Below are 115,343 nucleotides of genomic sequence, written 5' to 3'. Positions count from 1 at the left end.
AGATGCAGCCCTCTGCTCGGTATCGGCGCAGCCCCCGATGGGTACTTCCCTTCATGGACCGAATACATCTCACATCCACGGTCGCAGTCCTAAGCGCTGCAGTTCTTGTGACATCGGGATGTTCGACGGGCTACGCCGCGCTCGGTACCCATACGGCCACGGTGCTCATCAACGGCGTCGAAATCGGTGAGCGACTACCTGTCCGGTGTGAACAGGTCGAGTGGACCTGGCGCATCGAGACGCTCGAAAGCGCGCCCGGCTTCGTCGCACAGATCCAGACCGGCGACTCGATCATTGCGCGTGGAGTTCAGATCGAGGAGCTCGGCGGTTTCACGGGAAGCTACTGGGCGGGCACGGTCGGACAGGCTGACGCCGATATCTCCGATGGCACATTCCGGATAACCGGATCAGCTGAGGGCTACTACCATCACGACCCTTCGGAAGACGCCACAGCAGACTTCGTCATACGGACCGACTGCTGACGCGTCTTACTGGCGCCGAGCGACGCGCCGAACAGCGAGTTGCATTGGACGGCAACGGTGATGAAGATATCCGACATGAAAGCGCCGGAGAGGGACCGCACGGAAGAAAACGGGCGGATGGCCGAACAGGTCGATTCCGTACTTCGTGCGTCTCGTGCGCTGGTTGGGATCGCCGCGACGTCCCTGGCTGCCGTTGACGATGTGGTGACCGTCCCGCAGTGGCGTGTGCTGGTCCTGGTTCATACTCGCGGACCCATGAACCTGGCGTCGGTCGCCGCGGAGTTGAACGTCAACCCGTCCAACGCGAGCAGGACCTGCGACCGGCTGACCAAGGCGGGGCTGCTGAATCGGCGGGAATCCGAAGTCGACCGCCGCCACGTCACGTTGACTTTGACGTCCGCCGGCCAACGGTTGGTGCAGAAGGTGACTCGGCAACGCCGCGCCGCAATTCAAAAGGTGCTGGCCAGCATGTCGATCGCCGACCGAGACCGGCTGGCCGCCGCCTTGAAGACCTTCGCTGAGGCCGCCGGCGAGGGGACCGACGGCGCCCTTGTCGCCGCACTGTGGCCGCCGTCGCGCTGAAGTTCGCGTGTCATGGGCGACCGCCCATCTGCCCCTCCTTACCCATGGTGCCCGGCCGGTCCATGTCATTGCTGCAACACATTTATTGCGGTTTGGCAACGATTGCGTTCAGTCGTGTGTAGCTGGTTGTCGCCGGGTAGGCGCTCGGGAGATCCACCGCACATGCTCGACGAGGAAGCGAATCATGACCGTCGTTGCCAGCGACCCGCAGGCACCACTACGAACAGACACGGATCGCCGCCACCGGTCCGAGGAACACCGGCACGTGCGTTGCGGGCAAGAGCGCTGCGGCAGCGAGCGGGACTCCTTCGAGGACCTCGGAATCGATGAGCTCTTCGGACGACTCGCGCGCAGCACGGACTGTGTCGAACGGCAGCGCTGGCGGCAACGCATCGTCACGGCATGCGTGCCGATCGCCGACCGCATCGCTTCACGGTTCGCGGGCCGTGGCGAACCGTCGGACGACCTGTTGCAGGTCGCCCGGATGGGCTTGATCCACAGCGTGGACCGGTATCAGGCAGACAGAGGTCATTTCCTCGCATTCGCCGTACCAACGATCCGTGGCGAGTTGAGGCGGCACTTCCGGGACAAGACGTGGACGGTCCGGGTGCCGCGCAGAGTGCAGGAAACTCAGCTGCGGATACGCGAAGCCGTGAGCACGTTGTCTCAGCGGCTGAACCGCTCGCCCACGACGATCGAACTGGCAGAGGAACTGGGCGTGGACACCGAAGCCGTTTGCGAATCGGAAGCGGTGGCCTCGGCCTACCAGCCCGTGTCGCTCGATGCGCCGATCGCGTACAGACAGTCCGAGACAACCGAAGCGGTCGGCTCCCTCCGGGGCGCCGACGATCCGCGCTACGAGCAAGTCGAGGACATGTTGATAATCAAGGAGGCGCTCGCAGCGCTGGAACCTCGCCGACGGGCAATCGTGGGCATGATCTTCTTCGACTGCCTCACACAGTGCGAGGTGGCAAACAAGCTCAACGTCTCCCAAGTGCAGGTCTCCCGGCTGCTGAACGACACGTTGTCCCGGATCAGACAGCGGGTGTGCGTCGAGGTGCCCGCGGCGCTGCGCGTCTCCGGCCGCAAATGAATGGCGCGGCGGTTTGAAGACCGACGCGGTTGTCTACAGACGTGGAAGAGGAGGAACCGATGCCCGAGGTGCAACTACATCAGGACGGACACCCGGCATACCGTCGTCAGGTTCGCTTCGACTGGTCGAACCTGCCGCGGCATTGGGTGCCCGGTGATCCGTTTACGACCCACATGATCAACGTGTTGCATCTGCTGCTGCCCGAGGGCGAACGGCACTTCATCAAAGCCGTCCTCGAGGCGTCGTCACTGGTCGACGATCCGGAACTCGAGGCTGCCATCAAGCCCTTCATCCAGCAGGAGTCCTGGCACGCCTGGGCGCATCAGGTGGTGTTGGACCGGTTGGCCGAGCAGGGCATCGACACCGCTCCTTACACCGAACGGCTCGGCCGATCCTTGTCGATCATCCTCGGTGATGCGCCGAAGTTCTTTCCGGCGCCACTCAAGCGATGGTGGCTGTACCGGCGGCTGGCCGACGTGGCATCGCTGGAGCACTTCACCGCGGTGTTGGGGCAGTGGGTGCTGCGGAATGAGGGGCTGGAGAACGCGGGTGCCGACCCCGTCATGCTCGATCTGCTCCGCTGGCATGGAGCTGAAGAAGTGGAACACCGCTCGTTGGTGTTCGACGTTTACCAGCACGTGTGCGGAAGCTATTGGATCAGAGCCTTTTCGATGTTGATGACCGCACCGCTGTTCGTCGGCTGGTGGATCGCCGGAGCGCGCTATCTCATGAGCAACGACGACACGATCGACCAGAAATGGCGATGGCGGGACTGGCGGCGGGCCGCCCGCAAGGACCTGCTACCCGGGCCGTGGAACTTCATATTCGTCGTGCCCCTGCGGTACATGCGCCGTGGTCATCATCCTGGGCCCGAGGCCGATACGCAGCTGGCATTGGAGTACCTCGAGTTCTCGCCGACGGCCCGCGAGGCGCGCGAACGGGCCCAGGCGCACGAGCGGGCCATGGCCGCGCAGGCTGCGCACGACTGAACCGCGACCGCGACCAACCGAGAGGAGCGTCGATGATGAAGGTCTGGGTCGACTTCGACACCTGTGACGGCAACGGCGTGTGCATGAGCATCTGCCGGGAGGTGTTCGACGTCCGAGACGACGGTCTTCACCTCCTGCAGGAGGAACCGGGTGAAGAGTTGCGAAAACAACTGGTCGGCGCGGAAGTGTCGTGTCCAACCAGCGCTATCACGGTGGAGGACTGACGGATGTCGCCGAGTCGTCAGCTCAGCAAGGTCGTCGTCGTCGGGACCGGAGTGGCGGGCACGATGGCGGCGCAGACACTGCGGACAGAGGGCTATGACGGTGAGCTGACGATCGTCGGCGGCGAACGCCATGCGCCCTACCACCGGCCGGCCCTGTCCAAGAAGCTGCTCACCGGTGAGGTACACCGGGCCGGCATCGACATGGCGCCGCAGAACGCACTCGAGGCGCGCGCGCTGCGAGGGGCAACCGCCGTTGGTCTCGACATGGCGTCACGCATTGTTCGCGTGCGTGACGTCGGCCAAAAACGATCGCTGCCGTTCGACGGACTCGTCATCGCCAGCGGCGCGGTGGTACGCCAGTGGCCCGGCGGTCCAGTTCCCGATGGCGTGATGACGCTTCGGACGGTCGACGACTGCCTTGCCATCCGTTCGAAGCTCGGCAGGCGCACGCGCGTCGTCGTGATCGGTGGCGGCTTCATCGGTGTCGAAGTCGCCGCGAGCCTGCGTTCGATGGGACTGAAGGTCACCCTGCTGTCCCGGACGGATGCCCTGTTGCAGTCCGCTTTGGGAGAGGAGATGGGCCGCTACTGGACCGACCTGCATCGCCGCCATGGGGTAGATGTGCGATGCGGTCTCGAAGTGGATGGCTTCGTCGGTACCCGCCGCGGCCACGTCAAAGCGGTTCGCCTGAGCGACGGTTCGAAGGTGAAGGCCGATCTCGTTCTCATCGGGCTGGGAGTCGAGCCGGCCACCGATTGGCTGCAGGGCTCTGGGATCAAGGTGGATCGGGGTGTGGTATGCGACGCGACCGGTGCCGCAGAAGGCGCAACGGATGTCGTCGCCGCCGGCGATGTCGCGCGGTGGTGGCATCCGCTGTACGAGCAGCACTTGCGTATCGAGCACTGGGATCAAGCCTCCCGTCAAGGCATCACAGCGGCGCGCAATCTGTTGGTCGGACCCGGCAAGGCCCAAGAATACGATGCGGTGCCGTACTTCTGGTCTGACCAATACGACACCAAACTCCAATTACTCGGAGTGCCAACAGATTACGACAGAGTTGAGGTCATCGAGGGAAGCACTTCGAGCGGAGGGTTCGTTGCCGCGTACAACAGGGCCGGGCGGACGACCGCGGTGCTCAGCACCATTCCCGGCCGGGTGAACGACTACCGCCGCCCGATCGCGCAACGGGCGGCCTTTCCTCCGCACCTCCACGCCGATCAACCGGCGGCGAGTTCCCTACGCTGACTCAGAACGCGTCGGGATCACCGGGTTCGGTTTCGAGCACCTCACGGTTGAAGATCAACATCTTGGCGAAGTACAGCCCGCCCGCCGCCACGACGCCCAGGACGATCAGGTCGGGGACCAGTGAGTCCGAGGGCGACATCAGCGCCACCAACGAGAACACCGCCCAGATGATGGCGGCGATCGCCACGGGCACCTCGAAGCGTCCCAACCCGAACGCACCCTCCCTGCGGCCCAGCCGCTTTCGCACCGACAGGTACAACACGGAGATGGCTCCGTAGATCAGCGCCGGAAGGATCGTCGACCCGACAATCAGCTGCAGCAAGGCCTGACCCGGCAGCGCCACCATGAGAGCGACGCCCACGACGAACATCAGCACGGTCGCGGGAATCGGCGTACGGGTGCGCGGGTTGACTCGGCGGAACAAGGTGTAGCCCGGGAAGCGGGAATCACGAGCCATGGCGAACACGATGCGAGAGCAGGAGGCCAACATCACCATCCCCGCACCGAACATCGCAAACGCGATTCCCGACAACAGGATTCGCTCAGTGAGGGATCCCAGCTGATCGCGGATGATCGTCGCCACCGGCGATTCGCTGTTGCTGACCTCCGGAATGCTCTTGATCCCGACGGTGAGGGTGAAGATGAAGATGAACCCCAGGACGGCCGATGCCAGCACCGAGGTGACGATCGCCCGCGGGACGCTGCGGTAGGGGTCCTTGGCCTCCTCGGCCAGGTTGGCCGCCGAGTCGAAGCCGACCAGCGTCACCAGTCCCATGACCATCCCGGCCATCAAGCCGCCGCCGATCGCGAAGTAGTCGGGTGAGCCGGCGGCGATGCCCTGCGAGACCACGTTGTCGACGGTTCCGCTGCCGCTGAACATCATCACCGCACCGAGCGCGATCACCAGCACCACGACGATCGTCAGCTCCAGCGCCACCGCCGTTGAGGTGACCATTCCGAGCAGCCGGGTCGAAGCGATGACGAGCACCGTTTGCGTCGCCAACACCGCCAGCGTGATCACCCGCGCCACATCCTCGTCGGGCGCCATACCCAGCAGGGGCATGAGCGCCTGGCTGGCGAGCGCGTTGTCCATGGCCACCACGCCGATGGCCAGAAACCAGAACGTCAACCACCCGAAGAACCAGCCGACCTTTGGGTTCGCCAGCCTCGATGCCCACTGATAGGAGGAGCCGCTCAGCGCGATCCGAGCGGCAAACTGGGCGACGACAAGTGCCACCAGGGTCTGCCCGGCCGCCGCGACCAACCACAGCCAGATGCCGACGGGTCCTGAACTCTGAAGCACCGCACCATAACTGGCGAAGACGCCGACCGCAACCGAGATGAACGCGAACGAGATCGCGAACACCTGGAACGAGCCGAGACTCCGCTTCAGTTCGGGCGTATAACCGCATTCTCGAGACCCGTCATCGGCGGATTGACCCTGCACGACGCCCTCTGTGGTCATCCACCCATCCCTTCTGAAGTTCGGTGAACAGTATGGCACCGGATATTCCGCGGTCGTCAATTCGGTGATTATCTTCGCCGCTGATCTGTACGTTCGGAGAACTGTCCTCAGTCGTCGGAAGGTCAACGGCCATGACAGAGGTTGCACCGGACGAAACAGACGCAGACGAAACGGTGAGGATCGTGGCTACGAGCCGGAACTCAAACGCTCCCTCGGGGTTGACGGGAGACGTTGTGCGGCCCGGAGACTCGGGCTACGACGCGGCCCGAATGGGCTACAACCACCTGTTTGCCCCGCAACCCGACGCGGTCGTGTTCTGTGCCGACACACAGGAGGTGGTCGACGCCGTGTCATGGGCGCGGCGCAGCGGCGTGCCTCTGCGGGTGCGTAGCGGCCGCCACTGCCTCGAGGGCTGGTCGGCTGCCGACGAGGGCCTGGTGATCGATGTGAGCCGGATGAAGTCGGCCATGATCGACGCGGCCTCCCAGACTGCCACCGTCGGTGCCGGGCTCACTCAGCTGGAAATGGTCACCGCGCTCGGCGCGGCCGGATTCGCCGCGCCGACGGGAACCGAGGGCACCGTGGGGCTGGTCGGTGCGACGTTGGGCGGTGGCTTCGGGCTGCTCACCCGCCGGTACGGCATGGCGTCTGACAATCTGCTCGCGGCGGAGGTCGTCGTGGCCTCGACAGACGGTGGCGCGACGACGGTCATCGCCGACGAGCAGAACAACCCGGACCTGTTGTGGGCGTTACGGGGAGCCGGCAACGGCAATTTCGGGATCGTCACATCGCTGACGTACCGCATCCATCCCGTGACGCACGCCATCCATGTCGTGGCGACGTGGCCGGGGCTCGAGCAGCTTTCGCCCGCCTTTGACGCCTGGCAGCGCAGCGCCCCACATGCCGACGATCGGCTGACCAGCCAGTTGGAGATCCGCCCCGACAAGGTGGTGCTGGTCGCGGTGCTGGTCGACGGGTCCTCGGCCGAGGCCCAGCAGATACTGGCGCCGATCCTGGCAGTCGGCAAGCCACAAGTCTTGACCGACGACGCACGGTGGGCCGATGTCTACGCGGGCTTCCAGATACCACCAGCCGATGAAGCCGCGAACTGGAAATTCCTGTCGCAGTTCGTATATGCACCGTATCCGCCGCAAGCCATCGACCTCGTCGCATCGTTCATGGCGAAGGCGCCGACGCCGGATTGCAACTACTTCACCAACGCCTTCGGTGGCACTGTGCGAGCAAGTGAGCCGCCCGGCGGTTCTGCTTTCGCGCATCGCGATGCGCTGTTCTACGCCGAGCCCGGCGCGGGGTGGGGTGTTCGCGGCGGAATACCGGCCGCCGACGATCCGCTGACGGACGAGTGTCTGAGGTGGTGCGCCGAATTCGGAGAAGCCCTGCAGCCGTATGTGAGTGGTGCCTACGTCAATGTCCCGAATGCCGGTATGCCGGAATGGGAATCGGCGTATTGGGGGGACAACGTCGAAAGGTTGCGCGCGATCAAGGCGAAATACGACCCTCAGAATGTGTTCGCCTTCGAGCAGAGCCTTTCGGCCGACGGCGGCTGATAACGCTTCAAGCCGGTCTGAACCGCACCGCCGCGATACGTTCCCGGCGAACCACATCCGCGAAATCCTCGGCCGACGGTATGCCGTCGTCGCGGAACTTCAGCCCCATCATCGTCGGGGCACGCTTGGCGCCCCAGGCTTTCGCGCAGCGGTGCGACAACTCGGCGACGAGCGCGGTGTCGGTCAGCAGTTCACCGCGCATCGTCGTCGTCCCCCCGTCGAGCAGTATGTCCGCGGTCGCCCCGTCGCGGAAGTTGTTCTTCCATCCCGCTGAGGTCAACGCATACAGTTCGCCGTCAATTCGATGGGCGCTCACCGGGATTGAGTATCGGCGCCCGCTCTTGCGGCCGACGACGTTGACCACCATCATGCGGCTGCGCAGTGGTCCGGCCAGGGGAGTGCGCAGCAACCTGCCGATCAAGGGGTTCACGATCCGCAGCACCCTGTCGGACGGGTGCGCCGCCGTGACAGCGGGGGTTTGTTCTGCCATGGATGTCACGGTATGACGGGGCGGTCCCGCAGAAGCGGTTCTCGCCAAAGTCGAAGCGCATGTGCCCAGCACCGTCGATGAGCGGCCCCAACGCTGGTGACGCTGATGTGACGCCTGTGGTTCGAGCGGGAGATTACGCCTACGTCGGTTGGTCCGTTCCTCATGTCGGCTCCAGCCGTGCAAGATGGTCGTAGAGCATCCCCGAACGGCACGGAGGCGGGTACATGCCTGAAGTCCAGTCCGCACCATCCAGTATTGGTGTCCTGACCAGCGGCGGTGACGCCGCCGGCATGAACGCAGCGGTGCGCGCCGTCGTGCTTACCGCCGCGCACCACGGCATCGACGTGTACGCGGTCCACGAGGGATACCACGGGCTCGTCACAGGTGGTGACCTCATCCGGCGCATGGAACCGATTGATGTCGAGGCAATCCTGCACCAGGGCGGTACTGTCATCGGCACCGCCCGATCGAAGCAGTTCAGAACTCGTGAAGGCCGCCGATCGGCCGCGCGCAACCTGGTCGAGCACGGTATCGACGCCCTCGTGGTGATCGGCGGTGACGGCAGTCTTGCGGGGGCAAACCTGTTCCGTCAGGAGTGGTCGGGATTGCTCGCTGAATTGGTTGAGGCCGGGGACATCTCGCAGGACCTGGCGGACGAACATCCTTTTCTGCGACTTGCTGGTTTGGTCGGGTCCATCGACAACGACATGGCAGGCACCGACATGACGGTAGGCGCCGATACGGCGTTGCACCGGATCATCGAGGCCTTGGACGCCTTGCACAGCACCGCTGCCAGCCACCAGCGCACCTTCGTGGTGGAAGTGATGGGCAGGAACTGCGGCTACCTCGCCCTCATGTCGTCGCTGGCGACCGCCGCGAGTTGGGTCCTCATACCCGAACAACCGCCAGGCGAGGGCTGGCGAGAGCAGATGTGTCGCGACATCAAGGCGGGCCGATCGATCGGCCGTCGACACAGCGTGGTCGTCGTCGCCGAGGGTGCCCACGACCGCGACGGCAACCGGGTCACCGCCGAACAGGTCAGACAACTGCTGGAGGACGAACTCGGTGAGGATGTCCGCATCACCGTCTTGGGTCACGTTCAACGTGGCGGTGCGCCAAGCGCTTTCGACCGCTACCTGGCAACGCACTTCGGCTTTCTGGCTGTGGAACGACTGCTTGCCGACACGCCCGACGCGCCCGCGCAACTGATCGGATTGCGGGGTAACCGCGTGGTCGCCTCGCCGCTGATGGAGTGCGTGGAGCGGACCCAAGAAGTCGCCACACGAATGAAGTCACGGGACTATGCGGGAGCGATTCAGGCGCGCGGGGGACATTTCGCGGAATCGTGCAGGGTCCTGGACACCATCCAACAGGCTGCGCCGCGGCCCGCCGAGACGAAGCCCTTCCGGATCGCCGTTGTACACGCCGGCGGACCGGCGCCCGGGATGAACACCGCGGTGCGCGCCGCCGTCCGACTCGGCCTGGATCGCGGCCACACCGTATTGGCGGTCAAGAACGGGTTTCGGGGACTAGCCAACGGTGACATACACGAGATGGGTTGGATGGATGTCAGCGGCTGGGTGTCCGAGGGGGGCGCCGAGATCGGCACCAATCGCTACGTGCCCGACCAGGCCGGTATCGCCCGGATCGCCGAACAGATAGCCGCTCATCGCATCGACGGGCTCATCGTCGCCGGTGGATGGGCGGGCTACCGGGCCGCTCACGAGCTCTATCGGCATCGGCAGGAGTATGACGCCCTTGACGTCCCACTCGTGTGCATGCCGATGACCATCAACAACGATGTCCCGGCAAGTGAATTGAGTATCGGCAGTGATACCGCGCTGAACAGCATCGTCTCCGACGTCGACAAGATACGGCAGTCCGCGGTCGCCACGCGACGAGTGTTCATTGTCGAAGTGATGGGCCACGACTGCGGTTATCTTGCCCTGGTCAGCGGGCTGGCCACCGGTGCAGATCGCGTCTACCTACCGGAGGAGGGCATCACACTGAACGCCCTGACCACCGACGTCCACGCGCTCGCGGACCGTTTCCGAACCGGCAAGCGGGTGGGCCTGATCGTGCGCAGCGAAGGCTCCGACCGCGTCTACACCACCAGATTCATTACTGCACTGTTCGAGAAAGAAGGCGCGGAGTTGTTCGATGCGCGGGAGGAGGTTCTTGGCTACGTCCAGGAGGGCGGAAACCCGTCGCCGTTCGACCGGGTGCAGGCGACGATCATGACCGCCCGCTGTATCGGATTCCTCTCAGAACAGCTCTCGTCCGGTGGCCGCGCCGGCGCAATGCTCGGATTTCAGTCCGGCGAACTGCGATTCACCGATCTCGCGCATTACCCGACGCTCATCGAAAACAACGCTCAGCGACCGGTCGAACAGCAGTGGTGGGACCATCGTCACCTGGCTGACGTCATGCGCGACTAAAAGGGCGGCCACGATGCGAAACTCGTGATTGCGCAACATGGTGTGGCCGGGCAGTATCCGAATATGGCGGAAACAACCGCCCCCACAGAAGACGACTTGGACAGCGCGCTGGCGCATTCCCGTAGCGCCGCCGAAGTCCTTGCGCTGTTGGGCAGTTCCCCCGACGGGCTCGACGGGGACATCGCGCGCGAGCGCCTGGCCGTCTACGGCGCGAACAAACTTCCGGAGAAGAAGCCGCGGCCTGCTGTTCTTCGGTACTTCGCACACTTCAACAACGTCCTGATCTACATCCTGATCGCGGCAGGCGTGCTCAAAGCCATCCTCAACGAGTGGGTGGACTGCGTGGTGATCATCTCCGTCGCGGTGATCAACGCATCGGTCGGTTTCATCCAGGAAGGCAGGGCTCAACGGGCGCTCGACAGTATCCGGGGGATGTTGTCCGTCTCCGCACAAGTGCGCCGCGACGGGGACTGGGAGAAGGTGGACGCACAGATGTTGGTTCCCGGCGATGTCGTGCGCATCGGGTCGGGCGACAGGATCCCGGCCGATATGCGTCTGCTCGAGGTGGCGAATCTGCGGGTGGAGGAATCGGCGCTCACCGGTGAATCCCTGCCTGCCAAGAAGGATGTCGGACAAGTCGGCGCGGACGCCGGTCTCGGTGATCGCATGTCGATGGTGTACTCGGGCACGATCGTCGCGGCGGGGGCCGGTACCGGCGTCGTCACCGCCACCGGCACCAGCACTGAGATCGGCCGCATCCAGTCGCTGATCGCCGACGTCGCGACCATCGACACACCGCTGACCCGCAAGCTGTCTCGGTTCGGCCGTCAACTGTCGGTCGCCATCTTAAGCATGGCCGCGGTGATGCTGATCATCGGCAAGCTGCTGCACCAGTTCTCGGTGAGCGACTTGATCACGGCGGCAATAGGTTTCGCCGTCGCCGCCATTCCGGAGGGGCTGCCCGCCGTCGTCACGATCACGCTGGCCCTTGGTGTGCAGCAGATGGCGCGCCGAAAAGCGATCACCCGAAAGCTGCCGGCCGTCGAGGCGCTCGGCGCGGTCAACGTCATCTGCTCGGACAAGACGGGAACACTCACCCAGAACGAGATGACCGCGCGCACCGTGGTGACCGCGCGCCACCGGTTCGACGTCACCGGCACCGGCTACCGCCCCGAGGGCGGCATCGAACTCGACGGCGCGCCGGTCGCGCCCGACGACTATCCGGACCTGGCGGCGGTGTTGACGACGATGGCCGTCTGTAACGACGCGCGGCTGCACGAGGTCGACGGGCAGTGGCGGGTGGTGGGTGACCCGACCGAGGGTGCGCTGCGCACGTTGACGCAAAAGGCCGGGCTCGACGACGCGCACTGGCCCCGGCTCGGTGTGGTGCCGTTCGAGTCGGTCAACAAGTTGATGATCACCCTCAACGCGACTCCGGGCGGTGAGCGCTACCTCTACGTCAAGGGTGCACCGGATCGGCTTCTCGACCGGTCCGCCACCCAGGCGGGCCCGATGTCCGCTGAGCCCCTCGACCGCCCACTCTGGGAGGCGCGCATCGACGAGCTCAGTGACCAAGGGCTACGGGTACTGGCCGCCGCTCGTCGACCTGCGGATGCGGACATTCCGGACCTCGACGACGTCAGCGCCGGACTGGAATTCCTGGGCGTCGTCGGCATCGTCGATCCGCCTCGGCCAGAAGCGATCTCGGCCATCGCGACCTGCCATACCGCGGGTATCCAGGTCACGATGATCACCGGCGACCACGCCGGTACCGCTCGCGCCATCGCTCGCGAAATGGGCATCGTCGCAACCGGTGAAGAGCCGCGCGTGGTCACCGGAGCTGAGTTGGAGGCCATGAGCCAGACCCGGCTGCGGCAGGTGGCCGACGACGTCGATGTCTACGCACGCACCAGCCCGGAGCACAAACTGCGCATCGTGAGCGCCCTGCAGGCGCAGGGCAAGGTGGTCGCGATGACCGGGGACGGCGTCAACGACGCACCGGCGCTCACCCGCGCCGACATCGGCGTGGCGATGGGCATCAAGGGCACCGAAGCCACCAAGGAGGCCGCGGGAATCGTCCTGGCCGACGACAACTTCGCAACCATCGCGCGGGCCGTCGAAGAAGGCAGGCGGATCTACGACAACATCCGCAAATCCGTGTTGTTCATGCTGCCAACCAACGGCGCGCAATCGCTGATCATCCTGGTCGCGATTCTGCTGGGATTCTCGCTCCCGCTGGAGCCGGTGCAGATCCTGTGGATCAACATGGTCACGTCCGTGACCTTGTCGCTCGCGCTGGTTTTCGAGAAAGCCGAAGAGGGCCTCATGGAGCGCCCGCCCCGCACAGCCGGCCAGGCGCTGGTGAACCGGGCTGACCTCGCGATGATCTCGTTGGTGTCGGTACTGGTCGCAGGCGCGACGCTCGCGGAGTTCTTCGTCGCGCGGGCGGGCGGGTACCCACTGGCCGTCGCCCAGACCGCCGCGGTGAACATGTTGGCCCTCGGCCAGCTGGCATACCTGCTCAACTGCCGGTTCGTCACCTCGTCAAGCCTTCGACCCCAGGTGTTTCGGGGCAACCCATGGGTATGGCGGATGGCCGGCGCCATGATCGTACTGCAGATCGTGTTCACCTACGCACCGTTCATGAACACCTGGTTCCATTCGGCACCGATCACATTCCGGGGATGGGCGGTCGCAATCGCGTTGTCCATCACGGTCTTTCTGACCATCGAGGCAGCCAAATGGGTGGGCCGCAGATATATGCCGTGGGCGATGTCGTGGTAGGGCGCACGGAGGTGGATATGACCGAACGTGACTTGTCCGTGGATTTCTATCGCGTCTCGGCCATAGGACTTGTCGTGGTTGGGCATTGGCTTGCTGCGTCTGCGACCTATCACGACGGTGAATTCGGTCTGCAGAACCTGCTGGAGGAGTTGCCGTGGACGCAGTGGCTGACGTTGCTGTTCCAGGTGATCCCCGCCTTCTTCCTGATGGCTGGTTACGCGAGCGCGGTCTCATGGTCGCGTCGGCAGAATGCCGGGGTGGAGCCGCCGCAAACGTGGTTGCGGTACCGGCTGTCGAGGACGCTGGGTCCGACTGCGGCGTACGTGGCAGCGGTGTTGATCGTGGTGCTGGTACTGCTCGGAATCGGTGTGGGCAGTTCGAAGTTGGCGTTCGGCGGGTGGGCGGTCGCCTACCACCTGTGGTTCCTGGTCACCTTCGTGCTCGTGATCTTGGCGACGCCTGCGGCGATGGCCGCCGACAACCGATGGGGGCTTGCCGTGCCGGCCGCGTTGGCCATCGCGGTCGGCGCCATCGACGTCGCCTACATCGGCGCCGACGTACCCTACGTCGGCTATCTCAACTATGTGCTGGGTTGGGCGGTGAGTTATCAACTCGGAATCGCTTGGCGCAGCGGTAGGTTGGCGGGATACCGACCGCTAGCGCTGGGAGGGGTCTCGGCCGTTGTGCTGACGGTGCTGCTCGCGTGGGGCCCGTATCCGGTCAGCATGATCGGCATTCCGGGCGAGGACCTGCAGAACACCGCTCCGCCCTCCCTGGCTTTGGTGGCGTTCGCCGCGGCTCAAGCCGGGCTTCTCCTGGCCGCCGCACCGTTCATCGATCGTGGGCTCAAGAGGATCCGCGCGCAGCGTCCGCTGGCGGCTGCCAACAGCGCGGTGATGGGGCTGTACTTGTGGCATATGGTGCCCGTCGTCATCGTGGCACTGGCCGGGTATCCGACGGGGCTCCTGCCTCAACCGCCTCTCGGCACCTCCGAATGGTGGCTGGTTCGCCTGGTCTGGGTTGTGGCGATTTCCATTGTGGCGGTGGTGCTGATGACGTTGCTGTGGTGGCAGCGAGCATTGTTCGCCGCGCCGTTGCCCTCCGTTGTGATACCGCTCGGTGGACGCTGGGGTTCCGCGGCCTTGTTCGCCGGGGCGTTGATCGCGTCGGCCGCCACGCTGTTGTTCACGGTCAACGGCTTTGCGCCCGATGGGCGTTTTCCGCTGCTCGCCACGCTGCTGTTCGGTGCCGGTGCGGTGTTGGTCGCCCTCACGCCCCGCGACCGCGGCTCCACCGACGAGTCGACTACAGACCCAGCGACGTCTGCGCCTGCTTGAGGGTCGCCGCAGAACCCTGCAAGCTGAGCAGTTCGGAGACCGACAGCGGCACTTCGAGCACCCGGCCCGCACCCGCGGCCGTCACGACCGTCGGCAATGACAGGCAGACATCGGTGATCTCATAGACGCCGCGCTGCACGGTCGACACCGGCAACACCCGGTGTTGGTCGTAGAGGATCGCCTCGATGATCCGGGCGGTCGACAGTCCGATGGCCAGGCTCGTCGCGCCTTTACCGGCGATGACCTCGTACGCCGCATTGACGACGGCCGCCGATATCTCGTTACGGGTCGGTTCGTCGAACACCACAGTGCCGTCGATGCGGAACTTCTCGGCAGGCACCCCGCCGATCGACACGCTCGACCACAGCGGGATCTGCGAATCGCCGTGTTCGCCCACGATGAAGCCGTGCACATTGGCGACGGCGAGGTCAGCCCGCTGAGCGATCAGATAGCGGAACCTGCTGGAATCCAACACCGTCCCGGACCCGAATATCCGGCCATCGTCAGTGCCCACCGCCTCGACCGCGGCGTAGGTGACGACGTCGACCGGGTTGGTGACGAACACGATGACCGCGTCGGGTGACTGTTCGAGCAGCTGTGGCGTCAACGATTGCGCCATCGCCACATTGGTGGTCGCCAAGTCCAGTCGGGTCTGCCCCTCGTCTTGTTTGGCGCCTGCCGTGACGATGATGATCCTCGAACCGGCGGTGATGCCGATGTCATCAGAGCCGATGGTGGGGCAGTGAGGTACGAACTGGCTGCCGTGGTTGAGGTCGAGCAGTTCGGCGCGGACCTTCTTGGCGTTGATGTCATAGAGCGCCAGGGCACCCGCGGAGCCCCGGATCAGGCAGGCGTAGGCGATCGCGGTGCCGACGCTGCCCATCCCGACGATGCTGACCTTGTTCGACAGCCCTTGCGATGTCTTCCTCATGGCTCCATAGTCGACGATGCGGGCCTGTTCCGGATGGATCCAGACGGAAATAGGACGGAAATCAGCCTGCCGCGGGGCTTTCCGTTCGCCGGCCCGGAGTCAATACAGCGGCCACCAGACCGGAATCACCACCATCGCGACCGCGAACCACGCCACCATCGTGACGATGCCCAGCCGCCAGTAGTCGCCGAAGCGGTAACCACCCGGGTTCAGCACGATCATGTTGGCCGGTGTGGCGATCGGAGTCAGCAGCGATGCCGCACCCGCGAGCGCCACGAGCATCAGCGTCGCGTGCACTGAGATACCGCTGTCGGTGGCCGCAGCCACCGCGATCGGTATCACGACCAACACCGTGGCAACGTTGGAGATGAACTGTCCGAGGACAGCCGTGAGCACGAAGAGCACGGCGAGCAACAGGTAGGGGCTGCGGTCGCCGACCAGATCGACGATCGGACGGGCGATCTGCTCTGCCGCCCCGCTGGCCTGGATCGCTGTGGACAACGGGATCAGCGCACCGATGAGAATGATCGTCTGCCATGGGATTGCGCGATACACCTGGTCCGTGCGCACCACGCGCGACGCCACCATCGCCAGTGCGGCCAGCAATGCCGCCACCGCCGGCGGCACGATTCCCGTCACGAGTAAAACGATCATCGCCGCGAGCACAGCAAGCGCTCGGGGTGCCGTGCGGTTCAGCGCAACCGTCTGACGCCTCACCTCCTCGGTCGAATCCACGACAAGCAAGCCCGACGATGTCAAGCGGTCGATCGCCGCCCATTGGCCGTGGACCAGGATGGTGTCGCCCTGTGCCAGTTCGACAACACGGGCGCCCACATCGGAGTTCATCCGGTGCACGGACAGGACGGTGAGTCCGCTCCAGTCGAGCCCGGGGAAAGCCTGCTGCCCCAACCAGTCCGACCGGGGTGGAACCACCAGCTCGGCGAGCCCGGTGTCGGGGCCCAACAGGTCGTCGGATTGTCCACTCGGCAGACGCTCAACCGAGCCCCCCGTGCGTTTCCCAAATGCGGCGACTACCTCGTCGTTCCCGTCCACGGTGAGCGCATCTCCTGGCTCGAGCCGGTGATGGTCGTCAACGATCCGACCGCCGCGCGATTGCGCCGCCACCAAAGTCAGATCCCCGCCGCCGGTCGCCTCCGAGTCTGCACCGTGCGGACTGACAACGTCGCGCACCGGCACACCCACTGCAGCCGACCCCTCATCGATCGTGAGCCGGAAGAGGCGGCGATTCAGCCCCCAGTGCTCCATGAGGCGCGGCAGGTACCCGCTGAAGTCGCTGGGCAGGGTGGTCGACTCCCGCTCCGGCAACAACCGACGGCCGAACACCACCGCAACCAGCACCGTCACGAGCACCAGCGGGACACCGACCAGCGCGAATTCGAAGTAGCCGAACCCGGAACCGCCGTGGTCGCGCGATGCGTCGTAGATGAGGACGTTCACCGGGCTGCCGCCCAGCGTGAGCAGCGCCCCCGCACTGGCGCCAAACGCCAACGGAATCAATACTTTCGATGGCGCGATCCGCGCCCGTCGCGCCACCGACACCGTCACCGGGACTAGTGCCGCGGCCGCACCGTTGACGGTTATCACCGCGCTGACCATTGCGCCGAGAGACATTACGGTGGCCGTCAAGCGGGCGTATGCCCGCCCTGCCAACCGAGTCAGCGTCCGGCTCACCCAGGCGGTGACCCCGGATGCCTCGAGGCCCTCGCTGACCACGAAGAGCGACGCGATGAACACGATCACCGCATCGCCGAATCCGCTGAACAGCGTCCTCGTGTCGACCAGCCCGGTGAAGTACAGCAGCAACGCCACACCGATCGCGACGACCTCGACGGGGAGCCGGTTCCAGATGAACAACACGACGGCGACCCCGACGATCACCAAGCTCAGTGTTGCTTCAGACATTCTGTGGACTTTCGATCGTTTCACCTGCGCTTGTTGTACGGCGTTCCGAGGTGGTCTGACGCACGCTGTGGTCGATTATCGCGGGGATGACCACGACTCCGCGGTGATTTCACGACGCCGCGCGTCGAAAGGCGACCGCTCCAGAACGCCGTATCGTTCGCCGATCACGGCATGCGATCGCCGAGGTGTGGCGATAATGGCGTCATGGCAGCCCATCCTGAGTTCGAGATTGCCCCCTGGGAACTGCGGTGGTCCGGCTTCGATCTCGATTTGCTGCCGGACGTCGAATCGATCTTCGCCCTCTCGAACGGCCACATCGGTCTGCGTGGATCCCTCGACGAGGGAGAGCCGGTTGGCACACCGGGCACGTTTCTGAACGGGTTCTACGAGAACCACGAATTGCCTTATGCAGAAGGTGGATACGGCTATCCCGAGGATGGCCAGACCATCGTGAACGTAACCGATGGAAAGATCATCCAGCTGTTCGTCCAGGACTCGCCGATGGATATGCGCTACGGCAGGGTGGTCGAACACGAACACATCCTCGACTTCCGGACCGGAACGCTGCGCCGCAACACCGTCTGGGCGTCACAGACCGGACGGTGCGTCCGAATCAGCTCCGAGCGCTTGGTCTCGTTCACCCAGCGCGCGGTGGCCGCGATCCGCTACGAGGTGGAGCCGCTGGACTCGTCCTTGGAACTGGTAGTGCAGTCCGACTTGCTGGCCAACGAGGCGGTGGTCACCGCGAGTGACGATCCGCGGCTGGCGGCCGCACTGGATCATCCCCTGGTCGCTGAATTCGCGTTCGCAGAGCGAAGTTCCGCAGTGCTCGTCCATCACACAAGACATTCCGGATTGCGTGTCGCCGCCGGCATGGATCATCAGCTCGACCTTCCGTCCGGCAGCGCGTGCGATATTCGCGCCGAAGACGACCTGGCGCGCATGACCGTCGCGGTCGACGTCGCCAAGGGCCAGGTACTGCGGATGACGAAGTTCATCGCGTACGGATGGTCGAGCAGACGCTCGACGGAGGCGTTGCGGGCGCAGGTGGAGGCCGCGCTCGCGCAGGCGAAACAGACCGGGTGGGACAATCTTCTGTCAGCGCAACGCGAATACCTCGATGCGTTCTGGTCCCACGCCGATATCGAGATCGACGGCGATCCAGAACTCCAACAGGCGATCCGGTACGCGTTGTTCCAAGTGCTGCAGGCGGGGGCCCGCGGTGAAAGCCGACCCATCTCGGCGAAGGGCCTCACCGGAACCGGATACGGCGGACACGCCTTCTGGGATACCGAAATCTACGTGCTGCCCATGCTGATCCACACCATGCCGGAAGCGGCGGCCGCTGCACTGCGCTGGCGGCACTCCACGTTGCCGAGCGCCAAGCGACGGGCTCGCGAACTCGCCCATGACGGAGCGATGTTCGCGTGGCGGACGATCAACGGTGACGAGTGCTCCGGCTACTGGCCGGCTGGGACGGCGGCCGTGCACGTGACAGCCGACATCGCCTATGCAACAGCGCAATACGTCGCTGCGACCGGAGACCGGCAATTCGAGAACGACTACGGCGTCGAGCTGCTGGTGGAGACCGCACGCCTGTGGGTCAGCCTCGGTCACCACGATTCAACGGGGCAGTTCCGGATCGACGGCGTCACCGGACCTGATGAGTACACCGCGCTGGTGGACAACAACCTGTTCACCAACTTGATGGCCCAACACAATCTCACCGAAGCCGCCGCCGCCTGTGAGCGCAATCCGGTGGTGGCCCGCCGCCTCGGCGTGAGCGCGGAAGAGACCGCGGTATGGCGCGTCGCGGCCTCGCACATGGTGGTGCCGTTCAACGACGACCTCGAAGTGCACGAGCAGTCGGAGAGCTTCACCCGGATGGCCCTGTGGAACTACGCCGAGACGCCGCCGAGCGCGTACCCGCTTCTGCTGAACTACCCGTACTTCGAGCTGTATCGCACCCAGGTCGTCAAGCAGGCGGACCTCACGCTGGCGATGTACTTGCGGGGCGACGCCTTCACTCCGCAGGAAAAGCTGCGCAATTTCGAGTACTACGAAGCGCAGACCGTCCGGGACTCATCGTTGTCGGCCTGCGGACAAGGGGTGCTGGCTGCCGAGGTCGGCCAGCTGCGGCTCGCCTACGACTACTTGGTCGAGACGGCGTTCATCGACCTGCATAACCTCCACGACAACGTGTCCAGCGGGCTGCACATCGCCGCGCTCGCCGGCACGTGGCTGGTCTGCGTGGCGGGCTTCGGCGGAATGCGTTGTCGCGGAGACGAGCTGACGTTCGCCCCCGCACTTCCGCCGGCGCTGAACCGGCTGACGTTCAGGCTCACCTGGCGCAACAGTTGCCTAGCGGTGGAAGTCACCGCGCATGAGGCGACGTATCGCCTTCAGTCGGGTGATCCGGTACACCTCACCCACCACGGTCAGGCGGTGACCGTCGACAACGATGCGGTGGTCCTCCCGCTCCCGAAGCCGCCGCCAGAGCGCGACATCGACTTCCCGACCCACCGCGCGCCGTACCGAAGGGCGTGACGCGCGACGGAAGAGGCTAGAGCGATCCGAGGTCGCCGGGCCGCAGGCCGAGGAAGCGGTACTCGGGCCGCGGGGTGGACAGATCGTTGCCGATCGACCGCTGGTGCCGGAGGAATTCCGCCGTCACCCGCTGGATCGTGGAATTCGGTGGTCGATGAATATTCGCCCGACCCGCCGCAAACGCCCGTACGTCTCCGAAAGGAACGCCGGAAGATTCTGTTCGACGACGGCGAGAATCACCGAGAAGAGATTGGGAGCGACGCCGCAGCCAGGTTATGGCACCCCCAGCCACCGAAGACGGTTCGTCGCAAGTGCCACCTGCCGTCGACCGTAAGCCGTTACGCTGACCACGCGGCAAGCACATCGAACGCCGAGGGACAAGAAGCGTAGAGCGAGCCGAGGGAGGACGCGACGAATCCCGGAACGCCAAAGCCGGTCGACGCTCATCGCGGCAGGGTCGACTTCACCGGCGTGCGTTGGGGATCGGTCGAGTGGACGCTACTGTGCATGCTTTACCTGCGGGCCTGCGAGAGCCGATCGGCCCAACCGATACTGGACGACCAGCTCGCCGCACAGCACGTCGCACGCATCGATTACGACTGGGAGCGTGTCCACCGTGCCGTACGCCCGGCGATCAATCAGTTCGGCGTGGCATTGCGTGGCGCGCAGTTCGACGCACTGGTCACCAACTACCTGGCCGCCCATCAGAATGCCACCGTACTGCATCTAGGTTGTGGATTGCATAGCCGCGCAACACGTTTGACAATACCCCCTGGCGTGAGATGGTTCGACGTCGACTTGCCGCAAGTGATCGCGTTGCGTCGGCAGCTGTACGCCGAGTCCGGTCGCTATCACATGATCGGTTCGTCGGTCACCGACCCGTTGTGGCTTGACCAGATCCCGAAAGGCGGTCCCGCTCTGATCGTCGCAGAGGGTGTTCTGATGTATCTCACGCCGGATGACCTGAAGCGGCTGCTGCCCCAGCTACTCGATCGCTTCGATAGCGGAGAGCTCCTCGCCGACCTCCTGTCGCCCTGGGGACCTCGACTGTCCAGATCGGGCATCATCAAATGGGGCACGCGCGACGGTCGGGAGATCACCCGGTGGGATGCCCGACTACGCCTGATCGACGACAGCTCGGTCATCGCTGGATTCGAAAAAATACCGCTCACGACCCCGCGACTTCTGTACCGGATACAGAGCCTGATCCGCACGACCCGAAATTACGATCGACTCTTCCAATACAGGTTCTAGAGCCCCAGCGAAGCGCTCCCGCATGTCCTGGCGTTTGCTAGCTGATGTAACCACAAATCGCGGATCAGCCGCTGCTTACGGAGGCGACAATTTTTTGCCGAAACTGCATAAGCGCGTCGAGGACGAGTTAGCGTCGAACTGGTTTTACTCAAGCGGGGGTTTGGAGAGAACCGATGAGCGAGCGCCCGTTCGACGACGAAAACGGCAATTTGCTCGTCGTGGTCAACGACGAGGCGCAGCACGGCGTGTGGCCGGCCTTCGCGGCGGTCTCAGCTGGCTGGAGGGTGGTTCACGGGGGAGCGGACCGCGTTACGTGTCTGGACTACCTCGAACAGAACTGGTCTGAAACACGGCTGAAGAGCCTGCGCACGCGGCTCAGGGCACACCAAGCCTGATCTGCTTCCCTTCAATATCTTCTGGAGCGGGGCTCGAATGGAGCTTGACAACCAGGCATTGCCGTTGACGCGCCGGCAACTTGACATTTGGCTTGCCCAACAGTCAGGCCACTCCGGCACCGAGTGGCAGCTCGGCATGTTCGTCAAAATCGAGGGCGCCATCCAGCCGGACGTCTTCGAACAGGCGATCAGGCTGGGGCTGCAGGAAGCCGAACCGATTCGCGCCGCCTTCTTCGAGAAGGACGGTCAAGTAGTCCAGCGAGCGATCGACTACTCCGACGTCGAGTTGGCTCGCTACGACCTGATCGGCTCGTACGACGCTGAGCAGGAAGCCCGGCAGATTGCGACAGCGATCGAACGCACCCCGATGCCGTTCGACGGCAAGCTGATGAAGTTTGCGCTGTTTGCAACGCGGCCCAACGAGTATTACTGGTTCGCATGCTGTCATCACATCGTCATCGACGGCATCAGCATGGGACTGGTGGGCAGGCGTATCGCCGCGATCTACTCAGCACTTGTCGCAGGCGAGCCCGCCTCGCCCGCTTTCTTCGGCTCTCTTCGGGACTTCGTGCGCAGCGAGCTGGAGTACGAGTCGTCGACCGACTACCAAGATGACGAAGCGTACTGGCGGGAGAACCTCCCGTCGGAATCCGCACCAGACTTCCGGCTACCGCGAACCGAGAGCACGACCGATTCGCACCGGCCATCCCCTTCGATCCACCTCGATCCGGCGGTCGCCGGTTGCGTCAAAGAGTTGGCCAAGGCACTGGGCATCCGGCGGTCGTCCGTCCTCACTGCGGCGTGCGCGCTGCTGGTGCGCGGCTGCAGCCACGGCGACTCGGAGGTGGTGCTCGACTTCCCGGTCAGCAGGCGGGTGGATGCAAAGACGAAAACGCTTCCCGCAATGCTCGCCGGAGTCGTCCCGCTGGTCTTGAAAATGTCGCCGCACTCCACAGTCGCCGACCTCTGCCGGCAGGTCGACAAGCGAACTCGAGAAAATTTGCTTCATCAACGTTTTCCGGTGCGATCCCTCGAGCTCGGCGGTGACCATCGCCGCTTGCGACAAGTGCCGGACCGGGTCGTGCTCAACTTCGTTCCCTCCCGCCTGTCGCTGAACCTCGCCGGTGTGCCGGCGACGGCAACGTACACGACATTCGGCCCGGTCGGGCACTTCGGCTTGTTCTTCGTCGGAGTCGGTGATCAGCAGTCATTCTTTTCGGCGGGGGCAGGGCAACCGTTTGCGGACTTCACGCCATCGGATATGGCCGAACGTCTGCAACGGATGTTGACGGCCATGGCAGCCGCTCCCGAGTGTCGGTTGTTGTCGTTGACTGTCCTCGGATCGAACGATCAGGCACGCCTCGACGAATGTGGTAATCGTGCGGTGCTGACCACGGCCCCACCCACGTCGTCGATCCCTGCGCTGTTCTCTGCGCAGGTGACACGCACGCCCGATGCGATCGCGCTGGTATGCGGCGACCGCACGTGGACTTATCGGGAGTTGGACGAGGCGTCCAACCGACTGGCTCGCCTGCTGGTCTCACGCAAAGTGCGGCCAGGACAGATAGTGGCGCTGCTGTTTTCGCGCAGTGCCGAGGCGATTCTGTCAATCCTGGCGTGCTTGAAGACCCGCGCGGCGTACCTGCCGATTGACCCGGCGACGCCCGCGGCCCGGATCGGATACATCATCGAGGACGCTGCGCCCGTCGCCGCGATGACGACCGCTGAGTTGGCCTCGTCGCTCTCCGGATACGGGCTGCCGGTCATCGGCGTCGACGACGTGGCGACGCGGTTAGAGTCCGACGACTCGTTGCCGCCACCCGATCCCGATGACATCGCCCACGTCATCTACACCTCCGGCACCACGGGGGCTCCCAAAGGTGTTGCGATCACGCACCGTAGCCTCACCCGATTACTCGGTCCACCCGATGAGCATCTGTCCGCCCGCGCGTGGGGGCAGTGGCATTCGTATGGCTTCGACGCCTCAGTCGAAGAGATCTGGCGCGCTTTGCTACACGGTGGGCGGTTGGTGATCGTGCCCGAGGAGGTCGCGGCCTCCCCGCAAGACCTGCACGCCTTGCTCGTCGCCGAGAACGTCAGCGTCCTGAGCCAGACACCCTCGGCGCTGGGAACACTTGCGCCGGAGGGCCTGGAATCGATGGCGCTGCTGGTGGCCGGCGAAGCTTGCCCCGCCGAGTTGGTGGACCGGTGGGCGCCGGGTCGGGTGATGCTCAACGGCTATGGGCCGACCGAGACGACCATCTGCGCATCGAGAAGTGCTCCGCTGGTGCCCGGTTCGGGTGCGCCGCCTATCGGCTCACCTGTCAGAGGAGCGGCGTTGTTTGTCCTCGACGGGTGGTTGCGGCCGGTGCTTCCCGGTGTGGTCGGGGAGTTGTACGTCGCGGGCAGCGGTGTGGGCGTGGGGTATTGGCGTCGAGCGGGGTTGACCGCGTCGCGGTTCGTGGCGTGTCCGTTCGCCGGCGGGGGGCAGCGGATGTATCGCACCGGGGATCTGGTGTGTTGGCGTCCAGACGGCCAGTTGCAGTATTTCGGGCGCGCCGATGAGCAGGTCAAGATCCGCGGCTATCGCATCGAACTGGGCGAGGTGCAGGCGGCGTTGGCCGGGCTGGCCGGGGTGCAGCAATCGGTGGTGATCGCGCGCGAGGACCGCCCCGGAGACAAGCGGCTGGTGGGCTATGTGACGGGCGCGGTGGATGCGGCGGCGGTGCGTGCGGCGTTGGCCGACCGGCTACCGCCCTACATGGTGCCGGCGGCGGTGGTGGTGCTCAACGGGTTGCCGGTCACGGTCAACGGCAAGCTCGACACCGCCGCGTTGCCGGCCCCCGAATATGTCGACGCCGATCGGTATCGCGCTCCAGCCAACCACATCGAGGAGATGCTGGCCGGTATCTATGCCCGTGTGCTCGGACTGCCACGCGTGGGTGTCGACGACTCCTTCTTCGACCTCGGCGGCGACTCCTTGTCGGCGATGCGCGCGGTCGGCATGATCGCCAAGTCCGTCGACGCCCACCTGACCGTGCGCGCGTTGTTCGATGCGCCCTCGGTCGCCCTGTTGGCATCCCGCGTCAGAGCTGACGGAAGTCGGCGCCCGCAGTTGGTAGCCGGCCGGCGGCCTGCGGTGATTCCGTTGTCGTTCGCCCAGAGTCGGCTGTGGTTCCTGGACCAGCTGCAGGCGGGTGCCTACAACATGCCGACCGTCCTGCGGATCAATGGCCCACTGGACGTCAAGGCGCTCGTTACCGCCCTCGACGATGTCGTTGCGCGACACGAAGTGTTGCGCACCGTGTATTTCCAAACCGATGGTGTGCCACGTCAACAGGTGCTGTCCGCCGATGCTGCGATGTGGCGGCGCTACGGCATGCCGGTGGAATCGATGTCCGAGCGCGAGGCGTTCGGCGAGTTGACGGCACTGGCGGTCTATCCGTTCGACCTGTCGGTGGAGATTCCGCTTCGCGCTCAACTGTATGCGATTGGCCCCCAGGAGTATCTGTTGGGGATCGTGGTGCACCACATCGCGTTCGACGGATGGTCAGTGGCACCGCTGGCGCGCGATCTGGGTCAGGCGTATGAAGCCCGCCGACAGGGCCGAGAGCCCGAGTGGTCTGCGTTACCGGTGCAGTACGTCGACTACGCGTTATGGCAGCGTGCACAGTTCGGCGATCTGGCGGACAGCCGCAGCCCGATCGCCGCACAGCTGGACTATTGGCACGAGGCCTTGGCGGGCATGCCCGAACGGCTCCAGCTTCCAACTGATCGGCCCTATCCCCCAGTGGCCGACCAGCAGGGCGCCACCTTGCCAGTGGACTGGCCGGCGTCACTGCAGCAGCGGGTACGTCAGTTGGCCGCGAATTGCAACGCGACCAGTTTCATGGTGGTGCAGGCCGCGCTCGCGGTACTGCTGTCGCGGTTGAGCGGCAGTCCGGATGTAGCGATGGGGTTTCCGATCGCCGGCCGCACCGATCCTGCACTCGACGAGTTAGTGGGTTTCTTCGTCAACACGTTGGTTCTGCGGGTTGACCTGGCGGAGGACCCCACGGTCGATGAGGTACTCGCGCAAGTACGCCAACGCAGCATAGGCGCCTACGAAAACGAGGACGTACCCTTCGAGGCGCTCGTCGAACGCCTGAACCCGACCCGCAGCCTGACCCATCACCCGCTGGTCCAGGTGTTATTGGCCTGGCAGAACCTGCCCGGCAATGCGGGCGCCCCCACCCCGTTGACGTTGGACGGGCTCCAAGTCACCCAGATTCCGGTCGACACTCACACCGCGCGCATGGACCTGTCATTCTCGCTGGCCGAGCGGTGGACGGAAACCGCTGAGCCAGCTGGCATTTCGGGGGAAGTAGAATTCCGCAGCGACGTTTTCGACCCGCACACGATCACGACTCTGCTGCAACGCTTCGAGCGGATCCTGACGGCCATGACAGCCGATCCGGCAGCGCGCTTGTCGTCGATCGAGCTGCTCGACGCCACCGAGTTCGCTTGGCTGGATCAGATCGGCAACCGCGCGGTGCTCGCCGACCCGGCTCCTGCGGCCGCGTCGATACCGCAGCTGTTCGCCGAGCACGTCATGCGCCGTCCGGAGATGGTTGCGATCAGCTGCGGACGGGGTTCGTGGACGTACCTCGAACTCGACCAAGTCTCAGATCGGTTGGCACACCTGCTGTCTGCCCATGGTGCTGGTCCCGGTGAGACTGTCGCGTTCCTGCTGGAACGCTCTGCCGAGGCGATCGTGGCGATGCTGGCGGTACTCAAGACCGGCGCCGCTTATCTGGCGATCGACCCGGCCCACCCGGACGCCCGCGTCGAGTTCATGCTCACCGACGCCACACCGGTGGCCGCGCTCACCACCCCCGATCTGCGACAGCGCCTCAACGGTTACACGCTTACCGTTTTCGACGCCGCCGACCCCGGCGAGGACGCGCAGCGCGGTTCCACGCTCTCGACACCGGCACCCGAGGACATCGCTTACGTCGTCTACACCTCGGGGACCACCGGAACTCCCAAAGCCGTGGCCATCACCCACCACAACCTGGCTCATCTCGCCGCCTCGACACCACCGGGTCTGCCTGCAGCGCAGGTGTGGACGCAATGTCACTCCTACGGTTTCGACTTCTCGGTCTGGGAGATCTGGGCTGCCCTGCTCGGCGGCGGCAGGCTCGTGGTGGTGCCCGAAGAGGTGGCCGCTTCACCGGAGGACTTCCACGCCCTGCTGGTGCGCGAACATGTCAACGTGCTCACCCAGACTCCATCCGCAGTGGCGGCTCTGAATTCGGACGGGTTGGAGTCCGTGGCCGTACTGCTGGGCGGCGAAGCGTGCCCAGCCGATGTCGTAGACCATTGGGCCCCCGGCCGCGTGGTGATCAACGCCTATGGCCCTACCGAGACAACGGTGTACGCCTCGATGAGCACACCCCTGCAGGCAGGCACCGGGGCGGCGCCGATCGGTGCGCCGGTGGCGACCGCGGCGCTCTTCGTTCTCGACGAGTGGCTGCGCCCGGTTCCGGCCGGAGTGGTCGGTGAGTTGTACGTCGCCGGTCGAGGCGTGGGCCTCGGCTACCTGGGGCGGTCCGGGCTGACCGCAAGCCGGTTCCTGGCCTGCCCGTTCGGCCGGCCCGGCACACGCATGTACCGCACCGGCGACCTGGTGTGCTGGCGCGCCGACGGTCAACTGCAGTACCTGGGTCGCGCCGACGAACAGGTGAAGATCCGCGGCTACCGCATCGAGCTCGGCGAGATCCAAGCCGCCCTCGCCGCCCTCGACGGCGTCGAGCAGGCCGCCGTCATAGCCCACGAGGACCAGGCCGGGGTCAAACGGCTGGTCGGCTACCTCACCGAAAGTGTGCCCGGGACAGTCGATCCGGCCTCCGTGCGGCCCGTGCTCGCCGACCGGTTGCCCGCGTACATGGTGCCGACGGCGGTGGTGCTTCTCGACGCACTGCCTTTGACCGTCAATGGAAAACTCGATACCCGCGCACTGCCGATCCCCGACTACCAGAGCTCGCAGCATTACTCGGCACCTGCCGACGCAGTCGAAGAGGTGTTGGCCGGCATCTATGCGCAGGTGCTGGGTGTTCAGCGGGTGAGCGTCGATGACTCGTTCTTCGATCTCGGCGGCGACAGTATCTTGTCGATGCAGGTGGTGGCCCGGGCCCGCGCCGCCGGTCTGCGGTGTCGGCCCCGCGACATCTTCGTCGAGCAGACCGTTGCCCGGCTGGCCCGGGTCGCCGGGATAGCCGGCGGTGAGATCGGCCCTGCCGACGAGGGCGTCGGCGCCGTCAATGCGACGCCCATCATGTGCTGGCTGAATCAAATATCGGGCGATATAGACGAATTCAACCAGACCGTGGTGGTGCAGGCGCCGGCAGGGGTCACCCACCCCGATGTCGTCGCCATGCTGCAGACGCTGTTGGACCGCCACGCCGCCTTGCGGCTGCGTGCCGAACACCGCGAGACGGGCTGGTCGCTGTACGTGCCCGAGCCTGGGTCGGTCGACGCCGCGGCAAGCCTGCACACCGTAGAAGAGTTGACGACAGATGCGTTGGTGGCCGGGCGTTCTCGACTCGACCCCTCCGCGGGCGTGATGCTCAGCGGTCTGTGGGCGCCGAGCACCGGCGAGTTGGGTTTGATCGTCCACCACCTCGCCGTAGACGCGGTCTCGTGGCGGATTCTCCTCGAAGACCTCAACATCGCCTGGACGCAGTACCACAGCGGACAGCCGATCGAGTTGCCACCGTTAGGCACCTCGTTTCAGCGCTGGGCGGCGCTGCTCGACAAGCATGCTCACAGTCCGGCGGTCATCGCCTCCGCCGACACCTGGCGCAAAGCGTCCACCATGCCAACGGCTTTGCCCTGCGTACGACCTGAGAAAGATACCTATGCCACCGCGGGCCGGTTGTCAGCGTCGCTGGATCCGGAGACGACGCGACTGCTGTTGGGGCAGGTGCCTTCCGCGTTACACGCCGGCGTGCAGGACATCCTGCTGATCGGGTTCGCGTTGGCATGGCGAACGTTCCTCGCAGGGAACGACTCCGTCGTCATCGATGTCGAAACCCATGGGCGCAACGAAGACCTGGCTCCCGAGCTCAACCTGTCCCGTACGGTGGGCTGGTTCACGTCGAAGTACCCGGTGGCGCTGACCCTCGATCCGCTGCGCTGGGGTCAGGTGGTCGCCGGTCACGCCGCGGTAGGCGCTGTGCTCAAGAACGCCAAAGAACAACTGCGTGCCCTACCGGACGGCATGACATACGGATTATTGCGTTACCTCAACACCGGTGTCGAGCTGCCCGAGACTGATCCGGCCGTCGGGTTCAACTACCTCGGACGGCTGGACGCAGGCGGCGTGCAGATGTCCGAGGACATGTGGCGGCTCTGCGATGACGGGTTGGCGTTGGCAGATGCCGTCACGGCGGTAGCCATGCCGCTGTCACACACCGTCGAACTCAACACCGCCGCCGTCGAGGGCGCCAATGGGGCGCTGCTACAGGCCAATTGGACATGGGCGGCATCGATTTTGGACGAAAGCCAAGTCGACGGGCTCAACCGTCTATGGTTCGACGCGCTGAAGGGCATCTGCCGCCACGTCGTACGCGGCGGCGGTGGGTTGACACCCTCCGACATCACACCCGTCGTCCTCGACCAGGACCAGATCGACCAGCTCGAGAAGCAGGACCGCGTCGCCGACATCCTTCCGCTGACCCCGCTTCAGAAGGGGTTGCTCTTCCACGCCAACACCACGGCCAGCGCAGACGACGCGGTCTACGCCATGCAACTCGACATCTCCATCGACGGCCCACTCGATCCGCAGCGACTCCGACACGCCATCGAGACGGTGGCCAAGCGCCACCCCAACCTCGCGGCCCGGTTCGACGGCCACTACGGGCAACCGATCCAGGTCATTCCGGCCGACCCCGTCATCCCTTGGACGTTCTTCGACCTTGGTGCCACCGGCATCGATGTCGGCATGGATGTCGGCATGGATGCGGCCGCCGCCGCGGTGGCTGCCGGCCTGACCCCCGGTGCGCCGCCGACCGATACAGCGACCACGGACGCGGTCTACCGGCCCCTCGAAACCGATGTGGCTGAGGCGATCACGAAGCTGTGCGCGGACGAACGTGCCGCGGTCTGCGACCTCACCCGTCCACCCGCCTTCCGGACGGCCGTCGTGCGGACGGCGCCGAACCGACACCGACTGGTGCTGACCAACCACCACATCGTGCTCGACGGCTGGTCGCTGCCGATCGTCGCCCGAGAGATCTTCGCCAGCTACTACGGACACCGACTGCCCGCCGCCGGTTCCTACCGCCGATACGTCATGTGGCTTGCCGAACGGGACAACACCGCGGCGCGTGCGGCCTGGCGTGAGGTGCTGGCCGGCTTCGACACGCCCACTCTGGTCGGCCCTCCGAACCGGCTGAGGCTCGGGCCGCGAGGGACCATCGCGTTCCGGGTCGGCGAGGACTCGACGCGGGCGCTCGGCGAGCTGGCACGCTCATGCCACACGACCGTCAACACGGTGCTGCAGGCCGCCTGGGCGCAGTTGCTGGTGTCACTGACCGGCCACCACGATGTCGCATTCGGCACTGCGGTGTCCGGGCGATCCACCGACATCATCGGCGCTGAATCGATGGTCGGCCTGCTGATCAACACCGTGCCGGTGCGCGCCTACACCACTCCGGCGACGACTGTCGGCGAGTTGCTGGACCAACTGCAGCGCAGCTACAACCACACACTGGAACACCAGCACCTCGCGCTGAGCGAGATTCACCACGCCACCGGCCAGGATCTGCTGTTCGACACCGTCCTCGTGTACGAGAACTATCCCGTCGACGCCCGCACGTTGCTCAGCAACGGGCTGACCATCACCGAGGTCAACGGACGCGAGTCCACCCACTACCCGCTCGCGGTCGTCGCGCAGCCGGGCACGGAGTTGGGAATGCGCATCGAGTTCGACACCGACGTGTTCGAGGCGACTGAGGTCGACGAGCTCAGCCGGCGCTTTCAGCGGGTGCTGCAGGCGATGACCGCCGACCCGACGCGCCGGTTGTCGTCGATCGATCTGCTCGACCGCGACGAGCACGCGGTTCTCGACCGGCACAGCAACATAGCGGTGTTGACCCAGACCTCGGCGCCGACAACGATTCCGGCGCTTTTCGCCGCGCAGAAGGCGCGCGACCCGCAGGCGGTCGCGCTGACCTTCGAGCGTGAGTCGATGTCGTACGGCGAGCTCGACGAGGCGTCGAATCGACTCGCCCACTTGCTAGTTCGACATGGAGTCGGCCCGGGCCGGTGTGTAGTGATTGTGTCCGAGCGCTCGGCACGGGCCGTCGTGGCGATACTGGCCGTGCTCAAGAGCGGGGCAGCTTACCTGCCGATCGACCCGTCGACGCCCAGGGCTCGTATCGAGTTCATCGTCGCCGACGCCGCACCGGCCGCCGCGCTCACCACCGGCGACCTGGCGGACCGGATGCACGACATCGACGTCCCTGTCGTCGAACTCGACGATGCCACGATATCCGCAGAGCCGACCTGCGCGCTGCCCGAACCGGCCGCCGACGACATCGCGCATATAATCTACACATCGGGGACCACGGGCGTACCGAAAGGCGTTGCGGTCACACATCACAACGTCACTCGCCTCTTCGACTCCCTCGACGTCGGCCTCGAGCTGGGGCCGTATCAGGTGTGGACCCAGTGTTCGTCATTGGCCTTCGACTTCTCGGTCTGGGAGATCTGGGGCGCGCTGTTGTTCGGCGCACGGCTTGTGGTGGTGCCCAAGTCGGTGGCCCGCTCGCCGAAGGACCTGAACGCTTTGTTGCGCAGTGAGCACGTCACCGTGCTGAGTCAGACACCGACGGCGGTGCAGGCGCTTTCAACCGAGGGCTTGGCAGCCGTCACGTTGATGGCGGCCGGTGAGGCCTGCCCGGCCGAGGTGGTGGACCGCTGGGCGCCGGACCGGGTGATGCTCAACGGCTACGGGCCGACCGAGAGCACCGTGTACGCGACAATCAGCGCGCCACTGACGGCAGGATCGGACACGGTGCCGATCGGTGCACCCGTGCCGGGCGCCGCGCTGTTCGTCCTCGACGGGTGGCTGCGCCCGGTACCGCCCGGGGTGGTGGGCGAGCTGTACGTGGCGGGCCGAGGGGTCGGCGTCGGATACTGGCGTCGGCCTGGCCTGACCGGATCGCGGTTCGTCGCATGTCCCGGCGGTGAGCTCGGCGCACGGATGTACCGTACCGGTGATCTAGTGCGGTGGCGCGCAGATGGGCAATTGCAGTACCTGGGTCGCGCCGACGAGCAGGTCAAGGTACGCGGCTACCGGATCGAACTCGGTGAGGTGCGCACCGCGCTTGCTGAGCTGATCGGCGTCGAGCAGGCCGCGGTGATCGCCCGCGAGGACCGCCCCGGTGACAAACGCCTGGTGGGTTACCTCACCGAAACCATCCCTGGGACAATTGATCCGGCGGAGACGCGGGCCGCCCTTTTCGAGCGGTTGCCGTCCTACATGGTGCCCGCAGCCGTGGTGGTGCTCGACGTAATGCCACTGACGGCGAACGGCAAGCTCGACGTCCGTGCCTTGCCGGCACCGGAGTACCAGGGCGTCGATCACTACCGCGCCCCGGCCACTCCCATCGAGGCGATCCTGGTCAGCCTCTACGCGCGGGCGCTCGGACTCGAACGCGTCGGTGTCGACGACTCCTTCTTCGACCTCGGCGGGGACAGTATCTTGGCGATGCGCGTGGTCGCCGACATCAACACCAGCCTCGACGGCGATCTCTCCGTGCGTGCCTTGTTCGACGCGCCCACAGTCGCCGGGCTGGCGCGCTGTCTCGGCGGTGACGGGGGCCGGCGCGCACCATTGGTCCCGGTCGCGCGTCCCCCGGTGATCCCATTGTCGTTCGCCCAGAGGCGGCTGTGGTTCATCGACCAGTTACAGGGTCCTTCAGCCGTTTTCAACATGACTGTCGCGCTGAATCTGCAAGGGCAGCTTGACGTCGACGCGCTGCAAGCGGCTCTACACGACCTCGTCGCCCGCCATGAGAGCCTGCGCACGTTGTTCCCAGCGCCCAAGGGGGTCCCACAGCAGCACGTCGTGGCCGCCGACAACGCCGACTTCGGATGGCAGGTCGTCGACGCCACTGCCTGGTCGGCGGAGCGGCGCAGCGACGCCATCGAGGAGACGGTACGCCTGGCCTTCGACCTCTCTTCGCAGATCCCGTTGCGAGCCCGGCTGTTCCACGTCGGTGAAGACGAACACGTGTTGGCGGGCGTAGTGCACCACATCGCCGCCGACGGCTGGTCGATCGCCCCGCTGATACGCGATCTCAACGCGGCATACACGAGCCGGTGCGCGGGGCGGCCACCGGCGTGGTCGCAATTGCCGGTGCAGTACGCCGATTACACGCTGTGGCAGCGTGAGCAGTTCGGCAATCTCGACGACGGCAGCAGTCCCATCGGAGCCCAACTGGCGTACTGGCAGGACGCGCTGGCGGGGATGCCCCAACGGCTGCAGCTACCGACCGACCGTCCCTACCCCCCGGTGGCTGAGCAGCGCGGCGCCACGGTGACCGTCCAGTGGCCGGCCGAGTTGCAACGTCGGGTGGGGGATGTGGCCGCGCAGCACAATGCGACGAGTTTCATGGTCGTCCAAGCCGGCTTGGCTGCGTTGCTGTCCCGGCTGAGTACCAGCTACGATGTCGCCGTTGGGTTCCCGATCGCCGGACGCCGCGATCCCGCGCTCGATGACCTCGTCGGTTTCTTCGTCAACCTCTTGGTGCTGCGGGTGGATCTGGCGGGCGACCCGACGGTCGCGGAGTTGCTTGCGCAAGTGCGACGGAGCAGCCTGGACGCCTACGAGAACCAGGATGTGCCGTTCGAAGTGCTGGTCGATCGGCTCAACCCGGCCCGCAGCCTGACCCATCACCCGCTCGTACAGGTTGCGTTGGCCTGGCAGACGGCCATCGGAGGCGCCGACGATACCGGCGGGCTGACGCTCGGCGATCTGCAGGTCACCCGGATGCCCGTGAAAACCCACACCGCTCGTATGGACTTGGTGTTCTCCCTGTCCGAGTACTGGACCGACACTGGTGAGTGCGACGGGATCGGCGGGACGGTCGAATTCCGCACCGACGTGTTCGACGCCGCCACCGTCGAGACCCTGGTCGCACGGTTACAACGGGTCTTGACTGCGATCACGATCGATCCCTCGCGGCGGTTGTCGGCGGTGGACGTGCTCGCCGACGAAGAGCACGCGCAACTCGAGCGGTTCGGCAACCTCGTCGGATTGACCGCCCCGAGGCCTGCGCCGGACTCGATTCCGGCGTTGTTCGCCGAACACGTGGCGCGCGCACCGGATGCGGTCGCGGTCAGCTGTCTGGACACTTCCTGGACCTACCGGCAACTGGACGAGGCTTCGAACCGGCTGGCGCACTTGTTGATCGGCTGCGGGGCGCAACCGGGACGATGCGTGGCGCTGGCGATGAGCCGGTCGGCCGAGGCAATCGCAGCGATAATTGCGGTACTCAAGACCGGAGCGGCGTACCTGCCGATCGATCCGGGCTTGCCGTCGGCGCGTATCGAGTTCATGATCGCCGACACCGCACCGATCGCCGCGGTCACCACGGCGGCCCTGCGCGACAGCCTCGATGGCTGCGACGTGCTCGTTGTCGACGTTGACGATCCCGGCATCGCGACTCAGCCGGACACCGCGCTACCGCCGCCCCCCGCCGAACACCTCGCGTACGTCATCTACACCTCGGGCACCACCGGCGTGCCCAAAGGCGTTGCGATCACCCACCACAACGTGACCCAGCTGTTGTCGTCGCTGGACGCCGGACTGCCGCGGCCCGGGGTATGGGCGCAGTGCCATTCGTTGGCGTTCGACGTCTCGGTCTGGGAGATCTTCGGCGCACTGCTGCGCGGTGGACGGGTCGTCGTCGTACCCGAAAGCGTCGCCGCCTCGTCCGACGACTTTCACGCGGTGCTGACCACCGAGAAAGTGAGCGTACTGACCCAAACGCCCTCTGCCGCAGGGATGCTGCGCCGCGAGGGGTTGGAGTCGACCGCGTTGGTGGTGGTCGGTGAGGCGTGCCCGGCCCAGGTCGTCGAGCAGTGGGCGCCTGGGCGGGTGATGCTCAACGCCTACGGCCCGACCGAGACCACGATGTGTGTGGCCATCAGCGCCCCACTGGCGCCGGGCTCGAGCGTGCCGATCGGCTCGCCAGTATCCAGGGCGGCGCTGTTGGTTCTCGACGACGTGCTACGGCCGGTGCCGCCCGGATCGGTCGGTGAACTGTACGTGGCCGGGGCGGGAGTCGCAGTCGGCTACCTCGGCCAGCCCGGACTGACCGCGTCGCGGTTCGTGGCCTGTCCGTCCAGGGGCGGCGCGGGACTGCGGATGTATCGCACCGGTGATGTGGTGCGCTGGTGTGCTGACGGCCAACTGCAGTACCTGGGACGGTCCGACGAGCAGGTCAAGATCCGCGGCTATCGCATCGAACTCGGGGAAATCCAGGCCGCGCTCGCCGAACTGGCCGGCGTGGAGCAGGCAGTCGTCGTCGCTCGCGAAGACCGCCCCGGCGACAAACGGCTGGTCGGCTATCTCACCGGGGCGGCAGACCCCGCCGAAACGCGCGCGGTCCTGGCCCGGCGGCTCCCGGGTTACATGGTGCCGGTCGCGGTGATGCGGTTGGAGAGTCTGCCGCTGACACCGAACAACAAGCTTGACGTCCGCGCGTTGCCCGCGCCCGACTACCAGGACAGTGACCGGTACCGCGCGCCGGCCGACGCGGTCGAGGAGATTCTGACCGGCATCTACGCCGAAGTGCTGGGACTCGAGAGAGTCGGCGTCGACGACTCCTTCTTCGATCTCGGCGGTGACAGCATCTTGTCGATGCAGGTGGTGGCGCGGGCTCGGGCAGCGGGCGTGACGTGCCGGCCGCGGGACATCTTCGTCGAGCAGACGGTGGCCCGGCTCGCCCGTGCCGCACGGGTGCTGACCGCGGACACCGGCCCCATCGACGAAGGCCTCGGAGAAGTGGCAGCCACACCGATCATGCGCTGGCTGCGCGAAATCGAGGGCCCAGTACGGGAATTCAACCAGACAATCATCGTCGATGCCCCCGGCGGGGTGACGCGTGCCGACGTCGGCACCGTGCTGCAGGCGCTGGTGGACCGACATGCCATGTTGCGCCTGCACGCGGTAGAGGGCGGGGCCGGCGGTTGGTCACTGCACGTACCGGTTCCGGGGTCGGTCGACGCCGACGCGTGCGTCGACGCGGTCGACGAACTGTCTGAGGAAGCGGTGAGAGCGGCGCGGTCGCGGCTGGACCCCGCCACAGGTCGGATGCTCAGCGCGCTTTGGGTGCCCGCCACCGGCCGGCTGGCGGTGATCATCCACCATCTGGCCGTCGACGCGGTGTCATGGCGCATCCTTCTCGAGGACCTGAACATCGCTTGGGCGCAACACCGCAAGGGGCAGCCGGTCAACCTGCCGATGGCAGGAACGTCGTTCCGGCGGTGGGCTTCGTTGTTGGCGGAGCGTGCCAACGACCCCGCGGTACTGCGCCAGGCGGACGCGTGGCGGCATGTCGCCGTAGCGCCGCCCGCACTCCCCGCGCCGCAGCCCGACATCGACACCTACGCCGGTGCCGGCCAGCTGTCCGCGGCGCTGGACACCGACACCACCCGCGTTCTGCTCGGCGACGTACCCGCCGCCTTCCACGCCGGTATTGGGGACATCCTGCTGATCGCATATGCGATCGCTTGGTCGCGGTTCCTCGACACCGGCGGCGAACCCGTGGGCATCGACGTCGAGGGCCACGGCCGGTACGACGATCTCGCGCCGGATCTCGACTTGTCGCGCACAGTGGGGTGGTTCACGCTCAAACACCCCGTCGCCCTGGCTATTCCAGAGTTGGACTGGACCAAGACCGTCGCCGGCGACGCGATGCTGGGCGCCGTGGTGAAAGACGCCAAGGAACAACTTCGCAGCCTGCCCGAGGGGTTGTCATACGGACTGCTGCGTTACCTCAACGACGAGATCGAGCTGCCGGCGACCGACCCGTCGATCGGGTTCAACTATCTGGGCCGCCTCGGCGGCGCAGAGCCCAAAGGGCTGGGCGAACTGTGGACGGTCAGCAGAGATGACTTGTCGCTCGTCGACATCGCCGCGGCCATCCCCATGCCGCTGGCCCACTCCGTCGAGCTGAACGCCGCGGCCGTCGACACCGACACCGGACCGCAGCTGCAGGCGAAATGGGCATGGGCTCCGTCATCCGTCAACCAGGCCGACGTCACCCGCCTCAGCGACCTGTTCTTCGGCGCACTCAGCGGCATCTGCGCCTACGTCCGGAAGGGCGGCGGCGGGCTGAGCCCTTCGGACATCACGCCCGCCAGGCTCAACCAACACCAAATCGACCGGCTCGAGACGCAATTCCGCCCCGCGGACATCCTCCCGCTGACCCCGATGCAGCAGGGCCTCCTCTTCCACGCCAGCACCGCACAGGGCAGCGGTGACGACCTGTACGCAATGCAACTCGACATCACGATCACCGGTCCGCTGGGCCGCGATCGCCTGGAAGCGGCGGTCCACGCCGTGGCCGCACGCCATCCGCACCTGGTCGCTAGATTCTGCGGAGAGTACGACCCACCGGTGCAGATCATCCCCGCCGATGCGCGACCGGCCTGGCAGTATCTCGACCTGGCAGGCAAGGACGCCGACGAGCGGGTCGCGCGGGTTTGCGGCGACGAACGCGCCGCGGTCTGCCGTCTCAGCGACGCACCGGCGTTTCGTGCGGCGCTGATTCGCATCGCCGAGGATCGGCATCGCTGCGTACTGACCTTCCACCACATCGTGATCGACGGCTGGTCGCTGCCTATCCTCGCGCAAGAGTTGTTCGCGAGCTACTTCGGGCAGCGGTTGTCGGCCGCCGGATCGTTCCGCCGGTACGTCACCTGGATGTCAGAGCGTGACGTCGACTCGGCGCGGGCGGCCTGGGGCGAAGTCCTCGCCGGATTCGACACGCCGACCATGGTCGCCCCGCCCGGCCGGCCCGGGCGCCGGGGGGTTGAGTCGCATCGGTTGTACGAGCACGTCAGTCGCGCCGTCGAGGTGTTGGCGCGCTCAGAGCACACCACCGTCAACACCGTGCTTCAGGCCGCTTGGGGGCATCTGTTGACGTGGTTGACCGGCCGGCGGGACGTCGCGTTCGGCACTGCGGTGTCCGGCCGTCCGGCCGACCTCGCGGACGCGGAGTCGATGGTCGGGCTGCTGATCAACACGGTGCCCGTCCGGGCGACCTTCACGCCGGACACCACGACGTCCGATGTGCTGAAACAACTTCGGACAGCCCATGCCCACACCCTTGAGCACCAGCATCTTTCGCTTGCCGAGATCCACCGGATCACCGGGCTGGACCAGTTGTTCGACACGCTCTTCGTCTACGAGAACTACCCGGTCGACACGGCGAATTTGCTCGACTTCGACGGGCTGGCCGTCACCGAGTTCAGCACCCGCGAGCGCAACGACTATCCGCTGACGCTGCAGGCCATGCCGGGGCGCGAACTCGCGCTTCGGTTCGAGTATGACACCGAGGTGTTCGACCCGGCCGGAGTACGCACGCTGATCGGGCGTCTGCAGGAGGTGCTGGTCGCGATGACCGCCGACCCGGCGCGGCAGCTCGTGTCGATCGACCTGCTCGACGCCGACGAGCATGCCCGCTTGGACCAGATGGGCAACCGCGCGGTGCTGACGCAACCGGCGGCGACGCCGTCGTCGATTCCGGCCGTGTTTGCTGCCCAGGTGACTCGCACCCCCGATGCGATCGCGGTGAACTGTGGCGAGTCTGCGTGGTCGTACCGGGAACTCGACGAGGCGTCCAATCGGCTGGCCCACCTGCTTGCCGAACACGGTGCTCGCCCGGGTCAGTCTGTGGCGCTGCTGTTTTCGCGCTGCCCCGAGGCCATCCTTGCGATCCTCGCGGTGCTGAAGTCCGGTGCGGCGTATCTGCCGATCGACCCCGCCCACCCCTCCACCCGGATCAAGTTCATGATCGCGGACGCCACGCCGGTCGCAGCAGTCACCACCGCCGCTCTGGCGCACCGATTCGATGAGTGCGACATCGAGGTCATCGACGCCGCCGACCCGCGCGTCGACACCCAGCCCAGCACCGCGCCGCCCGCACCCCGTCCGGACGACATCGCGCACGTCATCTACACCTCCGGGACCACCGGTGTGCCGAAAGGTGTTGCAGTCACTCAGTACAACGTCGTGCAACTGTTCGACCGACTCGACACCGGCCTGGAGTTGACACCGGCACAGGTGTGGACGCAGTTCCACTCCTATGCGTTCGACTTCTCGGTGTGGGAGATTTGGGGCGCACTGCTGCATGGTGGGCGACTCGTCATCGTGCCCGAGACCGTGGCCCATGCGCCGGAAGACTTCCACGCACTGTTGCGGTACGAACATGTCAGCGTGCTTACCCAGACACCCTCTGCCGTGAGGGGAATCACGCCCGAAGGCCTGGGCTCCACCGCGTTGGTCATCGGCGCTGAGGCTTGCCCCGCCGAGTTGGTGGACCGGTGGGCGCCGGGTCGGGTGATGCTCAACGTCTATGGCCCCACCGAAACCACGATGTGGCTCTCCAAGAGCGCGCCTCTGACGCCGGGTTCGGGTGCGCCGCCGATCGGCTCACCTGTCACAGGAGCGGCGTTGTTTGTCCTCGACGGGTGGTTGCGGCCGGTGCTTCCCGGTGTGGTCGGGGAGTTGTACGTCGCGGGCAGCGGTGTGGGCGTGGGGTATTGGCGTCGAGCGGGGTTGACCGCGTCGCGGTTCGTGGCGTGTCCGTTCGCCGGCGGGGGGCAGCGGATGTATCGCACCGGGGATCTGGTGTGTTGGCGTCCAGACGGCCAGTTGCAGTATTTCGGGCGCGCCGATGAGCAGGTCAAGATCCGCGGCTATCGCATCGAACTGGGCGAGGTGCAGGCGGCGTTGGCCGGGCTGGCCGGGGTGCAGCAATCGGTGGTGATCGCGCGCGAGGACCGCCCCGGAGACAAGCGGCTGGTGGGCTATGTGACGGGCGCGGTGGATGCGGCGGCGGTGCGTGCGGCGTTGGCCGACCGGCTACCGCCCTACATGGTGCCGGCGGCGGTGGTGGTGCTCAACGGGTTGCCGGTCACGGTCAACGGCAAGCTCGACACCGCCGCGTTGCCGGCCCCCGAATATGTCGACGCCGATCGGTATCGCGCTCCAGCCAGCCACATCGAGGAGATGCTGGCCGGTATCTATGCCCGTGTGCTCGGGCTGCCACGCGTGGGTGTCGACGACTCCTTCTTCGACCTCGGCGGCGACTCGGTGTCGGCGATGCGGGTCGTCGCCGCGATCAATGCGGGCTTGGACGCCGACCTCCCGGTACGCGCGTTGTTCGATGCGCCGACGATCGGTGGGCTGGCGCCACGCCTGAGCCGCTGCGCGGGTGGTCGTCCGCCGTTGGTCGCTGGTGAGCGACCCGCTGTCGTTCCGCTGTCGTTCGCCCAGAGCCGGCTGTGGGTGATCGACCAATTGCACGGCCCCTCGCCGGTTTATCACATGGTGGTGGCTTTGCGGCTGCGCGGTCACCTCGATGGCGACGCACTACGCGCGGCACTGGGTGACGTGGTGGACCGCCACGAAAGCCTGCGCACGCTGTTCGTGGCGCCCGACGGCACCGCGCAACAGCTGGTCCTTGCCGCCGGGTGCGCCGATGTGGGCTGGCAGGTCGTCGAGGCCCGCGGATGGTCGGAAGACAGGCTGATGGCGGCCATCGGCGCCGCGGCGGCTCAGCCGTTCGACCTGTCTACGCATATCCCACTGCGTGCCGGCGTCTTTCGTATCGGCGACAACGACCATGTGTTGGTCGGCGTGGTGCACCACATCGCCGCCGACGGCTGGTCGTTGGGCCCGCTGGTACGCGACCTGGGCGTTGCCTACGAGGCACGCCGACACGGAGATGCTCCCGGGTGGGCGCCGCTGCCCGTGCAATACGTCGACTACACGATGTGGCAGCGTGCGCGATTCGGTGACCTTGACGACAGCGACAGTCCGATCGCCGCGCAACTGGAGCACTGGCAGCAGGCGTTGGCGGGCCTGCCCGAGCGCCTGCAGTTGCCAACGGACCGACCCTATCCAGCGCTCGCCGATCAGCGCGGCGCCGTCATGACGGTGCATTGGCCCGCGGAGTTGCAGCAACGGGTGCGCGAAACGGCCGCGGAGTACAACGCGACCACTTTCATGGTGATGCAGGCCGGATTGGCGGTGCTGTTGTCGCGGCTGAGCGCGAGCCCCGATGTGGCGGTGGGCTTCCCGATTGCGGGACGCAGTGATCCCGCTTTAGACGAGCTGATCGGCTTCTTCGTCAACACGTTGGTGTTGCGGGTCGATTTGACCGGCGACCCCAGCTTCGCCGAACTGCTCGACCAGGTGCGGCGGCGCAGTCTGGCGGCGTTCGACCACCAGGAGGTGCCGTTCGAGTTGCTGGTAGAGCGGCTCAACCCGATGCGGTCACTAGCGCACCACCCGCTGGTTCAGGTGTTGTTGGCCTGGCAGAACCTGCCCGGCCTCGGCGGTGATCACGCGGCCGCCTTGACGCTGGGCGACCTGGACGTCATGCAGCTACCCGTCGAAACCCACACTGCCAGAATGGATCTGACGTTCTCGCTGTCGGAGCACTTCACTGATTCCGGTCTGCCGGACGGCATTCGGGGAGCGGTCGAGTTCCGCACCGACATCTTCGATGCGACCAGCATCCAGGCGCTCGTCGGCCGCTTCGAGCGGGTGTTGACGACGATGACCGCCGATCCCCACCGCCGCGTCTCCGCGGTGGACCTCCTCGAGCCCTCCGAGCACTACCGACTGGCAGAGCTGGGTAATCGACCGGTGCTGAACGCAGCCGCACCGCCGTCGCGGTCGGTCCCGGAGTTGTTCTCCGAACATGTGAGGCGTCACCCAAACGCGGTGGCGGTCCGTGGCGCGGACCGCACGCTGACCTACCGCGACCTCGACGACGCGTCGAATCGGTTGGCGTACCTGCTCAGCGAGCGCGGAGTCGAACCCGGCTCGCGTGTCGCGCTGCTGTTCGAGCGATGCTGCGAAGCGATCGTCGCCATGGTGGCGGTGCTCAAAGCCGGGGCGGCGTACCTGCCGATCGATCCGGCGCTGCCGTCCGCGCGCCGGGAGTTCCTACTGGCCGACGCCGAGCCGATCGCGCTCCTGACCACGGCCACGCTTGCCGAACTGTTGACGGGAAGCGACGTCGCGGTGGTCGACGTCGACGACCCCGCCGTCACCGAATACCCGTGCGCACCGCTGCCGTCGCCTGCGGTCGATGACATCGCCTACCTGATCTACACGTCGGGCACGACCGGCGCCCCCAAAGGTGTGGCGATCACCCACCAGAACCTGGCTCATCTGGCCGAGTCGATGCCCACGGCCCTACCCACCCAGCAGGTCTGGACACAGTGTCACTCGTACGGCTTCGACTTCTCGGTGTGGGAAGTCTGGGCGGCGCTGCTCGGCGGCGGACGACTGGTGATCGTCCCCGAAGCGGTCACCGCTTCGCCCGACGACTTCCACGAGCTGTTGGTGCGTGAACGGGTCAACGTGCTGACCCAAACCCCCTCCGCTGTTGCCGCATTGAATCCGTTGGGGCTCGAAGAGGTGGCAGTGCTGCTCGGCGGTGAGGTGTGTCCCGCCGAGGTGGTCGATCGGTGGGCACCGGGCCGGGTGGTGATCAACGCCTACGGGCCGACCGAGGCCACGGTCTATGTGACGATGAGCCGTGCGCTGGGTGCCGGGTCGGGGGCCGCGCCGATCGGTGCGCCGGTCCCGACCGCGGCGTTGTTCGTGCTCGACGAGTGGCTGCGGCCGGTGCCGGCGGGCGTCGTCGGCGAGTTGTACGTGGCAGGCCGAGGCGTGGCAATGGGTTACCTCGGCCGGGCCGGGCTCACTGCGGGACGGTTCCTGGCCTGCCCGTTCGGCCGGCCCGGCATACGCATGTACCGCACCGGGGATCTGGTGTGCTGGCGCGCCGACGGTCAACTGCAATATCTCGGTCGCGCCGACGAGCAGGTGAAGATCCGCGGATTCCGCGTCGAACTCGGTGAAATCCAAAGCGCGCTGGCCGAAGTCGACGGCGTCGAACAGGCAGCGGTCGTCGTCCGCGAGGACCGCCCCGGCGACAAGCGTCTGGTCGGCTACACCACCGGCACCGCCATCCCCGCCGCGGCGCGCACCGCGCTAGCCGAGCGGTTGCCTGCCTACATGGTGCCTGCCGCGGTGGTTGCGGTCGATTCGATCCCGTTGACTGTCAACGGAAAACTCGACACTCGCGCCCTGCCCGCGCCCGACTACCAGAGCGCGCCGCAGTACCGCGCCCCGGCCGATGCGGTCGAGGAGGTGCTGGCCGGCATCTACGCGCAGGTGCTCGGGTTGGAGCGGGTAGGTGTCGACGACTCGTTCTTCGATCTGGGCGGCGACAGCATTCTGTCGATGCAAGTGGTGGCCCGCGCCCGGGCCGCGGGGCTTCGATGTCGGCCGCGTGATGTCTTCGTCGAGCAGACGGTGGCGCGGCTCGCCCGGGCCGCCGATGCCGCGGGCGGCGCGGCCGCCACGGTCGATGACGGCACCGGACCCGTGCAGCCCACCCCGATCATGGCCTGGCTCCGCGAGGTCGACGGCCCGGTCGATCAGTTCAACCAGACGATGGTGTTGCAGGCGCCCGCGGGAGTCACCGACGCCGACGTCGTCATGCTGTTGCAGGCGCTGTTGGACCGGCACGCCATGCTGCGGTTGCACGTCGCCGAAGACGGCCAGATGATCGTTCCCGCGCCGGGGTCGGTGAAGTCCATGGACTGTCTGCACATGACCGACGAACTGACCGAATCTGCGATGAACAACCTTCGTGCGCAACTGAACCCAGCCGCGGGCAGGATGCTGGCGGCGCTGTGGGTGCCGTCCACCGGACAACTGGCAGTGAGCATTCACCACCTCGGAGTCGACGCGGTTTCGTGGCCGATTCTCATCGAAGACATCAACATCGCGTGGGCTCAACACCACAACGGCCAAGCCATCGCGCTGGCGCCGACCGGCACCTCGTTCCGGCAGTGGGCCGCCCGGCTGGCCGACCATGCCCAGGATGCAGCGACGCTGGCCCACGTGGAGGCCTGGCGGCAGATCACCGCGACCGATCCCACGCTGCCCGCTCCCGCACCCGAGGTCGACACCTACGCTGACGCCGGGCATCTGTCTCTGTCGCTGGACGTCGCCAGCACTCGCGCGTTGCTCGCTAAGGCGCCTGCCGCGTTCCACGCGGGCATCTCCGACATCCTGTTGATCGCGTACGCGCTGGCGTGCGCCGAATTCGTCGGCAGCGCAGCGTCGGTCGGCATCGACGTCGAGGGCCACGGCCGCCACGAATACCTCGCCCAGGATGTCGACCTGTCCCGCACGGTGGGATGGTTCACCACGAAACATCCCGTCGCGCTGACAGTGCGGAAGCTGAACTGGCAGGACGTGACCGCCGGAGACGCAACACTGGGAGCGGTGGTCAAAGACCTCAAGGAGCAACTGCGCACCCACCCAGATCCGCTCACTTACGGGTTACTGCGTTACCTCAACCCCGAGGTGGACCTGGCCGGCCCCGACCCGTCGCTCGGGTTCAACTACCTCGGTCGCCTCGGTGCTGGCGCTGCGCAGCTGTCCGAGGAGATGTGGAGTGTCAGCCACGGCGGCTTGACACTGGCTGAAGCTGCCGCAGCCGTACCCATGCCGTTGGCCCACACCCTCGAACTCAACGCCGCAGCCGTCGAAACCGCCGATGGTCCTACTCTGCGGGCCAACTGGACGTTCGCGCGCTCAGCGCTGGACCACACCGAAGCCGGCAGGTTCGGCATGCTGTTCTTCCAGGCGTTGCGCGGCATCTGCGCTCATGCCGCGAGTGGCGGCGGTGGGCTCACGCCTTCCGACATCGCCCCCGCCCGGCTCAGCCAAAACCAGATCGACGAGCTGGAGGCGCACGAACGCATCGCCGACATCCTGCCGCTGACGCCACTGCAACAGGGGCTGCTCTTCCACGCCAGCACCACGACAAACGCGGCCGACGACGTCTACGCGATGCAGCTCGACATCGCGATATCCGGCCCACTCGACCGCGACCGGCTCCGCGACGCGGTGCATAACGTCGCCATCCGCCACCCCAACCTCGCCGCGCGATTCTGCGGGCAATTCGACGAACCGGTGCAGATCATCCCGGCCGACCCGGCACCGGCCTGGCGGTACATCGACCTCACCCACAACGGCCGAAACCCCGGTGATCACGTCGAGGAGGTCCGCACCGAGGAACGCGCCGCGGTCTGCGACCTCACCCGGCCGCCGGCCTTCCGAGCGGCGTTGATCCGCGTCGCGCCGGACAGGCACCGGTTCGTGCTCACCAATCACCACATCGTGCTCGACGGCTGGTCGTTGCCGGTCCTCATGCAGGAGCTCTTCGCCGCCTACTACGGGCAGCGGTTGCCCGCGGCGACGCCGTACCGGAACTTCGTCGCGTGGCTGGCCGAACAGGACATCGACGCGGCTCGTGCCGCCTGGCGCGAAGTGCTGGCCGGTTTCGACACACCCACCCTGGTCGGTTCACCGGGCCGACTGACGCCGGGGCCGCGGGGCACCGCCTCGATCTCACTGCCGGCACGAAACACCCACGCCCTCAACAATTTCGCGCGCGCGCAACGCACCACGGTCAACATCGTACTGCAGGCCGCCTGGGCGCAGGTGCTGATGTCGGCGACCGGCCACCACGACGTCGTGTTCGGCGCCGCGGTTTCCGGGCGACCCACCGAAGTGGTCGGGGCCGAAACGATGGTCGGGCTGTTGATCAACACGGTGCCGGTGCGCGCGGACGCCAACGCAGCGACCACCGTCGGCGACCTGCTCACCCAACTACAACGGGCCCACGTCGACACCCTCGAGCACCACCATCTAGCGCTCAACGAGATTCACAAAGTCACCGGCTGCGACCAGTTGTTCGACACCCTGTTCGTATACGAGAACTACCCCGTCGACACCAGCGCCCTGGCAGACGTGACCGAGTTGGCGATCACCGAGATCGTCGGCACCGAGTCCACGCATTATCCTCTGATGCTGCAGGCACGGTCGGCCGAGGAGTTGCGGTTGCGCATCGAGTTCGACGCCGATTTGTTCGACAGGACCCGAGTCGACGCGCTCATGCGACGCCTGCAGTGGGTGCTCGAGGAGATGACCGCCGATCCCACCCAAAGGCTGTCGTCGATGGATGCACTCGATGCCGCCGAACACGCCCAGCTCGACCGGTTCGGTAACCGCGAGGTGTTGCATCAGCCTGCGACGCTCGCGTCGATTCCGGCTCTGTGGGTCGCGCAGGTCGCGCGCACACCTGATGCGGTCGCCCTGAGTGACGAAACGCGCTCGTGGACCTACGACGAGCTCGACGATGCGTCGAACCGGTTCGCGCGCTTGCTGATTGAGCATGGTGCCGGACCGGGGCAGTGTGTGGCACTCCTGCTGGAGAGGTCGGCCGAAGCGATCGTGTCGATACTCGCGACGCTCAAGGCCGGTGCGGCCTACCTGCCGATCGACCCCGCGCTACCGCCGAACCGAATCAGGTTCATGATTGAAGACGCCACGCCGATCGCCACGGTGACGTCTGCCGGACTGGTCGATCGGCTCGGCGGGTCGGGGTCGCCCACCATCGATGTGCACGACCCCGCGATCGACGCGCAACCGAGCGAGGCGCTAACACCGCCGGCACCCGACGATCTGGCCTACATCATCTATACCTCCGGCACCACTGGCGTGCCCAAAGGTGTTGCTATCTCACACCGTAACGTCACGCAGCACCTTGATTCACTGGACCTCGGCCTGCCGCTGACGGCGGTCTGGACGCAATGGCATTCGCTGGCCTTCGACGTCTCGGTGTGGGAGATCTGGGGCGCCCTGCTGCGCGGCGGCCGGCTGGTCGTGGTCCCCGACCTGGTGGCGGCGTCATCGGAAGACCTGCGCGAGTTGCTGCTGGCCGAAGACGTGGGCGTGCTCAGCCAAACCCCCTCGGCGGCCGCAATGCTCTCGCCCGAGGGACTGGAGTCGACCGCGTTGGTGGTCGCCGGGGAGGCCTGCCCAGTGGAGCTGGTCGAGCGCTGGGCGCAGAACGCGGTGCTAATCAACGCATACGGGCCCACCGAAACGACGGTGTACGCGACGATCAGCGCGCCGTTGACGGCGGGGCCGGGTCCGGTGCCGATCGGCGCCCCGGTCGCAGGCGCAGCGTTGTTCGTGCTCGACGGGTGGCTGCGGCCGACGGCCGCCGGCGTGGTCGGCGAACTGTACGTAGCCGGCCGCGGCGTGGGAGAGGGGTACTGGCGGCGGTCCGGGCTCACGGCCGCGCGGTTCGTCGCCTGTCCGTTCGGTGGGCCGGGCGCCCGGATGTACCGCACCGGAGACCTGGTGCGGTGGGGCGACGACGGGCAACTTCAGTACCTGGGCCGCGCCGACGAGCAGGTCAAGATCCGCGGCTACCGCATCGAACTCGGTGAGGTACGCACCGCCCTGGTCGAATTGGACGGCGTCGAGCAGGCGGCGGTGATCGCTCGCGAGGACCACTGCGGCGACAAACGCCTCGTGGGCTACGTGGTCGGGACAGCAGACTCGTCCGACATTCGCGACCAGCTGGTCACAAGGCTGCCGGCGTACACGATTCCGGCGGCCGTGGTCGTGTTGGACGTTCTGCCGCTGACGGTCAACGGCAAGCTCGACACCCGCGCCCTGCCGGCCCCTGAGTACGGCGGTGAGCGTTATCGGGCCCCGGGCAATGCGGTCGAGGAGATCGTGGCCGACATCTACGCCGAGGTGCTCAATGTCGGGCGGGTCGGCGTCGACGACTCCTTCTTCGACCTCGGCGGCGATTCGTTGTCAGCGATGCGGGCCGTGGCGGCGATCAACACCGCATTCGATTCCGGGCTCTCCGTGCGTGCCCTGTTCGACGTACCCACGGTCGCGCAACTGGCGCCTCGGGTGAGCGAGGCGGTCGGCCGGCGCGCACCGTTGGTGTCCGCCGAACGGCCCGCGGAGGTCCCGCTCTCCTTCGCGCAGAGCAGGCTGTGGATCCTCGACCAATTGCACGGTCCCTCACCGGTTTACAACATGGCGGTGGTGCTGGAGCTGTCCGGGCGCCTGGATGCCGATGCGTTGGGCCTGGCACTGCACGACGTTGTCGCTCGCCACGAGACGCTGCGCACATTGTTCCTGGCGACCGACGGGGTGCCCTACCAGCTGGTGGTACCACCCGAGCGCGCCGACTACGGCTGGCACGTCGTCGACGCCCGCAACTGGTCGGCGACCACGCTGCAAGAGGCCGTCGAGCGCACAGTGCGTCACTCCTTCGATCTGGCCAGCGAAATGCCGTTCAGGGCAACGCTGTTCCGTGTCTCAGACCAGGAACACATTTTTGCTGCGGCGGTGCACCACATCGCCGCCGACGCCTCGTCGGTGAGCCCGCTGATGCGCGACCTCGGTGTGGCGTACGCCAGACGGTGCAGCGAACAGCCGCTCGACTGGCCGTCCTTGCCGGTCCAGTACGCCGACTACACGCTCTGGCAGCGCAGCGAATTCGGTGATGTCGATGCCGCCGACAGCCCGATCGCCGGGCAACTTGCGTACTGGAGGGATGCCCTGGCGGGATTGCCGGAACGGCTGCAACTCCCCACCGACCGGCCCTATCCACCGGTGGCCGATCAGGGCGGAGCCAGCGTGGCCGTGAACTGGCCGGCCGATTTGCAGAATCTGGTCCGCGAGGTGGCGCGCGAACACAACGGGACCAGCTTCATGGTGCTTCAGTCCGCTCTCGCGGTGCTATTGGCCAAGATCACCGCCAACAACGATGTCGCCGTGGGATTCCCGATCGTCGGTAGGGTCGACCGTGCGCTCGACGATCTGGTCGGATTCTTCGTCAACACGCTGGTTCTGCGGGTCGACCTCGGCGGTGATCCGACGCTGGCCGAAGTGCTGGACCAGGTGCGTAGGCGTAGCCTGTCCGCCTACGAAAACCAGGACGTGCCATTCGAATTACTCGTGGACCGGCTCAATTCGTCCCGCAGCCTGACCCATCATCCGCTGGTGCAGGTGATGCTTGCCTGGCAGAACGTGCTGGGTGAACACGGCAACGCCGCCGGGCTCAGCCTCGGTGATGTGCAAGTCACCCAGAGGCCGGTGGACATCCGCACCGCCCGAATGGATCTGGTGTTCCACCTGGCCGAGAACTGGACCGACACCGGCGAGCCCGGGGGGATACGCGGCGAGGTCGAGTTCCGCACCGACATATTCGACGTGGCGACCATCGAAACCCTGATCCGGCGGCTGGAGCGGGTCCTGGTGGCCATGACGGCCGACCCGCAGCAGCGGATGTCGTCCATCGGCTTGCTCGACACCGGCGAGCAAGCGTTGCTGGACGAGGTCGGCAATCGCGCGGTGTTGGCGCGAGGAGCCTATCCCGAGGTGTCGATCCCGGCGTTGTTCGCCGCGCAGGTGGCGCGCACCCCCGAGGCGCAGGCGCTGAGCTGCGGCGGTCGGTCGATGACGTACCGACGACTGGACGACGACTCGAATCGGCTGGCACACAAGCTGATCAGCATGGGTGCGCGGACCGGCGAGTCGGTAGCGCTGCTATTGGAGCGTTCCGCCGAGGCGGTCGTGGCCATTCTCGCGGTACTCAAGACGGGTGCGGCCTACCTGCCGATCGATCCCGCGCATCCCGACGCGCGCCTCGAGTTCATGCTCGCAGACGCCGCACCGGTCGCCTCGATCACCCGGGCCGGGCTGGCCGCACGGCTGGGCGGCCGCAACATGCCGGTCGTCGATGTCGCCGGGCCCTGCATCGACGTCCATCCCTGTTCCGCGCTGCCGCTGCCCGCCGCCGACGACCTTGCCTACGTCATCTACACCTCCGGAACCACCGGACTTCCCAAAGGGGTGGCCGTCGCCCACCGCACGGTGACCCAGTTGGTGCAGGCAACCGACGACGGCCTGCCACCGGCGGGGGTGTGGACACAGTGGCATTCGCTCGCCTTCGACGTGTCGGTGTGGGAGATATTCGGTGCTCTCCTGCGTGGCGGTCGACTGGTGGTCGTCCCCGAGGAGGTGGCATCGTCGCCACGGGACTTCCACGCGCTGCTGATCGACGAAAAGGTCAGCGTGTTGAACCAGACACCGTCGGCCGCAGGCTTGCTCTCCCCCGACGGCCTCGACGGAGTGGCGTTGGTGGTGGCAGGGGAGGCCTGTCCAGCCAACCTCGTCGATCGGTGGGCGGATGGTCGGCTGATGGTGAACGGCTACGGCCCCACGGAGACGTGGTACACGTCATTCAGCGCGCCGCTAAGGGCGGGATCGCACGAGGTACCCATCGGTGCACCGATTTCGGGAGCGGCATTCTTCGTCCTCGACAGCTGGCTGCGGCCGGTGCTTCCGGGCGTGGTCGGCGAGCTGTATGTGGCCGGTGATGGGCTGGCCTACGGATATGTGAACCGTGCCGGATTGACCGCCTCACGATTCGTGGCCTGTCCGTTCGCCGACGCGGAAGCATCGGGACGACGGATGTACCGCACCGGTGATGTCGTCCGGTGGGGCGCCGACGGGCAACTGCGCTACCTCGGGCGCGCCGACGAACAGGTCAAGATCCGCGGCCACCGCATCGAACCAGGTGAGATCGAGGCGGCGCTCGCCGAGGTCGTCGGCGTGGAGCAGGTTGCGGTGGTTGCACGCGACGACCGCCTCGTCGGCTATGTGACCGAATGTTCCTCGGCTACAATCGATCCCGCACACGTCCGACGCGTACTCGCCGAGCGCTTGCCAAGCTACATGGTGCCGGCTGCCATCGTGGTCGTCGACGCGTTGCCGCTAACCGTTAACGGCAAACTTGACGTCCGCGCCCTACCTCCGCCCGAATACCAGGGGGCCAAGGCCTACCGGGCGCCGGAAACGGCCACCGAGATGGTCATCGGTGACATCTACGCCCGGATCCTGGGCCTCGAGCGGGTTGGCGTTGACGACTCGTTCTTCGACCTCGGCGGCGACTCGCTGGGCGCGATCCGCGTTGTCGCAGCGATCAATTCCGAGCTAGACACTGACCTGGCGGTGCGCACGATGTTCCACGCACCGTCGGTCCGTGGCCTGAGCCGGCAACTGGGGACTCTGGACAGCGTTGCGGAGGTCGTGCCCGTCGAGGTACTCAAAGATGGTGTGGGCGTGCCGCTGTGCTGCATTCACGGAGGATTCGGACTCAGCTGGGTATATCGGATCCTCGCCGATCATCTGGACTGCCCGATAATGGGTATCAACCAGGCCGCGCCTGAAGGCGAAACGGTGCCCCGAACCATTTCCGAAATGGCGGCACGTTATGCCGACAGAATTCAGGCCCTCCAATCCAACGGTCGCTACAAGCTCCTTGGCTGGTCACTCGGCGGTGTGGTGGCCCAGGCCGTGGCCGTCGAACTGCAGCGCCGCGGATGTGTCGTTCAGAGCCTGGTCCTGTTGGACGACGCGTTCAGCGCGAACCGAGTGATGGTGACGGAGCAAGCCTCCGAACCGGGTGACATCCTGCGAAAGATCCTGCAACTGAACGGTATCGACGTCCCGTACCGAGAGGAACCGCTGACCTCCGCCGAGGCGGTGCAATCGGTTTATCGGCATTTCGAGGGGGCCGAGCTCGTACTCCCGTCGAAAGAGTTGCTGCAGTTCATGGTCCAGTGTCTCAGCGAAAATCAGCGGTACTTACAGGATCACGTTCCCGAGGTATTCGACGGCGACATGGTCGTCTTCTCTGCGAGCCACGACGACGTGACATGCCCAGTCCGGACCTGGCAGCCCTACGTCACGGGTGACGTCACGACATACGCTGTCGACTGCTCACACCTTGAGATGCTGACGAGCGAGTCGCTCGGCAGGTATGTCGGACAACTCGAGCAGGCACTGGAAGCGCGATGACCGATAGCACACTCGACATAGTCGACATGCCCCGCGGCGGTCCTGAGGCGTCGTGGTTGGACCGGCGGTTGCAGACGAATCGGCTCGAGTACCTCGACCGCGACGACGTCGACGAGTTGAAACGAAAGGTCGTGGTGGCCCTCGACCGCGGTGGGCGGCGACGACGGTTGGGCGTCTACGGCAAGATCGCCAAGGTCGTGCTCGACGAGGTGGCCGAGTTCTCCTCGCCGAAGATTCTGGAGTTGGGAGCGGGCCTTGGCGGGCTGTCGGAGAAAGTGCTCGAGAGCCACCCCACTGCTCGGGTCACGGTAACCGACATCGATCCCTCCTTCGTCGGGATTGTTGCCGCGGGTGGGCTCGGCAGTGATCCCCGTGCCACGGTGCGGGAAATGGATGCCACCGAAATCGACGCCCCCGACGGGTTTTACGACCTCGCCGTGTTCGCGTTGTCGTTGCATCACCTGCCACCCGCACAGGCCGCACTTGTGTTCGCCGAGGGAACGCGGGCAGCGAAGAAGCTGATGATTATCGACCTGCGCCGACCGCCGGCGCCCGTGCATGCGGTTGTGCTGGCAGCGACGCTGCCGTTCTGCCCGCTGATGCCGCTGCTGCACGACGGGGTAATCAGCTCACTACGTGCCTACAGTCCGTCGGCATTGAGTGCGCTCGCGCGCCACGCCGGTCCGGAGATCACCGTCAAATTTCGCACCCGCCCGTTCGGCCCAACCGTCGTGGTCGCGAGCCGACGTCAAGTCAGCTGACCGGGCCGGGCGATCCTCTCGGTGAAGTTCAACGCCGTGCATTGATTGCGCTGTGAGCGGACCAACGGACACCGGGTTGCAGACCGCCGCCGACGTCCGGTCTGACATGGCGACGCGGCATGCGCAATCAATCGCTCGCCGACCGAATGCGTCAAAGGCTTCCGAGGTCGTCAGGCACGTCGACGGCGTGTTCGCGCAGCGCCTCCAGCGGAACCACCTGGAGCGTCCGCTCGTGCGTAGACGCCAGCACCACCGGCGCGGCGAAGCCGTCCTGGTAGGCCTTCAACCAGTTCACCGCGGTCACGCACCAGCGGTCGCCGGGCCGAAGACCGGGAAAGCGGTACTCCGGTCGCGAGGTGGACAGGTCGTTGCCGATCGACCGCTGGTGCCGGAGGAACTCCGCCGTCACGACCGCGCAGATCGTGTGGCTTCCGAGATCCTCGGGCCCGGTTGAACAGCACCCGTCCCTGTAGAAGCCGGTCAGCGGGTCGGAACTGCACGGCTGAAGCGGCTCGCCGAGCACATTGAGTTCAGCCACCAGTCGTCCATCGTTTCGGAGGGTCCTAATATTCAGTACTACCCGAACATATTCGAGTGAACGAGGAGCATCCGGCATGGCCGCGCTCAGGACTGGCGACGGATTCCCCGACATCGTCGTGACCGCTGTCGCCTCGACGACAGCATTGGCCACCGGCGCCGAAGAGACCTGGAGGCTGCTCCAGCAGGGCAGAAGCGGCATCCGGGCGCTCGACAAGTGGTTCATCGACGAGTTCGACTCGCCGGTCCGCATCGGGGGCGCGATCCTCGAGAATCTCGACGAGCATTTGGACCGCGTCGAACGGCGCCGGACGTCGTACATGCAGAAGATGTCGACCGTCCTGAGCCGCAGGCTCTGGGAGATCGCGGGCAACCCCGACGTCGACACCCGCCGGCTGGCGGTGTCGGTCGGCCTCGCGCTCGGCAGCACCGAAGAAATCCCGCTCCAGCACGACCTCTGGCGGCAAAAGGGCCTGCGCGCCGTGTCGCCGCTGACCATCCAGATGTACATGCCCAACGGGGCGGCCGCCGCGGTCGGCCTGGATCGCAAGGCGAAGGCGGGCATCATCTCGCCGGTGATGGCCGACGCGTCGGGCGCCGCGGCCATCGCCCAGGGCTGGCGACACCTCGTCCTCGGCGAGGCCGACATGGTGATCTGCGGCGGCGTCGAGACCCACATCGAGGCGGTCCCGGTTGCGGCCTTCAGCCTGCAGGAGCTGTTGTCGACCAACAACGACGATCCGGCGGGCGCCTGCCGACCCTTCGATAAGGACCGCGACGGCATGGTTTTCGGCGAGGGCGGCGCGCTGATGCTCATCGAAACCGAGGAGCACGCCAAGGCGCGCGGTGCGCAACCGCTGGCCCGGCTGATGGGCGCGAGCATGACCTCCGACGCCTACGACATCACCGAGCCCGATCCCGACGGCGAGCGCGCCGGCGAAGCGATCGCCCGGGCGATCGAACTGGCCGGCCTCAGCCCGACCGACATCGACCACATCAACGCCCACGCCACCGGCACCGTCCACGGCGACCTGGCCGAGGCCAAGGCCATCCGCAGGGCGCTCGGTGACCACTCGCCTGCGGTGTACGCGCCCAAGGCGGCGCTGGGGCATTCACTGGGATCGGCCGGTGCGATCGAGGCCGTGTTGACGGTGCAGGCGCTGCGCGACGGGCTCGTACCGCCCACGCTCAACCTCAAGGACCTCGATCCGCAGATCGATCTCGATGTGGTCGCCGAGAGCCCGCGCCGCGCCGACTACCGGTACGCGGTCACCAACTCGTTCGGGCTCGGCGGATACAACGTGTCGTTGGTGTTCGGCGCCTACTAGCGGCTACTTGGTCAGCGTGAACTGTCCTACGTAGCTGACGTTACGGCTGAAGAAGTCCGAGCAACCGCGCAGGTACTTCATGTAGCGGTCGTAGACCTCCTGCGACGTCACCGCGATCGCCTGATCCTTGGCGGCCTCGAGCTTGTCGGCCCACGTGTCCAGGGTGCGGACGTAGTGCGGGGTCATATCGTCGAAGTCGGCGACGGTGAAGCCGGCGTTCCCCGCGAACTCGTAGACGTCCTCGTCGCACGGCACGGCGCCGCCGGGGAAGATCTCCTTGGCGATGAACCGCATGAACTTCAGGTCCGACATCACGATCGGGATGCCCAGCTCGGGCCAGCGCTTGAGCGGGTGCCCCATGATCGTCTGCAGCACCATCCGGCCGTCGGCGGGCATGACGCGGTGGCAGGTGTCGAAGAACGCCTTGTACTTCGTCTTGGGCCACGCCTCGAACGCCTCGATCGACACGATGCGATCGACGGGCTCGTCGAACTCCTCCCAGCCCTTGAGCAGCACCCGCCGGGACCGGTCCGTTTCGACCGCGTCGAGGATCTGCTGGCCCAGTGCGTGCTGATTACGGCTCAGCGTCAGCCCGACGACGTTGACGTCGTAGGTCTCGATCGCCCGCTTCATCACCGAAGCCCAGCCGCAGCCGACGTCGAGCAGCGTCATCCCGGGTTTCAGGTCGAGCTTGGCGAGCGCGCGGTCGATCTTGGCGTACTGGGCTTCCTCGAGGGACATGTCGTCACGCGCGTAGTACGCACAGCTGTAGGTCCGCGTCGGATCCTGAAAGAGGCCGAAGAAGTCGTTCGAAAGGTCGTAGTGGGCTTGAACGTCCTCGTACGCGACCTTCATCGTCGTCCCCGAATTATCCGACATTTCCTTTGGCCTCCTATGCGGTTACGCGACCCCGACGACCCCGTAACGACCAAGCTTTATATCGCATTTTTCCTAAACCGGCTAAGCAGCCGCCTTCTCGCACGTGAACTGAGCGACATCGGTGTAGCCGTCGCGGAAAAGATCGGCACAACCGGTCAGGTATTTGCGGAAGCGCTCGTAAATCTGCTCGGAGGTGATTTCGATCGCCTCGTCCTTCTTGGCCTCGAGGTTCGCTGCCCAGGTATCGAGCGTCTTGACGTAGTGCGACTGCAGGTGCTGTTCACGCGTGACCGTATAGCCGGCCTTGTTTGCGTGCTCGCGCACCATCGAGGCCAGCGGCAAACGTCCGCCGGGGTAGATCTCGTCCATAATGAACTTGATGAATCTCACCCGGGACATGGTCAGCGGCAGTCCTTTTGCCTTGATCTCCTCGTCCTCGGGAATGATGATCGTGTGTAGCATCATCACGCCGTCGTCGGGCATCCAGTTGAAGGTCTTCTTGAAGTAGTCGTCGTACTTGTTGAAGCCGAAGTGCTCGAACGCGCCGATGGAGACGATCCGGTCGACCCGGCCCTCGAATTCCTCCCACGGCTGCAGCCGGACTTCCATCTTCCGGTCGCTCTTGATGTTGGCGAACCGGTTCTCCTCGATGTGGCGCTTCTGGTTCTCGCTCAGCGTGAGGCCGATGACGTTGACGTCGTACTTCTCGACGGCCCGCTGAATCGTCGAACCCCAGCCGCAGCCGATGTCGAGCAGCGTCATTCCGGGCTTCAGGCCCAGCTTGCCCAGTGAGAGGTCGACCTTCGCGAGCTGCGCCTGCTCCAGCGTGTAGTCGTCCTTCTCGAAGTACGCGCAGCTGTAGGTCTGCGACGGGTCCTGCCAGAGCTTGAAGAACTCGTTGGAGATGTCGTAGTGGAACTGGACTTCGTCCTTGTCCGATCCGCGCGTCTGCGATGCGGATTTGGACAGCCACTTCGACTGCGCCTGGTCTGTCGAGCTCTGCTGTGTATCTGAGGTTCCCACCACGGCCCACCCTTAGAAACTGATCGAGGGACGAATATTCGACTATCGCGCAGTTTTTCTCGACACGATGGTGAAACAGTACCTCCGAGTGCTGCGGTGGTGAGGGGCGGCACCACGACATCAGGCCTAGATTTTCGAATTCCTGGTCATCCAGCGCATCACCTGCCAACCGACTAAGACCGGCAGCCAGATGGTCAGCACCCGATAGAGCAGAACCGACGGTACGGCGACGGCGGCGGGCATCCCGAACGCCGCCAGACCGCCGATCAGCGCCGCCTCAACCGCGCCGATCCCGCCCGGTGTGGGTGCGGCCGAGGCCAGCGTGCCGCCCACCATTGTCACCACGGTGACCGTGATGAACGACGTGTCACCGCCGAAGGCCTCGATCGCCGCCCACAGCGCGAACGCGTTGCCCAGCGTCGTCGCGGCGCAGCCCGCCATGATGATCGCCAGCCGTCGCGGTTCCCGGGCCAGTGCGATGAGGTGCCCGACCACCTCCTCCAGCCGCGGCCGCACCGCCGTCGACAGCCACCGCCGCAGCTTCGGCACCAACAAGAACGTGCCCACCAGCCCGAGCAGCACACCGCCGATCAGGTACAGCAGCGTCACGTTGGGGACGAAGCGCGACAGGTCGGCCGATACGCCGGCCGCGGTGGAGAAGAAGATGAGCAGCCCCAGGTGAGTGATGACCTGGACGGACTGCTGCAGCGCGACGGCGGTGGTGGCGCGCATCGGGCTGACACCGCCCTTCTGCAGGTACCGCGCGGACAGCGCCAGCCCGCCCACTCCAGCGGGCGTCGTGGTGGCGGCGAACTTGTTGGCCACCTGCATCACGATCAGCCCCCACAGGCTGACCAGCCCGTCGGCACACGCCCAAAGCGCCGCCGCCGCACCGAGGTACGTCAGGCTCGTGGCGGCCAGGCCGAGGAGCGCCCACCACCAGTTCGCGGTGCGCAGTTCGGTGACGAACGTCGGCACCGAGGAGAGGAACGGGTAGGCGACATAGACCAGCGCGGCCAGCAGTACCAGCTGGATCACCTGGCCGCGGGTGAACCGCGTGACGGTCTCGGTGCGGATCTCGTCCACGCGGGTCTGACGCTTCACCTCGTCACGGGCGGCGGAGATGACGGCCTTGGGGTCGGTCACGGAGTTGCGGATGCGCATCGGCATCGCGGCCATGGTCAGCCGCCGCGACGCGGTCAGCACCGCGTCGTTGCCGAACGCGTCGATCGCCGCCCGCACCGCCGAACCCGCGTCGTAGAGATGCGTCGTCGTCACCAGCAGCTGAGCGATGTCGCTGCGCAACTGGGCGTCGGTGGCGCCGTACTCGGCGTTGTCGAATCCGCCGAACAGCACCGTGTCTCCGTCCACGGTGATCTCGCTGCTGCGCAGGTCGCCGTGGGAGATCTGACAGTCGTGCAGGTCGCGCAGCGACTCCCACACCCGGCCGACGGGTATCGAGTCGGCGCACTCGCTGATCGGAATTCCGCGGGGCGGGGTGTGGGCGTACAGCGTCCAGCCGCGGTCCAGCGCGGCGACGGCGATCGTCGACGCGTTGGCGACCTTGAGCTCGCCGATCGCGATGGCCATCAGGGCGCGATGCTCGACGAGGCGGCGCATCGACGCGTGCAGCGGCGCGGTCTCGCGGTCGCGCAACCGCACTTTTCGCCACAGCTGCAGCAGCACGCCGCCGCCCCGCTGGTGGGGTCCGTAAAGTTCCATCACGGCCGCGGTCTGCTGGTCTTCGCAGGTGGCGGTCAGCACCAGCGGTCCGGCGCCTGCCGGGCGCACCACCCGCAGGCCGGTGACGACGCATCCGCGCCGGGCCATCGCCCGCACCGCGCCGTCGAGGGGGACCTCCAGCCCGGGGGTTCCGACGACGAGCACCACCAGGGCGCCGACGAACCAGCCGGCCGCCAGCCCGACGAGCGAGCGGGCCGGCACCACCGCGCTGACGACCAGGTGGATTGGCACGAACGCCAGCAGCAGCGTCCACCACCAGCGCCGCCATCGGGCAGGCAACCAGGGGCCGGAGACGGTGAGCACCGCGGCGAGCATCGCGATCCAGCGCGGGTCGTCGACGAATTGGGACGCGAACGTGTCGAGGCGCCCGGACAGGTCGAAGTGCCAGCGCGGTGCGGTCAGCCCCAGGCCGCTGATCGACAACGCGGATCCGGCGATGACGGCCGCTGCGGCGTAGGCGGCGAGCAGCTTCCATTGTCGCGACAGGATCAGGCTGACCAGGATCACGAACGGCAGCGCGACGATCGCGATGCCATAGATGAGGTAGACCAGGTTGGCCTGGGTGGGCGTCAGAACCGCGACGATCTCGGAGATCGAGCGTTCCAGCGCCACCCACTCGTTGCGGGTGATGACCGAGCCGGTGATGACGATCGCGAGGAACAGCGCGGCCAGCACGACGCGGACGATGTCGTTGGTCCGCCTCGTCAAAGGCTGCAGCAGGCTGCCCGAGACGGCGATGTCCCGTCCGTCAACGCGCATGTATCAACGATCTTCTCCGGTCGGGGGTCACGTCGGTAGCGACCCGCCGTCAACTTAGCCGCTGACCCGTGGAAAGCGGCTCATTGGCCGACCGGGGACCGGAGAAGTCAGATCGCGTACTGCCTCGGCTCGTGCTGCACGGAGATCCAGTGCTCGGTGGTGAATTCGTCAATCGCCCATTGGCCGCCGAAGCGGCCGATCCCGGACGCCTTCTCCCCGCCGAAGGCCGTGTTGGCGTCGTCGTTGACGGGCGCGTCGTTGACGTGGGTCATGCCGGTGTCGATGCGCTGGGCGAACCGCACCGCGCGCTCGACGTCGCGGCTGAACACCGCCGACGACAACCCGTACTCGGTGGCGTTGGCAAGTTGCAGCGCGTCCTCGTCGCCGTCGGCCCGGATCACCGTCATCACCGGCCCAAACACCTCCTCGCGGGCGGTTGCCACGTCGTTGGAGCCGGTGAGGATGTGCGGTGGCAGGCACTGACCGGTCGGCCCGAAGGGATCGCCGCCGATCAGCAGGGAGGCGCCGTCGCTGCGGGCGCGGTCGAGTTTGTCCTGAATCGACTCCACCTGCGAGGTGTTGATGATCGGCCCCAGCTGGGTTTCCGGATCGCGCGGGTCGCCGACTTTGAGCTGCTTGGTCCGCTCGACGAAGCGGTCGAGGAACTCGTCGAAGACGCGCGTGTCGACGATCGTGCGGTTGCCGATCATGCAGATCTGGCCCTGGTGGAAGAACGACCCGAACACCGCGGCTCGGGCAGCCAGGTCGAGGTCGGCGTCCTCGAGCACGACGATAGGGCCGTTGCCACCGAGTTCGAGCGCGGTGCGCTTGATCCCGGCCTTGGCCGCGATGCCCTCGCCGACGGGCGTGGAGCCGGTGAACGAGACGACGCGCGGCACCGGATGCGCCACGATCGCGTCGCCGATGTCCGAGCCCGAGCCGATCACCACCGACAACAGCCCCGGCGGCAGGCCGGCCTCCTCGAAGATTCGCGCGAGCAGCAGTCCGCCGGTGACCGGGGTGTCGCCCGCCGGTTTGAGCACCACCGCGTTGCCGACGGCGAGCGCGGGCGCCACGGACCGGTTCGACAGCTGCATCGGGAAGTTCCACGGCGAGATCACCGCGACGACGCCGACGGGCTCGCGGTAGATGCGGCTCTCCTTGCCGGGGATGTCCGACGGCATGATCTTGCCCTCGACGTGGTGGGGCATCGACGCGGCTTCCCACAGCACCGAGCGCACCAGGCTCCACTCGAGTTCGGCCTTGGCGAGGGTGCCGCCGGATTCGCGGACCAACCAGTCGATGATCTCGTCCTTGCGCGCCCCCATCACGTCGGCGGCGTCGCGCATCACCTGCGCGCGGACCATGGGCGGTTGGGCCGCCCAATTTCGTTGTGCCTCAAGGGCCGTCGTGTAGGCCTCGTCGAGGTCGTCTGCGTCGGCCTGGGGAATCTCGGTCAGCACGTCGCCGGTGTAGGGGTCGGTGTCCTGCCGGGTCTTGCCTGACGAGCCTGCTCGCCACTGCTTGCCGATCGGCATGGTGTCGAAATCGGGATAGCGGGTCATTTTCATTGCCTACCCGCTGCCGACGGCATTACTCTATTAGGCATGAGTCCAACAACGGCGTCGGCGCTGCCGCCGGGACCTCGGCTCCCGTCGTTCGTACTGCTGTTGCTGATGATGCGGTGGTGGCCGCGGATCGTGTCGATCTGCCAACGCCGTTACGGCAACGTGTTCACGCTGACCAATTCGATGGTCGGCTCGATGGTCTACCTCTCCGATCCGGCTGACATCAAGACGGTGTTCGCCGGCGACCCGCGGATTTACCATGCCGGCGAGGCGAATTCGATGTTGGCGGGACTGTTGGGGGACAGCTCGGTGTTGGTCGTCGATGACGAGGTGCACCGAGAGCGCCGCCGGCTGATGATGGCGCCGTTCCACCGTGACGCGGTGGCGCGGCAGGCCGACGTGATGGCCGAGATCGCGGCGGACAACATCGCCGGGTGGCCGGTGGGGGAGCCGTTCGCGGTGGCGCCGAAAATGTCGGAGATCACCCTCGAGGTGATCCTGCGGACGGTGATCGGCGCCAGCGACCCCGATCGGTTGGCCGCGCTGCGCGAGGTGATGCCGCAACTGCTGAACGTCGGGCCGTGGGCATCGGTGGCGATCGCCAAACCCAAGCTGTTGAGACACCGCCTGTGGCAACGGTTGCGCCGCAACATGGATCACGCCGACCGGCTCCTGTATGCCGAGATCGCGGACCGCCGCGCCGATCCCAACCTCGCTGAGCGCACCGATGCGCTGGCGATGCTGGTGCGCGCCGGGGTCGACGACGGCGCGGGGATGACCGACCGGGAGCTGCGCGACCAACTGATCACGCTGTTGGTTGCCGGGCACGACACGACCGCAACCGGGTTGTCCTGGGCGCTGGAGCGGTTGACCCGCAATCCGGATGTGTTGTCAAAGGCCATGCGGGCGGCCGAATCCGGCGACGACGAGTATCTGGACGCGATCGCCAAGGAGACGCTGCGAAATCGCCCCGTCGTTCCCGATGTCGGCCGGATCCTCACCGAGCCGGTGGAGATCGCCGGTTACCGGCTGCCTGCGGGGGTGATGGTGGTGCCGAGCATCACGCTGGTGCACGACGATGCCGGCATCTATCCCGACCCCGACCGCTTCGACCCGGATCGCATGGTCGGCGCGACTCTGAGCCCGACGACATGGCTGCCATTCGGCGGGGGCAATCGCCGCTGTCTCGGTGCGGGATTCGCGATGGTGGAGATGCGCGTGGTGTTGCGTGAGGTGTTGCGCCGCGTCGAGCTGGCGCCGACGAGGGCCGCAGGCGAACGGCCGAAGCTCAAGCACGTGATCATGACACCGCACCGCGGTGCGCGAATCACGGTGTCGGCGAAGAAGACTGCCGTGTCGACAGCAGCGGATCAAGCTGCATCAAGATCCGCCACCGCCGACACGTCATCCGCGACGCAGAACTGATCAGGGGATGTCGGTAGCGGGCACGGCGCCGCAAGCGACTCCGGGAATGCACCCGGCGGCGCCTTGCGGTCCGGCCACGCCGGACGGTCCGCCCGGAATGGCGCCCGCGGCGCCCTGCGGTCCGGCTGTTCCGCCCGGGCCGCCGGGGATGGCACCCGTCGCGCCTTGCGGTCCGGCTGCTCCCGCGGGACCGCCGGGGATCGCGCCCGCGGCACCCTCGGGTCCGGCCACGCCGGCCGGGCCCCCGGGGATCGCGCCCGCTGCGCCCTCGGGTCCGGCTACGCCGGCCGGTCCACCCGGAACGGCGCCGGCCGCGGCCGGAGCGCCAGGAGGCGGCGGCGGTGTCCACACACCCGGCGCGGGTGCTGGCGCCGGAGCCGGGGCCGGAGCGACCGCGCAGCCTGTGCCGGCGGGGTCGACGCAGCCCGAGGGGCCACCGGTCGGGAGGAACGACGGCGAAGCAAAGCCTGCAGGCGCGGCAGCGATCGCGGCAGCTGCCGCGCCGGCCACCAGGAGCGGTGAAAACTTCTTCGAGTTGGTCAACATGCCGGTGCTTTTACCACTGTCACCAAAGCTCAAACCTCAAACCCCCGCGTGAGTCCACCTCAAACCCCCGCGTGAGCCCACCTCAAACCCCCGCGTGAGCCCACCTCAAACCCCCGCGAGTGACCGTGTTTGTGCGCCGACACGCCGCGTTTGGCCGTACAAGAGAGGTCGCTCGCGGGGGTTGAGTGGCCGCGCGACGGCTCGAGTCCCGCGACGGCTCGAGTACCCACCCGTCAGGAGCGACGGTTCGCCGTGCCGCCGTCGTCGGCGAGGCTGGCGATCTCGCGGTCCCACGCCGCATACCGAATCCGCCGCAGGCACGGCCGGACGCCGACGACGAACATCGCGGCCACCGCCGTCACCGCGAGCCAGAACGACATCGCCGCGACCGCCGCGTCGACCCCGGCTCGCCACCACGGATCCAGCGGCTGCGCGCGACGACCGTCCGGATGGACCGAGACGGCAATGGTCTGCCCAGCTTTGACGGGCCGGTCCCACCGGAAACGCTCGGTGTGCTGAACACCCGCAAACCGCCAATTCGCCTGTACCACGGAGACATCGGTGCCTCGAAGCGTCGCGCTCGTCGCGGTGACGGTGGCAGTCACCGGGTACCGGTGCTGGGCTTCTGCGACATACGCGCGGCCACGTTCCTCGTGGATGGCCGTCGCCATCGCCCCGGCGACCGGTATGGCGATCAGCGAGGCCGTCACCGCCATCATCATCACGAAGGTCTCGACGCGATCGCTCATGCGCACGAGCGGATTTCGACCGAGCGCGTGGATCATCCGCCAGTGCCACCACCCGCGCTGGACCGTCTGCATGGCGCCTCCCTCGGTCGTCCGAGGAATTGACCGAGACCGCCCATCCAAACCTCCTTCCACCCCCTTCGCGAGCGTGCGCGTCGGCACCCGACACGCCGCGAAAAATCAGCACTTTGCGCACGCTCGCGCCGCACGAACGACAGGCAACATCCGTCACCGACAGCAACCTGTCCCACCCACCCCGAAAACAGCAGCACAAGCACAACCAGGGCAGGCCCGCGGCCGCCCGCCGAGAACGGCGAAGAATATTCAGAGATTCTGGCAAACATGATGTAACTTCAATCGACACACGATGCGGGGTTGGCCGCTGTCGAGGGGTTAATAAAGACGGTGGACGCGACACCATTCGGGCACTACCAGCTGCAGGAACTGATCGGCCGCGGCGGTATGGGCGAGGTCTACCGCGCCTACGACACCAAGACCGACCGCATCGTCGCGCTGAAGGTGTTGCCGCCGAGCATGGCCGCCGACGAGATCTTCCAACAGCGCTTCCGGCGCGAGTCCCAGGCCGCCGCCGGGCTCAACGACCCGCACGTCGTGCCCATTCACGGGTTCGGCGAGATCGACGGCCGCCTCTACCTCGACATGCGCCTCATCGAGGGCCGCAACCTGGGCGCCATCCTCAGCGACGCCGGTAAACGCCCGCTCGACACCACGCTCGCGGTCAAGATCGCCGAACAGGTGGCGACGGCTCTCGACGCCGCCCATGCCCGCGGCCTGATCCACCGCGACATCAAGCCGTCGAACATTCTGGTCACCGAACGCCAATTCGTGTACCTCATCGACTTCGGCTTGGCGCGCAGCGCAGGCGAGAAGGGCCTGACCACCGCGGGCAGCACACTCGGGACGATGGCGTACATGGCCCCCGAACGCTTCGAGGGCAAACCGGTCGACCAGACCGCCGACATCTATGCACTGGCCTGCGTGCTCTACGAGTGCCTGACCGGCGTGCGCCCGTATCCCGCCGACAGCCTCGAGCAGCAGATCGCCGGCCACATGAGCAAGGACGTGCCGAAGCCGTCGGCGGTCGATCCGCGATTGGCGGCCTTCGACGAAGTCATCGCCAAGGGGATGGCCAAGACGCCTGCCAAGCGCTACCAGAAGGCCGGCGACCTGGCCGACGCCGCACGCCGTGCGCTCACCGCACCGGTACGCACCGCAGGCAGCGGCAGGCACCAGGCGCGACGGGCACCGGCAACGGCACGTGCCCGACGGGTGCCACGCCGGGCGCTGGCCATGGCGGCGTCGGTCATGCTGGTCGCGGCGCTTGGCACCTTCGGCGTATTGCAGTGGCGCGGCGACGGCAGCGCCAGACCGGCCAGCGTCGAAGAGACCACGACGCCGCCGCCCGCCGCTGAAGGCGCGGTGGCATCGATCGCGGCGACGGTGCCCGCGGACATCCGGTCGACGGGCAAGCTCGTCATCGGTGTCAACACCCCTTATGCGCCAAACGAATTCAAAGATGCCGACGGTCAGATCGTCGGCTTCGACGTCGATCTGATGAACGCGATCGCGCGAACGCTGGGTCTGGTTCCCGAATACCGCGAGACCGCGTTCGAGGCCATCCTGCCGTCGGTGCGGGCCGGTGACTTCAATGTCGGCATGTCATCGGTCACCGATACGAAGGAGCGCGAGGAGTCGGTCGACTTCGTCACCTACTTCCAGGCGGGCACGCTGTGGGCGCAGCGGACCGGGTCCGGGTTCACCCCGGCCGACGCATGCGGGCTGCGTATCGGCGTGGCATACGCGACGCTTCAGGAGACCGAGGAGATTCCGGCGAAGAGCAAGGAGTGTGTGGCCGCCGGATCGGCGCCCATCGACGAAGTCGTCTACGTGACGCAGGACGACCTGACCAAGGCGCTGATCAACGGTGAGGTCGACGTCATGGCCACGGATTCACCGGTCGCGGGGTTCGCGATCAAGACCTCGGGCGGTGCGCTGGAGGCCGCAGGGGACGTCTTCAACTCCGCGCCCTACGGCTGGCCGGTGGCCAAGGAGTCCGGGCTGGCCGAGTCGCTGCGCCAGGCGTTGGCGCATCTGATCTCCACCGGCGAGTACCGCACCATCGCCCTGATGTGGGGCGTGGAGAAGGGCATGATCTCCACGCCGCAGATCAACGGCGCGACCCGTTGATCACACGCTTCTGGGTACGGGTGTAACCTGAAGGCAGCCGTCTCCGGTTAGCAGCCATCTTTTCCACGCGATGGAACTGCGCTTTGACACCGCGCGCCACTTTCGGCATCGGCCGCAGCGGAACGTAACGAAGGACTTGCTACATGCAGTCGAACGACCTGTTTTCACACCCTCAGCAGCCCGAGTACGTCTCGAGCGAAGACCACTCCAACGAACCCGTGACCAATCCGGTGTTCTCCGACCGCCCCGAACGCGGTCCGTCCACACCCTCGGCATGAACGGCCTCACGGGGACGCGGCGGCTGGCCCGACCCGTCCGCCTCGTGCTCGCACCACAACTCGGCTCCGACATCGACGGTGCCTGGTGGCCCCACACCGGCTCGGTAGCCGGTGAACTGCCCGAGCTGATCGAAACCCTGCACAAGACGCTGGGTGAGATCATCGACATCCGGGTCAACTGGGCGGCCACCGAAGGCACGCTGGACTACAACTCGATCCTGTCGAGCACCCGCACCAAGAATCCCGCCCCGCGCCGACCGCATCGGCTGATGGTGGTCGCCGGACGTTCTGCGTCGGTGAAACTGCTTGTGATACCGCATATGACGACGCCCGCGCTCGGTGCGATGGTCATGCGGTGCGCGGTCGGTAAATCGAACGACTGCACACCGGAATGCGCGCAGTGGAGCGACGCCGCCGACACGGTCATCCGGGATGCTCAGTCCGACAGCGTGGCCTGGACGGCCCGGGCATAACTTTCAGCGCACGACGATCGTGTGCTCGCCACGCGGCACCAGTTCGCCGATCACGGGTGCGCCCGGAATCTCTCCGGCGATCAGCAGACCACCTGAGGTCTGCGCGTCGGCCAGCAACAGCGCCTCGTCTTCGTCAACGACGGTCAGGTCGACGTGCGGCGCCACCCAGCCCAGGTTGCGCCGAGTTCCGCCGCTGACGTAGCCCTGCGCCAACGCCTCTCGCGCACCGTCGATATAAGGCACCGCCGCGCTGTCGATCACCGCGGTGACACCGCTGGCGCGCGCGAGCTTGTGCAGGTGTCCGAGTAGCCCGAAACCCGTTATGTCGGTGGCGCATTCGACACCGGCGTCGACGGCGGCCTGCGCGGCATCGGCGTTCAACGTGGTCATCACCGCGATCGCCTCCGGGAACGTCTCGCCGGTGTTCTTGTGCCGGCTGTTGAGCACCCCGACACCGAGCGGCTTGGTCAACGACAGTGGCACACCTGGTTTGCCTGCGTCGTTGCGCAGCAACCGATTCGGATCGGCAACACCGGTGACGGCCAACCCGTACTTCGGTTCCGGGTCGTCGACGCTGTGCCCGCCGGCCAAGTGGCAGCCCGCAGCGCCGCACACGTCCAGTCCGCCGCGCAACACCTCGCTGACCAACTCGAACGGCAGCACCTCACGCGGCCAGCCCAGCAGATTCACCGCGACGACGGGCCGTCCGCCCATCGCGTACACATCCGACAACGCATTGGTGGCGGCGATACGGCCCCAGTCGTACGGGTCGTCGACCACCGGGGTGAAGAAGTCCGTCGTCGCGATCAACGCAACCCCCCCGCCTGAGCCGCCGTCGATGCGCACCGCCGCCGCGTCGTCACCGTCGTCGAGGCCCACCAGCAGCTCGCCGACCGGATTGCGCGGCGCCGCGCCGGTCAGGCCCCGAACGACGTCTTCGAGCTCGCCGGGTGGGATCTTGCACGCGCATCCGCCGCCGTGGGCGTACTGGGTCAGTCGGTAGGTCATCTGCTCGGTCACAGCCTCCATGCTGCCTGGCATGATCGGGCGGTGGGTCAGGGAGGCGTATCCGGTCTGGTGACCGGCGCGGTCTTCAAAATCGCTGAGCGGCAGATCCTGTCGCTGGCGGGTTCGATTCCCGTCCGCCTCCGCCACCCCTTCCGGTGATCAGCCGTCCCACACGACCAGGCCGTCGTCGCGAATCCGGGCCCCATCCGACGGCTCGTGCGGCACCAGCCGGCCGTCGTGCATCAGGTGCATGACCGGCACCGAGAACCGCAACACCGCGACGTCGGCGACGATCCGGCGGTGGCACCGCCACCACACCGACTCGCTGCACATCATCGCGGTGTGTTGTCGCTGCGACTGCTCCACGAGCTCGCCGATGGCGTCGTCGAACTCCTCGGTGCGCGTGTACGCGGCGTAGGCGGCGAACTGCTTGACCCGCCACCACGGATCCTCGGGTTCCGAACCCGCCGGCAGGCTTCTGCGTCCGCCCAGTCGCTGCTCCCAGCGGTATGCCAACCCGGCTTCTTCGGCCCACTCGGTGATCGCGGCCATCGCGACGTCGGGGTTATGCCGGCTGTTCGGATAGCGGCGGATGTCGATGAGCGCCTCGACCTCGGCTTCGCGCAGCAGCCGCGCGAGCTCTGACTTATCGAGCGCACCGTGCCCCACCGAGGTCAACATGCCATCGGTGTACCCGATCGACGCGGTTGCGCCATGATGGCTTCATGCGATTTGTGCACGTTTTGTTGCGCTGGGCGCGCCTGAAGGTGCACAAATCGCAGGGGGTGACCCGGTGACCGATCCGCGACGACGGGTGCCGCGCACCGACGCGCTGCTCGCCGATCCACGCCTGGTCGAGGCATCGCGGGTGCTGGGCCGGACACTGGTGAAAACCGTTGTGGGACAATCGCAACAACGTGCGCGGTCCGGTGAGATCGAGCCGGAACGGGTCGCCGATGACGCGGTCGCATCGCTGCCGAAAAGCGCGGCCACCCTGCGCCCGGTCATCAACGCCACCGGGGTCGTCGTGCACACCAACCTGGGTCGGGCCCCCCTGTCGAAAGCAGCGGTCGACGCGGTCGTCACCGCGAGCGGCGCCACCGACGTGGAGTTCGACCTCGAAACCGGACGCCGGGCCCGCCGCGGACGCGGCGCGCTCGCCGCAATGGCAAGTGCGGTTCCGACGGCCAGCGGCGTACACGTCGTCAACAACAACGCCGCCGCGCTGCTGCTCACCGCGATGACGCTGGCACCCGGTAAGGAGATCGTCGTCAGCCGCGGCGAACTGATCGAGATCGGCGACGGCTTCCGCCTGCCCGAGCTGATGGAGTCCACGGGCTCGCGCATCCGCGAGGTCGGCACCACCAACCGCACCCACCTGCGCGATTACGCCGACGCGCTCGGCCCAGACACCGGTTTCATCCTCAAGGTGCACCCGTCGAACTACTCGGTCACGGGATTCACCTCGACGGTCGGCGTGCCGGAGCTCGCCTCCCTCGGCGTTCCCCTCGTTGCCGACATCGGCTCCGGTCTCCTCACTCCGCATCCGCTGCTGCCCGATGAGCCCGACGCGACCACGATGCTGCGCGACGGCGCCGACGTCGTCACCGCCAGCGGGGACAAGCTGCTCGGCGGGCCCCAAGCCGGTCTGCTGTTCGGCTCGGCGGAGCTCATCGAGCGGCTGCGCCGCCATCCCGCCGCGCGGGCGCTGCGCGTCGACAAGCTGACCCTGGCCGCGCTGGAGGCCACGCTGGTCGGCCCGCCGCCGCCGGTCATGCAGGCGCTCGACGCCGAGGTCGCCGACTTGCGGGCCCGCGCGCAGGCCCTGGCCGCCCAGCTCCCGGGAGCCGAAGCCGTCGACTGCACCGCCGCGGTCGGCGGTGGTGGCGCGCCCGACGTCGCGCTGCCGAGCGCTGCGGTCAGCCTGCCGGAGGACTATGCCGCGCCGCTGCGCACCGGCACACCCGCGGTCGTCGGACGGCTGGAGGGCGGCCGGTGCCTGCTGGACCTGCGCACGGTGGCCCCCGGTGACGACGGCCTGCTCGTCCAGGCGGTGCTGGCGTGTACGTCGTAGCGACCGCGGGCCACGTCGACCACGGCAAGTCCACGCTCGTCGAACGCCTCACCGGCATGTGGCCGGACCGGCTCGCCGAGGAGCAGCGACGCGGCCTGACCATCGATCTCGGCTTCGCGTGGACCACGCTCGACGGGCGTGAGGTCGCGTTCGTCGACGTGCCGGGCCACGAACGGTTCGTCGCGAACATGCTCGCCGGCGTGGGCCCCGTCCCCGCCGTCATGTTCGTCGTCGCCGCGACGGAAGGCTGGATGCCGCAGTCCGACGAACACCTCGACGCGCTGAAGGCGCTTGAGGTTCGGCACCTGCTCGTCGTGATCAGCAAGGGCGACCTCGCCGACCCCGCGCACGCGATCGGACAGGTCCGCGAGCGACTGCCCGACGTTCCGGTGGTGCTCGGCACGGATCTGGAAGCCATTCGCAGCGCGGTGATTTCGCTTGTCGACGCGCTGCCTGCGCCCGATTGCGACGCCGACGTGCGGCTGTGGGTCGACCGGTCGTTCACCGTCCGAGGCGCGGGCACGGTGGTGACGGGGACGCTGGCGGGGGGCACCTTGCGTGTCGGCGACGAGCTCGAGCACGCGGGACGACGGCTGACGATCCGCGGTCTGCAGTCGCTCGGCGAAGACCAGCGGGAGGTCGGCGCCATCGCGCGGGTCGCGGTGAATGTGCGCGGTGTCGACCGCAGGCACATCGGTCGCGGCGACACCATCCGCACGCCAGGTGCATGGCTGGACACCGCCGAAATCGACGTTCTGTTAAGGGAACCCGGCGAACTGCATCGGCAACTCGTGCTCCACATCGGTTCGGCCGCGGTGCCGGTGCGCGTACGATCGCTCGGCGCGGCCGGGGCACGGCTTCGGCTGACGCATCCGCTTCCGCTGCGGGTCGGTGACATCGGCTTGTTGCGTGACCCCGGCGAACACCGCATCGCCGCGGGCGTCGAGGTGCTCGACGTGCGGCCGCCCGCGCTGCGGCGTCGCGGTGCGGCACGCGAGCGCGGTGAGGAACTGGCAACCGGGCAGGTGCGTCCGCCACCGTGTATCCGCGTAACCGAGTTGCACGCCATGGGTTTTGACGCTGACGGCACCCGCATCGGGGAGTGGATGGTCGACGACGACTGGTGGGCGCAGCGTCGCCACCAGATGACGGCTGCGCTCAACGACTGGACAGCCGGTCACGACATCGCGGCGGGAATGCCGCTGGAAGCCTTACGCCAGCAGGCCGGTGTGCCCGCCGCCGAACTCCTGCTCGCGCTGTTGGAGGGCACCGGACTTCAGGTGGCCGACGGGGTGGTGCGACGCCCTGATGCGGAGCTGCCCGCACGCGTCGACAAGGCCGTGCGAACGGTCGAGGAGTGGTTGGCGGTCGAGCCGTTTCACGCACCGGAGGCCGACGAACTCGCCGACCTGAACCTGGGACCGCGCGAACTCGCGGCGGCGATCCGCGCCGGACGGCTCACCCGGATCGCCGACGGCGTCGTCCTCGGTCCCGAGGCCGTCGACCGCGCCGCAAAGATCCTCGCGGCGCTGCCGCAACCGTTCACCGTCGCCGAGGCCAAGCGCGCGCTGAACACCACCCGGCGGGTCGCGGTGCCGTTGCTCGAACTCCTCGACGCGCGAAAGGTGACCCGCCGTGGCGGCGACGGCACCCGAACGCTTCTTCCGCAGGAGCGGCTCAACGCCCAAGCTTCATTAGCTCCACAGCCTCGTTAGCTCCCAGCCTCATTAGCTCCCAGCCTCATTAGCTCCACCAGCCTCACTGGCTCTACCAGTCCCACTGGTTTCTGGTGGGTTCCGCATCGCAAGTGCCCGCCTCAGAGCGAATTATTCGCTCCGAGCGAATAATTCGCTGATAGCTGGGCAGTGTCGAAGCGCTGTCTGCTGGAGCCGGGCGGCGTCGAGGGGCTGTCTGCTGGGACCTGCCGAGGGCGACTATGACTGGCTTACGCGAGGACTGGCTTACGCGGCCGTCCGCCCGTTTCGTACCTGACTGAGCGCTCGTCCCGTCACAATCCCAGGTCGCTCAGTCCCGGGTGGTCGGCCGGCCGCGGGCCGGAGCGGTCCCAGTGGAACAACCGTTGCTGGTCGGTGATCGCGACATCGTTGATGCTCGCGTGGCGCGTCTTCATCAGCCCGTCGGCGGCGAACTCCCAGTTCTCGTTGCCGTACGCCCGGAACCACCGGCCCCCGGCATCGTGATATTCGTAGGCGAACCGGACGGCGATGCGCTCGTCGCCGTACGCCCACAGTTCCTTGATCAGTCGATACTCGAGTTCTTGCTCCCACTTGCCGGTCAGGAACTCGATGATCTCTTCGCGGCCCTGAAGAAAGGTCGACCGGTTGCGCCACCGGCTGTCCAGCGTATAACCCTGCGCGACGCGCACGGGGTCGCGAGTGTTCCAATTATCCTCTGCAGCACGGATTTTTGCGACGGCGGTGTCGTGGGTGAACGGTGGTACCAACGGCGGTGTGCTCATCCGGTGTCCTTCTCCGTGTATTGAAACGGGTTCACGTACAAACCGTACGCTCGGCGTGCACAATCCGACGCGCGGCTAGCGTTCCGCCTTGATCACCTGCGCCAAACTGAACTGCCACCGCTCGATCAACCGGAAACCCATATCGTGGCTGACCGCGAACGCCCACGTCCCGCCGAAAAGAGGACCGGGTGGAATCGCCACCCCCTCTTCATGTTCGGGGGCGTCGGGATCGGCCTGCGTGATGATCCAGACGACGCCGCAGTGCTCGAGCGGTCCGACCGAGGCCTCGGGGATCAGGTTGGTGTCGAACACGTGGCGGCGGTCGGCGGCGCGCTGCCACAGGCTGACGTCGACCAGGCCGGCGTAGGCGTCGGGGCGCGCGGCCATCAACGGTCGCATCGGCGCGGGATGGAAGGTGACGGTGTCGTTGACCAGCAAGCAATCACCCGCAGCGGCCTCCGCGGAGATCAGGTCGGCTACCGGGCTGTAGTCCATGTGGTATTTCGCGTACGGACCACGTTGCACGGCAATGAAAGTGGGCGCCGCGACCAAGGCGAAAACCACCACGACCGCCGCTGCCACCCACGCGGAGCGCGCCACCGCCATGATGCAGACGCCCAGCAGCAGCGCCATGGCCGGTGCAGTGAAGCACAGATATCGGGGGGTGTAGAGCGGTTCGCGCACCGCCGAGTACGCGACGATCAACGCCGTCGGGATCACCAACCACGCGACGGCCAACACGACGGCTTCCCGCTCTTCGGCACTCGGGCGCCTCGCGAAGACCCACACCCCGATCGCCGCGAGTACCACGACCAACGACAGCGTCGCGAAGTACGGGTTGCGGTCGAAATACTGTTGTACGGCAATGTCTTCGAACGTGCGCGAGCCGATCGGCGTGATCCAGCTGATCTGCTGGGCCTGTCCGGCGACCACGGCGACAAACGGCGTCATCACCGCGACGCTCAGACCCGATGTGATCGCAAACGGCAGCACCGCCGCCCGGCGCCGCCGAAACGCCAGCACGAACACCGCGTGCGCGGGGACCAGCAACGCCAAATAGACGTCGAACAGGATCGACACCGCCAGCAGGCCGCCGTAAACCCCCCAGACCCAACGGGATTCGCGTCCGGCGGCCCACACCAGCGCCACGGCCAGCCAGACCGCCAGCATCATCGTCAGCGCATACGGGCGCGCTTCTATACCCGCCCACGTCGCCCGGGGCAGGATCGCGCACATGACGCCGGCCGTGAGCCCGACCGCCCGCGACGACAGCTGCCGACCCAGCACCACCACCCCAGCCGCGGCGGCCCCGACGGCCAGGCCGCTGGGCACCCGGGACCAGAACTCGGTCGGCGGCACGATGGTGAACCAGCCGTGCATCAGCACGTAGTACAAGCCGTGTACGGCGTCGACGTCGCCGAGCATCTGCCACAGCGCAGACAGCGGCCGACTGTAGGACGCAGAGATCGTTGCGGCCTCGTCGTACCAGAACGACGGTCGTCCGGCGCCCGCGAGGCTCACCGCGGCACCGAGAATGCCGACGAGCAGCGGTTCCAGCCACGTGAGCCGACCGCGGGCGGCGACGTCTACCAGACGCGGATCCAGTCGATGAGCATGGCCGACGGGTATGGCGCCCGGCGCGGATCCCCGCCGCCCGAACCACCGACCGCCAGGTTGAAGATGGCCTGCAGCCAGTAGCCGGGGATACCGAATGGCCACCGCAGGTCGCCTGGTCGGCCGTGGACGGGGATTGGTTTGGCCGGAACGGTGAAGTACGGCTCGGCGCCGTCGACGTAGTCACGCCAGAAGCGGAAACCGTCCTCACTCCACTCGGTTCGCCAGGTGTGCCACGCGGGATCCACCAGCTGGGGGATAGACATGCCTTCCCACGTCTTGCCGTTGGAGGCGGCGTGCACGGTGGTCCCGGGCGGCCAGGACTCGTTGCCGTAGTACTCGACGATGTCGACCTCGCCGTCGGGCAGCGGGTCCTGGTTCAGCAACCAGTAGGCGGGCCACAGACCGGGGTGCATGCAGTCGAACTTGATCCGCGCTTCCCAGGTGGTGCCGATCTGGCCGCGGAAGTGGCTGAGCACCTTGCCGCTGAAGTACTGGTCGCCTTCCTGGGTGGCGCACAGCACGAGGTTGGAGTTGCCGTCGATGAACACGTTGCGGCGGTCGTCGCGGTAGTGGCCCGCGATCGGCGGGTTCACCGGATCGTCCCAGCTCTGGATGATCCACTTCGAGCGGTCGGGCGCCGATCCGGCCGGACCGTCGAATTCGTCGTGGAAGAGGTACGCGCCGGCCACCGCGTCCGGTGGTGGCTGTGACGGCGGAGAAGGCCGAACCGGCGAGGCGTTGGCCAGCGGCGATTGGATTGCGGCCGCGCCAAAGGCGGCGGCTCCGGTCATCATCATCAGGGTGCGACGGTCGATTTCGGCCACAGCAGCACCATAGAGGGTGCAAACCATGATCGGGTCGGGTTCCGACCACCGTGGCTCCCACAGCAGCCATCCGACGACGATGGCCGTTCGCGCCGCACCCCGTGTGACTAGGCACAACGCCGAGATACGCCCGGTACGTAGCAACCGCAGTCCGCGCGCGGTTTGATGGGAGCAACGTCGGGTAAGGAGCCTTCGAGGCCTGAAGGAGGCGCAGTGGACATCAAGGGGTTGTTCCAGTCGTGGCCGGTGTACCGGCAGCTCACGGGCCAGGACCCGTTGGGGCGCGGCCACGCCGCCCAGTCGAAGCGCTCGAGCGAGTTGACCCCGCGCACCGTCGAAGCCGACCGGGTCGCGCACTCCGTTTGTCCGTACTGCGCGGTGGGGTGCGCACAGAAGGTCTACGTCAAGGACGAGAAGGTCATCCAGATCGAGGGCAACCCCGACAGTCCCGTTTCACGAGGCCGCCTGTGCCCCAAGGGATCTGCGAGCAAGCAGCTCGTCACCGGCCCGCAGCGGCTGACTAAGGTGCGCTACCGCCCGCCGTACGCCACCGAGTGGCAGGAGATCGACCTCGACACGGCCATGGAGATGGTCGCGGACCGGGTGCTCGACGCGCGGGACAAGGGGTGGCAGCAGTTCGACGCCGACCGCAACACGCTGCGCCGGACCATGGGCATCGCGAGCCTCGGCGGCGCGACGCTGGACAACGAAGAGAACTACCTGATCAAGAAGCTGTTCACCGCCTTGGGCGCGTTACAGATCGAGAACCAGGCGCGTATTTGACACAGCGCCACGGTTCCCGGTCTGGGAGCCTCCTTCGGTCGCGGCGGGGCGACGGACTACCAGCAGGACCTCGCCAACTCGGACTTCATCGTGATCATGGGTTCGAACATGGCCGAAGCCCATCCGGTCGGGTTCCAGTGGGTGGTCGAGGCCAAGTTGCGCGGCGCCAAGGTCGTGCACATCGACCCGCGGTTCACCCGCACCAGCGCGCTGGCCGACCGGCACCTCACGCTGCGGGCGGGCAGTGACATTGCCTTCCTCGGCGGGGTCATCAACTACATCCTGAGCAACGACCTCGACTTCCGCGAGTACGTCACCGCCTACACCAACGCCTCGTTCCTCGTCGACGAGCGGTTCCAGGACGCCGAGGACCTCAACGGGTTGTTCTCCGGCTACGACGACGAATCCGCCTCCTACGACCCGTCGACGTGGCAGTACCAGCGGACCGATCGCGAAGGCGGCGGGTCCGGAGCCAAGGAGCAGGCCGCGCCGGACCAGCAGGGGTCCGGTGGCGCACCCATCGACGACACCGCGCACCGGATCCCCAGCGATCCGACGCTGCAGCACCCCCGCTGCGTCTTCCAGATCCTCAAACGGCACTACGCCCGCTACACCCCGGAGATGGTGGAACGCGTCTGCGGTGTGCCCGCAGAGGATTTCCTCGACGTTGCGCGGGCGTGGGCCGAGAACTCCGGCCGCGAGCGCACTGCCGCGCTGGTGTACAGCGTCGGGTGGACCCAGCACACCCTGGGAGCGCAGTTCATCCGCGCCGGGTCGATCATCCAACTGCTGTTGGGCAACATCGGCCGGCCCGGCGGCGGAGTGTTCGCACTCCGCGGGCACGCCAGTATCCAGGGCTCGACCGACGTGCCGACGCTGTTCAACCTGCTGCCCGGCTACCTCGCGATGCCGCACGCCGGCCAAGAGACGCTCTCGCAGTACGTCGACGACATCCGCGGCGACCACCAGAAAGGCTTCTGGCACAACGCCGATACCTACATGGTGTCGCTGCTCAAGGAGTACTGGGGAGAAAACGCCACCGCCGACAACGACTTCTGCTTCGACTATCTGCCCCGCATCAACGGCGACCACGGCACCTACCGCACGGTGATGGACATGGTCGACGGCAACGTGTTCGGGTACTTCCTGCTGGGACAGAACCCCGCGGTCGGGTCTGCGCACGGCCGATTGCAGCGCCTCGGCATGGCCAACCTGGACTGGCTGGTGGTGCGCGACCTCGTCGAAATCGAAAGCGCGACATTCTGGCAGAACGCGCCGGAGATCGAGACCGGCGAGATCGACCCGCAGACCTGCCGCACCGAGGTGTTCCTGTTCCCCGCGGCTTCGCACGTCGAGAAGTCCGGCACGTTCACCCAGACGCAGCGCAAGCTGCAGTGGCGCGAACAAGCGGTCGAACCGTCCGGCGACGCCCGCTCCGAGCTGTGGTTCTTCTACCACCTGGGCCGGATTCTGCGCGAAAAGCTCGCCGGCTCAACCGATGAGCGGGACCGGCCGGTGCTGGACCTGTCGTGGGACTACAAGCTGGACGGTGACGAGCCGTCAGCCGACGACGTGCTCCGGCGCATCAGCGGCGTGGATCTGACGACCGATCGCGCCGTCGACGGCTATACCTCGCTGAAGTCCGACGGTTCCACGATGTGTGGCTGTTGGATCTACAGCGGCGTGTACGCCGACGAGGTCAACCAGGCAGCGCGGCGCGAGCCCCACGACGACTCCCAATGGGGTTGGGCGTGGCCGATGAACCGCCGCGTGCTCTACAACCGCGCGTCGGCCGACCCGCAGGGCAGGCCGTGGAGCGAGCGCAAGAAGCTCATCTGGTGGGACGCCGATAAGGGGGAGTGGACGGGTTTCGACGTCCCGGACTTCGAGACGACTAAACCGCCCGACTACGAACCACCTTCGGACGCAGTCGGTGTCGAGGCGCTGCGCGGCGACGACGCGTTCGTCATGCAGGCCGACGGCAAGGGATGGCTGTTCGCGCCCAACGGGGTGCTCGACGGACCGCTGCCGACGCACTACGAACCGCACGAGTCGCCGATGGCCAATGCCCTCTACATGCAGCAGGGAAACCCGGCGCGCAAGGTGTACGGGCGAGCGGACAACCCGTCGAACCCGTCACCGCCGGAGTTGCACGGCGAGGTGTTCCCGTTCGTCTTCACCGCCGCACGGTTGACCGAACACCACACGGCGGGCGGGATGAGCCGCCAGTTGCCGTATCTCAGCGAGCTGCAGCCCGGTCTGTTCGTCGAGGTGTCACCCGAGCTGGCGGCCGAACGCGGTCTGACGCATATGGAATGGGCGCACGTGGTGACCAGCCGCTCGGCGGTGGACGCGCGGGTGTTCGTGACCGACCGGATGCGGCCGTTGCGCGTTGAGGACCGGGTTGTGCACCAGGTCTGGATGCCTTATCACTGGGGCAGTGTCGGTTTGATCGACGGCGACGTGGTCAACGACCTGCTCGGCGTGGTGGCCGATCCGAACGTGTTCATCCAGGAGAGCAAGGTCGCGACGTGTGACATCCAGCCCGGGCGGCGGCCGCGGGGTCCTGCGCTGCTGCAGTACATCGCGATGTACCGCGAGCGTGCCCGGATCACCCCCGAGACCGGTACCAACCTGGACACCACCGGGCCGTCGGAAGACCACACCGAGGAGCAGTCATGAGCCACAACAGCTTCTACGGACCTCTCGACGACGTCGCCGCCGACGCGGGCTACGACGAACATCCGCCGCGGATGGGCTTTTTCACCGACACTTCGGTGTGCATCGGCTGCAAGGCGTGCGAGGTCGCGTGCAAGGAGTGGAACGAGGTACCCGACAGCGGTTACAACCTTCTTGGCATGTCGTTCGACAACACCGGTGAGCTGGGCGCCAATTCGTGGCGGCATGTCGCGTTCATCGAGCAACCGTCACAGGAACGCGTGGACCTCGGGATCCCCGGTTTCGAGCGCCCCGGCGACACGATGAGCCCCGAGACCCGCCAGGACTTCCGATGGTTGATGAGCAGCGACGTCTGTAAGCACTGCACCCACGCCGGGTGTCTCGATGTGTGCCCGACAGGCGCGCTGTTCCGCACTGAGTTCGCGACTGTCGTTGTGCAGCAGGACATCTGCAACGGGTGCGGTTACTGTGTGTCCGGCTGCCCGTACGGGGTTATCGAGCGGCGCGAGGGTGACGGCAGGGCATGGAAGTGCACGCTGTGCTACGACCGTCTGCGTGACGGGCTGGAGCCCGCCTGCGCGAAGGCGTGTCCGACGGACTCCATTCAGTTCGGGGTGCTCGATGAGCTGCGGGAGCGAGCCGCCCTGCGTGTCAACGAGTTACACGAGCGGGGCGTTACCGAGGCTCGGCTGTACGGCGAGGATCCCAACGACGGTGTCGGCGGTGACGGCGCGTTCTTCCTGCTGCTCGACGAGCCCGAGGTGTACGGGCTGCCGCCGGATCCCGTGGTGCCGACACGCGACATGGGCGCGATGTGGCGTTACGCGGGGATGGCGGCGTCGGCGATGATCGGCATCGCCGTGTCCTCGTTCTTCGGAAGTCGCAACTGATGCCCCGCGAACAACTCGCCGTGCCGAAGGCCGAATTCCGCTCCTACTACGGCAAGCAGATCCTCAAGACCCCGGTGTGGGACTGGAGGATCGCGGCCTACCTATTCTGCGGCGGGCTGTCCGGCGGCTCGGCGATGCTCGCAGCGGGCGCGGACCTGACGGGGCGGACCGAGCTGCGCAAGGTCACCCGAATCGGTTCGCTGGTCAGCATTTTGGCGAGCCTGTACTTCCTGATCGCCGACCTCGGGCGGCCGGAGCGGTTCCACCACATGCTGCGGGTGGCCAAGCCGAGCTCGCCGATGAGCATGGGCACCTGGATCCTGTCGGCGTACGGTCCGGGGTCGGGCGTGATCGCCGTGGCCGAGCTGATGCCGCGTCGGCTGCGCAAGACCGCGTTGGGCCGGCTGGTGGAGCGGGCGGCGCGACCGGCCGGGCTGTGGGCGGCGGGAACAGCGTCGGGAGTGGCGTCGTACACGGCAGTTCTGTTGTCGCAGACGGCGGTTCCGGCGTGGCGGGAGGCGCACCCGTATCTGCCGTTCGTGTTCACGGGTTCGGCGGCGGCCAGTGGCGCCGGGCTGGGGATGTTGTTGGCGCCCTACGACGAGACCGGTCCGGCGCGGCGCATGGCTGTACTGGGCGCGGGTATGGAGGTGGCGGCGTCGCGGCTGATGGAACGGCGGATGGGCGTCGAGGGCGAGGCGTACACCACGGGACGACCGCACCGGTTGCGTCAGGCATCGGAGGTGCTGACCGTGGGAGGAGCCGTCGGTGCTCTGCTCGGGCGTAACCGGGCGACGATGGTCGCGTCGGGAGCGGCGCTGCTGGTGGGCAGTGCGCTGCAGCGGTTCGGGGTGTTCGAGGCCGGCGTGGCATCGACACGCGACCCGAAGTACGTCGTGGTTCCGCAGCGGGAGCGGGTGGATGCCCGCGATCGCCTACGCACGAGAATGCCCTGAGGGCTTTTCACGACCGACCACGACCCTGAGTGCAATCTCGCCCCTAGGACCATGAACAACATCCATCCGGCCGGTTGCTCCGTCGGATACCGTGTCCGTCCATGACCGTACCGACCACCGAAGCGCAGCCGCCGCGGTCGACTCCTGCGCAGACCCGGCGGGCGATCTGGAACACGATCCGCGGCTCGTCGGGAAACCTCGTCGAGTGGTACGACGTCTACATCTACACGGTGTTCGCCTCGTACTTCGAAGCGCAGTTCTTCGACGAGTCCGAGAAGAACTCGACGGTGTACGTCTACGCGATCTTCGCGGTGACCTTCGTGATGCGGCCGGTCGGGTCATGGTTCTTCGGGCGGTTCGCCGATCGGCGCGGCCGGCGCGCCGCGCTGACGGTCAGTGTGTCGCTGATGGCGTTCTGTTCCATGGTGATCGCGCTGGTGCCATCGCAGGCGACGATCGGGATCGCCGCGCCGATCGTCCTGGTGCTCGCGCGTCTTGTGCAGGGATTCGCGACCGGGGGCGAGTACGGGACATCGGCGACGTACATGTCCGAGGCCGCGACCCGCGAACGTCGCGGCTTCTTCTCGAGCTTCCAGTACGTCACGCTGGTGGGCGGGCACGTGCTGGCGCAGTTCACGCTGCTGGTGCTCGACGCGTTCCTCAGTGAAGACCAGCTGCGCGACTTCGGCTGGCGCATCGGTTTCGCGATCGGTGGGGTTGCTGCCGTCGTGGTGTTCTGGCTGCGCCGCACCATGGACGAGTCTCTCAGCGAGGACGTCATCGAGGCGACGAAAGCCGGCGAGGACAAGGGCGCCGGCTCGATGCGCGAGCTGTTCACCCGCTATTGGAGGCCGCTGCTGCTGTGCTTCCTGATCACCATGGGCGGCACCGTCGCGTTCTACACCTACAGCGTCAACGCCCCGGCGATCGTGAAGACCGCCTACAAGGGCGAGGGTATGACGGGCACATGGATCAACCTAATCGGCCTGATCTTCCTGATGCTGTTGCAGCCGGTCGGCGGGATGATCAGCGACAAGGTCGGACGCAAACCGTTGCTGCTGTGGTTCGGCTTCGGCGGGTTGGTCTACACCTACATCCTGATCACCTACCTGCCCGAAACCCGTTCTCCGCTTACCTCATTCTTGCTGGTGGCGGTTGGGTACGTCATCCTCACCGGCTACACCTCGATCAATGCGCTGGTGAAGTCGGAGCTGTTCCCGGTGCACGTTCGGGCGCTCGGCGTCGGTGTGGGATACGCGTTGGCGAACTCGATGTTCGGCGGCACGGCGCCGTTGATCTACCAGGCGCTCAAGGAACGCGATCAGGTGCCGCTGTTCATCGGATACGTCACCGTATGCATCGCGATCTCGCTCGTCGTCTACCTGTTCTTCCTGAAGAACAAGTCCGAGACATTCCTGGACCGCGAACGCGGGGCGGCGTTCGTCCGCTGACCACTGCTTTTCATAGCCCGTTGGATTCGCCTGCGCACCAGGCTGTTTGGCTGGTTCAGTTCACCTGGGGTGGTGGTTGGGGTTGGAAGGGTTCGTACCAGCGCCATTGGGCGTGTTCGCCGAGGGGTCCGGGGCAGGGCGCGACGTCGGGTGGGGGTCCGGTGGGTGTGCGGACCAGCGATCCGGGGTGCAGTGGTTCGCCTTCGCGGGTGGTGACGCGTAGTTGGTGGGCGGGTCCGGTGATGGTGATTTCGCCGCTGTGGTGCAGGCGGTGATGATACGGGCAGACCAGGATCAGGTTGTCCAGTTCGGTGGGCCCGCCGTCTTCCCAGTGCACGAGGTGATGAGCGTGCAGTCCGCGGGTGGCCCCGCAGCCGGGCACTCGGCAGGTGCGGTCGCGGTGCTCGAGGGCGCGGCGTAGGCGTCGGCTGATCACCCGTGTGGTGCGCCCGGCCCCGATGGGTTGGCCGTGTCGTTCGAGCCAGACTTCACAGCCGGTGTCACACAACAACAACTGCCGTTCGGCCTCCGATAAGACCGGGCCAAGATGGGGCCAGGCGGCGGCCTTGTCGAGGTCGAGGTGCACGATCACCGTGGTGTGCTGGCCGTGGGGGCGCCGGGTGGCTTCGGTGTCCCAGCCGGTGTCCACCAGGCGCAGGAACGCATCACCCAGGCTGGGAAACGGCGGTTGGCGCCGCAGATCACCGAGCCGCTCGCGGCGTTCGTGGGTGTCGCCGTCGGTGTCGGGGCCATGGTCGCGCAGTGTTCGTTGATCAGCGCGTCGCGGTGTGACTGCAGGGCGGCGTCGAACTTGGCGGCCTCCAGGGCGGGCAAGGTGATGCGGTAGGTGGTGGACTGCTCGCCGACGGTTTTGCTCAGCGACGGTTCGGGGGCGGGTGCGGGGCGTTCGGGTGCGGGGCGCGGTTCGAGTCTGGCTGCAAAGCGCAGTTGGCTGACGGTGGCCACCGAGGCCAGCTGCGCGTAGTGCTCATCAGAGCCTGGGCCGGCGTGTTGGGCGATCACCCCGACCTGATCGGCCGACAACTGTCCCTGGCGTAGTTGTTCGGTGCAGCGGGGGAACTCCTCGATGCGCTGGGCGATCGCGGTGATCGTTTTGGCGGTGGTATCAGACAGGCCCAGCTTCCAGGCCACCAGCGCTTTGACCGAGCGCGCCCCGGTGATACCCCACGACCGCTCACGTTCAATCTGAGCAACGATGTCCACGATGCGCCCATCGATGGCGTTGCGTTGACCTGCCAACTCCTCGAGCGCAGCGAACTGCGCCCCCAGGCGCTCATCGGGCGAGAGCTCCTCAGCCCCACAAGGCGCGGCGGTCAACGTCATAACCGCATCATCACACCCACCACCGACAAAAATTCGCCGTCCGCCGCTCACCGTGCTGAGATGGCCGTGAACAGCGAAAACCGCTGCCGTCGAGCCCGATTGACCCTCAGTCCTCCAGTGCCCGACCGACGATCAACGGGTCCGGCTCGCCGACCACCTCGTCATCTTTATCGTCGTAGTCGAAGCGCGACAACAGGTATCGCATCGCGTTGATCCGTCCGCGCTTCTTGTCATTGCTCTTCACGACGATCCACGGTGCGTAGTCGGTGTCGGTCGCGACGAACATCTCCTCCTTGGCCCTGGTGTACTGCTCCCACCGGTTGACTGCTTCCATGTCCATCGACGAGAACTTCCACTGCCGCAGCGGATCGACCAGCCGGATCGCGAACCGCGTCCGCTGTTCGGCCGGCGAGACGGAGAACCAGAACTTGGTGAGGTGCAGCCCCGAGTTCACCAGCATCTCCTCGAACGCCGGTGCCTGCCGCATGAACTCGGCATGCTGTTTCGGCGTACAGAAGCCCATCACCCTCTCCACGCCTGCGCGGTTGTACCAGGAGCGGTCGAACAGCACCATCTCCCCGGCGGTCGGCAGATGCCTGACGTATCGCTGGAAGTACCACTGCGACTTCTCTTCTTCCGTCGGCTTCTCCAACGCCACAACCCGGGCGCCGCGCGGGTTGAGGTGCTCCATGAACCGCTGGATCGAGCCGCCCTTACCCGCCGCATCCCGGCCCTCGAACACGATGACGTGCCGCGCGCCGGTGCGTTTGCTCCACTTCTGCAGCTTCAACAGTTCGATCTGCAGCTGCCGCTTTATCCGCTCGTATTCGTCGCGACTCATCCGCTCGTCGTACGGATACCGCTCGCGCCACGTCTCGATCGGCTTACCGTCGCGATCGAGCAGTACCGGGTCGTCTTCGTCCTCGTCGTTGACGGTGTATCCATGGTCGTCAGTCGACAGTGCGTCGAGGTCGATTTCCGAGTCTGCAGTCGTCATCACCGGCTCCTAACGACGCTCACCTACCCGGAAGGCTGCCGGGCTAATCGCGCTAATCTCAGCGGGTGCGGCTTCTCCGCGCCGTCGCCGGCGCCCCGTTCAGCTTCGCGTGGCTGCTCGTCTTGCTCATCACGACCCGCGTGCAGCGCTCGGCCGGACATCGGGGGTCGCGACGGATCCAGCGGAGGAATTCCACGAATCTGCGCCAGCTGCGCAGCGAACCCCATCGCGTCCTCACCACCAGCCTGTTCTGGCTCGACGACCAGAGGTGGTGGCCCTACGTCCCGGTGTTCGTCGGCGTCGTCGCCCCCGCGGAGCGCCGGTTGGGTTGGTGGCGTTGGCTTCTCGTCGGGATCGGCGCGCACGTCGTCGCTACCTACGTCGGCCAGAGCTACCTGCGGTTCCTCATCCGGAAGGGCCGAGCGCCGCAGCGAGCGGAGAACGCCCGCGACGTCGGCGTGAGCTACTTCGTCCTCGGGGTGGCCGGCGCCCTGTCGGGCTACACCCGCAAGCCGTGGCGCTCCGGTGCCCAGGCCGCCGCCGCGCTGGCGCTGGCCGGTAACGCCGCCGCCCGGCCCACGTTCACCGAAGTCGGCCACCTGACCGCGTTCCTCGTCGGGCTAGCGACCGTTGCGCTCGCACCCGACCGCGACGAGCAGCCCTATCCGTCGATACCCCGCTGACTCACGACCGTAGGCCGCTCACCGTTGAACCGCGTCACAGGCGGTGGCGGATACTGCCCGTAGATCCCAGCCGGATCGCCCTCGGCATAGAGCCTGCTCTCGTAGTCGGCGCGAGCCGCCAGAACGTCACGGCGATACTGCTCGCGTAGCTCTTGGGCTTTTCGAGCCTCGGCAGACTTGTGCCGCCAGAACAGGAATCCGCCGACACCGACCATGGGGACCACGATGACAAGCAACCATGGGTTCTCGGCAAGGATGCCGAGCACGACGAGTCCGAGAACCACGCCCGCAACGATCAGCGGCGTCCGGGACCGCGTATTGACGTTCACACCACCGGGACCACCGCCCACCGCGATCGCTGATCCAGACGATCCGCCGAAGATGGCGAACAGAATCCAAAACGGCAGCCAGAGCCCGCAGGAGAGAAACGTCAGAACGAGGTGCAGCGCGTGGTTCGTTCCTCCGCCCGACGACACCGCCACAGCCACCGCTGTCGGTGCCGCGACGCTCGGCGGTGGTGTCGGCACGAAGTGCTGCGTCCACCGCTGGCCGTCGTGATAGCGTCGCCCCGGCTGGCCGCTGGGATCAGGGAACCAGCCCGCGCTCATCGCGAAAACCCCTGCGCAGCAGAGTTCTTAATGCGCCCGGCCCAGCGCCGCGAGGCCAGTATTTCTGTCCGGCACACAGTGCCTCCCCTCAGGTCGTCCACGGTCTTCAACATGTGGGCATCGATCGGCCCCCGCGGTGGTGAAAGGTCCCCCGACGGCGCTCAACCCCCACGACCACTGACCGCACCACGAACGCTACGAAAAATCGGGACCCGGGGAATCAGGGGTTTCCCTATGAACGAGTTTGCTGGATAACTCCGCGCTCGAGCACCCCGCTGACCTCGGCACATCGGCGTGGAGGTTTCGCGACGGCCACCTCGGGAACGATGTGGCCATGGATTGGGAATGTGCTGTCGTCGGGGGAGGGGCGGCGGGGTTGAGCGCCGCCCTCGTGTTGGGGCGCGCGAGACGCCGCACGGTCGTCATCGACGCCGACGAACAGAGCAACCGCGTCTCGAGGGTAATTGGTGGTCTTCTCGGCTACGACCAGCGTCCACCCGCCGAGTTGTACGCGCAAGGCCGCCGCGAGCTGTCGGCCTACCCCAGCGTCGAGTATCGGCACGGCCAGATCATCAGCGGCCGCCCGGTCGACAACGGCTTCATCCTCGAACCCGACGATGGCGATCCGATTCTCACGAAGCGGGTCCTGCTGGCGACCGGCATGCAGTACAACCCGCCGGACCTGCCCGGGCTCGCCGAGCTGTGGGGCACCTCGGTATTCCAGTGTCCGTTCTGCCACGGCTGGGAGATGCGCGACAAGCGGCTGGCCACCATGGCCGCCGGGGAGGAGGCGATGCACTCGGCGCTGATGCTGCGCGGCTGGAGCGACGACGTCGTACTGCTGACCGACGGGCGCACCGACCTGTCACCCGAGGACAAGCGGGTGCTGAAGGCCGCCGACGTGACCATCGAGGACCGTCGTGTCGTCGAATTGCTCAGCGACGACGGACAACTGAGCGCGATCGCATTCGCCGACGGGGACCGGCTGGCGCGCGACGGTCTGCTCGTCGAGGCGCCCCTCAAGCAACGCTCACCGCTCGCCGACCAGCTGGGCGCCGCATGCACACCGGGCCCGCTGGCCGCCGACACCATCAGCATCGACCCGATCCATCGCACCGAGGCCAGCGGAGTGTTCGCCGCGGGCGACCTGTGCAGCGAACAGCCCTATGTGGCAGGTGCGATCGCCGCGGGATCGAAGGCGGCGATGATCATCGTCCAGAGCCTGCTGGCCGACGAGTTCAGCCTGCCGTACCCCCCGATCTGAGCACGCTCGCGGCGACGAACTCCCGCAGCTCGTCGGCAAGACGCGCGGGCTGATCCAGCGGTATCAGCGTGTAGCTGTCCCGGATCCCGACCAGGCGGCCATGCGGGAACAGTGACGCCAGACGTCGGCCGTGCTCAGCGGGCATCACCTTGTCTTCGGTTGCCCACGCCACGAGTACCGGCCTGTCGAAGGTCCGAAGCTGTTCAGTCAGCTCGGCCAGGCGCGCCCGGCTGGGCGTCGAGCCAGCGAAGGTACGTAGGTCGCGTCGTACTCCGCTGTCGACCAACGCTGGGCGGAACCATTGGTCCATCACGTCTTTGGGTATCGGGTGCTTGGCCATCCAGCCCCAGCCGCCAGGGGCGCGACGGAACCAGTCGAACCGCTGTAGCTGCATCGTCAGCCACAGGGCGCCGGGGATTTTCGCGCAGGAGGCGACAGCCTTGCCCGGTAGTCCTGGCGGATAGTTTTCGAAAGCCTCGCAGGCAACCAGAACCAGTGCGGCGATCCGCTCGGCGCCCTCGGCGACCAGGAACTGCGCACCTCCCCAGTCGTTGAGCACCAGGGTGACGTCCCGGAGATCCAACCGGTCGATGAACTCGCCGACCAGCGCCGCGACACCCTCATGGGTCACCAGCTCCCCACGCCTCATCGGCTGGCGGTGGCTGCCCAGCGGCAGGATCGGACAGATGCATCGATGCTCGGGCGCCAGCCGCGCAACCACGTTGTCCCACACGGAGTTATCCATGTTCACCCCGTGCAACAGCACGACGACGGGGCCGTTGCCGCCTGTATCCGAGTATTCGATGACTCCGGCGCTCAGGTCGACCCGATGCTGGGCCTGGAGAACATTTCGCATGGCACCTCCTAGACAGACCGACCGTCGGTCTGTAGCGTAAGGCAGGTGCGGGAGATAAAGCAACCTGAAGTTCGGAAGAGTGAGATCGTCAGCGCCGCGCTCAAGCTGTTTACGGAGAACGGGTACGAAAAGACCACCGTCGCTGCGATCATCGGCGAGCTCAGCGTCGCGAAAGGCTGCTTCTACCATCACTTTCGATCCAAGGACGAGGTGTTCGAAGCCTGCGTGCTTGCGGCCTCGCAGCAGATCGCAGACACGTGGATAGCGGCGCTGACGGACCACTCGAGGTCCCCGACTGCGCGCCTGATGGACTTTCACTTCAGCTACCGGGAACTGACTGATGCCGCCACCTCGGGTTTGATCGCTGATCTGTACTCGCGGGCGTTTACCGATATGCACCACCGCGTGACCGCGCAGGTCGCCACCGACGTGCTGCCCGCCGTGACAGCGCTGATCGAAGAAGGCGTGCAGCAGGGCGAATTCAGCGTTAGTGATCCGCATTTCACCGCCGTCGTCCTGCTCGGCGCCCTGCAGGGACTGCATGAGGCCTACGCCCCGCTGACCGATCTGGATCAGGCCGCGCACCGACGCAAGCTCGTCGAGGTGTTCGAGCGGCTCCTGGCCGCCAAGATTCCTGCAGAGGAGGATTCATGAACGCGGGCCACATCGATGTGCTGATCGTCGGCGCGGGACCCACCGGTTTGACGGTGGCGAATGAACTGGTCCGCCGCGGTATCCGCACCCGCATCATCGACGCCGCCGCCGGGCCGAACACCGAGACGCGCGCACTGGGCGTGCAGGCTCGCAGCCTCGAACTCTTCGATCGACAGGGGATCACCGAACAGCTGCTCGCGCGCGGGCTCAAAGCGCGAGTCTTCAACGTGTTCAGCGAGAACCGTCAGATCCTGCGAGCCGACTTCGCCGGTCTGGCATCGCCCTACCCATTCCTGCTGATGATCCCGCAGAACGAAGTGCAAGAGGTCCTCACCGCGAACCTCGCCGCGCTCGGCACCCACGTCGAGCATCAGGTCGAGATGGTGGCGCTCACTCAGCACGCCGACCACGTGAGTGTCGAAGCGCGACGGCCCGACGGCAGCAGCGAAACGGTGCGGGCGAGCTGGATCGTCGGCGCGGACGGGGCGCACAGCAGCGTCCGCCGACAACTCGGGCTGCGGTTCCTGGGCTCGTCGTTGGAGGAGAATTTCGCGGTCGCCGATCTCCGAATGGACTGGGACCTTCCCGGCGACGAGTTCTTCGCCTTCCTCAACCGGGGCAGATTCGTGGCCTACTTTCCGATGCTGCACGGCTGGCATCGCATAGCGGTCGCACAATACGAGCAACCCGCGCCCACCGGCGACGTGACACAGGTCGAATTGCAACGCGCCGTCGATGTCTGCGCGCCCCCAGGCGCCAAGATTGCCGAAGTCAGGCAGGCCGGCAGATTCCGGATCAACCAGCGCAGAGTCGAATCACACTCGGCCGGGCGGGCTTTCCTCATCGGCGACGCCGCCCATATCCACTCGGTGGTCGGCGCACAGGGCATGAACACCGGCATCCAAGACGCCTTCAACCTCGGCTGGAAACTCGCCGCAGTCGTGCGAGGTGAGGCGGACCGAGCGCTGCTGGACACTTACGCCAGAGAGCGCTCACCGGTCGCCAGACGACTCGTCAAAGGAACCCGGCGCATCACAAGGATGACCCTGCTGCGCAACCCCGTGAGCACGAAGATGCGCCGCACCATCGCTCCGCACATCCTGGCAAGTCGGCCGGTCCAGCGCACTCTGTTGCGCGCGATCTCACAGATCGATGTGTCCTATCACGATGACTCGGGTAGCGCGCCGCAGGGCCGGGCCGCCATCGGCGACCGTGCACCCGACGTGACGCTCGCCCCGCAGGATGGCACTACCACCCGGCTTTTCGACCTGCTGGACCCGACGCGGCACACCCTGCTGACTGTCGGTGACGCCACGCCGCCCGCTTCCGAATTACCCGATCGGATACGCGCAGTACGAGTCGACGACCTCGCGGTCGCTGCCACCTACGATCTGCCCGGCGGTGGCTACGTGCTCATCCGGCCTGACGGTTACATCGCTTACCGCAGTGATCAGCGCGACCCGTCGTCGGTGATCGAGAGCGTCGACCGCGTTCTCGCCCAACCTGTTTAGGAGTGACGATGAAGGCCGTCTGGATGGCCGAGTTCGGTGGACCAGAAGTGCTGCATGTCGGCGACAGCGCGGTGCCGGTGCCCGGACCGAATGAGGTGCTGATCGAGGTGGAGGCAGCCGGCATCACCTACGGCGACGTGATGAAGCGCCGGGGTGCGTTCGGCACCTTCGACTTGCCCGCGGGAATGGGGCAGGAAGTCGCGGGGACGGTTCGCAGCTCCGGCTCGGGTGGACCTGCCGTCGGGTCACGGGTGGCGGCGATGGTTGAGCATGGCTACGCCGAGTTCGCCACCGCGCAGACTGGTTCGGTTGTGCCGCTGCCTGATTCGGTGGACAGTCATGATGCGGCCATCCTCTGGGTCCACGGAGCGACCGCCTACCAGACATTGCGCGACGCCGGGAGAATCATGTTCGGCGATACCGTGCTGGTGCACGCCGCCGCGGGAGGTGTCGGAACCCTCGCGATCCAACTCGCCCGACTGCTCGGCGCTGGCGTCGTCATCGGCACGGCGGGAACTCCGCAGAAACTCAACCACATTCGGTCGTACGGCGCCGACTTCGCCGTGGACTACTCCGAAGCCGGATGGGCCAAGACCGTGCTCGAGTCGACCGACGGGCGTGGGGTCGACCTCGTGCTCGACTCCGTCGGCGGTCAAACCTCGCAAGACACCCTGAACTGCATCGCGCCGTTCGGCCGGATCGTCACGTTCGGAGCCGCAAGTGGAACCCCGCCGACGTACTCGGGGATGGCCTTGATGACACAGAACCTCACGGTGACCGGTTACTCCCTGATGGGTTGGCGCAGTCGCCCGGACGCGTTCAGCCAGGCCCTCGAACACCTCCTCGCATTCACCGCCGACGGCCGACTCCGCCCGAAAGTCACCGAGTACCGCCTCGATGACGTCGTCGAAGCGCACCGCGCACTCGTCGACCGACAAACCGTCGGCAGCCTCGTGTTACGGCCTTAGCCCAGCAGCGCGTCGCACATCACGGGCAGATCCCGCACCCGGATACCCGTGGCGTGATAGACGGCGTTGACCACCGCCGCGGCAGAGCCGACGATGCCGATCTCACCCGCGCCGCGCGAGCCCATCGGGTTGGCGTGCTTGTCGACGTCGTCGAGCCACATCGCCTCGATCGCGGGGACGTCGGCGTGCGAGCTGATGTGGTACGTCGCCAGATCCCGGGTGACGATGTGGCCGAAGCGGGGATCGCGCACGCTCTCCTCATGCAGCGCCATCGACAGTCCCATCGTCATGCCGCCGATCAACTGCGAGCGCAGTGTCGCCGGGTTGATCGCCCGGCCGATCGAGAACACGCCCAGCATCCGCGACACCCGGATCTCGCCCGTATGCCGGCTGACCCGCGCCTCTACGAAATGCGCACCGAACGAATACATTCCGAAGTTCGGCGCCTCCTCGTTCTCCGGCGCCTCCGCGGTGGTGGTGACGCCGACCTCCGGATGGTCGCCGTGGTCGTGCCGGAACTGTTGTGCCGCAGCGACGATGGCGCGACCCCACGAGCTGATGCCCGATGAACCGCCCTCCACCGATGCGGCGGGCAGATCGGTGTCGCCGATCTGCAGGTCGATCGCCGAGAGCTCGCAGCCCAGCGCATCGGCGGCGATCTGGCTCAACGCCGTCCACGTGCCGGTGCCGATGTCGACGGCACCGATCGCGACCGTGTAGCGGCCCGGGACGACACATTCGACGCGAGCGCTGTTGCCCGGCTGGATCATCGCGGGATACACCGCGGACGCCACACCCATGCCGACCAACCACTCACCCTCGCAACGGGTTCCAGGCTCCGGGTCACGCGATGCCCAACCGAACCGCTCCGCGCCGGTCTGCAGGCACTCGACCAGGCGACGGTCCGACCATGGGTTACCGGTCTCAGGATCGACGTCGGGTTCGTTGCGGATGCGCAGCTCGATCGGGTCGAGGCCGCACGCGACGCCCAGTTCGTCCATCGCGACCTCGAGAGCGAACATGCCGGGACACTCGCCGGGCGCGCGCATCCAAAACGGGACGGGCACGTCGAGCGCCGCCAGCCGGTGTGACGTCTTGCGATTCGTACCCGCGTACATCATGCGGGTGGGCACCGCGGCCTGCTCGGCGAACTCCTTGACCGTAGCGGTCTGGGTGATCACGTCGTGGCTCACCGACGTGAGCATCCCGTCACGGTCGGCGCCGAGACGCAGGTGATGAATGGTCGGCGGGCGATATCCGACGAAGTCGAACATCTGCTGCCGGGTGACCGCGAACTTCACCGGCCGTCCCGGAACCCGTTGCGCCGCCATCACCGCCAGCACATTGTGTGAGTGCGGCGCACCCTTGGAACCGAACCCGCCGCCCACGTACTTCGCGATGACGCGCACCTGTTCGGGGTCGAGGCCGAACGTCGCCGCCATCTCCTTGCGCACCGCGTGGACGCCCTGCGTCGAATCCCACAGAGTCAGCGTGTCGTTGTCCCACAGCGCGATACACGCGTGCGGTTCCATCGGATTGTTGTGCTCGTGTGGTGTCGAGTAGGTCTGGTCGACGACGACCGGCGCGTCGCGCAGCGCGGCTTCGGCGTCGCCCTCGGCAGTGTCGGTCGGATAGCCCGCGTTGACCTGCTCGGGCGCATACAGCTTCGGATCGTCGGCGCGGAGTTCGACGTCGTACCGAGAAGAGTCGTACTCCACCTGCACCAGACCCGCTGCATGACGGGCGGTCTCGGCGCTCTCGGCCAGCACGGCACCGATCAACTGACCACGGTAGTTCACCTGCGGGCCCTGAAGGATCGTGAGGTCACCGTTGGAGGTGTCAGCCGACTGAGACTTGTCGAACACGGTGAGCACGGCCAGAACTCCGTCGACCGCTTCGGCGGCTGAGGTGTCCATGGTCGTGATGCGGCCGTTGGCGATGGTGGCTTGGACCGGATGGAGGTAGGCGGCGTTCTCGACCGCGTACTCGTAGGCATACTCCGCGGTCCCGGTGACCTTGGCGGGCCCGTCGAGACGGGTGACACGCTTACCGATGGCGCGGGGTTCGAGGGTGGTCATCGTTGCTCGCTCAGTTCCGTCAGGGTGGCGATGATGGTGCGGCGGGTGAGTTCGACCTTGAACTCGTTGCCCGGCAACGGTTGCGCGTCTTCGAGTTCGGCGTCTGCGGCCCGTCGGAACGTGTCTTCGGTGGCTGGCGCACCTGTGAGGACCTCTTCGGCGCGGCGCGCACGCCACGGTTTGTGGGCGACGCCGCCGAGTGCGATGCGGGCGCTCGTGATCCTGCCGTCGTCGACGACGAGTTCTGCGGCCACCGACGTCAACGCGAACGCGTAGGAGGCGCGGTCGCGCACTTTGCGGTACGTCGACCGGGCTCCGTTTGGCGGCGCAGGGATCTCGACCGCGGTGATCAGCGCGCCGGGCGGCAACTCGGTGTCGCGGTCGGGGCGGTCGCCGGGCAGGCGGTGAAATTCCGTCATCGGTAGGCGGTGTTCGCCGTCGGCGTCCACGAACACGACCTGCGCGTCGAGCGCGGCCAACGCGACGGCCATGTCCGAAGGGTGCACGGCCACACAGTGTTCGGAGGCGCCGAGGATCGCGTGATAGCGCACGTAGCCACCGATGGCGGAGCATCCCTCGCCCGGCGTGCGCTTGTTGCACGGTGTGGTGACGTCCTGAAAGTACACACACCGGGTGCGCTGCAACAGGTTTCCCGCGGTGGTCGCGAGGTTGCGCAACTGGCCGGAGGCCGCCGACAGCAACGCCCGCGCGAGGACGGGGTAGCGGCTGCGGACCACGGGGTGGGCGGCGAGGTCGCTGTTGCGGACGTCGGCGCCGACGCGCAGGGCGCTGTCGGGCAGCTGCTCGATATCGGTGAGCGGCAGGTGGCCGACGTCGACGACGAGGGACGGTTCGAGGATGCCGAGTTTCATGTGGTCGACGAGGTTGGTGCCGCCGGCGAGGAACACGGCGTCGGGACGCTCGGCGACCGCGGTGACCGCGTCGGCGACGCTGGTGGCGCGGTGGTAGTCGAACGGGATCATCGGGCGGCCTCGCTGATGGCGGCGACGATGTTCGGATAGGCGGCGCACCGGCAGAGGTTGCCGCTCATGCGTTCGCGGATCTCATCATCGGAGAGTTCGGGTGGCTTTTCGAGATCGTCGGTGACGTGGCTGGGCGCGCCGGACTTGACCTCGTCGAGCATGCCGACGGCTGAGCAGATCTGCCCTGGGGTGCAGTAGCCGCACTGGAAGCCGTCGTGGTCGAGGAACGCCTGGGCGACGGGATGCAGAGCGTCGCCGTCACCGAGGCCTGAGGCGGTGACGATCTCGGCGCCGTCGTGAGCGACGGCGAAGGCGAGGCAGGTGGTGGCACGGCGGCCGTCAAGCAGGACCGTGCACGACCCGCACTGGCCGTGGTCGCAACCCTTCTTGGGCGCGGTGACGCCGAGGTGTTCGCGGAGCAGGTCGAGCAGGGTGACGCGGTTGTCGACGTGCACGGAGTGCTCGGTGCGATCGACGGACACGGTGATATCGGTGAAGTGGGCTGACTCCATTGTCGGCAGGTACCCGTGCCCGCGCTGGCGAAACGGCGCCACCGCGACAATGGACACTATGACCGCGCAAACCTGGAACCTGGACCAGTCGGACGGCGAGCTGAGGATCCGCACCGGCGTCGAGGGCCGGGCGGCAAAGATGGGTCACCGCCTGACCATCGCCGTGAACACCTGGCATGCCACGGTCGGATGGTCCGACGGCGAACCATCCAGGGTGACGCTCAAGGTCGAGGTCGACTCGCTCGAGGTGCTCAGCGGGGAGGGTGGTGTGACGCCGCTGACCGGACCGGAGAAGTCACTCGCGCGGTCCAACGCGCTGAAAGTGCTGAATGCGAAGCGCTTTCCGCGTATCGAGTTCGAAACCAGCGACATCGAGAAGACCGGCGACCGATTTCGTCTCACCGGAACGCTGCAGATCAACGGCAAGACGCGCGACCAGGTCGTCGACGTGGCCGTGCAGGAAGCCGACGATATGTGGCGTATGTCATGCGAAACCACCGTGCGGCACTCTGACTTCGGCCTCAAGCCGTACTCGATGCTGATGGGCTCGATGAAGGTCGCCGACGCCGTGACCGTCGCATTCACCGCGACGAAATAATCGGTAGCCTGGCGCACTGAGGAAATCGCCTGTGCTGCTGCGATATCGGAGTCGCCGGGCCACCCGCTGCGGGGAGCGGGTTACGTAAGACGGCGTTGCGGGAACACCACTGGTTGCTGCGCTGGTGTCGGAAAGAGAAAGGATGGCATGTGAGCTCCCCGAAGGGCGGTTCCCGTCTGGGCACGCGATTCGGGCCGTATGAGCTGAAGTCTCTGATCGGCGTCGGCGGCATGGGCGAGGTGTACCGGGCGTGGGACACCGCGAAGGAACGGACCGTGGCCATCAAGCTGCTCCGTCCGGATATGGCGGCCGATCCCAACTTCCAGGAACGCTTCCGGCGTGAGTCGCGCGTCGCCGCGCGCCTGCAGGAACCGCACGTCATCCCCGTTCACGACTTCGGCGACATCGACGGTGTGCTCTACATCGACATGCGCCTCGTCGAAGGAGCCAGCCTCAAGGAGTTGATTCGGACCGCCGGCCCGTTGCCCGCGACGCGGGCGGTGTCGATCATCACCCAGGTCGCGGCCGCGCTGGACGCCGCGCATTCGAATGGGCTGGTACACCGCGACATCAAGCCAGAGAACGTGCTGCTGACCCACGACGATTTCGCCTACATCGTCGACTTCGGCATCGCGCACGGCGGCGGCGAAGCCAACGTCACCAAGACCGGCCTGGTCATCGGGTCGTGCGCGTACATGGCGCCGGAACGCATCAGCGGCGAACGCGGCGGCCCGGCCTCCGACATCTACTCGCTGACCTGCCTGCTCTACGAATGCCTGACCGGCCGCGCGCCGTACGACTCCGGCGACCTGCGCGAGATCATGGGCGCGCACCTGTTCTCGCCGCCGCCGCGCCCGAGCATCATGCGGCGCGGCATCAGCCGGGCGTTCGACGAGGTCATCGAGTGCGGCATGGCGAAGAAGCCCACCGATCGCTACACGACGGCCGGTGAGTTGGCCAAGGCGGCCGCCGCTGCGGCCGAGCAGCCACCGGTCGTGATGCCGGTAGCGCCACCGCCGGCCCCGTCGACGCGCCAATTCTCGGCCGTCGACCCGAATCCGGCGAGCACCCGCTATCAACCGATGTACGCGCCGCAGCCGCCGCCGCCGACGAACCGCAAGCGGTTCGGTCCGGCGCAGGTCGGGCTGGTGGTGACGACGGTCGTGCTGTTCACCGCCGCGGTGGTGCTGGCCATGGTGCTGGCGTTCGGCGACAACGGCGGGTCCGCGCCGCAGACGCCGCTGGCCGTGCCGCCGTCGACGACGACCGAGACGACGACCCCGCCCACGACCACCGCACCGTCGACGACCACCACGACGACGCCGACGACCACCGGACCTCCGATCGCCGGGGTGTCGGGTACGGACTCGCAGGGCTTCATCGGGCACACCACGCGCTGCGACGCGGGGAGCACGCCGGTCGCGGCGATCCGGACGGCACAGTCGCTGGCGGTGATCTGCGAGTCGGGTGCGGGCACCTATCAGTACCGCGGGGAGCGGCTGCGCGACGGGGCAAACGTGCAGCTCAATGCGCAGCCGATGGGCGGCGGGTTCGTCGCCACCAATCCGGCCGACGGCGCACGCTACGACGTGCAACCCGGCCTGCTGACGATTTCGAGCAACGGCAAGGTCGACTCGGCCGAACCGGCGCTGGAGTACGGCTCGGCGGCCCGCTGACCGGCGATTTGTGCACATCTAGGAGCGCTCAGCGCTCGTTTCTGTGCACAAATCGCAGCAGGAGGACTACCGTTCGGCCAGGAGACACCGCAGATCGGGGACCTCATGGACAACCGCAAGTACGCCCGCGAAAGCGAACAGGCTCGTAAACAGGAGATCGAACAGGACGCCCGTCGCCTCCGCGAGTTCGAGACCTTCTCCAAGTTCTCCGACAGCGACCTCAGACGCCTGGTCGAAGCGGCGCACCGCACGTCGACGTCAGGGCCGTGGCCGCTGATCCAGGAGCAGACCCCGTCGGACGCCTGCTACATCCTGCTCAGCGGTGAGGTCGGCGTCTACGTCGGCCACGACCGCATCGCCGTCGTCGGCCCCGGCGAGGTGATCGGCGAATCGGTGCTGCGCCGCGGTGCACTGCGCAACGCGACCGTGACGACGACGGGGCGAGCAGACGTGCTCCACATCAACCGCGACGACCTCGCCCGGTTGGTCGATGAGATGCCTGCGCTGCGCGAGGCGATGGACGCGACCGTTGCCCGCCACGCCCCGCAGGCCACCAAGCAGGGCTGAATCGGCAGTAACTTCGTTCATGGTTTGACGCACCTGTCAACTCGGGTACGCCTTGTGAATGGAACGGCTGAGTGCATTCGACGCGACGATGCTCTACAGCGAATCATCCAGTGTCCCACTGAATGTGTGTTCAATCGCCTGCCTTGATACGTCGACGATCCCCGGTGGCTACGACTTCGACCGAGTCCGCGAGCATCTGGCCACGCGCTTGGAGGCTTTGCCGGAGCTGCGGGCAAAACTCGCCAACAGTCAGCTGAACCTCGATCATCCGGTGTGGGTGGACGACGACGAGTTGGACCTCGAGTACCACCTGCACCGCATCGCGCTGCCCGCGCCCGGCGGGCGCAACGAACTGGTCAATGTCTGTTCACGGATCGCCGCGGCACCCCTGGACCGCAGCAAGCCGTTGTGGGAGATGTGGGTGATCGAGGGCATCCACGAAACCGACCCGTTCGACGCCGGCGACGTCGCGTTGATGATCAAGGTGCATCACGCCGCCGTGGACGGGGTGTCGGCGGCCAACCTGATCAGCAAGCTGTGCGACGTCGAACCCGACGGCCCCCCACCAGAGCCCGTCGAGGGCGTCGGCGGCGCCAGGCCGTTCGAGATCACCGCCGGCGGCCTGGTGCGCGCGTTCACCCGTCCGTGGCAACTGACCAGAGCGGTGCCCGCCACGTTGTCGACCGTCTTCAGCACGATCACCCGCGCCCGCTCCGGCACCGCCATGGCCGCCCCGTTCTCGGCTCCGGCGACGGTGTTCAACGCCGAGATCACCTCCGACCGCACCATCGCGTTGGCTCAGCTCGACCTCGACGACGTCAAGCGGGTCAAGAACGCCTTCGACGTCAAACTCAACGACGTGGTGATGGCGCTGTGTGCCGGAGCGCTGCGCGAGTACCTGCTCAAGCGAGGCGAGCTGCCGGACGATCCGCTGATCGCGGTGGTCCCGGCGTCGGTGCACGACAAGTCGGACCGGCCCGGCCGCAACAAGCTCTCGGGCTTCTTCAACAACCTGCAGACCCATATCGACGATCCCGGCGAACGGCTGCGCACCATCGCCGAATCCAGTTCGCGCGCAAAGGCTCACAGCGCCGACATCGCTCCCACCCTGCTGGCCGACGTGACGCAGGCACTGCCGCCCGCACTGTTCGGCATGGCGATGGAGGTGCTGTCCCACACGCCGCTGAAGCACACGCCGATCCACAACGTGATCATCTCGAATGTGGCTGGGCCGCAAGACAAGCTGTACGCGATGGGCGCCGAGATGAAAGCGCTCTACCCGCTCGGCCCGATCTTCCACGGCTCCGGGCTCAACATCACCGTGATGTCGTTGACGGGCAAGCTGAACGTCGGGATCATCGCGTGCCGCAAGCTGGTCAACGATCTGTGGGACCTCGCCGACCGGTTCGAAACCGCGCTGGACGAACTACTGGCCGCCTGCTGAGCGGTTCGCCGGCTTGATCAACCAGAGTGCCAGGATGATCGCCGCGATCGGGCCGATGGCCATGATCACGCTCAGCGTGTGGATGGCGTCGACGGCGTTATGCGGCGCCTGCTCCACCACCAGCCGCGCCTGCTCGGGGTTGACCATCTGCGCCCCGTGACCGCCGTGCACGGTCAGCAGCGCCTCGCGGGTCTCGGCGCGTGTGATGCCGGAGCGGGACAGGTCGTGCGCGCTGTCGGTGAGGAACAGGTTGATGCCGACGAGCGCGAAAAGCGCAGGGCCGAGCGAGTATCCGCCTTCGTTGACCGCGCTCTTGACGGCGGAGACCGCGCCGCCGAGATCGGTTGGCGCACTGCTCATCATGATCGTGGCCTGCGGTGTCGTGACGAGCGCGCCGCCCACCACGATCAGCGCGGTGGTGACGAACACCGTCGTGCGCGTCGTGTCGAGGTCGAAGAGCCTCATCGACAACAGCCCGCCGAGCATGACCAGGAGCCCGGTGATCATTACGGTGCGCGGGCTGAACCGGTTCGCGGCGGGCCCGGCCGAGGTGGCGGCGACGGCGGCCAGCGCGGTGGCCGGAATCAACAGCAGGCCGAACAGCTCGTGCGACTCCTTGCGGACCGTCACCAGATAGAACGAGAGCAACACCATCGACCCGCCGAGCACGATGTTGAACAGCACGCCCGCGGTCACGGCGGCGTTGAACCGGCCCGACCGGAACACCCGCATGTCGAGCGCCGGATCCTCAACCCGCAACTCCTGCATGACGAATGCGCAGCCGGTGACCAGGCCGACGCCGATCGCGACCAGTCCGACCGCGTTGATCCCGGTCTCGATACGTGAGACGCCGAAGATCAGTCCTAGCAGCGCGACCGCGAACAACGCCATTCCGAGCACGTCGAGCCGACGGTTCGCGCGCACCGTCTCGGGCACGAACCGCCACGTGACGAGCAAGCCGAGGAGCCCGATGACCGGTGCCACGAAAAAGCAGGCCCGCCAACCGATCGCGTGGCCGAGCATGCCGCTGATCGCCGGCATCGGGGTCGCTACCGCGTAGCCGACACCGAAGTACGCGGCGATCGCCGCGGCCCGCCGGCCCGGCGGAAACACCGCGTTCGTGATCGCCAGCGACAGGCCGATCAGAAACGCCAGCGTCACACCGGCACCTGCACGCGCGACGATCAGCACCGCCGGTGCGGGTGCGGCGGCGGCGAGCACGCTGAACACGATCGCCCCGGCCAGCCCGAACAGGTACATCCGCCGCATGCCGTACAGGTCGCCCAGCGCACCGGCGCTCAGCACGGCGGCGGCCAGGGTCAGGGTGGCCAGGCTGGCGACAAACGTCGCGGTGGACCCGGTGATGCCCACACCGGCCGAGACCAATTGCAGATTGGCCGAGAAGGTGGTCGGGTCGCCGATCGCGATCGCATACCCGAGGCCCATCGCGAGCACCGTCATCACAGCGGCGAGCCCCGACACCTGACGCTGCTCGGCGTCGACGCGAGTACCGTCCGGCACGCGCGGGATGTTACCGGCGCAGCAACGCTGCCATCACCTCTTTCGAGGGCACGGTCGCCGCGGTCAGGGCGATGGTGTGCCGCCCGACGGGCACCCGAACGTCCGTACCGACTGGCTCGCCGTCGAGCAGAACCGCCACGTCGGGCGGCAGAGCGGCGAGTTCGACACGCGTCTCGGTGTCGGTGGAGATATCGATGCTCGACGTGTCCAGCGACGCGAGCCCGGCCCGGGCGACGTCGACGGTGATGCCCGCGACGCCGGTCAGCTTCAGCGTCAGGAACGGCATGGGCTCGACGCCCGGACCTGTGCGCCAGAGCAGTTCGGTGTACAGGCCGGGGGACAGGTCGAGGTCGGGTTCGACGCCGCGCCGACGGCGGATCGTGCGCGTCGGGTCAGGGCGCGCATACGACCGCGCGTCCACGGTCGCGACGGCGCCCCGCTTGCCGGCCAGGTCGGCATCGGCCGACAGGTTCGACAACCACCAAACGTGCTGGGGCCCAAGGCCGAGATCGGGCCGCACCAGCTCCGGATACCACGAGTAGGTGATGTGCCCGGGGTCGGGCTGGCGGAGCCCGGTGCCCATGTGGGCGATCGGATCGTCGAACTCGTCGTCGAGCACCCACGTCACGTGGTCTTCGAACGGGTAGACGGTGAACCGGTAGCGGTAGCCCAGCCGGTCGAGTTCGAGAACCTGGGACAGCACCGACGTGATCGGCACGAACTGGTCCAGCACGCCGTGGGCGATGACGAACGGCAGCCACCGCCCGTTGGGCAGCAGTTCCCAGGTATCGCCTTCGCGGGCGCAGTGCGAGTCGAAGTCGAGGTCGCCGGGGACGTCGACGTCGGGCAGCAGCCGCACCCCGCAGACGGGCGGCCCGGCCAGCACGACGGCCTGCGCGAACACCTCCGGGTATGTCAGCCCCAGTTTGTAGGCCGCGTAGCCGCCCATGGAGTAACCGGAGACGACGGTGCGGTGGGGATCGGTGCCGAGCTGTTCGGCCACCCGCGCCCACACCTCCCACACGTCGAGTTCGCCTTCGTCGAAGTACCAGCACGACGGACCGCGGGCCAACGGCGTCACCACCACCGATTCGCGGTCCTCGCAGACCTGGTGCAGCAGCCGCGGGTCGATCGCGGCGAACTGGTTCTGCCCCAACGCAAGTGAGTGCAGCAGCAGCGTCAACGGCAGCTGTCGGCCGGGCGTGTACGTCGAGGGCAGGCACACCGAGTAGGGCTGCACGCGGCCGAGGAACTGCGGGTCGGTGCTCAAAATGTTCGTCTTGGTGACGCCCTGGCCCAGCTCGATCGAGGAGACGTACCAGCGGGTGGAGGTGCCGCGCACGATCGGCTCCTCGGTGGTGGCGCGCTCGGCGAGCTGGTCCCAGGCGAGCGGAACCGAGAACCCGGTCACGTCGCCGTCGCTCAACGCTGCGGCTTGGGTCTGGTCCGACCAGAAGTTCAGGTGCGCCTTCTCCTGCTGGTGGGTGCGGAAGGCGACGTTGTAGACGTTCGGCTGGCCAGGCCGCGCGCCGCGGCCGACGGGTACGTCGGCGAAACCGTCGCCCGCATCGTTGGCCAACCCGGCGGCCAGTCGGACCGTCCAGGTGCCTTCCGGTTTGGCGAGCGTGCGCGGGACTTTGGCGAGGAAGGACCGGGCCTGCATGTCGACCTCGTGCTCGACCGGTGTCGAGGATTGCGTGGTGAGGTCGATCAGCCGCGCGCCTGTGGCGGAGATGAGCAGGGCGGTGTCGATACCGGCTGAGGTGACACCGGCCCCGGCGGGCCACTCGTTCATGGGCGCCGCGGTGCGGTCGGTGTCTGATGTCGCCGCCGGAGCGGCTCCGGTGTCAAAAGTGAACAGCGCGATCGGGATTGACGCGTCGATCAGGGTGTTCCAGTCGACGCGCCACCACGTGTGGGTGTCGGTGAGGCCGATCGCGACGCGGAAGATGTCGGCGCCGTTGCGGGCGGCGGGCCCGTCGGGGTAGACGTAGGTGCCACGCGGGGGCACCAGGCCGCCGGTCGGGATGCCGACGAGCAAGCCGGTGGCGCCGTGGTCGTCGTAGAGAAAATCGGTCCAGAAGAACGCGCCGTCGGCGTAGCGGCCCGTTCCGCACGTGCGGGGGAAGTCTTCGCCGAACGGCCAGCTCTGTGGCGCAGGCAGCTCGGGTTCGGGGAGCAATGCCGCGGCGGGCACGCCTTCGGGCATGCCGCCGATGACGACGAGTTCCGATTGCGGGCCACGCGATTGGGGGGTGACGGCTTTGAGCACAGTGTCTGCCGCACGGCGTCCGATCCGCAGTGGCAGCAGCGCCAGGTCGATGAGGGACATGACCCCAACGTAGGAGCAGTCCGTCGTTCCGCGGGGATTTACTGCCGACGACTCAGCAGGGCGCTTTGATCTCGAACGGCATCGTGCGGGATTGGCCGGGATTGCGCCCGTCGGCGCCGACGACGGTACCGGTGATGGTGTAGACGTTGCCCTGCGTGGTGGCCTCGGCTTTACCGGCGTCACCGCCTGCGGAGCCGTTGATCTCGTTGACGTTCTCGATGTTGACGGTCCGCACGACCGGCTGTTCGCCACCGAGCTCCAGGTACACCTGCGCGCTGCCGGTCTTCGCCTTCGCGTCGATCTGCATCGACCACTGGTGCTGGGTGCACTCGACGGTCTGGGTGTCCACGCCGTTGCCGTCGATGACGATCCGGCCGGACCGGGCGGGCTCTTCAGACGGCGTCTCCCCGACCAGACCACAACCCGACACGACGGCTACGGCCGCCAACACCGGTACACCACTGGACCGCAACCGCATGAGACACCTCCCTCTGGCGTGGGGAGGTTACCCCGGCGGGGCATCGCCGGGGGCGGTCATCGGCCGTTTCGCCGGAAAATGGCTGGGGTAATAGAGCCGGATGTCAGGTGGTCCGGTGACAACGTGAGCTTCAAGGGCGCGGTCAACGATGCCACCGGAAGCCGCGTGGTCCAGTTCTGCGCCCGTGCGGGATATCCGGTCAGCGGAACACTGCACCTGCTGGTGGCCTACACGATTCTGCGGATCGCGCTGGGTCTCGGCGGTGAAGCCGACCAGTCCGGTGCCCTGAGGACGCTGGCCACCGAGGGCGGCGGAACCTTCTCGCTGTGGATCGTCGCCGCCGGGCTGATCGCGCTGGCGATGTGGCGGTTCGCCGAAACGGTGTTGGGGCTGCATCCCGGTGAAAGTACCGAGGCGCACAAACGCGATTCGCCACTGATGAACCGGCTCAGGGCCTTTGGTCTGGCGCTGGTGTACTGCGCGGTTGCCTTCACCGCGGTCCAGTTCGCATTGGGCGCAAGGACGAAGGGCAGTGAGCAGACCGCCGGGTTGAGCGCGAGGTTGATGCAGTCCGACGGCGGCAAGGCGGTTCTGGTGCTCGCGGGGCTCGCGATCGCCGTGATCGGCGCCTACTTCGTCCACAAGGGCGCGACGCGCAAGTTCCTCAAAGACCTCACCGTCCCGGGTGGTCGGCTGGTCACGGTGCTGGGCATCTGCGGCCATGTCGCCGAGGGTCTGGTGCTGTTCGCGGCCGGCCTGTCGGTCGTGGTGGCGACCTACGTGAGCGATCCGGCCAAATCGACTGGCCTCGACGGTGCGGTCAAGGCACTCGGACGCGCACACTACGGTGAGGCGATCTTGATCGCTGCGGCAACCGGTTTCGCGGCCTACGGGCTCTACAGCTTCGCGCTGGCCCGCTACTCGCGCATGTGAGGTTTCCATTTGCGGCTGCTGAGGTAACCGAGCGGCAGTTGACTTCGAGGAGGAAGCGTGAGCGCAGCGGACAAAGCACGGAACAAGGTGGACAACCTCGCCGGTAAGGCGAAGGAAGCGGTCGGCAACATGACCGGCGACGCGCGTACCCGCGACGAGGGCCGCAGCGATCAAGCGAAATCCAACTTCAAGGATGCCGGCGAGAAGATCAAGGACGCCTTCAAGAAATAGCTCTTTGGCTCAGTCGTAGATGACGGCCAGGCCCCGGCGCCGGAGGTCCTCCAAGCCGTCGAGCATCGCTTGAAGTTGCTCGGGTGGATGCCCGACCCAGTCGGTGATCTCGCCGACGATTCTCACCGGCTCGCGGGTCCGGTAGGAGCGCGTCGGATTGCCGGGCAGCTTCTTGTCCGTGACGTTCGGGTCGTCCTCGACAGCGCCAAGGGGTTCGACGATGTAGATGCGACCGCGTCCCTCACCGGCCGCCATTTCGGCTCCCCAGGTGGCGGCGTCCAACGTCTGCGTTATGTAGACGTGGTTGGAGATGCGCTCTTCTTCGAAATTCGACGGACGTCCCGGCACCAGGAGGTCGCCCACGGCGAGGTCCGCCTTGGTCCCGTGGAGGTAGGCGCCAGACTCGTGGACTTCGAATGGCTTTGGCGGTTTCGACACACTGCTCCTTCATCCGTTGCGGCGATGGCCGGACGATTGTGCAGCACGTCAGGGGCCTTGCCGCAAGCCCCACCCCCTGTCGTAAAGTGAGAGTGGGAAGACATTCGCAGTGTCGTTACTGCTGCCGCCTGTTCCCGAAAATCCTTTGCGCAGAGTCGGCGTCTTCGATGAGGTGCTCTGGATCGTCAGGCGGTGAGCTTCGTGGGTCGGGATAGATCTCGTGACGGTAGGGACGTTCGGAATTCAGTTCCCAGGGAAACGGCATACGTTCTCCATCGGCGTGGGCAATAGCGCAAGACGCTACGCAACATCGGCCGGAGCCGGGTAACTATCCGGTACGGGATGTATTGCGAATGAGGAACTTGAATTCTTTTCGGGGGGAACTTATTCGGGCTTTTCGAAGTGCTGGTAGTCCTTCGGGTTCTGCCAATCGCCGCCCCACGTCCAGCCGCGGTCGGTGAAGATCTGCACCGCAGGATCGCCGGCGTGCAGTAGGCCCGGGTCGATGCGGGTGCGATCGAGATACGGTGCGGCGTTGGCGGGCTGGAGGTCACCAGCGTTGTCGATGTAGGGGTTGATGAGGGGATTGATGTCGATGGCCCGGCCGTAGGCGTGGTGGGACCAGTTGCCGGACCCGGGGATGTTGCGGCAGTTGAATGCTGAGGTGTTGTTGTCGCGCATGGACAGCTCGTCTTCGGCGCCCGGGTAATGGTCGGGCGTGCGCATCTTTTCGATCGGATAGCGCGCTTCACGGAGCTCTTCGAAGATCTCGATGACCTCGGGTACGAGGTCTTCGTGCACGACCAACTCTCCGCGATGCGTCTGCAGGTCCATTCCGAGATGGTCGATTTCGATGCGCCGCAGTTGCTCCGGGCCGAGAGGGCAACCGGGGCGCCAACTTTCACCGAGGTCGGCCGCGGTGACCGGCAGAACCTTCGGAGGTGGCGACGGCGTGGTCGTCGGCGGGGGAGGCGCCGCGGCGGTGGTGGTCTGCGTCGTGGTGGTCGTGCTGGGCGGTGGAGTAGGTGCGGCAGGCGGCGGCGGGGAGGTGCACTGCACGAGCAGCGCTGCGGCCGCGGAGATGGCCACCGGCTTGGCGACCGCCCGACCGAATGTGCCCACGGTCGGATCGTACTGTGTCCCCGCAGTGGCACTTCGCAGATCGCGACGCTGGTTCAGGCCGCGATCCGAGAAGCGCCGGTGCTATGCCGCCGGCTTGGGCGGAAACGCCGCATTCTCCTCGAGGGCGCCGCGGTAGGCGTGAACGCGTCCGGGGATCGTGCTGAGCACCGCGACGGTGCGCCCGCCACGCCCGTACGCCGCGACAAACTCCCACTGGTTGACGTCGCCCTCGACGATGTCGACCGAATCGTGATCAGTTGGCAGACCCAGCATCTGGAGTTTCACGTCGTACTGATCCGACCAGAAGTAGGGGAGCTCGTCGAAGCGCTCGGCGTGCTGCGGACCGGTCAACAGCGTTTGCGCCGCCGCCTCGCCCTGGCGGTTGGCGACGTCCCAGTGTTCGATCCGCAGATGGCGTTCGTAGCGCGGATGCCACCAACGCGCGACATCGCCGGCGGCCACGACGCCGCGAACGCCCTCGGCGGTGCCCGTGGCATCGCAGAGCACGCCGTCGTCGATGCGCACTCCCGAACCCTCGAGCCAGTCGGTTGCGGGCGTGACTCCCAGGCCGATGACGACGAGGTCGGCCTTGACCCGGGAACCGTCGGTCAACCGGAGTGCCTTCACCTTGCGCTTGCCCACGAATTTCTCGACACCGACTCCGAGCCGCAGGTCGACACCGTGCCCCCGGTGCAGCTCGGCCCAGTGCGGCGCCAGCTCTGCGCCCAGTGCTGACAGCAACGGGTTCGAACCCCGTTGGATCAGTGTCACATTCAACCCGAGCGCCCGGCAGGTAGCGGCCACCTCGACCCCGATGAAGCCGCCGCCGATCACCGCGACACGGGGGCGTGAGACGAGCCGTTCCCGGATGGCGAGGCAGTCGTCGACCGTGCGCAGCATCATGACGCCGTCGGGCACCGGACCACCCGGCCATTGGCGGGGAACGGCGCCGCTGGCGATCACCAGTCCGTCGTACCGCAGCGACAGCTCTCGATCCTCGTCTCGAACGCGGACGGTGCACGATCTGTCGTCCAGCCCCACCGCCGAGGCGCCGCGTAGCACCCGGGCGTCGAGGTCGAACTGCGGCGCCATGTCGATGCCTGCCCGATGGATCTCTCCGGACAACAGTTTCTTCGACAGCGGTGGCCGGTGGTAGGGGGGTTGACGCTCGTCGCCGACGATCGTCAGCGCACCGTCAAAGCCCTTCTGCCGCAGCGTCTCCGCTGCTCGCACGCCTGCGACCCCGGCGCCGATGACAACAACGTCTCGCAGTCCCGTCGCCATGGTCAGTCCTTCACCAGGATCGCCCGGGTGGGGCAGGAGACCTCGGCGCCCTTCAACTGTTGGCGGAGCTCCTCGCCGGGCGCTTCCTGAAGCACGTGTAAGCCGTCCTCGCGCAGGTCGAACACTTCATGGCAGATGCTCATGCAGACGCCGTTGCCGTCACAGGTGTCGAAATCGACGATGACCTTCATCGCACTCCGGCCCCTTCCATCTCTGTCGCCGTGGTGTTCTGCCGACTCGGTGACCCCGCACGTTCGCGGGCGGCCCGCGCTGCCGGCGAGTGCTCCAGGTAGTCGATGGCCATCTGGGTGTTGGCCTCGTGGCTCGGGTGGTGGCTGGGACGCATGTAACGCAGCGGCACCGTCACAAGGAAGTTCCACGGACCCGGCAGCTTGTACTCACGCGCGGCTCGCAGCCAGTCCCGGAATCGCCACTTCTGGTCGATGGTCGGGTCGTTGGCCATGAGGTAGCGCGCCCCGGCGATCCACCAGCCGACGAACAGCGGCGCGGTCATCAGCATCGAGAACGCGCGGATGAAGTAGTTGCCGCAGACGTGCTGGTACACGTCGAAGACCAGCGAGCGGTGCTCGACCTCCTCGGCGCCGTGCCAGCGGAGCAGATCGAGCATGACGGGATCGGTGCGGGCGTAGTCGAGCCCGCGGTTCTGCAGCACCCACTGGCCGAGCACCGCGGTGAAGTGCTCCAGCGCGGCCACATCGGCCAGCCGACGGTAGAGCCACCACCGTTTCAGCGGCTGCGGAAAGAACTTCGGCGGGTCACCCAATGTCATCGACAAGGACCTGCCGAGCCGGTCGGTGTAGGGCTTGGTATCGATGCCCTGCTCGGCCAGGTGGTCCAACACCACCTGGTGTGCCCAGGCGTGCCAGGACTCCTGCTGGATGAACGGTTTGATCGACGCCTCGAGTTCGGGATCCTCGACCAGAGATGACGCCTCCAGCACGGCTTTGATGAAGTGCCGTTCACCCTCGGGCAGGAGCAGATGCAGGACGTTCATCATGTGCGTGGAGAACGGATCGCCGGGGACCCAGTGGATCGGCGTCTCCGACCAGTCGAAGCGAACCATCCTGCGGTACTTCGGGTATCCGTCGTGGTGCTGTGCGACTTCGGGCATGGGCTACCTCTTCCGCCAACCGACGGGTGTGCCATCGGTTCCTTCCTCGTTGAAGGCCCGGTCGAACACCGGTAGCGACGCGCGGTGGGCGACCGTCCGTCAGGTCGCGTACCCGATAGAGGCGTCCCGTACTCGCATAAGCGGTGGAGGTTCGCTGTGAATCGACTGTGTGCCGCGCCGACACGCCTCGGGCTACTCGTTGTAGTCCGTGCTGCCCTCGACCGGGCGGGTCGTGCTGATCAGCTTCGCGAAGCAGTGATCGCGGTCGAAGCCTCCGCTCCTGCACCAAGCCAAGGCGCCCTCGGCGGTCGGGAACGTAGGCCCGGCGACCGTCACCCAGAAGTTCGAATCCGAAAAGGTCGACCAGTCCCCTGCCCACAAGAGACGAGCGCCCGGGTAGGCCTGTCGGAGTTGCTGGTGCTCGGCCAGTATCGCCGCATGCGTCCACGTGCGTCCTTCGGCGACCAATCCGAGCCGCTTGGAACTCAACTGCGGAACCCACGTGTCGGCGAGGGTGGCCAGGACCATCGGCTTGTCGCTCGCAGCGATCGCGCGTAGTTGGTTGCCGCTCGCGGTCTCGACATTAGGTTGTGCGGTGGGGTACGTCGGGGCCGGTCGGGACGCGGGTCGGCTGGTGCTGTCGATGATGTTGGCCGTCATCGACGGCACAGTCGTCGATCCGCCAATCTGTGTCTCATAGGTCATCGAGCCCTGCACCTCGACGTACATCGTCACCCTGTCCTTCTCGACGAAGTTGGCGACCATATCCGCGTCGCGAGCGGTGATCATGGTGTTCTGGTCGTAGTCGTAGACATCCGTCACCGGGGCGGGTCCGGTGTCCGCGCGGAACGACGTCGCACCCGTCGCGGAGTCGAACTGCGTTATCACGCCGTACAGCACAACCTTTCGGCCCGCCCACGCGTCGGGATCCTTGGCCATGAGGGCGAACTCCCGCGCGGTCAGCGCGTCGTAGGTCGAGCGGTCCAGACGCGTGGAGTCTGCCGGCGGTCGGCTGGAACGGCCGACTGGTTCCCGCGGCACCGTGGGCGCCGGGACGTTCGGAGCGCTGGCGATGACGGTTGGCGCCGGGCTTGGTGGGGCCGTGTCGTCGGGACCGGATTCTGTCAGCTGGAGGCCGAGCAGGACGCCGACCGCCAGGACGAGCACCGCGACGCCCCCGGAGAGTGAGGCGGTGACGGCGGGATTTCGCCTGTTGCGCTTCGGATCTGAATCGTCGTAACCATCGGGCCACGGGACGGTCGGCTGCTGGTGGTCGTAGTACGAGTGCGAGTAGACCATGGTGATTCCTTCGGTGAATGCTCGGCTAGCAGAGGTACGTGTTGGCTGCGATGACCACTGCCTGGGCTTGCGTGTAGGTGACGTTGTTGTGCCAGGCGACGTTGTCGACGGTGGTGTTGAGCGGGACCCACATCGACTTGTCCGCGCATATGGCGTAACCCACGCGCAGCAGCGTGACGTAGTTGCCATCGGTGGGTGTGATGCCGAGCCGAGACATGGCGGTCAGGTAGCTCAACTCGTCGGCGGACGCAGGCGCGGCGGATCCGATGGTGGTGCCGACGCTCAGGGTCAGTGCCAGCGTGAGGCCGGTAAGTAGTTTCTTCATGGCGTACTTCTTGGTCATGCGGATGTGTGCGGCGATGCGGCGACCCCAAAGGTTGCTGCGCCCGGCAGCGCTGGTGCCTCTTGTGGGTGCTTCATCTGGCTGTTCGTTGGTACTTGACTGCGAAAAGGCCGACGAACAGCTTTTTCGGGGTTTCTCTGATGAAAACGGTACGGAGATACCCCGCCGGGGGAATCAGGGATTTCCCTATGAATAGTTTGCTGGAACGACGGCCGGACCTCGTTCGTCACACGCGTAACGCGAAGATCGAATATTTGGGTGCTGGGACTGCATACGGTCACCGCAGTGGACCGTGCCTCAGCGCGAGATGGGGCGACTGTCGCGTGAAAATGTCCGTCGTCCGCGCGGCGGTGGCATGCTCGGAGAATGGCGGCGAGCCCCGAAACCGTCTACGCCCGGGACCGCGACGTTCACCTGGCCTATCAGGTGGTCGGTGACGGTGGGCCGGATCTTCTGTGGGTGCCCACCGCCACGTTCCCGATAGATCTGCTGTGGGACGAGCCGACCGTCGCCGGTCACTTCCGCAGGCTGTCGTCTTTCAGCCGGCTGATCTTGACCGACCTACTCGGAGTCGGCAGCTCGGATTCCGTGCCGATCTGCGATAGGCCCGCGATGCAGTCATGGGTCGATGGTCTGCTCGCGGTGCTGGATACCGTTGGCTCCGAGCAGGTTTCCATCTTTGCGATGGCAGAGTCGGCGCTGCCGGTCATGCTGCTCGCGGCGAGCCATCCGCACCGCGTGCGCTCGCTGGTGCTGTGGAGTCCGTTCGCGTATTACGCCCGCACGCCCGACCAGCCGTTCGGGATGCCCGAGCCGACCCTGACCGACTACGTCCGGTGGTGCGAGGAGAGCGTGGGACGCGGGTCGTCGGTCCACCTGACTCCGAGCTGGGCGTCGGATCCGGCGAAACGGCGGTGGATGGCGCGTGGTGAGCGTCTGGTGGGCGGTCCGGGTTACTTCGCGGACATCTTCGATCTGTTCGTGCGCACCGACGTTCGGCCGGTGTTGGAAAGCATTCAGGCGCCCACGCTCGTGATGCACCGCCGCGGCGACCGTCACGTGCGGGATGGGCATGGGCAATACGTCGCCGAGCGAATACCGCACGCCCGGTTGGTGGAGTTCGACGGTGACGATCACGTGTGGTTCGCGGGAAACGCGGACGTGGTCGTCGACGAGATCGAGTCGTTTCTGACCGGCGGTCGCGGCACGGTGCCGAGCAACCGCGTGCTGTCGACGGTGTTGTTCACCGACATCGTAGGGTCGACCGAACGCGCGGCTCAGCTGGGCGACGAGGCGTGGTCAACGGCGCTCGCCGCGCACGACCGGGTCGTCGAACGGCACGTGTCCGGTGCGCGAGGTTCGGTCGTGAAGTTCACCGGCGACGGCGCGTTGGCGACGTTCGACGGCCCGGCCCGGGCGATCCACTGTTCGTGCGCGATCCGTGATGCGCTGGACGATCTCGGGCTGACGATCCGCGCCGGCCTGCACACGGGTGAGGTGGAGATGGCCGACGGCGACGTGCACGGCATCGCGGTCCACATCGCCGCGCGAATCATGGGGCTGGCGGGGCCCGGGGAGGTGCTGGTGTCGGGTGCGATCCCGCCGCTGGTGCTCGGGTCGAGGATCGTGTTCGACGAGCGGGGCAGCCACGAACTCAAGGGTGTGCCCGACAGGTGGCCGGTATTGGCGGTGCACGACGCCTGAGGGTGTCAGCGCAGGCCGGATTCGATGTCGGCGACGGCTTTCGATGCCTCAGGCCCACAGATGGTGCGAAGGTCGACGGTTCCGGCGGCCAGGAGCCCGTCGACGCGGTTCTTGAGGTCATCGTCGACGACGTGGGCGTAGAGGTTCGCACCCGGACACGAGGTGTCGTGGCTGGCATCGCGGTGCCCGGCGAGGGTGTCGGTCGGGATGTCGAAACGCTGTGCAGCCCAAGCGAATGCGAGCGCTGCGCCGTTGAGCTGTTCCTCGGTGATTGGGTCCTTGTCGAAGTCGCCCTCGCAGACGACGAGGAAGTGGCCGGTGGGGTCATAGTCGGTCGCGGTGTCGCCGACGAGTTCAGGTCGGCGCAGTTCGTAGATGTTGCCGTTGCGGTCGACGCTGAGGTGGTAGGCGATGTCGATCCAGCCCTGGGTGTCTTGGTGGTAGTGCTGATGCTGGCGTAGGCGCGCCGGCGCGTTGGCGTTGTCGCCGAGGGGCACCGCCGTGTGGTGGATCGTCATGCGGACGGGCGTGTGTGGCGTGCCGCCGGGGCGGGGTGGTTTGGCACCCCACGCGTCGCGGCACAGGACGGACGGCGTGGGTGGAGCCGCCCTTGCGAACGCCTGCGGAGCGATCGAGGTTGCGGCTGCGAGACCGGCCAGTTGAAGAACCCGTCGGCGGCTGAGATCGTCGGTGCGCACGGTCAGCTCATCAGCGAGATTGCAGCGGCGATCAGGACGGCGACGCCGAGCGCCGTCATCACCAAAGACGAAGGGGCGCTGCGACATAGCACCGAGTCCACCGGGTCCTTGGGATCGACCCAGACGTCGACGGGTTGGCCCGGCGCATATCGAGAGGCTTGTGCGGAGGCGATGCCGCCGAGGCCCATGCCGAAGCCGAGGGGTGTGCCGAATGCGGCGCGCTGGCCGACGAAGGTGTGGCCGTTCAGCTGGTATTGGTAGGCGACGACGGAGCGCTGCACGTTGGCGCCCATGCGCCCGGCACCGGCCTGGGTCTGGTAGCCGGCGACGCCGGAGCCGAGCATGACGCCAGGGACCTGTTGCCAGCCAAGGGCGCCGATCAGTTGCAGCACTCCGGGCAGCCCGCGGAACAGCAGGAAGATCCCGATGATCAACAGGCCGATCTCGGTGACGTAGTTGGCCACCGCCGGAGCTTAACGCGGTGATCAGCGGCGGGCTGCGGGTTCTTCCGGCCCGGGTGGCGTGCTGCGGCGACGCCAGCGCCGCTTAGATCGTCCGTCGTGCGACGAAATCGGCGAATTGGTCAAGATCGATGAATGCTCCGGCGAGTGCGTCACCGATCGTCGTTTCACCGATTCGGTCCCAGACCGACAGCCGACAGAGTTGGGGCGTTCGAGACTGCAGCGTCGCGATGTCTTTCACCGCATCGTAGAGCGCGCGTTGTTTCCATCGAGGTGAGCCGGGCCCGTCCAGGACACCGGGTGGGCTCGGCGGCCCGAACATCGACTCGCAGGATGGAGTGGTCCACCGCTTGCCCCACCTGCCGGCGGCGAGGCATTCATCCTCGAAGTCTGCGCAGAGCTGGAGATAGGTGTCGCGCCAGGGAAGGGTTGCCGCCCACTTGGGTTGCAGCGTGTGGGCGCGGTACCGGTTGAAGTGCAGCTCCTCGTCGAGTTCGATCACCAGCCCATCCGAGAACGCGAGGTCCCACGCCCCGGGCCGTAAGCGCGGCATCGGCGTCTGCCCGCCGAGCGACTGACACAACTCCACCACCCGCTCGCGATCTTCGGAGCCGAGGGCCTCGACCCGAGGGGCGGGTGGAGCGCTGGGTGCGACAACGAAACCGGCCCGGATCATGAGATTCTGCAGCGCTTGTGCCCGAGCACCTGTGCGGACCACGGGGATCAGTGTGGCATTGGCGCGACGGGCCGTAAGGAACACGACGGGGAATGGTGGACCACGTGGGCGCGATCGCGCGCCGGAGGGCCATCCCGGCCTGCGTCACATTTGCCTATGGTTCATGACGTAGGGCACGAGCTAACTGGGACATAGTTTGCTGACAGCTCCTCATAGTTTCCCATTTAACCCCTGTGAACTGGTCCTTTCCGGTCAGGCGTGCGCGAAGATCTTGATGCTGGTTGACCTGCGGGCGATTGGTCAACGCATAGGGGTGGTGGGTATCGTCCGCCGGCGATGGGAAGACACTCACTTGCCAAGATGCGGCGGTCTTCGCGCTTGGCGGTAGTGGCGGGCGTAATTTCGGCGGTCGCTTTGTTTGGTGTCGGCGCAGATAGCTATCCGCATGTCGTTGACTCATCGTGTTGCGGTGCCGCCGCCGTGCCAGAACCACCGTCTCCGCCGGTGAACCTGATGGCCGCGCAACCACCCGCTCCGATACCCCCGCCCACGTTGCCGCACGGCAAGGCGCCGGAAAACGGGCTGCAGGTGGACACCATTTTGGTGGCCCGTGCCGTCAGTGCGACGTTTCCCGAGATCCTCACCATCGGCGGCGTCCGCTCCGATTCCTTGAAATGGCATCCGCATGGGTTGGCGATCGATGTGATGATCCCGGACGCCCGTTCGGCGGCGGGGAGGGAACTCGGGGACAAGGTCCTCGCCTACGTCCTGGCGAATGCGGAACGCTTCGGACTCGAGCACGCCATCTGGCGGCAGACCATCTACCGTCCCAACGGCTCGAAGAATGTCATGTCGGACCGCGGCTCGGACACCGCCAACCATTACGACCACGTGCACATCGCCACGGCGGGCGGCGGATTTCCGCAAGAGGGTCAGGTCTACCTCCGCTGATCCTGACCGCTGAGGTCGTCGAGCACCTGGTAGCCGGCGTTGTATCCGGGGATGAAGGTGATGCCGGGCCCGCCGTGGCAGCCGGCGCCGCCGAGGTATAGGCCGTCGATGCCGATTGGCAGATCGCGAAAACCCTTCGGCCCGGGCCGGTTCGGGCCCATGAGGTCGGGATGCAGCAGGCCGTGGCAGAAGTCGCCGGCGGGAGCGCCGAACATGGTGTTCATGTGGTACGGCGCGAAGGTGATGTGCCGAATCTGGATGTCTTTGAAGTTCGGCGCGTAGCGGGTGATCTTGTCGATGACGCGTTGGGCCATCTTGTTTTTCAGCTGGCCATGTTGAGCGCGGGGTGTCTCGACGGGGAACGCGTAGGCGTAGGCGCTGGCGGCGTGCTTGGCGGGCGGCGCCATGTTGGGGTCGTGCACAGACGGGATCTGGATGCCGAGCGACGGGTTGTCGGGAACGACGCCGCGGCAGGCGTTCTCCCATTGGCGCTGTTGCTCTTCTGGTGAGCCGAAGATGCCGACCGACGGTTGCATGCCGGGTTCGTTGAGCAGGTCGTACGGCGGGGCGAACTCGGGCAGTCCGTCGAGGGCGAAGTGCATCTGGACGAAGGAGGCGCGGTGGTCGCGGCCTTGGAGCCTCTCGAGGAGCTGAGCCGAGAGATGCTCGGGGCCAACGAGTTCGGCGAGGGTGGTGTCGGGGGAGAGGTTGGAGACGACGACCGGGGCGGTGATGGTGTGGCCGTCCTTGCAGCGGACACCGGTGACCTTGCCGTTGTCGACGAGGATTTGCTCGACCTTGGTGCGGTAGCGGATCTCGCCGCCGCGGCTTTCGAACATCTCGCGCAGGTGCTCGGTCAGCGCGCCGATGCCGCCTTCGAGTTTGGTCATCATCGCGGTGCTCTCGTCGGGGACGGCGAGGGCGAAGGCCAGACAGGTTGCGCTGCCGGGTGTGTAGGGCCCGCGGTAGGTGGAGTTGATGGCGAGGAAGGCGAGCATGCCGCGCATGACGGCGTGGCGCTTGCGGTCGGGTAGGTAGCGGTCGATGACGTCCATCGCGGAGCCGAACAGGGTCTCGTGGATGGCGCGTCGCTCGGATTCGTTTGTGGCGCAGGCGTACATCTCGTCGATGGTCTTGGGTAGTTTGCGGACGTCGAAGCGGCCGAGCGCGCGGGCGGGGCCTTGGCTCCAGGCGATGAGTTCTGCCATGCCGGTGACGGCGTCGGTGCCGTGTTTGTCGGCGAGGTGGGTCATCAGTTGCATGGGGTCGCGGTAGAAGACCATGGCTTCTTCGCCGGCCTCGCCGATGTTGACCGACATGACGTCGGAATCGATAGTGGGCAGGGTGTCGAGTCCGAGGTCTTTGGTGATCTCGCTGGGGGTGGGGAACTGGACGGACCCGGCGATCTCGTAGCGGAAGCCGTCGATGAGTTCGACGGTGGCGGCCATGCCGCCGGCGTAGGTGTTGGCCTCGAGGCACAGGGTGCGCAGGCCGGCGCGTTGGAGGACGGCGGCGGCGGTCAGCCCGTTGTGGCCAGCGCCGACGACGAGGGAGTCATAGTCATTCATGCCGGCAGGGTATGTCAGTACTGACGTAATTGCGGCGGTACTGACAAATTTGTGCGATACGATCGCTGGACTATGGCGATGCCCGTGAACCTGCATCAGCAGCGCAGTCAGGCGACGAAGGGGGCGCTGCGGCGGGTGGCGCTGGCGCGGTTCGCGAAGGACGGCTTCGGGAACGTGACGGTGTCGCAGCTGGCCGAGGAGGCCGGTGTCACGGAGCGGACGTTTTTCCGGCACTTCCCGACGAAGGAAGCGGTGTTGTTCGCGGACTACGAGACGCACCTGGGGTGGTTGGCGGAGGCCTTGGCGCGCCGGCCCGCCACGGAGTCGTTGTTCGACGCGGTGATGGCGAGTGTCGGAAGCTTTCCGCACGACTTGGAGGTCGTGCGCCAGGCGGCGCTGCTGCGGGCGAGTTTGATCGGCGAGCGGGCGGCCGGTCATCTGCGGGTGGTGCAGGCGTCGTTCGCGGCGGTAATCACCGACTTCGTGCGGAAGCGCTACGCCGATGTGCCGGGCATTGAGTTGAAGGCTGAGGTGGCGGGGGCGGTGCTAGCAGCGGCATTGGTTGTGGCCGTGGAGAACTGGGGGC

The 115,343-nt window shown here is 66.6% G+C and carries 75 protein-coding genes, 1 tRNA gene and 3 pseudogenes; 41 read left to right on the top strand and 38 right to left on the bottom strand.

Translation table 11 applies throughout. The features are described from left to right. The first annotated feature begins 107 nt into the window (after positions 1-107). The 6 genes from CEX88_RS17620 to CEX88_RS17595 all read left to right on the top strand — a co-directional run bounded on the left by CEX88_RS17620 (position 108) and on the right by CEX88_RS17595 (position 4,615). Positions 108-482 carry a lipoprotein LpqH gene (locus CEX88_RS17620; protein ID WP_238382103.1) on the top strand — a complete coding sequence of 125 codons (375 nt, stop codon included), beginning with the start codon at positions 108-110 and terminating at the stop codon, positions 480-482. Between the two features lie 75 nt (positions 483-557). Further along, a complete protein-coding gene (locus tag CEX88_RS17615) occupies positions 558-1,064 on the top strand; it encodes a MarR family winged helix-turn-helix transcriptional regulator (protein ID WP_094294485.1) in 507 nt (168 codons plus the stop codon). A 7-nt stretch (positions 1,065-1,071) separates the two neighbouring features. Continuing rightward, positions 1,072-2,157 carry a SigB/SigF/SigG family RNA polymerase sigma factor gene (locus CEX88_RS17610; RefSeq protein ID WP_238382102.1) on the top strand — a complete coding sequence of 362 codons (1,086 nt, stop codon included), beginning with the start codon at positions 1,072-1,074 and terminating at the stop codon, positions 2,155-2,157. Between the two features lie 59 nt (positions 2,158-2,216). Beyond that, the gene (locus CEX88_RS17605) at positions 2,217-3,146 is read left to right on the top strand and encodes a metal-dependent hydrolase (RefSeq protein WP_094294484.1); all 930 of its coding nucleotides are present in this window, start codon (positions 2,217-2,219) and stop codon (positions 3,144-3,146) included. A gap of 32 nt (positions 3,147-3,178) precedes the next feature. Next, positions 3,179-3,370, top strand: coding sequence for a ferredoxin (locus tag CEX88_RS17600; protein ID WP_238382101.1), 192 nt, complete (start codon positions 3,179-3,181; stop codon positions 3,368-3,370). 3 nt (positions 3,371-3,373) lie between these two features. Further along, on the top strand, positions 3,374-4,615 hold the full coding sequence (locus CEX88_RS17595; RefSeq protein WP_094294454.1) for an NAD(P)/FAD-dependent oxidoreductase: 1,242 nt from the start codon (positions 3,374-3,376) through the stop codon (positions 4,613-4,615). 1 nt (position 4,616) lies between these two features. On the opposite strand, the gene CEX88_RS17590 is transcribed toward CEX88_RS17595, so the two are convergent. Beyond that, positions 4,617-6,080, bottom strand: a complete 1,464-nt coding sequence (locus CEX88_RS17590) for an APC family permease (protein ID WP_094294453.1) — start codon at positions 6,078-6,080, stop codon at positions 4,617-4,619. A gap of 233 nt (positions 6,081-6,313) precedes the next feature. Here CEX88_RS17590 and CEX88_RS17585 point away from each other — a divergent pair, with 233 nt between their 5' ends. Beyond that, on the top strand, positions 6,314-7,648 hold the full coding sequence (locus tag CEX88_RS17585) for an FAD-binding oxidoreductase (protein WP_238382100.1): 1,335 nt from the start codon (positions 6,314-6,316) through the stop codon (positions 7,646-7,648). Between the two features lie 7 nt (positions 7,649-7,655). Here CEX88_RS17585 and CEX88_RS17580 read toward each other — a convergent pair whose 3' ends face one another. Further along, positions 7,656-8,138: a hypothetical protein gene (locus CEX88_RS17580; RefSeq protein WP_094294451.1), complete on the bottom strand. Its 483-nt coding sequence runs from the start codon at positions 8,136-8,138 to the stop codon at positions 7,656-7,658. Between the two features lie 224 nt (positions 8,139-8,362). On the opposite strand from CEX88_RS17580, the gene CEX88_RS17575 reads away from it, so the two are divergent. The 3 genes from CEX88_RS17575 (at position 8,363) to CEX88_RS17565 (ending at position 14,697) form a co-directional block, all read left to right on the top strand. Then, entirely contained in the window at positions 8,363-10,576 is a 2,214-nt protein-coding gene (locus CEX88_RS17575) for a 6-phosphofructokinase (RefSeq protein WP_094294450.1), read from the top strand. A gap of 63 nt (positions 10,577-10,639) precedes the next feature. Next, positions 10,640-13,360, top strand: coding sequence for a cation-translocating P-type ATPase (locus CEX88_RS17570; protein WP_094294449.1), 2,721 nt, complete (start codon positions 10,640-10,642; stop codon positions 13,358-13,360). Between the two features lie 17 nt (positions 13,361-13,377). Further along, a complete protein-coding gene (locus CEX88_RS17565; protein ID WP_094294483.1) occupies positions 13,378-14,697 on the top strand; it encodes an acyltransferase family protein in 1,320 nt (439 codons plus the stop codon). Here CEX88_RS17565 and CEX88_RS17560 read toward each other — a convergent pair. Together CEX88_RS17560 and CEX88_RS17555 are read right to left on the bottom strand one after the other, a co-directional pair. Continuing rightward, entirely contained in the window at positions 14,666-15,628 is a 963-nt protein-coding gene (locus CEX88_RS17560) for an L-lactate dehydrogenase (protein ID WP_094294448.1), read from the bottom strand. The two genes, CEX88_RS17565 and CEX88_RS17560, sit on opposite strands and share 32 nt — an antisense overlap. A gap of 99 nt (positions 15,629-15,727) precedes the next feature. Next, positions 15,728-17,551, bottom strand: coding sequence for an SLC13 family permease (locus tag CEX88_RS17555; RefSeq protein WP_094294447.1), 1,824 nt, complete (start codon positions 17,549-17,551; stop codon positions 15,728-15,730). A gap of 204 nt (positions 17,552-17,755) precedes the next feature. Between CEX88_RS17555 and CEX88_RS17550 the strand changes: the two genes are divergently transcribed. Next, complete coding sequence (locus CEX88_RS17550) at positions 17,756-20,098, top strand: glycoside hydrolase family 65 protein (protein ID WP_094294446.1); 2,343 nt, start codon at positions 17,756-17,758, stop codon at positions 20,096-20,098. Between the two features lie 31 nt (positions 20,099-20,129). Here CEX88_RS17550 and CEX88_RS17545 read toward each other — a convergent pair. Further along, positions 20,130-20,225: pseudogene (locus CEX88_RS17545) on the bottom strand (DUF2237 family protein); the annotation flags it as partial. Between the two features lie 380 nt (positions 20,226-20,605). Between CEX88_RS17545 and CEX88_RS17540 the strand changes: the two are divergent. From CEX88_RS17540 to CEX88_RS17525, 4 genes and pseudogenes are all read left to right on the top strand, one after another. Next, the gene (locus CEX88_RS17540) at positions 20,606-21,352 is read left to right on the top strand and encodes a class I SAM-dependent methyltransferase (RefSeq protein WP_082961499.1); all 747 of its coding nucleotides are present in this window, start codon (positions 20,606-20,608) and stop codon (positions 21,350-21,352) included. 173 nt (positions 21,353-21,525) lie between these two features. After that, positions 21,526-21,747, top strand: coding sequence for an MbtH family protein (locus CEX88_RS17535; RefSeq protein ID WP_066840373.1), 222 nt, complete (start codon positions 21,526-21,528; stop codon positions 21,745-21,747). A 61-nt stretch (positions 21,748-21,808) separates the two neighbouring features. Further along, positions 21,809-51,757: pseudogene (locus tag CEX88_RS17530) on the top strand (non-ribosomal peptide synthase/polyketide synthase); the annotation flags it as partial. A 47-nt stretch (positions 51,758-51,804) separates the two neighbouring features. Then, a complete protein-coding gene (locus CEX88_RS17525) occupies positions 51,805-52,569 on the top strand; it encodes a methyltransferase domain-containing protein (protein WP_094294444.1) in 765 nt (254 codons plus the stop codon). Positions 52,570-52,720: 151 nt separating this feature from the next. Here CEX88_RS17525 and CEX88_RS17520 read toward each other — a convergent pair whose 3' ends face one another. Further along, positions 52,721-53,107, bottom strand: a complete 387-nt coding sequence (locus CEX88_RS17520) for a DUF2237 family protein (RefSeq protein ID WP_066840379.1) — start codon at positions 53,105-53,107, stop codon at positions 52,721-52,723. Positions 53,108-53,183: 76 nt separating this feature from the next. Between CEX88_RS17520 and CEX88_RS17515 the strand changes: the two genes are divergently transcribed. Then, complete coding sequence (locus CEX88_RS17515; protein WP_094294443.1) at positions 53,184-54,434, top strand: KasA/KasB family beta-ketoacyl-ACP synthase; 1,251 nt, start codon at positions 53,184-53,186, stop codon at positions 54,432-54,434. Positions 54,435-54,437: 3 nt separating this feature from the next. Here CEX88_RS17515 and CEX88_RS17510 read toward each other — a convergent pair whose 3' ends face one another. From CEX88_RS17510 to CEX88_RS17495, 4 genes are all read right to left on the bottom strand, one after another. Beyond that, the gene (locus tag CEX88_RS17510; protein ID WP_202931545.1) at positions 54,438-55,313 is read right to left on the bottom strand and encodes a cyclopropane mycolic acid synthase family methyltransferase; all 876 of its coding nucleotides are present in this window, start codon (positions 55,311-55,313) and stop codon (positions 54,438-54,440) included. A gap of 81 nt (positions 55,314-55,394) precedes the next feature. Continuing rightward, complete coding sequence (locus CEX88_RS17505; protein ID WP_064396577.1) at positions 55,395-56,339, bottom strand: cyclopropane mycolic acid synthase family methyltransferase; 945 nt, start codon at positions 56,337-56,339, stop codon at positions 55,395-55,397. Positions 56,340-56,462: 123 nt separating this feature from the next. Beyond that, on the bottom strand, positions 56,463-58,838 hold the full coding sequence (locus CEX88_RS17500; protein ID WP_066840386.1) for a lysylphosphatidylglycerol synthase transmembrane domain-containing protein: 2,376 nt from the start codon (positions 58,836-58,838) through the stop codon (positions 56,463-56,465). 107 nt (positions 58,839-58,945) lie between these two features. Next, on the bottom strand, positions 58,946-60,403 hold the full coding sequence (locus CEX88_RS17495; RefSeq protein ID WP_082961496.1) for an aldehyde dehydrogenase family protein: 1,458 nt from the start codon (positions 60,401-60,403) through the stop codon (positions 58,946-58,948). 42 nt (positions 60,404-60,445) lie between these two features. On the opposite strand from CEX88_RS17495, the gene CEX88_RS17490 reads away from it, so the two are divergent. After that, entirely contained in the window at positions 60,446-61,831 is a 1,386-nt protein-coding gene (locus CEX88_RS17490) for a cytochrome P450 (protein ID WP_094294441.1), read from the top strand. On the opposite strand, the gene CEX88_RS17485 is transcribed toward CEX88_RS17490, so the two are convergent. Together CEX88_RS17485 and CEX88_RS17480 are read right to left on the bottom strand one after the other, a co-directional pair. Continuing rightward, on the bottom strand, positions 61,832-62,377 hold the full coding sequence (locus CEX88_RS17485) for a hypothetical protein (protein WP_094294440.1): 546 nt from the start codon (positions 62,375-62,377) through the stop codon (positions 61,832-61,834). It lies immediately after the preceding gene. A 233-nt stretch (positions 62,378-62,610) separates the two neighbouring features. Then, positions 62,611-63,198 (bottom strand): Rv1733c family protein, encoded by a 588-nt coding sequence (locus tag CEX88_RS17480; RefSeq protein ID WP_094294439.1) that lies wholly within the window; start codon positions 63,196-63,198, stop codon positions 62,611-62,613. A 330-nt stretch (positions 63,199-63,528) separates the two neighbouring features. Between CEX88_RS17480 and stpK7 the strand changes: the two genes are divergently transcribed. The 3 genes from stpK7 (at position 63,529) to CEX88_RS17470 (ending at position 66,082) form a co-directional block, all read left to right on the top strand. Then, a complete protein-coding gene (gene stpK7 / locus CEX88_RS17475) occupies positions 63,529-65,331 on the top strand; it encodes a serine/threonine protein kinase StpK7 (protein ID WP_094294438.1) in 1,803 nt (600 codons plus the stop codon). A 143-nt stretch (positions 65,332-65,474) separates the two neighbouring features. Continuing rightward, positions 65,475-65,609, top strand: coding sequence for a hypothetical protein (locus CEX88_RS26540; RefSeq protein ID WP_255361605.1), 135 nt, complete (start codon positions 65,475-65,477; stop codon positions 65,607-65,609). Next, positions 65,606-66,082: a DUF5994 family protein gene (locus CEX88_RS17470; RefSeq protein ID WP_094294437.1), complete on the top strand. Its 477-nt coding sequence runs from the start codon at positions 65,606-65,608 to the stop codon at positions 66,080-66,082. Before CEX88_RS26540 ends, CEX88_RS17470 begins: the two co-directional genes overlap by 4 nt. Positions 66,083-66,085: 3 nt before the next feature. Here the strand turns inward: CEX88_RS17470 and selD are convergent, their stop codons facing one another. Beyond that, entirely contained in the window at positions 66,086-67,090 is a 1,005-nt protein-coding gene (gene selD / locus CEX88_RS17465; RefSeq protein ID WP_094294482.1) for a selenide, water dikinase SelD, read from the bottom strand. 51 nt (positions 67,091-67,141) lie between these two features. Between selD and CEX88_RS17460 the strand changes: the two genes are divergently transcribed. Further along, positions 67,142-67,236: transfer RNA gene (locus CEX88_RS17460), tRNA-Sec, on the top strand. A 13-nt stretch (positions 67,237-67,249) separates the two neighbouring features. Here the strand turns inward: CEX88_RS17460 and CEX88_RS17455 are convergent. After that, positions 67,250-67,771 (bottom strand): DUF488 domain-containing protein, encoded by a 522-nt coding sequence (locus tag CEX88_RS17455; RefSeq protein ID WP_094294436.1) that lies wholly within the window; start codon positions 67,769-67,771, stop codon positions 67,250-67,252. Between the two features lie 112 nt (positions 67,772-67,883). Here CEX88_RS17455 and selA point away from each other — a divergent pair, with 112 nt between their 5' ends. Next, the gene (selA, locus tag CEX88_RS17450) at positions 67,884-69,164 is read left to right on the top strand and encodes an L-seryl-tRNA(Sec) selenium transferase (RefSeq protein WP_094294435.1); all 1,281 of its coding nucleotides are present in this window, start codon (positions 67,884-67,886) and stop codon (positions 69,162-69,164) included. Further along, complete coding sequence (locus CEX88_RS17445; RefSeq protein ID WP_094294434.1) at positions 69,152-70,879, top strand: selenocysteine-specific translation elongation factor; 1,728 nt, start codon at positions 69,152-69,154, stop codon at positions 70,877-70,879. The genes selA and CEX88_RS17445 overlap by 13 nt, the downstream gene beginning before the upstream one ends. Positions 70,880-71,172: 293 nt before the next feature. Here the strand turns inward: CEX88_RS17445 and CEX88_RS17440 are convergent, their stop codons facing one another. The 3 genes from CEX88_RS17440 to CEX88_RS17430 all read right to left on the bottom strand — a co-directional run bounded on the left by CEX88_RS17440 (position 71,173) and on the right by CEX88_RS17430 (position 74,075). After that, positions 71,173-71,643: a nuclear transport factor 2 family protein gene (locus tag CEX88_RS17440; protein WP_094294433.1), complete on the bottom strand. Its 471-nt coding sequence runs from the start codon at positions 71,641-71,643 to the stop codon at positions 71,173-71,175. Between the two features lie 75 nt (positions 71,644-71,718). Further along, positions 71,719-73,236, bottom strand: a complete 1,518-nt coding sequence (locus CEX88_RS17435) for a glycosyltransferase family 39 protein (RefSeq protein ID WP_202931549.1) — start codon at positions 73,234-73,236, stop codon at positions 71,719-71,721. Further along, positions 73,230-74,075, bottom strand: coding sequence for a glycoside hydrolase family 16 protein (locus CEX88_RS17430; RefSeq protein WP_094294480.1), 846 nt, complete (start codon positions 74,073-74,075; stop codon positions 73,230-73,232). Before CEX88_RS17430 ends, CEX88_RS17435 begins: the two co-directional genes overlap by 7 nt. A gap of 222 nt (positions 74,076-74,297) precedes the next feature. On the opposite strand from CEX88_RS17430, the gene fdh reads away from it, so the two are divergent. From fdh to CEX88_RS17410, 4 genes are all read left to right on the top strand, one after another. Beyond that, entirely contained in the window at positions 74,298-77,549 is a 3,252-nt protein-coding gene (gene fdh, locus CEX88_RS17425) for a formate dehydrogenase (RefSeq protein WP_094294432.1), read from the top strand. Continuing rightward, the gene (locus CEX88_RS17420; protein ID WP_094294431.1) at positions 77,546-78,436 is read left to right on the top strand and encodes a 4Fe-4S dicluster domain-containing protein; all 891 of its coding nucleotides are present in this window, start codon (positions 77,546-77,548) and stop codon (positions 78,434-78,436) included. Before fdh ends, CEX88_RS17420 begins: the two co-directional genes overlap by 4 nt. Next, on the top strand, positions 78,436-79,392 hold the full coding sequence (gene nrfD / locus CEX88_RS17415; protein WP_094294430.1) for an NrfD/PsrC family molybdoenzyme membrane anchor subunit: 957 nt from the start codon (positions 78,436-78,438) through the stop codon (positions 79,390-79,392). The genes CEX88_RS17420 and nrfD overlap by 1 nt, the downstream gene beginning before the upstream one ends. A 101-nt stretch (positions 79,393-79,493) precedes the next feature. Further along, positions 79,494-80,843 carry an MFS transporter gene (locus tag CEX88_RS17410; protein ID WP_068193190.1) on the top strand — a complete coding sequence of 450 codons (1,350 nt, stop codon included), beginning with the start codon at positions 79,494-79,496 and terminating at the stop codon, positions 80,841-80,843. A 55-nt stretch (positions 80,844-80,898) separates the two neighbouring features. Here the strand turns inward: CEX88_RS17410 and CEX88_RS17405 are convergent. After that, positions 80,899-82,187: pseudogene (locus CEX88_RS17405) on the bottom strand (HNH endonuclease signature motif containing protein). A 106-nt stretch (positions 82,188-82,293) separates the two neighbouring features. Next, positions 82,294-83,184 (bottom strand): polyphosphate kinase 2, encoded by an 891-nt coding sequence (ppk2, locus tag CEX88_RS17400; protein ID WP_064395844.1) that lies wholly within the window; start codon positions 83,182-83,184, stop codon positions 82,294-82,296. A gap of 65 nt (positions 83,185-83,249) precedes the next feature. Here ppk2 and CEX88_RS17395 point away from each other — a divergent pair, with 65 nt between their 5' ends. Continuing rightward, the gene (locus tag CEX88_RS17395) at positions 83,250-83,867 is read left to right on the top strand and encodes a rhomboid-like protein (protein WP_094294429.1); all 618 of its coding nucleotides are present in this window, start codon (positions 83,250-83,252) and stop codon (positions 83,865-83,867) included. On the opposite strand, the gene CEX88_RS17390 is transcribed toward CEX88_RS17395, so the two are convergent. Then, positions 83,846-84,475, bottom strand: a complete 630-nt coding sequence (locus tag CEX88_RS17390; protein ID WP_094294428.1) for a DUF2510 domain-containing protein — start codon at positions 84,473-84,475, stop codon at positions 83,846-83,848. The genes CEX88_RS17395 and CEX88_RS17390 overlap by 22 nt on opposite strands. 334 nt (positions 84,476-84,809) lie before the next feature. Between CEX88_RS17390 and CEX88_RS17385 the strand changes: the two genes are divergently transcribed. Then, positions 84,810-85,739, top strand: a complete 930-nt coding sequence (locus CEX88_RS17385) for an NAD(P)/FAD-dependent oxidoreductase (protein WP_094294479.1) — start codon at positions 84,810-84,812, stop codon at positions 85,737-85,739. Here CEX88_RS17385 and CEX88_RS17380 read toward each other — a convergent pair. Continuing rightward, a complete protein-coding gene (locus CEX88_RS17380) occupies positions 85,714-86,595 on the bottom strand; it encodes an alpha/beta fold hydrolase (protein WP_094294427.1) in 882 nt (293 codons plus the stop codon). The two genes, CEX88_RS17385 and CEX88_RS17380, sit on opposite strands and share 26 nt — an antisense overlap. Positions 86,596-86,640: 45 nt before the next feature. On the opposite strand from CEX88_RS17380, the gene CEX88_RS17375 reads away from it, so the two are divergent. The 3 genes from CEX88_RS17375 to CEX88_RS17365 are packed head-to-tail and all read left to right on the top strand — an operon-like array spanning position 86,641 to position 89,728. After that, positions 86,641-87,249, top strand: coding sequence for a TetR/AcrR family transcriptional regulator (locus tag CEX88_RS17375; protein WP_094294426.1), 609 nt, complete (start codon positions 86,641-86,643; stop codon positions 87,247-87,249). Then, positions 87,246-88,760 carry an FAD-dependent monooxygenase gene (locus tag CEX88_RS17370; protein ID WP_094294425.1) on the top strand — a complete coding sequence of 505 codons (1,515 nt, stop codon included), beginning with the start codon at positions 87,246-87,248 and terminating at the stop codon, positions 88,758-88,760. The genes CEX88_RS17375 and CEX88_RS17370 overlap by 4 nt, the downstream gene beginning before the upstream one ends. Positions 88,761-88,768: 8 nt before the next feature. Further along, a complete protein-coding gene (locus CEX88_RS17365; RefSeq protein ID WP_126315896.1) occupies positions 88,769-89,728 on the top strand; it encodes a quinone oxidoreductase family protein in 960 nt (319 codons plus the stop codon). Here the strand turns inward: CEX88_RS17365 and CEX88_RS17360 are convergent. The 3 genes from CEX88_RS17360 to CEX88_RS17350 are packed head-to-tail and all read right to left on the bottom strand — an operon-like array spanning position 89,725 to position 93,301. Next, positions 89,725-91,806 (bottom strand): xanthine dehydrogenase family protein molybdopterin-binding subunit, encoded by a 2,082-nt coding sequence (locus CEX88_RS17360; protein ID WP_094294423.1) that lies wholly within the window; start codon positions 91,804-91,806, stop codon positions 89,725-89,727. The two genes, CEX88_RS17365 and CEX88_RS17360, sit on opposite strands and share 4 nt — an antisense overlap. Further along, the gene (locus CEX88_RS17355; protein WP_094294422.1) at positions 91,803-92,789 is read right to left on the bottom strand and encodes an FAD binding domain-containing protein; all 987 of its coding nucleotides are present in this window, start codon (positions 92,787-92,789) and stop codon (positions 91,803-91,805) included. Before CEX88_RS17355 ends, CEX88_RS17360 begins: the two co-directional genes overlap by 4 nt. Beyond that, a complete protein-coding gene (locus CEX88_RS17350) occupies positions 92,786-93,301 on the bottom strand; it encodes a 2Fe-2S iron-sulfur cluster-binding protein (RefSeq protein WP_094294478.1) in 516 nt (171 codons plus the stop codon). The genes CEX88_RS17355 and CEX88_RS17350 overlap by 4 nt, the downstream gene beginning before the upstream one ends. 58 nt (positions 93,302-93,359) lie before the next feature. Between CEX88_RS17350 and CEX88_RS17345 the strand changes: the two genes are divergently transcribed. From CEX88_RS17345 to CEX88_RS17330, 4 genes are all read left to right on the top strand, one after another. Beyond that, positions 93,360-93,899: a YceI family protein gene (locus CEX88_RS17345; protein ID WP_094294421.1), complete on the top strand. Its 540-nt coding sequence runs from the start codon at positions 93,360-93,362 to the stop codon at positions 93,897-93,899. A gap of 149 nt (positions 93,900-94,048) precedes the next feature. Next, complete coding sequence (locus tag CEX88_RS17340; protein WP_094294420.1) at positions 94,049-95,575, top strand: serine/threonine-protein kinase; 1,527 nt, start codon at positions 94,049-94,051, stop codon at positions 95,573-95,575. A 105-nt stretch (positions 95,576-95,680) separates the two neighbouring features. After that, positions 95,681-96,142, top strand: coding sequence for a cyclic nucleotide-binding domain-containing protein (locus tag CEX88_RS17335; RefSeq protein WP_094294419.1), 462 nt, complete (start codon positions 95,681-95,683; stop codon positions 96,140-96,142). Positions 96,143-96,200: 58 nt separating this feature from the next. Next, positions 96,201-97,586 carry a WS/DGAT/MGAT family O-acyltransferase gene (locus tag CEX88_RS17330; RefSeq protein ID WP_094294418.1) on the top strand — a complete coding sequence of 462 codons (1,386 nt, stop codon included), beginning with the start codon at positions 96,201-96,203 and terminating at the stop codon, positions 97,584-97,586. Here the strand turns inward: CEX88_RS17330 and CEX88_RS17325 are convergent. The 3 genes from CEX88_RS17325 to CEX88_RS17315 are packed head-to-tail and all read right to left on the bottom strand — an operon-like array spanning position 97,569 to position 101,917. After that, on the bottom strand, positions 97,569-99,107 hold the full coding sequence (locus tag CEX88_RS17325; protein WP_238382099.1) for an MFS transporter: 1,539 nt from the start codon (positions 99,105-99,107) through the stop codon (positions 97,569-97,571). The genes CEX88_RS17330 and CEX88_RS17325 overlap by 18 nt on opposite strands. 10 nt (positions 99,108-99,117) lie before the next feature. Further along, positions 99,118-101,439: an alpha/beta hydrolase-fold protein gene (locus tag CEX88_RS17320; protein WP_094294417.1), complete on the bottom strand. Its 2,322-nt coding sequence runs from the start codon at positions 101,437-101,439 to the stop codon at positions 99,118-99,120. A 52-nt stretch (positions 101,440-101,491) separates the two neighbouring features. Continuing rightward, positions 101,492-101,917 (bottom strand): lipoprotein LpqH, encoded by a 426-nt coding sequence (locus CEX88_RS17315; RefSeq protein ID WP_094294416.1) that lies wholly within the window; start codon positions 101,915-101,917, stop codon positions 101,492-101,494. Positions 101,918-102,040: 123 nt separating this feature from the next. On the opposite strand from CEX88_RS17315, the gene CEX88_RS17310 reads away from it, so the two are divergent. Beyond that, positions 102,041-102,850, top strand: a complete 810-nt coding sequence (locus tag CEX88_RS17310; protein WP_238382098.1) for a DUF1206 domain-containing protein — start codon at positions 102,041-102,043, stop codon at positions 102,848-102,850. 57 nt (positions 102,851-102,907) lie between these two features. Continuing rightward, the gene (locus CEX88_RS17305; protein WP_064427164.1) at positions 102,908-103,081 is read left to right on the top strand and encodes a CsbD family protein; all 174 of its coding nucleotides are present in this window, start codon (positions 102,908-102,910) and stop codon (positions 103,079-103,081) included. Between the two features lie 9 nt (positions 103,082-103,090). On the opposite strand, the gene arr is transcribed toward CEX88_RS17305, so the two are convergent. The 7 genes from arr to CEX88_RS17270 all read right to left on the bottom strand — a co-directional run bounded on the left by arr (position 103,091) and on the right by CEX88_RS17270 (position 108,681). After that, complete coding sequence (arr, locus tag CEX88_RS17300; protein ID WP_094294414.1) at positions 103,091-103,519, bottom strand: NAD(+)--rifampin ADP-ribosyltransferase; 429 nt, start codon at positions 103,517-103,519, stop codon at positions 103,091-103,093. 384 nt (positions 103,520-103,903) lie between these two features. Continuing rightward, positions 103,904-104,641 (bottom strand): M15 family metallopeptidase, encoded by a 738-nt coding sequence (locus CEX88_RS17295; RefSeq protein ID WP_238382097.1) that lies wholly within the window; start codon positions 104,639-104,641, stop codon positions 103,904-103,906. Positions 104,642-104,722: 81 nt separating this feature from the next. Next, complete coding sequence (locus tag CEX88_RS17290) at positions 104,723-105,925, bottom strand: NAD(P)/FAD-dependent oxidoreductase (protein ID WP_094294413.1); 1,203 nt, start codon at positions 105,923-105,925, stop codon at positions 104,723-104,725. 2 nt (positions 105,926-105,927) lie between these two features. After that, the gene (locus CEX88_RS17285; protein WP_064395805.1) at positions 105,928-106,116 is read right to left on the bottom strand and encodes a ferredoxin; all 189 of its coding nucleotides are present in this window, start codon (positions 106,114-106,116) and stop codon (positions 105,928-105,930) included. Continuing rightward, complete coding sequence (locus CEX88_RS17280; RefSeq protein WP_094294412.1) at positions 106,113-107,057, bottom strand: metal-dependent hydrolase; 945 nt, start codon at positions 107,055-107,057, stop codon at positions 106,113-106,115. Before CEX88_RS17280 ends, CEX88_RS17285 begins: the two co-directional genes overlap by 4 nt. Before the next feature lie 192 nt (positions 107,058-107,249). Continuing rightward, positions 107,250-108,356, bottom strand: coding sequence for a hypothetical protein (locus CEX88_RS17275; RefSeq protein WP_094294411.1), 1,107 nt, complete (start codon positions 108,354-108,356; stop codon positions 107,250-107,252). Between the two features lie 25 nt (positions 108,357-108,381). Beyond that, on the bottom strand, positions 108,382-108,681 hold the full coding sequence (locus tag CEX88_RS17270; RefSeq protein WP_202931543.1) for a DUF732 domain-containing protein: 300 nt from the start codon (positions 108,679-108,681) through the stop codon (positions 108,382-108,384). 384 nt (positions 108,682-109,065) lie between these two features. Here CEX88_RS17270 and CEX88_RS17265 point away from each other — a divergent pair, with 384 nt between their 5' ends. Beyond that, the gene (locus CEX88_RS17265) at positions 109,066-110,403 is read left to right on the top strand and encodes an adenylate/guanylate cyclase domain-containing protein (protein ID WP_094294409.1); all 1,338 of its coding nucleotides are present in this window, start codon (positions 109,066-109,068) and stop codon (positions 110,401-110,403) included. Between the two features lie 5 nt (positions 110,404-110,408). Here CEX88_RS17265 and CEX88_RS17260 read toward each other — a convergent pair whose 3' ends face one another. From CEX88_RS17260 to CEX88_RS17250, 3 genes are all read right to left on the bottom strand, one after another. Then, positions 110,409-111,101, bottom strand: a complete 693-nt coding sequence (locus CEX88_RS17260; RefSeq protein ID WP_238382096.1) for an N-acetylmuramoyl-L-alanine amidase — start codon at positions 111,099-111,101, stop codon at positions 110,409-110,411. A gap of 2 nt (positions 111,102-111,103) precedes the next feature. Further along, positions 111,104-111,565 (bottom strand): DUF3592 domain-containing protein, encoded by a 462-nt coding sequence (locus tag CEX88_RS17255; protein WP_094294408.1) that lies wholly within the window; start codon positions 111,563-111,565, stop codon positions 111,104-111,106. Positions 111,566-111,647: 82 nt separating this feature from the next. Beyond that, complete coding sequence (locus CEX88_RS17250; RefSeq protein ID WP_238382095.1) at positions 111,648-112,280, bottom strand: DUF7255 family protein; 633 nt, start codon at positions 112,278-112,280, stop codon at positions 111,648-111,650. A gap of 438 nt (positions 112,281-112,718) precedes the next feature. Here CEX88_RS17250 and CEX88_RS26085 point away from each other — a divergent pair, with 438 nt between their 5' ends. Next, the gene (locus CEX88_RS26085) at positions 112,719-113,189 is read left to right on the top strand and encodes a VldE C-terminal domain-containing protein (RefSeq protein ID WP_318284600.1); all 471 of its coding nucleotides are present in this window, start codon (positions 112,719-112,721) and stop codon (positions 113,187-113,189) included. Here the strand turns inward: CEX88_RS26085 and CEX88_RS17240 are convergent. Continuing rightward, positions 113,177-114,757, bottom strand: coding sequence for a phytoene desaturase family protein (locus tag CEX88_RS17240; protein WP_094294407.1), 1,581 nt, complete (start codon positions 114,755-114,757; stop codon positions 113,177-113,179). The two genes, CEX88_RS26085 and CEX88_RS17240, sit on opposite strands and share 13 nt — an antisense overlap. 72 nt (positions 114,758-114,829) lie before the next feature. Here CEX88_RS17240 and CEX88_RS17235 point away from each other — a divergent pair. Next, on the top strand, positions 114,830-115,343 hold a 514-nt coding region (locus CEX88_RS17235; RefSeq protein WP_094294406.1), incomplete at its 3' end, for a TetR/AcrR family transcriptional regulator.

This window comes from Mycobacterium neumannii (assembly GCF_002245615.1).
In the GTDB taxonomy this organism is placed as follows: domain Bacteria; phylum Actinomycetota; class Actinomycetes; order Mycobacteriales; family Mycobacteriaceae; genus Mycobacterium; species Mycobacterium neumannii_A.
The sequence above is the reverse complement of the archived record's forward strand: the minus strand, read 5'-3'. Positions and strand labels throughout refer to the sequence as shown.

Bases quoted from the DNA above. Each gene is read 5' to 3' on its own strand.
- CEX88_RS17615 (WP_094294485.1), top strand. From the start codon at position 558: ATGAAAGCGCCGGAGAGGGACCGCACGGAAGAAAACGGGCGGATGGCC.
- CEX88_RS17605 (WP_094294484.1), top strand. From the start codon at position 2,217: ATGCCCGAGGTGCAACTACATCAGGACGGACACCCGGCATACCGTCGT.
- CEX88_RS17600 (WP_238382101.1), top strand. From the start codon at position 3,179: ATGATGAAGGTCTGGGTCGACTTCGACACCTGTGACGGCAACGGCGTG.
- CEX88_RS17595 (WP_094294454.1), top strand. From the start codon at position 3,374: ATGTCGCCGAGTCGTCAGCTCAGCAAGGTCGTCGTCGTCGGGACCGGA.
- CEX88_RS17590 (WP_094294453.1), bottom strand. From the start codon at position 6,080: ATGACCACAGAGGGCGTCGTGCAGGGTCAATCCGCCGATGACGGGTCT.
- CEX88_RS17580 (WP_094294451.1), bottom strand. From the start codon at position 8,138: ATGGCAGAACAAACCCCCGCTGTCACGGCGGCGCACCCGTCCGACAGG.
- CEX88_RS17575 (WP_094294450.1), top strand. From the start codon at position 8,363: ATGCCTGAAGTCCAGTCCGCACCATCCAGTATTGGTGTCCTGACCAGC.
- CEX88_RS17570 (WP_094294449.1), top strand. From the start codon at position 10,640: ATGGCGGAAACAACCGCCCCCACAGAAGACGACTTGGACAGCGCGCTG.
- CEX88_RS17565 (WP_094294483.1), top strand. From the start codon at position 13,378: ATGACCGAACGTGACTTGTCCGTGGATTTCTATCGCGTCTCGGCCATA.
- CEX88_RS17560 (WP_094294448.1), bottom strand. From the start codon at position 15,628: ATGAGGAAGACATCGCAAGGGCTGTCGAACAAGGTCAGCATCGTCGGG.
- CEX88_RS17555 (WP_094294447.1), bottom strand. From the start codon at position 17,551: ATGTCTGAAGCAACACTGAGCTTGGTGATCGTCGGGGTCGCCGTCGTG.
- CEX88_RS17550 (WP_094294446.1), top strand. From the start codon at position 17,756: ATGGCAGCCCATCCTGAGTTCGAGATTGCCCCCTGGGAACTGCGGTGG.
- CEX88_RS17540 (WP_082961499.1), top strand. From the start codon at position 20,606: ATGCTTTACCTGCGGGCCTGCGAGAGCCGATCGGCCCAACCGATACTG.
- CEX88_RS17535 (WP_066840373.1), top strand. From the start codon at position 21,526: ATGAGCGAGCGCCCGTTCGACGACGAAAACGGCAATTTGCTCGTCGTG.
- CEX88_RS17525 (WP_094294444.1), top strand. From the start codon at position 51,805: ATGACCGATAGCACACTCGACATAGTCGACATGCCCCGCGGCGGTCCT.
- CEX88_RS17515 (WP_094294443.1), top strand. From the start codon at position 53,184: ATGGCCGCGCTCAGGACTGGCGACGGATTCCCCGACATCGTCGTGACC.
- CEX88_RS17510 (WP_202931545.1), bottom strand. From the start codon at position 55,313: ATGTCGGATAATTCGGGGACGACGATGAAGGTCGCGTACGAGGACGTT.
- CEX88_RS17500 (WP_066840386.1), bottom strand. From the start codon at position 58,838: ATGCGCGTTGACGGACGGGACATCGCCGTCTCGGGCAGCCTGCTGCAG.
- CEX88_RS17495 (WP_082961496.1), bottom strand. From the start codon at position 60,403: ATGACCCGCTATCCCGATTTCGACACCATGCCGATCGGCAAGCAGTGG.
- CEX88_RS17490 (WP_094294441.1), top strand. From the start codon at position 60,446: ATGAGTCCAACAACGGCGTCGGCGCTGCCGCCGGGACCTCGGCTCCCG.
- CEX88_RS17485 (WP_094294440.1), bottom strand. From the start codon at position 62,377: ATGTTGACCAACTCGAAGAAGTTTTCACCGCTCCTGGTGGCCGGCGCG.
- CEX88_RS17480 (WP_094294439.1), bottom strand. From the start codon at position 63,198: ATGCAGACGGTCCAGCGCGGGTGGTGGCACTGGCGGATGATCCACGCG.
- CEX88_RS26540 (WP_255361605.1), top strand. From the start codon at position 65,475: ATGCAGTCGAACGACCTGTTTTCACACCCTCAGCAGCCCGAGTACGTC.
- CEX88_RS17470 (WP_094294437.1), top strand. From the start codon at position 65,606: ATGAACGGCCTCACGGGGACGCGGCGGCTGGCCCGACCCGTCCGCCTC.
- selD (WP_094294482.1), bottom strand. From the start codon at position 67,090: ATGACCTACCGACTGACCCAGTACGCCCACGGCGGCGGATGCGCGTGC.
- CEX88_RS17455 (WP_094294436.1), bottom strand. From the start codon at position 67,771: ATGTTGACCTCGGTGGGGCACGGTGCGCTCGATAAGTCAGAGCTCGCG.
- CEX88_RS17440 (WP_094294433.1), bottom strand. From the start codon at position 71,643: ATGAGCACACCGCCGTTGGTACCACCGTTCACCCACGACACCGCCGTC.
- CEX88_RS17420 (WP_094294431.1), top strand. From the start codon at position 77,546: ATGAGCCACAACAGCTTCTACGGACCTCTCGACGACGTCGCCGCCGAC.
- nrfD (WP_094294430.1), top strand. From the start codon at position 78,436: ATGCCCCGCGAACAACTCGCCGTGCCGAAGGCCGAATTCCGCTCCTAC.
- CEX88_RS17410 (WP_068193190.1), top strand. From the start codon at position 79,494: ATGACCGTACCGACCACCGAAGCGCAGCCGCCGCGGTCGACTCCTGCG.
- ppk2 (WP_064395844.1), bottom strand. From the start codon at position 83,184: ATGACGACTGCAGACTCGGAAATCGACCTCGACGCACTGTCGACTGAC.
- CEX88_RS17390 (WP_094294428.1), bottom strand. From the start codon at position 84,475: ATGAGCGCGGGCTGGTTCCCTGATCCCAGCGGCCAGCCGGGGCGACGC.
- CEX88_RS17385 (WP_094294479.1), top strand. From the start codon at position 84,810: ATGGATTGGGAATGTGCTGTCGTCGGGGGAGGGGCGGCGGGGTTGAGC.
- CEX88_RS17380 (WP_094294427.1), bottom strand. From the start codon at position 86,595: ATGCGAAATGTTCTCCAGGCCCAGCATCGGGTCGACCTGAGCGCCGGA.
- CEX88_RS17370 (WP_094294425.1), top strand. From the start codon at position 87,246: ATGAACGCGGGCCACATCGATGTGCTGATCGTCGGCGCGGGACCCACC.
- CEX88_RS17365 (WP_126315896.1), top strand. From the start codon at position 88,769: ATGAAGGCCGTCTGGATGGCCGAGTTCGGTGGACCAGAAGTGCTGCAT.
- CEX88_RS17360 (WP_094294423.1), bottom strand. From the start codon at position 91,806: ATGACCACCCTCGAACCCCGCGCCATCGGTAAGCGTGTCACCCGTCTC.
- CEX88_RS17355 (WP_094294422.1), bottom strand. From the start codon at position 92,789: ATGATCCCGTTCGACTACCACCGCGCCACCAGCGTCGCCGACGCGGTC.
- CEX88_RS17350 (WP_094294478.1), bottom strand. From the start codon at position 93,301: ATGGAGTCAGCCCACTTCACCGATATCACCGTGTCCGTCGATCGCACC.
- CEX88_RS17345 (WP_094294421.1), top strand. From the start codon at position 93,360: ATGACCGCGCAAACCTGGAACCTGGACCAGTCGGACGGCGAGCTGAGG.
- CEX88_RS17335 (WP_094294419.1), top strand. From the start codon at position 95,681: ATGGACAACCGCAAGTACGCCCGCGAAAGCGAACAGGCTCGTAAACAG.
- CEX88_RS17330 (WP_094294418.1), top strand. From the start codon at position 96,201: ATGGAACGGCTGAGTGCATTCGACGCGACGATGCTCTACAGCGAATCA.
- CEX88_RS17320 (WP_094294417.1), bottom strand. From the start codon at position 101,439: ATGTCCCTCATCGACCTGGCGCTGCTGCCACTGCGGATCGGACGCCGT.
- CEX88_RS17315 (WP_094294416.1), bottom strand. From the start codon at position 101,917: ATGCGGTTGCGGTCCAGTGGTGTACCGGTGTTGGCGGCCGTAGCCGTC.
- CEX88_RS17290 (WP_094294413.1), bottom strand. From the start codon at position 105,925: ATGGCGACGGGACTGCGAGACGTTGTTGTCATCGGCGCCGGGGTCGCA.
- CEX88_RS17285 (WP_064395805.1), bottom strand. From the start codon at position 106,116: ATGAAGGTCATCGTCGATTTCGACACCTGTGACGGCAACGGCGTCTGC.
- CEX88_RS17280 (WP_094294412.1), bottom strand. From the start codon at position 107,057: ATGCCCGAAGTCGCACAGCACCACGACGGATACCCGAAGTACCGCAGG.
- CEX88_RS17275 (WP_094294411.1), bottom strand. From the start codon at position 108,356: ATGGTCTACTCGCACTCGTACTACGACCACCAGCAGCCGACCGTCCCG.
- CEX88_RS17270 (WP_202931543.1), bottom strand. From the start codon at position 108,681: ATGAAGAAACTACTTACCGGCCTCACGCTGGCACTGACCCTGAGCGTC.
- CEX88_RS17265 (WP_094294409.1), top strand. From the start codon at position 109,066: ATGGCGGCGAGCCCCGAAACCGTCTACGCCCGGGACCGCGACGTTCAC.
- CEX88_RS17240 (WP_094294407.1), bottom strand. From the start codon at position 114,757: ATGAATGACTATGACTCCCTCGTCGTCGGCGCTGGCCACAACGGGCTG.